Origin of the sequence: Streptomyces sp. SS7 (genome assembly GCF_037993025.1) — a bacterium.
Lineage (GTDB): Bacteria > Actinomycetota > Actinomycetes > Streptomycetales > Streptomycetaceae > Streptomyces.
Window position 1 is genome coordinate 5802845 of the sequence record NZ_CP141223.1, and the last position, 115343, is coordinate 5918187.

Genomic DNA, 115343 nt, shown 5'->3' on the forward strand with positions numbered 1-115343 from the left:
CACCGGAGCGCGCGGCCGAGCGACTGCGAGAGGTAGCGAGTTCATGAAGTACCTGGTGACCGGAGGGGCCGGCTACGTCGGCGGTGTCGTCGCCCAGCACCTGCTGGAGGCGGGGCACGAGGTAGTGGTCCTGGACAACCTCTCCACCGGCTTCCGCGAGGGCGTCCCCGCCGGCGCCGCCTTCGTCGAGGGCGACATCCGCGACGCCGCCAAGTGGCTCGACGCCTCCTTCGACGCGGTGCTGCACTTCGCCGCGTCCTCGCAGGTCGGCGAGTCCGTCGTGAAGCCCGAGAAGTACTGGGACAACAACGTCGGCGGCACCATGGCCCTGCTCGCCGCCATGCGCGACGCGGGCGTGCGCAAGCTCGTCTTCTCCTCCACCGCCGCCACCTACGGCGAACCCGAGCAGGTCCCGATCGTCGAGACCGCGCCGACGAAGCCCACCAACCCCTACGGGGCCACCAAGCTCGCCGTCGACCACATGATCACCGGCGAGGCGGCGGCGCACGGCCTGGGCGCGGTCTCCCTGCGCTACTTCAACGTCGCGGGCGCCTACGGGGCGCACGGCGAGCGCCACGACCCCGAGTCGCACCTCATCCCGCTCGTCCTCCAGGTCGCCCAGGGCCGCCGCGAGGCCATCTCCGTCTACGGCGACGACTACCCGACCCCCGACGGCACCTGCGTGCGCGACTACATCCACGTCGCCGACCTCGCCGAGGCCCACCTCCTCGCCGTCGCCGCCGCCGCCCCGGGCGAGCACCTCATCTGCAACCTGGGCAACGGCAACGGCTTCTCGGTCCGCGAGGTCATCGAGACCGTCCGCGAGGTCACCGGCCACCCGATCCCCGAGATCGTGGCCCCCCGCCGGGGCGGCGACCCGGCCGTCCTGGTCGCCTCCGCGGCCACCGCCCGCGAACGGCTGGGCTGGAACCCCTCCCGCGCGGACCTCGCCGGAATCGTCGCGGACGCGTGGGAGTTCGCCCAGCACATCGCAAGGGAGCAGTAGTGGGGGCAGCAGTGGCGGCACAGGAAGTGCGCGAGGCGTTCGCCGGGCTGTACGGCGCCGAGCCCGACGGGGTGTGGGCCGCGCCCGGCCGCGTCAACCTCATCGGTGAGCACACCGACTACAACGACGGCTTCGTGATGCCCTTCGCGCTGCCGCACCAGGCGCTCGCCGCGGTCTCCCGGCGCGCGGACGGAGTGCTGCGCCTGCACTCCTCCGACATCGAGGGCGGTGTCGCCGAACTCCGCCTCGACGACCTCGTCCCGGAGTCCGACGCGAGCTGGACGGCGTACCCCGCCGGGGTCGTCTGGGCGCTGCGCGAGGCCGGCCACCCGGTCACCGGCGCCGACATCCACCTCACCTCGACGGTCCCGACCGGCGCGGGCCTGTCCTCGTCGGCGGCGATCGAGGTCGTCGTGGCCCTCGCCCTGAACGACCTCTACGAGCTGGGCCTGCAGCGCTGGCAGCTCGCCCGCCTGTGCCAGCGCGCGGAGAACGTCTACGTGGGCGCCCCCACCGGGATCATGGACCAGACGGCCTCGGCCTGCTGCGAGGAGGGCCACGCCCTCTTCCTCGACACCCGCGACCTGTCCCAGAAGCAGATCCCGCTCGACCTCGCGGCCGAGGGGATGCGGCTGCTCGTCGTGGACACCCAGGTCAAGCACTCCCACAGCACCGGCGAGTACGGCAAGCGCCGCGAGGGCTGCGAGAAGGGCGCCGCCCTGCTCGGCGTCGACGCCCTGCGGGACGTCCCGTTCGCCGACCTGGACGCGGCCCTCGCCCGTCTCGGCGACGAGGAGGAGGTGCGCCGCCTGGTCCGGCACGTCGTCACCGAGGACGCGCGCGTCGAACGCACGGTCGCCCTGCTGGAGGCCGGCGACACCCGCGCCGTCGGCCCGGTCCTCACCGAGGGCCACGCCTCCCTGCGCGACGACTTCCGGGTCTCCTGCCCCGAGCTGGACCTGGTCGTCGACACCGCCGTCGCCCACGGCGCCCTCGGCGCCCGGATGACCGGCGGCGGCTTCGGCGGCTCCGCGATCGTCCTCGCCGACACCGCCGAGGTCGACACCCTCACCAAGGCGATCGAGGAGGCCTTCGCCGCGGCCGGCCACACGGCTCCCCGCGTCTTCGAGGCGGTCCCCTCGGCGGGGGCGCGGCGCCTGATCTGACCAGCCGTCAGGAAGAGATCGGGGTGGGGCGGGACTTCTCCGCCTCACCCAGCCGTTTCGTCAGCGTGTACTCCGTGACGCCCGGCGGATAGTCCTCGATCACGCACACCACGTCGTAGCCCAGGCGCCGGTAGAAGTCCGGGGCCTGGAAGTCCCAGGTCTCCAGACGGGCGTGACGGCAGCCCCGCTCCTCGACGGCGACCCGTTCCGCCTCGCCGAGGAGCCGGCTGCCCAGGCCGGAGCCGCGGTGGCGTTCGTCCACCCAGAGCAGGGCCACGTGCAGCCAGGCCGTCCACGTGTGACCGACCAGCCCGCCCGCCAGTCCACCGTCCGCGTCTGCGGCCCACACGTGCAGCGGGGTCTCCCGCTCGGCGGGGGTGCCGCGCAGCGCCCGCAGGACCGGCGAGGCCGTCGTGTTGGTGTCGCGGAGCCGCGAGCGAAGAAGATCGCGCCTGGTGCTGTCGACTTCTGTCTCAAGACGAAACATGCGGCACACCATAAACGCCCTGGCCAACCAGTTCTGCGTTTTTCCTTCCGCTGCCCGCCCACAGCCCTACCCTGATGAACAGCACCGGTGGGGGCCGGTGCCGATCAGGGGGCGAGACAGTCGGGTACGGCGCCCGGAGTCGGGGTAGCAGTCTCTGCACGGCGGCGGCCGCGCGGTGACCCCATCCCCTCCGGGCGTCGTACCCGCGCCGGTCGTCGTTCTCCGTCTCTGAGGACTTTGGGGTATCCCCTGCTCCGGACAGGAGCCTGGGGAAGGGGGTTTCGTGGTTCGCATCCGAGTCCTGGTCGTCGACGACCATCGCATCTTCGCCGAGTCGCTCGCCGCGGCGCTCGCCGCGGAGCCCGACGTCGACGTCTCCGCGGCCGGCAGCGGCCCCGCGGCGCTGCGCAGCCTGGAGCGCGCGGCCGCCGAGGGACGCCGCTACGACGTGCTGCTCGTCGACGCCGATCTCGGCGCCGGAGCGGGAGCGGGAGGTGGTCCGGGCGGTGCGCTGCCCGGCATACGGCCCGCCGTGCCCGTGCACGAGGTGGGCGAGGACGGGCTCGTCGACGGGATCTCCCTCGTCTCGGGGGTGCGCTCCGGCCAGCCCCATGTCCGGGTCGTCGTCCTCGCCGAGAAGGACGACCCGCGCCGCGCCGCCCTCGCCCTCCAGGCCGGGGCCTCGGGATGGGTGGCCAAGGACTGCTCGCTGTCCCGGCTGCTCACCGTCATCCGCGGGGTGCTGCGCGAGGAGACCCATCTGCCGCCCGCCCTGCTCACCGGCGTCCTGCGCGAACTCACCGCCGCCCGCAAGCACCGCACCGAGAGCGAGCGGCTCGTGGAGTCCCTCACCCCGAGGGAACGCGAAGTGCTCCGGTGCATGGTGGCGGGCCTGGGGCGCAAGGCCGTCGCCGAGCGCCTCTTCCTGTCCCCGCACACCGTCCGCACCCATATGCAGAACGTCCTCGGCAAACTGGGCGTCCACTCCACCCTCGCCGCCGTCGCCCTGGCCCGCAGGGCGGGCGTCGGGCCGGTGGACCTGGGGCCTGCCGCGCAGATCAGGGCGGAGGAGACCCACAGCGCCTGACCGGCCGACGTCCAGCGGGGCGGGCCGCGCCTCCGCGCCCTTGATCCGCCCGGCAGGACCTCAGCCGGGGATGTTGTCGAACGGGGCGGTCAGCTGGCGCAGCAGGGAGGCCAGTTCGCCGCGCTGCGCGTGCGAGAGCTCGGCCAGGATCGCCCGTTCCTGGTCGAGCAGCCCGGCCAGCGCCTGGTCGGCGCGGTCCTTGCCGTCGTCGGTGAGGCGGACGAGCACACCGCGCCGGTCGCTCGGGTCCGGCAGCCGCTCCACCAGGCCCTTCTTCGCGAGCCGGTCGATCCGGTTCGTCATCGTGCCCGAGGTCACCAGCGTCTGGGTCAGCAGTTGCCCGGGGGAGAGCTGGTACGGCGCCCCCGCGCGCCGCAACGCGGTCAGCACGTCGAACTCCCAGGGCTCCAGCTGATGCTCGGAGAACGCCAGCCGGCGCGCCCGGTCCAGATGCCGGGCCAGTCTGCTCACCCGGCTGAGTACTTCCAGCGGCTCCACGTCGAGGTCGGGGCGCTCCCGGCGCCACGCTGCGACCAGCCGATCGACCTCGTCCTCCATGGCGATCAGTGTAGTGGTTGTGTCGACATGAAGTCTCTTGAGATCAAGTCTCTTGACATCGAGATAAATCCGGAGGGAAGGTTACGGCTATGACGACCGACCCGGGTACGACGACCAACCCCTCCTGGAACCCCGCCCAGTACCTCCGCCACGCCGGCCACCGCGCCCGCCCCTTCCACGACCTCCTCGCCCGCGTCCCCGACCTCCCCGGCGACCCGCCCCGCATCGCCGACCTGGGCTGCGGCCCCGGAAACGTCACCGCCGTCCTCGCCGACCGCTGGCCCGCCGCCCGCATCACCGGCTACGACAACTCCCCGCAGATGCTCGCCGACGCCGCCGCGCACGCCGGCCCGCGCCTCGACTTCGCCCACGCCGACCTCACCACCTGGACCCCCGGCGAGACCTACGACCTGCTGATCTCCAACGCCGCCCTGCACTGGGTCCCCGGCCACCTCGACGCCCTCCCCGCCTGGCTCGACGGCCTCGCCCCCGGCGGCACCCTCGCCTTCCAGGTCCCCCACAACACCGACGCCCCCCTGCACGCCCTCATGCGCGCGCTCGCCGGCACCCCCCGCTGGAAGGACCGCCTCACCCACGTCCTGCGCCCCGCGGACTCCGTCCACGCCCCCGGCGTCTACCTCGACCGCCTCGCCCGCCTCGGCTGTGCCACCGACGTCTGGACGACGACGTACCACCACGTCCTCACGGGCGAGGACCCCGTCCTCGACTGGGTCAAGGGCACCGGGCTGCGCCCCGCCCTCGACGCCCTCGCCGACGACCCCGAGGCCCGGGACGCCTTCGTCACCGAGTACCGCGACCTGCTCCGCGAGGCCTACCCGCCCGCCCCGTACGGCACCGTCCTGCCCTTTCGCCGCCTGTTCGCCGTCGCCACCAAGAGGGCGTGACACAGCCGGCCGGGCGGGTTGCCCGCACCGGTGTTTGAGAAGCGGCGCGCCCGGCCACTCGGGAGATGCCGACGCAACCGCGGGCCGACGAACCGAGGAGTGAACCACCATGGCAGGCGACCAGAAGGCCAAGGGGAAGAAGGAACAGCTCAAGGGCAAGGCCAAGGAGGCCGCCGGCCGGGTGACGCGCGACGTACCGCTGGAGGCCGAGGGCCGCGCCGAACAGGCCAAGGGCGACGCCCGTCAGGCCAAGGAGAAGACGAAGGACATCTTCAAGCACTGACCGGCACGGACAGGCAGGCAGGCACCGAGCACGGACGGGCGAGCACGCGCAGGCGAGCAGAGGCAGGCAAGCGCATTCAGGACGGACAGGGCTACGCCTTGCGGCGGCCTATGAGGTGCGGCTTCGCCTCCAGCCCGTCCAGCCCGTGCCAGGCCAGGTTGACCAGATGGGCCGCGACCTCGGCCTTCTTCGGCCGGCGCACGTCCAGCCACCACTGGCCGGTCAGCGCCACCATGCCCACCAGCGCCTGCGCGTACAGCGGCGCCAGCTTGGGATCGAAACCGCGGCTCTTGAACTCACGCCCCAGGATGTCCTCCACCTGGGTGGCGATGTCCGAGATCAGCGAGGCGAAGGACCCCGTCGACTGCGGGATCGGGGAGTCCCGGACCAGGATCCGGAATCCGTCCGTGTACTCCTCGATGTAGTCCAGGAGCGCGAACGCCGCCTGCTCGCACAGCTCACGGGGATGACCGGCGGTGAGCGAACTCGTCACCATGTCCAGCAGCCGCCGCATCTCCCGGTCCACGACGACCGCGTACAGCCCCTCCTTGCCGCCGAAGTGCTCGTACACCACCGGCTTGGAGACCCCGGCCTTCGCCGCGATCTCCTCCACCGACGTGGCCTCGAAGCCCTTCGCCGCGAACAGGGTGCGACCGATCTCCAGCAACTGCTGGCGCCGCTCGGCCCCCGTCATCCGGGTGCGCCGGGCGCGCCGCGGCTTCGCTTCGCCGCCTGGACTGGGGGTACTGCTGGAGTCGGTCGCCACGGCGTCAATCATGCCGCCTTCGCGGCCGCCTTCCGGCGCCGGGAGCCGTCCGCGTCCGTGTTGCGACGCGAATCGATACGCGAGCGTGACGGCCAGCGCACGTCGTACGCCCACCCGAACGCCTCGAACCACCGGATCAGCCGCGCCGAGGAGTCGAGCTGCCCCCGCATCACACCGTGCCGCGCCGATGTCGGATCCGCGTGGTGCAGGTTGTGCCAGGACTCACCGCAGGACAGCACGGCCAGCCACCACACGTTGCCCGAGCGGTCCCGCGACTTGAAGGGACGCCTGCCCACCGCGTGGCAGATCGAGTTGATCGACCAGGTGACGTGGTGCAGCAGCGCCACCCGCACCAGCGACCCCCAGAAGAACGCCGTGAACGCGCCCCACCAGGACATCGTCACCAGCCCGCCCACCAGCGGCGGGATCGCCAGGGACACCACCGTCCAGAGGATGAACTGCCGTGAGATCGCCCGGATCGCCCCGTCCTTGATCAGATCCGGCGCGTACTTGTCCTGCGGGGTCTGCTCCTCGTCGAACATCCAGCCGATGTGCGCCCACCACAGGCCCTTCATCAGCGCCGGGACGGTCTCCCCGAACCGCCACGGCGAATGAGGGTCGCCCTCCGCGTCCGAGAACTTGTGGTGCTTGCGGTGATCCGCCACCCAGCGCACCAGCGGCCCCTCCACGGCCATCGACCCCATGACCGCCAGCGCGATCCGCAGCGGCCGCTTCGCCTTGAAGGAACCGTGCGTGAAGTACCGGTGGAAACCGATCGTGATGCCGTGGCACCCCAGGTAGTACATGAAGACCAGCAGGCCCAGGTCCAGCCAGCTGACCCCCCACCCCCAGGCCAGCGGCACCGCCGCGAGCAGCGCCAGGAACGGAACGATGATGAAGAGGAGAAGGGTGATCTGCTCCAGCGAACGCTTCTGCTCGCCACCGAGCGTCGCGGAGGGAAGTGGAGCGCCGTCGTTCGCCTTCGGGGCGTCGTCGATCACATCGGAGCGCGTGGTCATGGGGCGTCCCCTGGGGGGTTCGAGGATGGTGTGGCAGGTCGCCGGGTCACGGCCGCCTCACGCAGGATGCCGTGTACAGCTTCCTACGGTTCCGTAACCTACGGCATCGTAAGTATGGCAGCGCGCTGCCCGGCGGCAAGAGCCCGACCGTCTGCGCGTCCCGTCCGCCACCTATCCTTGGAGACGGTCGGACAGCGCGGTCCGCTCTGTTTTCTTCCCGGATGTCCGGCCCGTATGCGGCACCCGCCGCCAGGACGGTCCCGGGCCCCGCCCAGACGAGCCTCAGACGAGCTTCACCACTGCAAGGAGCCGCACCTGTGAGCAGTGCCGACGACCAGACCGAGTCCCCGGCGACCACCAGTACCGAACTGAGGGCCGACATCCGCCGACTGGGTGACCTCCTCGGAGAGACCCTCGTCCGGCAGGAGGGCCCCGAGCTGCTCGACCTGGTCGAGAAGGTCCGCCGTCTCACCCGTGAGGACGGAGAGGCCGCGGCCGAGCTGCTGCGCGGCACCGAACTGGAGACCGCGGCCAAGCTCGTCCGCGCCTTCTCCACCTACTTCCACCTCGCGAACGTCACCGAGCAGGTCCACCGCGGCCGCGAGCTGCGCGCCCGGCGCGCCGCCGAGGGCGGTCTCCTCGCCCGCACCGCCGACCGCCTCAAGGACGCCGACCCCGAGCACGTCCGGGAGAGCGTCCGCAACCTGAACGTGCGCCCGGTGTTCACCGCCCACCCCACCGAGGCCGCGCGCCGGTCGGTACTGAACAAGCTCCGGCGCATCGCCGCGCTCCTGGACACCCCCGTCATCGAGGCCGACCGCCGGCGCCACGACACGCGCCTGGCCGAGAACATCGACCTCGTCTGGCAGACCGACGAACTGCGCGTCGTACGCCCCGAGCCCGCCGACGAGGCCCGCAACGCGATCTACTACCTCGACGAGCTGCACGCGAACGCCGTCGGCGACGTCCTGGAGGACCTCACCTCCGAGCTGGAGCGGGTCGGCGTCCACCTCCCCGAGGACACCCGCCCCCTCACCTTCGGCACCTGGATCGGCGGCGACCGCGACGGCAACCCCAACGTCACCCCCCAGGTCACCTGGGACGTCCTGATCCTCCAGCACGAACACGGCATCAACGACGCCCTGGAGATGATCGACGAACTGCGCGGCTTCCTGTCGAACTCCATCCGCTACACCGGCGCGACGGACGAACTGCTGGACTCCCTGAAGGCCGACCTCGAACGCCTGCCCGAGATCAGCCCCCGCTACAAGCGCCTCAACGCCGAGGAGCCCTACCGCCTCAAGGCCACCTGCGTCCGGCAGAAGCTGGAGAACACCAAGCAGCGCCTCGCCAAGGGCACCCCGCACGAGCCCGGCCGCGACTACCTCGGCACCGGCGAACTCCTGGCGGACCTCACCCTCGTCCAGAACTCCCTGCGCGAGCACCGCGGCGGCCTCTTCGCCGACGGCCGCATGAACCGCACCATCCGCACCCTGGCCGCCTTCGGCCTCCAGCTCGCCACCATGGACGTCCGCGAACACGCCGACGCCCACCACCACGCCCTCGGCCAGCTCTTCGACCGCCTCGGCGAGGAGTCCTGGCGGTACGTGGACATGCCCCGCGAATACCGTACGAAGCTGCTGGCCAAGGAGCTGCGCTCGCGCAGGCCGCTCGCCCCCACCCCGGCACCCGTCGACGCGGCCGGCGAGAAGACCCTCGGCGTCTTCCTCACCGTCAAGCGGGCCCTGGAGGTCTTCGGACCCGAGGTCATCGAGTCGTACATCATCTCCATGTGCCAGGGCGCCGACGACGTCTTCGCCGCCGCCGTCCTCGCCCGCGAGGCCGGCCTCGTCGACCTGCACGCCGGCTGGGCCAGGATCGGCATCGTGCCCCTCCTGGAGACCACCGACGAACTCAAGGCCGCCGACACCATCCTGGAGGAGATGCTCTCCGACCCCTCCTACCGGCGCCTCGTCGCCCTGCGCGGAGACGTCCAGGAGGTCATGCTCGGCTACTCCGACTCCTCCAAGTTCGGCGGCATCACCACCTCCCAGTGGGAGATCCACCGCGCCCAGCGCCGGCTGCGCGACGTCGCCCACCGCTACGGCGTACGCCTGCGCCTCTTCCACGGCCGCGGCGGCACCGTCGGCCGCGGCGGCGGCCCCTCGCACGACGCGATCCTCGCCCAGCCCTGGGGCACCCTCGAAGGCGAGATCAAGGTCACCGAGCAGGGCGAGGTCATCTCCGACAAGTACCTCATCCCCTCCCTGGCCAGGGAGAACCTGGAACTGACGGTCGCCGCCACCCTCCAGGCCTCCGCCCTGCACACCGCGCCCCGCCAGTCCGACGAAGCCCTCGCCCGCTGGGACGCCGCCATGGACGTCGTCTCCGACGCGGCGCACGCGGCGTACCGCGAGCTGGTCGAGGACCCCGACCTGCCGACGTACTTCCTCGCCTCCACGCCGGTCGACCAGCTCGCCGACCTGCACCTCGGCTCCCGGCCCTCCCGCCGCCCCGGCTCGGGCGTCTCGCTCGACGGACTGCGCGCCATCCCGTGGGTCTTCGGCTGGACCCAGTCCCGCCAGATCGTCCCCGGCTGGTACGGCGTCGGCTCCGGCCTGAAGGCCCTGCGCGAGGCGGGCCTCGACACCGTGCTCGACGAGATGCACGAGCAGTGGCACTTCTTCCGCAACTTCATCTCCAACGTCGAGATGACCCTCGCCAAGACCGACCTGCGGATCGCCCAGCACTACGTCGACACCCTCGTCCCCGACGACCTCAAGCACGTCTTCGACCGCATCCGTGCCGAGCACGAGCTCACCGTCGCCGAGGTCCTCAGGATCACCGGCGAGCGCGAACTGCTGGACGCCACCCCCGTCCTCAAGCAGACCTTCAGCATCCGCGACGCCTACCTCGACCCGATCTCCTACCTCCAGGTGACCCTGCTCAAGCGGCAGCGCGACGCCGCTGCCGCGGGCACCGAACCCGACCCGCTGCTCTCCCGCGCCCTGCTCCTCACCGTCAACGGCGTGGCGGCGGGCCTGCGCAACACCGGCTGAGCCCTTACGCAAGGACATCGCCGGGACCACGGAAGGGTGCCCCCGAGCCTCGGAGAAGTACGAGGCTCGGGGGCACCCGGCTTTTTTTCCGTACGTCAGGCTCGGCGCCGCCGGGCCACGAGGTAACCGCCGGCACCCACCAGCGCCGCAGCGAGGGCCGCCAGGACACCGACGGGCGCCCCGTTGCCGGTCTCGGCGAGACCACCGGTGCCGCCCTGCGGGGTGGACGCCGAGGACGGGGTCGCACCCGAGGAGGACGAGGGCTCGACGGACCCGGAGGGCGAAGCCGAGGGGGAGGTGGAGGTGGAGGACGAGGTGGAGGGCGAGGGGGAAGTGGACTGGGACGGCGAACCGGACGGCGACGCCGACGAGCTCCCGGACGGCGAACCCGACGGGGACGGACCGCCACCGCCCTCCTCCGCGCAGTCCACCTTGAACACCTTGTGCTTCGCCGCCCCCTTCTCGCCCTCGAAGTTCCAGAACAGCTTGTACTGGCCGTCGGGCAGCGACAGATCCTGGGTCCGGCCGTGACCGTCCGAGTCCAGCGTGATCGAGCCGGACTTGACGGTCTCGCCCTTCTCGGCGTCGTTGTCCGCCCAGGCCTCGATGTGCCAGGCGACCTGCTGGAGCCCGTCGAAATCGAAGGCGTCGAGATAGAACGCGCAGACCTTGGGCTCGTCGCGCCGGTCGGACTCCGCGGTCGTCGACCGGTGGGTCTTCACATCGCCGTTGTCGCCTTTGGCCGCGTGGGCGGCGGGAGCCAGCAGCAGGGCCGCCGAGGACGCGACGGCGACGACTCCGGCCCGGGTGAGGGTACGCATGGGGCAGTCCATCTTCGAGTGACGAAAGGGAAGATGTGGAGGGGGCGACTCAGCTTCCAACCGCTCTTGACCGCCGGTCAATCACGAACAGGCAACAGAGGCGCGCCACACAGCAAAGAAGCGCACCGAAAGCCATCAGATCATCACAAAAGCGGCGGTCAGCAACGCCACCCCCGACCCCGCCAGCGCCCACCCCCACCGCACCCGCCCCAACCCGCCCGCCACCACCACCGACGCCAGCAACAGCGCACCCCCCATCGGCACCCACGCGTACAACACCCCCGCAGGACCCGACCGCACCACCTCGGCACCGCCCGGCTTGACCACCACCGGATAGGTCCGCCCCGCGCGCACCGCCACCGACTTCTCGATCACCACCCGCGACCGCGCCGTCGACCCCTCCGACAACGGCGAGTACGGCCCCGAACAGGTCCGCGCACCACACCGCGTCACCGCGACCGTGCCGTGCTCCCGCCCCTTCGTCAGCATCACCTGCTGCGCCGTACCCCACGAACCCCACACCCCGGCGAACAGGATCAGCGCCGCGACCGCCCCCATCGCCACGAGCCGCCCGAGACGCAGGGCGGCCACGGACGCCCGACGCGCCGGAGGGGCACCCCTCTTGCGGCCTTGACGGCCCGGACGGCCCTTCCGGCGATGAGACGGGACAGCAGCGGCAGACATGGCCGGGATCATTGGCCAACCCTCAGCGGTCAGTCAACCTCCGGGGGCGACAGCTCACGAGTTGTACGTACTCTGCGCCCGCTCCAGCCCCTCGATCACCAGACACTCCACCGCGTCCGCCGCCCGGTCCACGAACCAGTCCAGCTCCTTGCGCTCCGACGAGGAGAAGTCCTTCAGCACGAAATCCGCCACCTGCATCCGCCCCGGCGGACGCCCGATCCCGCACCGCACCCGGTGGTACTCCGCACCCATCGCCTTCGTCATCGACTTCAGACCGTTGTGCCCGTTGTCCCCGCCGCCCAGCTTCACCCGCAGCGTGCCGTAGTCGATGTCCAGCTCGTCGTGCACCGCCACGATGTTCGCCACCGGCACCTTGTAGAAGTCCCGCAGCGCGTTCACCGGACCGCCGGACAGATTCATGAACGACATCGGCTTCGCCAGGATCACCCGCCGGTTCTCCGGCCCCGGCGGCCCGATCCGCCCCTCCACCACCTGGGCCTGCGCCTTGCCCGCCCGCTTGAACCTCCCCCCCGATCCGCTCGGCCAGCAGATCGGCCACCATGAAACCGACGTTGTGGCGATTGCCGGCGTACTCAGGACCGGGATTGCCGAGGCCCACGATCAGCCACGGCGCGTTGGCGGGGGTCGTCACGTCCATGTCTCCTTACGCAGCAGCCGCTGCTCCCCCCGGGACAGGGGAAACAGCGGCTGGAGCTGATGTACCGCTACGAAAGCCGGGAAAGCCGGGAGAGCCGCGAAGCGGGGGAAAGCCACGAAACGACCTGACCCCACGCAGCCTCGAAGCTACGCGGCTCAGGCCTCGGCGGCCTCTTCGCCCTCGGCGCCCTCGCCCTGGGCCTCCTCGGCCTGCGCGGCCAGCACCTGCAGGACGACCGTGTCGCCGTCCACGGCCAGCGTGGTGCCCTTCGGCAGCGTGATGTCCTGGGCGAGGACGGAGGCACCGGCCTCCAGGCCCTCGACGGACACCGTGACGCCCTCGGGGATGTGGGTGGCCTCGGTCTCGACCGGAAGCGCGTTCAGGACGTGCTCCAGCAGGTTGCCGCCGGCGGCCAGCTCACCCTCGGTCTGCACCGGGATCTCGACCGTGACCTTCTCGCCCCGCTTGACCAGCTGCAGGTCGACGTGCTCCAGGAAGCCCTTGATCGCGTCACGCTGCACGGCCTTCGGGATGGCCAGCTCGTTGGTCTTGCCGTCGATGTCCAGGGCGATCAGGACGTTCGGCGTACGCAGCGCGAGCAGCAGGTCGTGGCCCGGGAGGGTCAGGTGCAGCGGGTCCGAACCGTGGCCGTACAGGACACCGGGAACCTTGGCGTCACGACGGATACGACGGGCGGCACCCTTGCCGAACTCGGTGCGGGTCTGGGCGGAGATCTTGACCTCGGACATGATCACTCCTCGTAGGAACTCGGATCGGACGTGGTCACCCGGCCACGAACGGCCTGCTACGAAGAGCGCGTCGATAACGGAGCGTCGCATCCAAGGATGCGGCCTCCCTCGCCGAGCAACTGCAGAAGTCTACTCGGCGGAGGAGGCCGCAGAAAAATCGATCATCCTGAAGGAAGAACCCGAAGGACGACGGGGGGCGAACGGCCCTACTGCTCGTCGAACAGGCTCGTCACGGACCCGTCCTCGAACACCTCACGCACCGCACTCGCGATGGTGTGCGCGATCGACAGCACCGTGATCTTGTCCAGCTCCAGCTCACCCGGCGTCGGCAGCGTGTTGGTGAACACGAACTCGCTGACCTTCGAGTTCTTCAGACGGTCGGCCGCCGGACCCGACAGCACACCGTGCGTCGCCGTCACGATGACATCCTCCGCACCGTGCGCGAACAGCGCGTCCGCCGCGGCACAGATCGTGCCACCCGTGTCGATCATGTCGTCGACCAGGACACAGACCCGGCCCTTGACCTCGCCCACGACCTCGTGGACCGTCACCTGGTTCGCCACGTCCTTGTCACGCCGCTTGTGCACGATCGCCAGCGGCGCACCCAGCCGGTCGCACCAACGGTCCGCCACCCGCACCCGGCCCGCGTCCGGCGACACCACGGTCAGCTTCGCACTGTCCACCTTGCTGCCCACGTAGTCCGCCAGCAGCGGCAGCGCGAACAGGTGGTCCACCGGACCGTCGAAGAAGCCCTGGATCTGGTCCGTGTGCAGATCCACCGTCAGGATCCGGTCCGCACCCGCCGTCTTCATCAGGTCCGCGATCAGCCGCGCCGAGATCGGCTCACGGCCACGGTGCTTCTTGTCCTGCCGCGCATAGCCGTAGAACGGCACGATCACCGTGATCGAACGCGCCGAAGCACGCTTCAGCGCATCGATCATGATCAACTGTTCCATGATCCACTTGTTGATCGGAGCCGTGTGGCTCTGGATCAGGAAGCAGTCCGCACCACGCGCCGACTCCTGGTAGCGGACGTAGATCTCACCATTGGCGAAGTCGAAGGCCTTCGTCGGGACGACCCCGACACCCAGCTCGTGGGCGACCTCCTCGGCAAGCTCGGGGTGGGCGCGGCCGGAGAAGAACATCAACTTCTTCTCGCCGGTCGTCTTGATCCCGGTCACAGCACTGTCTCCTCAGAGGTTTCTCAGGGGGGTGCGGGTTCGCACTTATCACGGTACGCCGTGTTTGACGCACCCGTTTCCGGTCAGCCTTCGCCCTCGCCCTGCCGCGCAGCCGCCTCGGCCGCCTGCGCGGCGGCACTCCCCGGACGCTTGCGAGCCACCCAACCCTCGATATTCCGCTGCTGACCACGGGCCACGGCCAGCGAACCGGGCGGCACGTCCTTCGTGATCACGGACCCGGCGGCGGTGTACGCACCGTCCCCGACCGTGACAGGAGCCACAAACATGTTGTCCGACCCCGTACGACAGTGCGAGCCGATGGTGGTGTGATGCTTGTCCTGTCCGTCGTAGTTCACGAACACACTCGCGGCACCGATGTTGCTGAACTCACCGATCGTCGCGTCACCGACATAGGACAGATGCGGGATCTTCGTCCCCTCACCGATCGACGCGTTCTTCGTCTCCACGTACGTCCCGATCTTGCCCTTCGCCCCCAGCCGCGAACCCGGCCGCAGATAGGCGTACGGCCCCACGCTCGCCTGCGCGCCGATGTGCGACGAGTAGGCGACCGTGTTGTCGACACGGGCCCCCGCACCCACCACCGTGTCCGTCAGCCGGCTGTTCGGACCGACCTCCGCGCCCTCACCGAGATGCGTCGCACCGTGCAACTGCGTCCCCGGGTGCACGACGGCGTCCTGCTCGAAGGTGACCGTGACGTCGACCCAGGTGGTGGCGGGATCGACGACCGTCACACCGGACAGCATGGCGGCCGTGAGGAGCCGGTCGTTGAGAATCCGACGGGCCTCGCTCAGCTGCACCCGGTTGTTGATCCCCGCGATCTCCCGGTGATCGGCGGCCACCGAGGCCCCGACCCGGTGCCCGGCTTCCCGCAGGATCCCCAGGACGTCGGTGAGGTACTCCTCACCCTGGCTGTTATCGGTACGGACCTTCTTGAGAGCGTCCGCGAGCAGCGCCCCGTCGAACGCGAACACCCCGGAGTTGATCTCCCGGATCGCCCGCTGGGCCGCGGAGGCGTCCTTGTGCTCCACGATGGCCGTGACGGCACCCGTCGCCTCGTCCCGCACGATCCGCCCGTACCCGGTGGCGTCCGGCACCTCGGCGGTCAGCACGGTGACCGCGTTGCCGTCGCCGTGATGGGTCGCGGCCAGCGCGGACAGGGTGGCACCGGTCAGGAGAGGGGTGTCGCCGCAGACGACGACCACCGTCCCGTCCACCCGGCTGCCCAGCTCCTCCAGCGCGATCCGCACGGCGTGACCGGTGCCGTTCTGCTGCTCCTGCACGGCGGTGCGCACGGCGGCGTCGACCTCGGCGAGGTGCGCGGTGACCTTCTCGCGCGCGTGCCCGACGACGACGACCAGGTTCTCGGGGTCCAACTCACGGGCGGCGGCCAGCACATGCCCGACGAGACTGCGGCCGCAGAGCTCGTGGAGGACCTTGGGTGTGGCCGACTTCATACGGGTGCCCTCACCCGCTGCGAGAACGACGACGGCTGCCGGGCGAATGGCGCTCACGAATGTGCCCTTCGGCTGTGGAGTGAGGTGGGGACACCCGAAGGATACCGGGGCGTTTCCTGGCGGACATGAGAGCGGGCCCTGACAGTGCTGTCAGGGCCCACCTTCACTGGGGCTCCCGGGGAAGGATTCGAACCTCCATAAGCGACACCAAAAGACGCTGTCCTGCCCTTAGACGACCCGGGATCGCCCTTATGTCCGGTTCGATAGATCGCCCGGATGGACAGCCTCTACTATGCCGTACCAAGCGCCTTCGATGCGACGGTACAGATCGGCGCCTTGCCGCACCTTGACGCCCAGACATCCTCGGTACGACTGACCCGTGTTCTTGCGCACGGTCGTTGGGTTGTGCTTCTTGAGGATCGTCTTGCCAAGGTCTGACCTGTCGAGGCCAAGGAGGTCGGCCCAGTAGCGCTCGGCTGCCAGGACGTCTGCGGATTCATGGATCATGACGCGGCAGTGCAGCCGATCGCGTCCCACGGCGAGCAGGTCCAGCCATGCCAGGAAGACCCTGATCACGTCAGGGTCGCTGTTGACGAACTCCACAGCCTCCCGGCGAACGTGAGGCTTGTCCTTGGTGCCCTCGGCCCGGTAGAGCGCCACACCGGTCAGGAACAGTTCCCGCGCCGTCAGCGTGCCCACGGCTGCCGCTGCTGCCTGCTTCGTGGTCTCACGTTCTTGTTGCCGGGTGGCTTGAAGTCGTGCGAGTCCCGCGTTCATTCGCTCCCGCTGCTCCTCCGGTGTGCACCTCGGCTCGGGATGCGGCAGATCCCGGACCCAGAGGGACACCGAGCTCTTCGAGCACCCCAGCTCCGCCTGGATCTGGTTGTACGTCCAGCCTTGCTGTCGTAGCTCCCGTGCCCTCTGTCGAAGCTCGTCCTTCGCTCGTGGCCGCTTCGTCCACTCCGGAGGAGGCTCACCCTCGACGAGGCGTTGCAGTGTCTCTTTGTTGTGGACCTGAAGTTCGTCGCGGATCTGCCGAAGGCTGTAGCCCGCCCGCCGCAGGGCGACCGCCCGCTCGCGCAGGGTCTCGAAGTCCGCGTACCTGCCAGGTGAATGTGCCATGCGCATACCGTCCAGCCGGAATGGATGGTTCCGGAGTCGAACGAGTGCGGTTCACCTGTTCGAGCGAAGGTGTCGGGTCGGGGTCGTAGAAAGTCGACAGAAACGAATGGGGCCTCGCCCGTAGGCTGGAGGCATGACCTCGACGGGGGAAGAGACCGCGGCGGAACGGAGGGGGCCACTGTGGTGGCCCAGGTGGCGTAGCGCCGCGTTCGACTGGAGCCTGGCCGCGGTGTCCGCCGTGGAGTGCGCGGCGGAGGGCGTGGCGTTCGCGCGGGACGCCGGGATCCCGGAGGCGGTGGGGATCGTCTTCGGGTGGCTCGCCGGGTCGGTGCTGGTGGTGCGGCGGCAGTGGCCGATCGCCGTGGTGCTGGTGGCCATCGCGATCACGCCGGCCCAGATGGGCTTCCTGATGGGTCTGGTCGGGCTGTACACGCTCGCCGCGTCCGAGCTGCCCCGCCGGATCATCGCCTCGCTCGCCGGGATGCAGCTGCTGGGGACGTTGATCGTGACGTTCGTCCGGGTGCGGCAGAGCATGGACGCGGGGCGGCTGACCATCGGGGACTGGTTCATCCCGTTCGCGGCGCTGGTGATGTCGCTGGGGCTGACCGCGCCGCCCGTCCTGCTGGGGTTGTACGTCGGTCAGCGGCGCCGGCTGATGGAGAGCCTGCGGGAGCGGGCGGACAGTCTGGAGCGGGAGTTGCAGCTGCTCGCGGAGCGGGCGGAGGAGCGGGCGGAGTGGGCGCGGGGGGAGGAGCGGACGCGGATCGCGCGGGAGATGCACGACGTGGTCGCGCACCGGGTGAGCCTGATGGTGGTGCATGCGGCGGCGCTGCAGGCCGTGGCGCGCAAGGATCCGGAGAAGGCCGTGCGGAACGCCGCGTTGGTGGGGGACATGGGGCGGCAGGCGTTGACGGAGTTGCGGGAGATGCTGGGGGTGTTGCGCAGCGGTGGGGAGCGGGAGCGGGCGGCGGCGTCGGTGCCGTTGGTGGCGGTGGGGGTGGCGGCAGCGGCGGCGGCTTCGCGGGCGGTGGTGGAGCAGCACGGTGAGGGGCCGTGTCTGGAGGAGTTGGAGGAGTTGATCGGGCAGTCGGCGGCTGCGGGGATGGTGGTGGAGCTGTCGGTGGAGGGGGAGGTGCGGTCGTATGCGGGGGAGATCGAGCAGACGGCGTACCGGGTGGTGCAGGAGGCGTTGACGAACGTGCACAAGCATGCGGCGGGGGCGAAGACGCAGGTGCGGTTGGCGCATCGGGTGGCGGAGATCGCGATGCAGGTGGAGAACGGGCCGCCGCCGGAGGTGGGTGCGGCGGGTTCGGCGGGGTTGCCGTCGGGGGGGAACGGTCTGGTGGGGATGAAGGAGCGGGTGGTGGCGCTGGGTGGGGTGTTCGTGTCGGGGCCGACGGAGGCGGGTGGTTTCCGGGTGTCGGCGGTGATTCCGTCCGTGTGAGGGGGGCGGTCAGCCGGCGGTGAGGCGTACGGGTTCGATGCCGGAGACGAGGGCGGCGAGGGCCTGGTCGATGTCGGGGCCGAGGTACCAGTCGCCGGTGTGGTCGAGGGCGTAGACGCGGCCTTCGGCGTCGATGGCGAGGAGGGAGTGGGTGTCGGTCTCGGTGCCGAGGGGGCTGACGTCGGTGTCGAGGGCGCGGCCGAGGTCGGCGAGGGTGCGGGCCATGTGGAGGCCGTGGAGGGGGTCGAGGTGCAGGGGGGTGGGGGCGATCTGGCGGCCGGGTCCGGCGGGGGTGAGGGTGAGGCCGCCGAATTCGGCCCAGGCTTCGACGGCGGCGGGGAAGACGGCGTGGCGGTGGCCGGCGGGGCTGGTGTGGTCGCGGAGGGTGTCGGCCCAGATCTCGGCCTGTTTGATGTCCCAGCGTCCGGGTTGCCAGCCGGCGGCGCGCAGGGTGGCGTCCACGGGGACGGGGAAGCGGGTGGTGGAGGTGCGCGGGTCCGGGTGCATCGGCCTTCGTTCGTCGTTCGCGGTGCGTCTTGCGCGGTGCGTCGTTCGTGGTGCGTCGTTCGTGGTGCGTCGTTCGTGGTGTTTCGTGCTCGGTGGTGCTGTGGGCGTCAGCCGCCGGCTTCCGGGTCGACGATGCGGACGCCGAAGTGGGCGCTGAGGGCGGTGCAGGCGCGGCAGGGTGCGGCGAAGCTGCCGTGGAGCGGGTCGCCGTCCTCGCGGATGCGGCGGGCGGTGAGTTTGGCTTGTTTCAGTGCCTTGCGGGCTTCGCCGTTGGTCATGGGTTTGCGGGCGGCGCGTCTGCTGCGGGCGGCGTCGGCGGCCGCGATGTGGCGGGAGATCAGGAGTGCTTCGGCGCAGCGTCCGGTGAAGCGGTCGCGCTGGGCGCTGCCGAGGGTGTCGAGGAAGTCCTGGACGAGGTGGTGCAGGGCCGGGGGCTGGTCGCCGCGGGCCGCGGTGCCGGTGAGGGTGGCGCCGCGCACGGAGAGGGCTGCGGCGATGGTGGGGAGTATGCCGTCGCGGCGGTGACGGAGTGTGGGGGTGTGGGGGGTCTCGGTGCTGGACCAGCCGATGCGGGGGTCGCCTGATGCGGGCGTTTGCGGCCCGTTGTGCTGCCCCGTTTGCGTTGCGTTCATGATCGTCATCCCCTCCCGAGCATGCCCTCGGACGTCACAGGGTGCCAAATGGCGTGGCTGGTGGGGAAGCTGGGCGCTGCGACACGCCCGCGTTCGGGCGGTCCGTGAGGGTGGGGTGACGGCTGGTCACGGGTGCGGGGGGCGTCGAACGGAGCGCCGGTGACCTGTGTCGTCGTACCGCATAGGCTGTCGGCACCGTGATGCGCGCGGTGGGCGCGTGTTGGAGAACCGTTGGAGACAGTCGATACGGGGCGTGGTGGGCCGGGTCCGGAAGCGGGACCGGTCGCTGCGGGCCGTACCAGAGTGCCGCAGGGGGCAACCGCCATGACGACGAGTCGGCTCGGGCAGCAAGCCGCGCCGCCCAACGCGGCCTATGCCGGGCAGGTCGTGCACTTTCCGGATCCGGTGCGTGCGGCGCGGCACCCGAGAGGGGTGCGGATCGACGAGCGCGGCTATCCGGATTTCTCGCCGTACGCGCGCGCGGCGGCGGAGATCGCGGATCCCCCGGAGGGTTTCGGGGTGGACGAGTTGCGGTTGACGGACTACGTGTCGGCGAACGCGGTGCTGGCGGCGTCGGGGCACGCGTTGTGGGACACGGTGCCGAACGTGGCGACGCCGCACGGCTGGACGTGGCACCACGTGGTGGGTTCGCGGCGGCTGGAGCTGGTTCCGGTCGAGGTGAAGGCGTTGCTGAGGCATCACGGTGGCCTGGCGACGGCGGCGGTGGACCAGGGGAAGCGGGGGACGCGGCCGTTGCAGGAGACGCGTCCGGCGCATGTGGGGCTGCCGAAGTCGGGTGTGGCGGTGACGGAGGCGCAGGTGCAGGGGGTCGAGGAGGACCTGGGGTACCGGCTGCCGGGGGCGTACCGGTCGTTCCTGAAGGCGGCGGGCGGGTGCGCGCCGGTGGGCGCGGCGCTCGACGCCGAGCTGGGGCTGCTGGTGGACCAGCCGTTCTTCACGGTGCGGGACGAGGCGGCGGTCAATGACCTGGTGTACGTCAACAAGTGTCTGCGGGACCATCTGACGAAGGACTACCTGGGTGTCGGGTTCGTGCAGGGCGGGCTGCTCGCGGTGAAGGTGAAGGGCGAGCGGGTCGGTTCGGTGTGGTTCTGCGCGTACGACGACGTCCGGGACGTGGATCCCGCGTTGCCGCCCGCGGAGCGTACGCAGCGGCTGCTGCTGCCGTGCGGTGCGGACTTCGACGTGTTCCTGTCGCGGCTGGCCGGTAATCCGCCGGAGCTGGAGACGGTGGCGAATCTGATGGTGGACGGCGGGTTCGCGCGTGCGGTGCCCGTGGCGTCCGTCGGTGCGGGGGAGTGAGCTGAGCGATGGTGACGTTCGCGCAGGCGCAGGAGCGCGCCGAGGAGTGGATCAACGGGGACGTTCCGGCGTACCAGCACCGTGAGGTGCGGGTACGGGAGTTCGGGCTCGGGTTCGTGGTGTGGGCGGAGGACCGCGCGGAGGGACCCCGGTCGGACGGGGGCGCGCAGCGGCTGGTGATCGCCCGGGACAGCGGGGAGGCCACGCTGTGGCCGGCGCTGCCGGTGGGTGAGGTGATCCGCCGTTACGAGGAGGAGTACGGCCGTCCGGAAGAGCCCCGGGACGCGGCGCCGGCGCCCGCGGCGCGGGTGGATCTGAACCAGACGTCGTTCCTGTTGTCGCCGCCGGAGTGGTTGCAGGACGCGGCGGACAAGCTGGGCATCGGGGAGACGACGCGGGAGTCCGACGGCGGGGGCTCGGGGGCCGGGGTCGGTGCTGGTGCCGGTTCCGGTTCCGGTGCGGGTTCTGGTGCTGCTTCCGGTGCTGGTCTGTCGGCCGGTGCTGCGGGTGCCGGCGGTGCGACGGGTGGGGGCGTGGCGCCGGATCCGTCGCTGCCGCGGACGCAGGCGGGTGTGCCGGGGAGCGGGCTGCCGCGGACGCAGGCCGGTGTGCCGGGGAGCGGGCTGCCGCAGACGCAGCCCGGGGTGCCGACGGGGCCCGCGGCCGGTGTGCCGGGGGGTCCTGTCGCGCCGCCGCCCGCCGGGGCGACGCCCTGGACGGGGACGGACACCAACGGCGACGCCGGCGACGACCGTTCCGTACCGCTGCCCGCGACGGTCTTCGCGCCGCCGCTGAGCGGCTCCGACGAGCCCGCGCCGCCGCCCGCCGGGCTGCCGGACGCCGAGACGGCCCTGATGAAGGGCGGCAGCCGGCTGCCGCCGACGGCGGTCGCCCCGGCGATGGACGCCCCGGGCGCGGCGGCTGCCGCGGGCGCACCGGGTGCCGCGGGCACGCGGGGCGGCACGCCGACCCCGCCTCCGCCGCCCGGGCCGGGTGGGTCGTCGTACGGGTATCCGCAGGGGCCGGGCGCGCCCGTGCCGCCGACTCCCCCTCAGGGACCCGCCGGGGCGTCGTACGGGTATCCACCAGCACCTGGCGGTGCTGGTGCCGAGGGCGGGGGCGCGCCGGGGCGGCCGCTCGCGCCGAATGCCGGTGAGATCGCCGACGCCGCGACCAGCAAGGCGGCTCCTCCTCCGCGCCGTGCGCGCGGTGGGGCCACGCCGCCGCCTCCGCCGGGTGCGCCGGGGGCTCCGGGCGGCCGGCCGGGCGCTGCGCCGCCTCCGCCGCCGCCCGGTGCGGGTGCGCCCGGGGCCGGCGCGGCGGGGGGCTATGTGCCCACGCAGCTGGTGTCGGCCCTGGGGCCGGAGGGGCCGGCCGGTCCCGGTGCGCCGAACGCGCCCGCCGGGCCGAACGCCCCGGGCGGGCCGAACACGCCGGGTGGTGCTCCTCCCGGCGGTGTGCACCATGCCGCGACCATGCTGGCCGACCCGGGGCGGATGGGTCCGGGTGGACCCGGTGGCCCTGGTGTACCCGGTGTACCCGGTGGCCCTGGTGGGGTCGGGGGCGCGCCGCAGCCTCCGGGCGCCCCTGGGATGCCGCAGCCTCCGGCAGGTGCGCCCGGCGCACCGCACGCGCCCGGCGTACCCCAGGGTCCGGGTGCTCCCGGTGCTCCCGGTGCTCCGCATCAGGCGCAGACCGTGCTGGCCGGGCCTCCGGTCGGCGCCCCCGGTGCGCCCCCGCCGCCCGCTCCTGGCGCTCCTGGCGCCCCTGGGATGCCCCCGGGTGTCCCTCGGGGCATGCCGGCAGGTGTGCCCGGAGCGGGGCAGCCGCCGGGGTACGGGTATCCCCAGCAGCCGCCCGGGCAGCCGACGGTCGGCCCGGGGTACCAGGCCGTGCTGCGCTACCGCGCGCAGGACGGTTCGGAGCAGCAGGTGATCCGGCGTTCGGCGCCGGGCACCCCGCACCCGGAGTGGCAGATCTTCCACGAGCTGCGGGCCATGAACGTGCCCCCGGACCAGGTGCTGGAGCTGCACACCGAGCTGGAGTCGTGCGAGCTGCCGGGCGCGTACTGCGCGCGGATGATCCGGGAGCAGTGGCCGCAGGCGCGGCTGGCGAGCATCGCGCCGTACGGCACGGACCACGCGAGCCGGCAGCAGGGCATGCAGCAGTTGCTGGCGCACCAGGGGGAGTTGCACCAGGTGGCCGACGGTCCCGCGCGGCCCGCGCCGGTGCGGGCGCCGTTGCCGCCGGTGCAGCCGGTCCCGCCGATCCCGCCGGAGGCGATCGCGCAGGAGCTGGGTGCGGCGTTCGGGCCGGGGCTCTTCCGGTTCGAGCAGGCGGCGGTGTCCCGGCAGGGCGTGCCGCCGGTCGTGGCGCACACGCTGGTGGTGGCGGGCCTGCCGATGGACATGGGGCCGTTCTTCTGGGCGCAGGCCCAGCCGGGGCGGCCGGTGCCGACGCTGGCGGAGCTGGCGGCCGAGCGGGGGGTGCGGTCGGCGCCGGACGCGGGGTCGTACCTCGTCATGGGCAGTGACTTCGGCAAGGCCGTCTGTGTGCAGTACGGGACGGCGAACATCGTCGCGGTGCCGGTGGAGGCGGGGCCGGGCGGCGGGTCGGTGCCGCCGCAGTTCGTGAACACCGGGCTGCCGGAGTTCCAGCGGTGTCTCGCTCTGCTGGGCCGGATGTGGCGGCTGCGGTTCGGGCTGAACCAGGAGCAGGCGGGGCGCTGGACGGTGGACTTCCAGGCGCAGTTGGCCTCGCTGGACCCGGCGGCGCTGGGTTCGCCGGAGAGCTGGTGGTCGGTGCTGCTGGAGCAGATGTGGGACGGACTGCTGTGAGGCGGGCGTCCCGCTGACACCGGGTGTGTCGAGGGCCGGGCCGGTCATATGACCGGCCCGGCCCTTTTTCTGCGGGGAAGGCCCGCACCATGCGTCCGGAGTGTCGCGTTATGAACACTTAAGTCCGATACATCAAGATATGCGGGAAATCATCATTTCGCGTCCGTCTGGTGGAAGGGGCTACAGCATGAGCAGCGCACGGGTGTCATCGCCGGGGTTCGTGACCGTTCTCGGGCGCGGCTACCGGCCCAAAGAAGTCGACACGTTCACCGCCGCGCTCTCCGCCGAACGCGACGCGGCCTGGGAGCGGGTCACCCGGCTCACGATGCTTGCCAAGGACATGGTGGTCGAGGCCAAGCGGCTGCGGGAGGCCTGCACCGAGATCAAACCGCAGACGTACGACTCCCTCGGGGAGCAGGCCCGGCGCCTGTGGGAGCTCGCCCAGGAAGAGGCTGCGGGGATGGTCGAGCGTGCCCGGCGGGAGGCGGCGGAGGAGGTCGCGCAGGCCGAGGAGCACGCCGAGACGCTGGGCCGCACGGCGCAGGAGCAGGCGGAGGCGATCCGTACCGAGGCCAAGGAGCACGCCCACAAGCGGCTGCTCGCCGCGCGCGCCGAGGCGCAGGGCATCCGCGTCACCGCTCGGCGCAAGGTGAAGGAGTTCCGCGGCGCGGAGCTCGACGCGCTGCGTGACGTACGGCAGCGCACCGCGGGCCTGCTGGTGGAGCCGAAGCACGAGCACGCCGAGAAGTGGGCCGAGGCGGACCGTGAGCTGGCCGAGCGGATCGCCGCCCTGGAGGCGAACAATGAGCGGGCGGTGGCCCGTGCCGAGGAGGCCCTGGCCGCGGCGCAGCGGGAGTTCACCGAGGCCCAGGAGTCGATCGGCCGGCGGCAGGAGGAGGCACGCGCGCGTGCCACGCAGATCCTCGCCGAGGCCCGGCTGAAGGAGGACCGCATCGCGCAGGAGACCGAACGGGTGGTGCGCAAGCACCAGGAACTCTCGGAGGAGGTGCGGGCGCACATGGAGCAGGTCCAGGAGAGCCTCAGGGCGCTCACGGGCCGCCCCGCGGAGTGATCATGCACGCACGGCACGGCACGGCACGGTCCGGCACGGCACGGCACGGCACGGCACGGTCCGGCACGGTCCGGCACGGTCCGGCACGGCACGGCACGCGCGCGCACGCGCGTGCCGTGTCTTCCGTCTGTGCGTGTCGTCCTCCGGGTGACCGTCAGTCGCCCTTGCGTACCGCCGCTCCGGCCAGGATCCAGCCCTCCACCGCCTCGTAGCGGCGGCGCTGCTCCTCGGCGCCCCGCCGGCCGGAGGCCAGCGTGCCCAGCCAGCCGAAGGCGAAGCCGAGGGGGACGGTGACGATGCCGGTGGTGGTGAAGGGGAACCAGTTGAAGTCGGCCTCGGGGAACGCGGCGGCGGGCGAGCCGGAGACCAGGTTCGTGCCCGGCATGAGGACCAGGACGGCGAGGGTGCCGCCGATGAGGGTGCACAGCAGGCCGGTGCGGGTGTAGCGGCGCCAGAAGAGGCTGTAGACGAGGGCGGGGGCGAGCGCGGAGGCGCCCAGGCAGAAGGAGAGCGTGACCAGGGGTTGCAGGCTGCGGTGCTGCACCTGGGTGGCGAGCAGGATGGTCGGTGCGCCGACGGCCAGCGCGGACAGCCGGGCGATCAGCATCTCGCGCTGTGGCGTCGTGCCTCGCGCGCGTGCCGCGAAGACGTCGTGGGCGAGGGAGTTGGCGCAGGCGAGGATCATGCCGGCGACGGAGGCCAGGACGGTGAGGAAGATCGCCGTGGTGACCGCCGTGAACAGCAGGGTCTCGGCGGTGGACACGTCCGTGCCGAAGGCGGCCCGTGAGCCCAGCAGATAGGCGGTGTTGCCCCGCGGGTCCGCCGCGGCGATCGCCGCACGTCCGACCAGGGCCGTGGCGCCGAACCCGACGACCGTCATCACCAGGACGAACACCGCCACGCCGGACACCGCCCAGGACAGGGAGCGGCGCACCTGGCGGGCGCTGGAGGCGGTGTACATGCGCATGGTGATGTGCGGCAGGCAGGCACCGCCCAGGACCACCGACAGCTGGGCCGTGATCATGTCGACCCGGGGGTACGGACCGTCGGCGAACTCCAGGCCGGAGCGCAGGAAGGCGTCGCCGACCCCGCTGCCCCGCGCGGCCGCGTCGAACAGCGTGCCGGGGTTCCAGTCGAAGCGCGCGAGGACGACCAGGGCGACGGCGACCCCGGAGCCGAGCAGGGTCACGATCTTCAGGATCTGGATGAGCGCGGTGCCCTTCATGCCGCCGATCGCCGCGTAGCTGATCATCAGCGCGCCCATGACGACGACACAGCCGGTCTTCACGGAGTCTCCGGAGAAGCCCAGGATGAACGCGAGGAGCTGTCCGGTGCCGGCGAGCTGCACCAGCATCATCGGCAGCAGCGCGGCGAGGGTGACGGCGCAGGCGGTGATCCGTACGGCGCGCCCGGGCATCCTCCTGGCCAGCGCGTCGCCCATGGTGAACCGGCCGGCGTTGCGCAGGGGTTCGGCCAGCAGGAACATCAGCAGCATCAGCGACAGGGCCGTGCTGAGGGCGAGGACGACACCGTCGTAGCCGCACAGGGCGATGACTCCGCCGGTGCCGAGGACGGTGGCGGCGGAGATGTAGTCGCCGGCGATGGCGAGGCCGTTGCGCAGCGGGGACAGGGAGCGGTAGCCGGTGTAGAACTCGTCCAGGTCGTCGCGGTCGGGGCCGGTCATCACGCACAGCAGCAGGGTGACGGTGGCGACCGCGGTGAAGGCGGCCAGCGACATGGTCTGCGCGTCGCCGCTGAACTCCGTGACGGAGGCCGCGAGGGGGGTGTGTGCCGTGCTCACCGGGTGGCCCCCCGCCGTGCGTCGATCTCGTACTGCTTGCGGATGCGGTCGGCGAGCGGGTCGACCCGGCGCCGGGCGGTGCGCTCGTAGACGCCGATCGCCAGCCAGGTGACGGGGAGCTGGATCAGTCCGAGGAGGAGGCCGGCGGGCAGTCCGGTGGTGACGGTGGCCGTCATCAGGGACGGCGCGAAGCCGGACAGGACGAGGAACACGACGAAGTAGCCGAGCGCGGTGAGCGTGGCCACGCGGCGCTGGCGGCGGTAGGCCCCGCGCAGCGTCCGCAGGTCGCTGTGGTGCCCGAGTGGGGTGGGGTGGTCCGGTCGGTGGCGCGGGGGTGCGGCGGATGGCGGGGGTGGCGGCTGCCAGGGGTATGTCGGGCGGGGGCGGGACGGGTCGTAGGACATCCCGTGCTCCTTGCGCGGCTCGGGTCCGTGGCGGCGGACCGCAGGGAGGTGGGGTGGGGGGTGGCGAGCCACGCACGTTACTCGGGAGTACGTTCCATGCGAAGTCTTTTCACCAAACTGGTCGGTCGGTATGCGCTTACTGTGCGATCCGGCCGCTGACCTGGGGTGTTACCCGCGTTAACCGCGCTGTTCCGCCCGGCCCTCCGGCTGCTCGTCCGCCGTCGGAGGCTCGGCCCGCTCCTGCTCCCCCAGCACCGGGAACCGGCGCGGCGCCACACACAGCAGCACCAGGAAGGCCAGCGCGGCCGCGCACGACGCGCCCAGATACACGGCGTGCACGGCGCTCGCGACAGCGCGCCGGACGGACTCGGGCGCCGTACCGGCGTCGAGCGCGCGGGTGACCGAGTCCAGGTCGCCCGCCCCGCCCAGCCGGGCCGCCAGCACCCCGTTGGCCACCGCGCCGAACACCGAGGCGCCGATCGTCTGCCCGGTCTGCCGGCAGAACAGCACCGACGCGGTCGTCGTCCCGCGCTCCGACCAGCCCACCGTCGACTGCACCCCCACGATCAGCGGCAGCTGGAAGAGGCCGAGCGCCGCCCCGAGCACCAGCATCAGCAGGGCCGGCTGCCAGGCCGCGCCGGGATACGGCAGGAAGGGGAACGCCAGCAGGACCAGCGCGGCGGCGCCGATGCCGAGCAGCGCGGTGTCACGGAAGCCGATCCGCCGGTACAGGTGCTGGCTCAGCGCGGCCGACACCGGCCAGCTGAGCGTCCACACCGAGAGCACGAAGCCGGCCGCCACGGGGCCGAGTCCCAGCACCGACTGCGCGTACGTCGGCAGGAACACCGTGGGCGCCACCATCAGCAGGCCCAGCGCGCCCAGCGCCAGATTGACCGCAGCGATCGTCCGGCGCCTCCACACCCATCCCGGGATGATCGGCTCCGCCGCCCGGCGCTCGACCACCACCACGAGTCCCGCCAGCGCCAGCCCCACCCCGAACAGCCCCAGCGAGGGCACCGACCACCACGGCCAGGCCACCCCGCCCTGCACCAGCGCGGTCAGCAACACCCCGCCACAGGCGAACACGCCCAGCGCCCCGCCCCAGTCCACACGCGCGCGTGGCGACGATTCCCGCACGGGTTTCCGCCCCTCACGCGCGCGTGGCGACGATCCCCGCCCGGGCCCACGGGCCGCCCGCGGCTCCCGCTGCGGCTCGTGCAGGTGACGGGCGATCAGCCACAACGCCACCGCCCCGATGGGCAGGTTGACCAGGAAGATCCAGCGCCAGTCCGCGTACGCCGCGAGCACCCCGCCCAGCCCGGGGCCGGCCACCGCCGACACCGCCCACACCGTGGACAGCTTCGCCTGGATCTTCGGCCGCTCCTCGAGCGGATACAGATCGGCGGCAAGCGTCTGCACCGTGCCCTGGAGCGCGCCGCCCCCCAGACCCTGCACCACGCGGAACGCGATCAGCGCCGCCATGTTCCAGGCGAGCGCGCACAGCAGCGACCCCAGCAGGAACAGCGCGGCGCCCACCACCAGCACCGGCTTGCGGCCGAAGGTGTCGGAGAGCTTGCCGTAGACGGGCAGGGTGACCGTCACCGCGAGCAGATAGCCCGAGAACAGCCAGGAGAACACCGAGAACCCGCCCAGGTCGCCCACGATCTGCGGGACGGCCGTGGAGACCACGGTGGAGTCCAGGGCGGCCAGCGCCATGGAGAGCATCAGCGCGGCCACCACCGCGCCCCGCCGCTCTTGGCCCGTGCGCCGCGCCGCGCCCCCGCGTGTCGCGGGTCTCGTGTCCTCCACCGATGCCCTCCCCCTGCCGCCGTCTCCCGTGCCCCCTGCATCCATCTGCCGGACGACAGCTTCCCACCTGCCCCGCGAGCCCGGACAGCCTTGACCCTCCCGCGACGGAAGGGAGCAGGGTGGCACCGCCGGGACGGACAGGGGCGGGGCGAAGGGTGGAGACGACCCCGAGAACCGCTCCACCCGGTGGTGGAGAGCCCCTAGGGGGACCTCCGTACTACGTCTCGGGGAGGGTTCGTACCGACGGAGGACGAGACCGGCCCGGGTGCCTTCTTAACCTGGCTTTACGCCGTCGGGGGTGGCCAGCCCCAGCGGCAGAGGGTGGGGTTAACCCCCCGGTAAGACGGGTCCCGGCACCAGCGCGCCGGACCCCCTCCCGCCGCCAGACTCTTCGACGTAGCACCTCCCGCACTTCCCGCAAGACGCGCACGTCCCGCAAGACGCGCACGTCCCGCAAGACGCGCACGTCCCGCACTTCGCGCAAGACGCGCACGTCGCGCACTTCTCGCACTCACTTCAGACATAGGAGATCTACCGTGACTTCGGCTGTGACCATCCCCAGGCACGGGGGCACTGGAGGGCGTACGGCCGTCGCCGCGCGGGCGCGGCAGGTCGTCAAGGCGTACGGGTCCGGAGAGACCCGGGTCGTCGCCCTCGACCACGTCGACGTGGACATCGCCCGCGGCCAGTTCACCGCGATCATGGGCCCCTCGGGGTCCGGCAAGTCCACGCTGATGCACTGCCTCGCCGGTCTCGACACCGTGACGGGCGGTCAGATCTACCTGGACGACACGGAGATCACCGGCCTGAAGGACAAGAAGCTCACCCAGCTGCGCCGGGACCGGATCGGCTTCATCTTCCAGGCGTTCAACCTGCTGCCCACGCTGAACGCGATCGAGAACATCACGCTCCCCATGGACATCGCGGGCCGCAAGCCCGACAAGGAGTGGCTCGCGCGCGTGGTCGACACCGTCGGACTCTCCGACCGGCTCAAGCACCGGCCCACCCAGCTCTCCGGCGGCCAGCAGCAGCGTGTCGCCGTGGCGCGCGCCCTGGCGGCCCGCCCCGAGATCATCTTCGGTGACGAGCCCACCGGAAACCTCGACTCGCGCGCCGGCGCCGAGGTCCTGGGCTTCCTGCGCCGCTCCGTCGACGAGCTGGGCCAGACGATCGTGATGGTCACCCACGACCCGGTCGCGGCCTCGTACGCGGACCGCGTGCTGTACCTCGCCGACGGCCGGATCGTCGACGAGATGCTCAAGCCGACCGCGGACGCCGTCCTGGACCGCATGAAGGACTTCGACGCGCGGGGGCGTACGTCATGACCGTGCTGAAGACCTCGATGCGCAACTTCTTCGCGCACAAGGGGCGCATGGCCCTGTCGGCCGTCGCGGTCCTGCTCTCCGTCGCCTTCGTCTGCGGCACCCTGGTGTTCAGCGACACCATGAACACCACCTTCGACAAGCTGTTCGCCGCGACCTCCTCCGACGTCACGGTCAGCGCCAAGGACGCCTCGGACACCGGCCAGACCACCTCCGACAACGGCAAGCCGCCGGTCATGCCGGCCTCCGTGCTCGGCAAGGTGCGCGAGGCCCGGGGCGTGAAGACGGCGGAGGGGACCGTCTTCTCGACCTCGGTGACCGTCGTGGACGCCGACAAGGACAATCTCTCCCCGTCCAGCGGCGCCCCGACCATCGTCGGCAGCTGGAACGGCAACGACGCCCGCACCATGAAGATCACCTCCGGTACGGCGCCGAAGGGCTCCGACCAGGTCATGGTCGACCGGGACACCGCCGACAAGCACCACCTGAAGCTCGGCGACGAGATCGGCGTCATCAGCGCGGTCGGCACGCACACCGCGCGGATCTCCGGCATCGCCGCCTTCCAGGTCACCAACCCCGGCGCCGCGATCTTCTACCTGGACACCAGGACCGCCCAGCAGACGCTGGTCGGCGAGCCGGACGTGTACACCAACGTCAACGTCACCGCCGCGGCCGGCGTCAGCGACGACCAGCTGAAGAAGAACGTCACGGCGGAACTCGGCACGGCCGGCTACAAGGTGCAGACCGCCAAGGAGACGGCCGACGCCAACCGCGCGGACGTCGGCGACTTCCTGAACGTCATGAAGTACGCGATGCTCGGCTTCGCCGGGATCGCCTTCCTCGTCGGCATCTTCCTGATCATCAACACCTTCTCCATGCTGGTCGCCCAGCGCACCCGCGAGATCGGCCTGATGCGGGCCGTCGGCTCCAGCCGCAGGCAGGTCAACCGCTCCGTCCTCGCCGAGGCCCTGCTGCTCGGTGCCGTCGGCTCGGTCCTCGGCGTCGGCGCGGGCATCGGGCTCGCGGTCGGCCTGATGAAGCTCATGGGCATGACGGGCATGAACCTCTCCACCGACGACCTCACGGTGGCCTGGACGACCCCGGTGGTCGGCCTCGCCCTCGGCGTGATCGTCACCGTCCTCGCGGCCTGGCTGCCCGCCCGCCGCGCGGGCAAGGTCTCCCCGATGGCCGCCCTGCGCGACGCGGGCGCCCCCGCCGACGCCAAGGCCGGTGCCGTACGGGCCGTCCTGGGCCTGCTGCTGACCGGCGCCGGCGGCTACGGCCTCTACCTGGCCTCCGCCGCCGACAAGGCCAAGGAGGGCTCCCTCTGGCTCGGCCTGGGCGTGGTGCTGTCCCTGATCGGCTTCGTCGTCATCGGCCCGCTGCTCGCCGGCGCCGTGGTCCGCGTCCTCGGCGCGGTCCTGCTGAGAGCCTTCGGCCCCGTCGGCCGCATGGCCGAACGCAACGCCCTGCGCAACCCGCGCCGCACCGGAGCCACCGGCGCCGCCCTGATGATCGGCCTCGCCCTCGTCGCCTGCCTGTCGGTCGTCGGCTCCTCCATGGTCGCCTCCGCGACCGACCAGCTCGACAAGACCGTCGGCACCGACTTCATCATCCAGAGCGACAACGGGCAGCTCATCACCCCGCAGGCCGTCCGCGCCGTCAAGGACACCCCGGGCCTGGAGAGGGTCACCGAGTACAAGTGGACCAAGGCCGACTTCACCACGCCCGACGGCAGGACGCTCGACGGCACGGCGATCACCGCGGCCGACCCGAGCTACGCCACGGACCTGCGCACCGAGACGGTCGCCGGCCGGCTCGCCGACGCCTACGCGCCGGACTCGATGTCCGTCCACGAGACGTTCGCCAAGGACCACGGCATCCACCTCGGGTCCAAGATCGCGGTGGCGTTCGACAACGGCTCCACGGCCCGCCTCACCGTCCGCGCGATCACCAGCAGTGACGTCGTCATCGACCAGGGCGCGATGTACACCTCCATCGCCACGCTGAAGAAGTACGTCCCGGCCGACAAGCTCCCCCTCGACCAGCTGGTCTTCGCCTCGGCGAAGGACGGACAGCAGGACGCCGCGTACACGTCCCTCAAGTCGGCCCTGCACGGCTACCCGCAGTACAGCGTCCGCGACCAGACCGACTACAAGCAGGCCCTGAAGGACCAGATCGGCCAGCTCCTCAACCTGATCTACGGCCTCCTGGCGCTCGCGATCGTCGTCGCGGTCCTGGGCGTGGTGAACACCCTGGCCCTGTCGGTGGTGGAACGCACCCGCGAGATCGGCCTGATGCGCGCCATCGGCCTCTCCCGCCGCCAGCTGCGCCGCATGATCCGCATGGAATCGGTGGTCATCGCCCTGTTCGGCGCCCTCCTCGGGCTCGGTCTGGGCATGGGCTGGGGCGCCACCGCCCAGCAGCTCCTCGCCCTGGAGGGGCTGACCGTCCTCGAGATCCCGTGGCCGACCATCACCGGTGTCTTCATCGGCTCGGCCTTCGTGGGCCTGTTCGCGGCCCTGATCCCGGCCTTCCGCGCCGGCCGCATGAACGTCCTGAACGCGATCGCCACGGACTGAGGGACTAGAAGCGTCCTGAAGATCTTGAAATCGCGCCCGACTTGCACCGGTTCATAGTGATTGACATTTACTGGCAATCCGGGGCGAGTCAGGCGGCCGGAGCAAGATCTTCATCAGACTCCCAGGAGCACAACCGGGCGGCGACCGGGACCGACCAGGCGGCGCTACGGGGGACACGACCCGGCACCGAGAAGTCACGGGGGGCTTCTCGGCGCCGGGTCGTCCGTCCGCGCACCCCGAGAAACCCGGCACGCGCACCCTGGGCACCCCTGGTTGTCCACAGCCCCCGGCGAACCGCGGCGCCCCGTCGTACCCTGGACACCCCCGGCCCGTGACGCGTGTCGGGTCCTTCGCGTTGCCCACCCGCCGACGCCCGCCCACCGACGAAAGCCGCCCCGAATGAGCCTGCACGGTCTGCTCGACGCCGTCGTCAAGGACACCGCCCTCGCCGAAGCGATCCCCGCGGCCGCAGACGGCAACCGCATGCACATCGACCTCGTCGGCCCCCCGGCGGCCCGCCCCTTCGCCATCGCCGCCCTCGCCCGCGAGACCGGCCGCACGGTCCTCGCCGTCACCGCCACCGGCCGCGAGGCCGAGGACCTGGCCGCCGCCCTGCGCTCCCTGCTCCCGCCCGACACGGTCGTGGAGTACCCCTCCTGGGAGACGCTCCCGCACGAGCGCCTCAGCCCCCGCAGCGACACCGTGGGCCGCCGGCTCGCCGTCCTGCGCCGGCTGTCCCACCCGCGCCCGGACGACCCCGAGACGGGCCCCGTCTCCGTCGTGGTGGCACCGGTCCGCTCGGTGCTCCAGCCGCAGGTCAAGGGCCTCGGCGACCTGGAACCGGTGGCCCTGCGCACCGGCGGGCAGGCCGACCTGAACCAGACCGTCGCCGCCCTCGCAGCGGCGGCGTACGCGCGCGTGGAGCTCGTCGAGAAGCGCGGCGAGTTCGCCGTGCGCGGCGGCATCCTGGACGTGTTCCCGCCCACCGAGGAACACCCCCTGCGCATCGAGTTCTGGGGCGACGACATCGAGGAGATCCGCTACTTCAAGGTCGCCGACCAGCGTTCCCTCGAAGTCGCCGAGCACGGCCTGTGGGCCCCGCCCTGCCGTGAACTCCTGCTGACGGACGACGTCCGTGCACGCGCGCGTGCCCTCGCCGAGCAGCACCCGGAACTCGGCGAACTGCTCCACAAGATCGCCGAGGGGATCGCGGTCGAGGGCATGGAGTCCCTCGCGCCCGTCCTCGTCGACGACATGGAGCTGCTGATCGACGTCCTGCCGAAGGGCGCCATGTCCGTCGTGTGCGACCCGGAGCGGGTCCGCACGCGCGCCGCCGACCTGGTGGCGACCTCGCAGGAGTTCCTCCAGGCGTCCTGGGCGGCCACGGCCGGCGGCGGCGAGGCGCCCATCGACGTCGGCGCGGCCTCCCTGCGGTCGATCGCGGACGTCCGCGAGCACGCGCGCGAGCGGGACATGATGTGGTGGTCGGTGTCGCCGTTCGCCGCCGACCTCGAACGGGAGGCGGACACCCTCCAGCTCGGTATGCACGCCCCCGAGACCTACCGCGGCGACACCGCGAAGGCCCTCGCCGACACCAAGGGCTGGCTCGCCGACGGCTGGCGCGTCGTCTTCGTCACCGAGGGCCAGGGCCCGGCGGCCCGCACGGTGGAGGTGCTGGGCGGCGAGGGCGTCGCCGCCCGCCTCGACACCGACCTCGTTTCGCTGAGCCCCTCCGTCGTCCAGGTGGCGTGCGGTTCCGTCGAGTACGGCTTCGTCGACCCGGCGCTGAAGCTGGTCGTCCTCACCGAGACCGACCTCTCGGGCCAGAAGGCGGCCGGCAAGGACGGCGCGCGCATGCCCGCGCGGCGCCGCAAGACGATCGACCCGCTCACCCTGGAGGCGGGCGACTACATCGTCCACGAGCAGCACGGCGTCGGCCGCTACATCGAGATGGTGCAGCGCACCGTGCAGGGCGCCACGCGCGAGTACCTGGTCGTGGAGTACGCCCCCGCCAAGCGCGGCCAGCCCGGCGACCGCCTCTACATCCCCACCGACCAGCTGGAGCAGATCACCAAGTACGTCGGCGGCGAGGCACCCACCCTGCACCGGCTCGGCGGCGCCGACTGGACGAAGACCAAGGCGCGCGCGAAGAAGGCCGTCAAGGAGATCGCGGCCGACCTGATCAAGCTGTATTCCGCGCGGATGGCCGCCCCCGGGCACGCCTTCGGCACGGACACGCCGTGGCAGCGCGAGCTGGAGGACGCGTTCCCCTACGCGGAGACCCCCGACCAGCTCACCACCATCGCCGAGGTCAAGGAGGACATGGAGAAGACGGTCCCCATGGACCGCCTGATCTGCGGTGACGTCGGCTACGGCAAGACGGAGATCGCGGTCCGCGCCGCCTTCAAGGCCGTCCAGGACGGCAAGCAGGTCGCGGTCCTCGTCCCGACGACCCTGCTCGTCCAGCAGCACTTCGGGACGTTCAGCGAGCGGTACGCGCAGTTCCCGGTCAACGTCAGGGCGCTGTCCCGGTTCCAGACGGACACCGAGGCGAAGGCGGTCCTGGAGGGCCTGCGCGAGGGCGCGGTCGACGTCGTCATCGGCACCCACCGCCTGTTCTCCTCGGAGACGAAGTTCAAGGACCTCGGTCTGGTCATCGTCGACGAGGAGCAGCGCTTCGGCGTCGAGCACAAGGAGCAGCTGAAGAAGCTCCGCGCCAACGTCGACGTGCTGACCATGTCCGCGACCCCGATCCCGCGCACCCTGGAGATGGCGGTCACCGGCATCCGGGAGATGTCGACGATCACCACCCCGCCGGAGGAGCGCCACCCGGTGCTCACGTTCGTCGGCCCGTACGAGGAGAAGCAGATCGGCGCCGCCCTCCGCCGGGAACTGCTGCGCGAGGGCCAGGTCTTCTACATCCACAACCGGGTCGAGTCGATCGACCGCGCGGCGGCCCGGCTGCGGGAGATCGTCCCCGAGGCGCGGATCGCCACCGCCCACGGCCAGATGTCCGAATCGGCCCTCGAACAGGTCGTCGTCGACTTCTGGGAGAAGAAGTTCGACGTGCTCGTCTCGACGACGATCGTCGAGTCCGGCATCGACATCTCCAACGCCAACACCCTGATCGTGGAGCGCGGCGACACCTTCGGGCTCTCCCAGCTGCACCAGTTGCGCGGCCGGGTGGGCCGGGGCCGTGAGCGCGGGTACGCGTACTTCCTGTACCCGCCGGAGAAGCCGCTGACGGAGACCGCGCACGAACGGCTCGCCACGATCGCCCAGCACACCGAGATGGGCGCGGGCATGTACGTGGCGATGAAGGACCTGGAGATCCGGGGAGCCGGAAACCTGCTGGGCGGTGAGCAGTCCGGGCACATCGCGGGCGTCGGTTTCGACCTGTACGTCCGGATGGTCGGTGAGGCAGTCGCGGACTACCGGCGTCAGCTGGAGACCGGTGAGATCGAGGAGGAGCCGCCGCTCGAGGTCAAGATCGAGCTGCCGGTCGACGCGCACGTCCCGCACGACTACGCCCCCGGCGAGCGGCTGCGCCTGCAGGCCTACCGTGCGATCGCCTCCGCCAACTCGGAGGACGACGTCAAGGCCGTACGCGAGGAACTCGTCGACCGCTACGGCAAGCTGCCCGAACCGGTGGAGAACCTGCTCCTCGTGGCGGGACTGCGGATGCTGGCACGCGCGTGCGGCGTCGGTGAGATCGTCCTGCAGGGCGCCAACATCCGCTTCGCGCCGGTGGAGTTGCGCGAGTCGCAGGAACTGCGGCTGAAGCGCCTGTACCCCGGCTCCGTCATCAAGCCGGCCGTCCACCAGATCCTGGTCCCCCGCCCGAAGACGGCGAGGGTCGGCGGCAAGCCGCTGGTCGGCCGGGAACTGCTGGGCTGGGTGGGGGAGTTCCTGGCGTCGGTGCTGGGGTCGTAGGCCGCCTGGGACGTGCGGGAAGCCGCCCGCGGGAGGTGAGGCTGCGCGGACGGCTTCTCGTTTCAGGTGGTGTGCGGGTCCGGCCCGCGGGCCGGACGCTCCTCCGTGGTCGCTTCGGCCGTGGTCGCTGCGGCGATCGCGTCAGGACCACAGGAGGGCCTGGGTCACTGCCCCTCGGGCCGGTCGGGCCGTTCGCGGTCCATGCCGAGCGAGCCCTCGATCCTCTGCTGGGCTTCGTCGACCTGACCCTCGTACTTGTTGCCCGTCCTCTCGTTGACCTTCCGTTCGCCGGCGTCGGACATGTCCTTGGCCTTGTCCTGTGCCGCCCGGCTGTGCCTGAACCTGTCGAGGATGCCCATGCAGAGCTCCTTCCGGAGGTGACTCACCCTCGACGATATGCCCGGGATGTGAGGTGTGCCCACTTGGAGTCGCGGTGGTCTGGACCTCCCGGATGCCGCGGAGTACCCGATCGGTACGGTGTGCACCGACGTCCGCCGGGGAAACCGCCCTGTGCGGGGTGGCAGCGGGCAGGCAAGGGGAGGGGCGCGCGGGATGCGTCTGAGGGGTGGGGCGGCGACCGCCGCCATGCTGATGAGCGCGGTGGCCGTCGTTGCGGTGGCCGGCTGTGACGGCCAGGGCGTCGGAGGTGGCCTCGGACCGGGGTCGGCTTCCGGTTCGGGACCGAAGGCGGGCGGAGGGGCGGCCCTCACGGCCGCCGGGTCGCTCACCGTGAAGGGGCGCGCGCCCAAGACCGGCTACGAGCGGGACCGGTTCGGCGCCGCCTGGGCCGACACCGACTCCAACGGCTGTGACACGCGCGACGACATACTCAAGCGGGACCTGAAGGAGGTGCGGTTCACCGGCGGGGACTGCAAGGTGTCGTACGGCGTGCTGGAGTCGGACCCCTACTCCGGCAAGGACGTGACCTACCGGCGCGGTGCGAGCAAGGTCGACATCGACCACATCGTCGCCCTGTCCGACGCCTGGCAGACGGGCGCGAAGTACTGGGACGCCGGCAAGCGGATAGCGCTCGCGAACGACCCGCTCAACCTCCTGGCCGTCGACGCGAGCACCAACCGTTCCAAGGGGGACGGGGACACCGCGACCTGGCTGCCGCCCAACAAGGCCTATCGGTGCACGTACGTCGCGGCGCAGGTGGCCGTGAAGAAGAAGTACGGGCTGTGGGTCACGGCGGCGGAGAAGTCCGCGATGCAGAAGGTCCTCACCTCCTGCCCCGGCCAGAAGCTCCCCACGGGCGGCAACCCCACGAAGGCGCCGGAGCGCTTCCACGCGGGCTGACGTCGAGCCGGGCGATCGGGGATGCGGGGTGAGCCCGACGGGGAGCCCGGTGGCGCACCCGGGAACTGGGCCACCACCTCGACGCATACCTGGCCTGGGCCATTTCGCCACCGGGAACCTGGAGGTCGAGGGCCGGTGCCACGAGGCGATCCTGGCCGCCGCCGGCTCCGACCCCGTACGCCTAGCGCCCGTACGGGTAGCCCTGCTGGTACGGCGGCTGCCCGTACACCGGCACGGGCGGCGCCGTGGGGGTCTTCTTGTCGAACAGCCAGAACACCAGCAGCGCGGTCGCCACCAGCAGGGTCACGAACCAGGCGACGCCGAGGAACGCGTCACCGTCGTCGTTGTTGGAGGTCGCCGCCCATGGCAGTGTCACGCACTCGTACAGCACGAACGAGGCGCAGGCGCCCCAGTCGGAGGGGCGGCCGCGGCGCAGTGCCACATAGAGGAAGGGCACCCACACCAGGAAGCCCAGCGAGAACCACCCCAGCGCGGCCCAGGCCAGCCGCTGGAACCAGCCGGCCTCGAGCCGCTTGTGCGCACCCGTCGTTGTCGTCGCCATACTCATCCCGCCCCCAGGTCATCAGGGGGCAAGGGTAGGTCATCGCGGCTGGTTCCGGCCCTCCGCTCCCTTTACTGTGACATGAGCGAATCTTGTGGCCATGGGGAACGGGTGTTTCCCGATCACAGGGGCGGCGCGGGTTACCGTGCGATCCGTTTCGTACGCACACACAGACGCATCGACGATCGATCTCAGGAAAACGGGTGGGGTGGGGATGGCCGAGCACCGGCAGTCCAAGAAGCGCAGGTACATCACGTGGGGCGTGGCCGCGGCGGCCGTCGTCGCCGGTGCCGGGATCGCCGCCCAGCAGTCGATGGCGGCGACCACCTGGCCCGCGCAGAAGACGTACACGGGCCGTGCCTTCGACACGTGCACCGCGCCCTCCCTGTCCGCGATGAAGGCCTGGAAGACCGACGGCTTCTACGGCGCCGCAGCCGTCTACGTCGGCGGCAAGAACCGCGGCTGCAACCAGCCCAACCTCACCGCCTCCTGGGTCAAGTCGGTCAACTCCGTCGGCTGGAAGCTCATCCCGCTCTACGTCGGGGCACAGCCGCCGTGCCAGACCGGCTCGAGCCCCGAGAAGATCACCGCCGCCACGGCCACCTCGCTGGGTGCCACGGACGCCGCCGACGCCGTCGCCAAGGCCTCCGCGCTCGGCATGAAGACCGGCAGCCCGATCTACCTCGACATGGAGGCGTACGACGTCACGAACACGGCGTGCAACAACGCCGTGCTCGCGTACGTCCGCTCCTTCACCAAGACCCTGAGGGCCAAGACCTACCGCGCCGGCTACTACGGCTTCAGCAGCTCCAGCGCCAAGGCGATCGCCACCGCGACGGACAAGACGGACCTGCCGGGCAACCTGTGGTACGCGCTGTGGGACAAGAAGAACACCACGACCACCGACTGGCCGTGGGGTGCCACGCAGTACACCGACCACAGCCGTGGCCACCAGTACCTGGTCAACAGCAAGGAGACCCACGGCGGCTACACCCTCACCGTGGACCGCGACGCGTGGGACGCCCCGGTCGCCCTCGTGGGCTGACCAGGGGGCGGCGCGTCCCCGACGACGCACGCGCGCGTGGGCCACGCCCCGGTGGCGAGCACCGGCGACGGCCTGCGCGCGGGAGTCGCCCACGCGATCGTGGACGCCGTGGCCGCGGCACGGGGCTGATCCCTCGCACCGACGAGCGGGCCGGTCCGAGCGCGGCGGTGCCCGAAGTCCTGGTGAATCGTTGGTCGAATGGGTTGGCCCCAGGCGCCCCACTGCCTACCATCGATCACCGCAAGACTTTGTGCACCGTCGCACAATCTCCGACCGGGAGGTTCCCTTGCACCGCCGTCGCCGTCGCACCGCGTTCCTGCTGTCCGCCGCGATCATGGCGGCCCCCCTCCTCACCGCCTGCGGCAACGACGCGCATCCCGGCGCCGCGGCCGTCGTCGGCGGTCAGCGGATCACCGTCGCCCAGCTCGAGAACCGGGTGAACGAGGTGCGCGAGGCCCAGCGGGCGGCCGTCCCCGACGAGGCGCAGTACGCCCAGGTCCTCGCCCAGACCAGCACCCTCACCCGGGACACCCTGCACGGCATGGTCCTGGACGAGGTGCTGGACCGGGCTGCCGAGGACGCGGGCATCACCGTCACCCGCCGCGAGGTCCAGCAGGTGCGGGCCGGTCTGGAGGAGCAGGCGGGCGGCGCCCGGGGCCTGGAGACCTCCTGGCTCCAGCAGTACGGCGTCGCGCCCGAGCGCCTCGACGACAACCTCCGCCTCCAGGTGGAGGCCCAGAAGCTCGCCACCCGGCTCGGCACCACCACCGGTGACCCCGCGTTCTGGAGCGCGCTGTCGGTGACGTCGAAGAAGCTCGGCGTCGACGTCAACCCGCGCTACGGGACCTGGGACGTGCGCAAGGTCAGCCGCGTGGACGCGAAGACGCCCTGGGTCCGCGAGGTCACGACGGCGGGCACACAGCCGACCTGACCGCAGGCTGTACGGCAGGCTCTACAGCAGGACGCACGGCAGGGGCGTTCAGCAGGACATATGAAGGTGTGACCGTACGACGGTATGACCGGCCGCCCTGCCTGTGGACAACCGGGCGGAGCGGCCGGCGGCCGTGGGTTACGTTCGGTGTGTGAACGATGTGACCGCACCCACCGGCTCCGCGACGGGCCGAGTCGTCCTGCTGACCACCAGCCACCGGGTCGCCCCCGGCCTGCTGTCCTGGCCCGCCTGGCAGGCCCTGCGTGAGGCCGACCGGGTGCTGTGCGCCGACGGCGCCCACCCCCAGCTGCCGTATCTGCGCGAGGCGGGGATACGGGTGGAGGAGACCTCCCCGACCGCCGAGGACCTGCTCACCGCCTGCGCGGGCGGACGCACGGTGGTGGTCGTCGCGACCGGCGAGGGCGAACCGGCCCTGACGGACGGACTGGCCCGGCTGGCCGGCTCCGGCCGGGTGGCGATGCCCGAGCTGGAACTGCTCCCCGCCTCCTACGACCTCCCCGGCGCCCGCCTCCTCGACCTGATCCAGGTCATGGACCGGATCCGCCGCGAGTGCCCCTGGTCCTCCCGGCAGACCCACCAGGGCCTCGCCAAGTACGGCATCGAGGAGGCGTACGAGCTCGTCGAGGCCATCGAGGACGGCGACCGCGACGAGCTGCGCGAGGAACTGGGCGACGTCCTCCTCCAGGTCGTCTTCCACGCCCGGATCGCCGAGGAGGACGAGGACGCCCCCTTCTCCATCGACGACGTGGCCGCCACCATCGTCACCAAGCTCATCCACCGCCATCCGCACGTCTTCGGCGACGCCACGGCCACCACCCCGGAGGAGGTCAAGGCGCACTGGCTGCGCACGAAGGCGGTCGAGAAGCAGCGGGAGTCCGTCACCGACGGCATCCCCCTCCACCAGCCCGGCCTCGCCCTGGCCGCGAAGCTGTCGTCGAGGGTCCGCTCGGCCGGTCTCGACGTCCCCCTCCCCGCCGCCGAGGGCATCGGCTACCGGCTGCTCGCCCTCGCCGCGGGGGCGGAGGCGGAGGGCGTCGACCCGGAGGAGGCCCTGCGCGCGGCGGCCCGCGTCTACCGCGACGCGATCCGCGAGCGGGAGAAGCAGAAGGAGCGGTGAAGCAGAAGGAGAAGAAGAAGGAGAACGAGAAGGCGCAGCGCGAGCACGCGAGGAACAGGAAGCAGTGACCAGCCGGCCCCACCCCCCGAACGCCGTCCCGCCCGCCCCCGAGCTCTTCACCTGGGAGTTCGCCACCGACCCCTACCCGGCCTACGCCTGGCTGCGCGAGCACGCCCCCGTGCACCGGACCCGGCTGCCCAGCGGAGTGGAGGCCTGGCTGGTCACCCGGTACGCCGACGCGAAACAGGCCCTCGCCGACCAGCGGCTCTCCAAGAACCCCGCGCACCACGACGAGCCCGAGCACGCCAGGGGCCGGACCGGCATCCCGGGCGAGCGCAAGGCCGAGCTGATGACGCATCTGCTGAACATCGACCCGCCGGACCACACCCGGCTGCGACGGCTGGTCAGCAAGGCGTTCACCCCGCGCCGGGTCGCCGAGTTCGCGCCCCGGGTGCAGGAGCTGACCGACGACCTCATCGACCGGTTCGCCGGTGAGGGCGAGGCCGATCTGATGCACGACTTCGCCTTCCCGCTCCCCATCTACGCGATCTGCGACCTCCTCGGCGTGCCCCGCGAGGACCAGGACGACTTCCGGGACTGGGCGGGCATGATGATCCGTCACGGCGGCGGACCCCGGGGCGGTGTCGCACGGTCGGTGAAGAAGATGCGCGGCTATCTCCTGGAACTCATCCACCGCAAGCGCGCGGAGCTCCCCGAGCGGCCGGACCCCGGCGAGGACCTCCTCTCCGGACTGATCCGCGCCTCCGACCACGGCGAGCACCTCACCGAGAACGAGGCCGCCGCGATGGCCTTCATCCTGCTGTTCGCCGGCTTCGAGACGACGGTCAACCTCATCGGCAACGGCACCTACGCCCTCCTCACCCACCCCGGCCAGCGGGAGCGGCTCCAGCGGTCCCTGGCGCAGGGGGAGCGCGCCCTCCTGGAGACCGGCGTCGAGGAACTCCTGCGCTACGACGGCCCGGTCGAACTGGCCACCTGGCGCTTCGCCACCGAACCCCTCACCCTCGGCGGGCAAAACATCGCCCCCGGCGACCCGGTCCTCGTCGTCCTCGCCGCCGCCGACCGCGACCCCGCCCGCTTCACCGACCCCGACACCCTCGACCTGTCCCGCCGCGACAACCAGCACCTCGGGTACGGCCACGGCATCCACTACTGCCTGGGCGCCCCCCTCGCCCGGCTGGAGGGCCAGAGCGCCCTCGGCACCCTCCTCACCCGGCTGCCCGACCTGCGACTCGCGGCGGACCCGGCCGACTTGAGGTGGCGCGGCGGGCTCATCATGCGCGGACTGCGCACCCTGCCCGTGGAGTTCACCGCGGTGCGTGGCCGGCCGGTGGCCCACAGCGAGCTGACCCGAGGTCAGCCGTAGTGTGACCGTCCGATGGAGCAAAGGTGACCGACCCTCAAGTCTGTGATCTTCACGTGATCTGCGCGGCATTAACTTGTGACTACTGATCGTCTGCCGATACGTTCGGTCGTCAGCGCGGCGAACCTCTGTGCGCTCACGTCGTCCGTCGCGCCGGTCACTGCTGTCCAGAGAAAGGCCCTCGCATGCTCTCCGGGAACGGTCGGCACCGTCGCCCCCGTCAGGCTCCGGCCCTCCTCGTCGCGGCCGGAGTGACCGGCTCCGCCATCGCCCTCCCGCTCCTCGCCGCCAGTGGCGCGAGCGCGGCCGACGGCACGGTGTGGGACAAGGTGGCGCAGTGCGAGACCGGCGGGTCCTGGAGCGCCGACAAGGGTGGCGGCGAGTACGGCGGCCTGAGCCTCTCCCAGGAGGACTGGGAGACGTACGGCGGCCTCGACTACGCCACCCGCCCCGATCTGGCCAGCCGCAACCAGCAGATAGCCGTGGCCCAGCAGATCCTCGCCAAGGAGGGCGTCGGCGCCTGGGACACCTGCGGGCTGACGTCCGGGCTCACGCAGGTGAACGGCGCGGCGGACGGCGTGGACACCGGAGTGGCGGGTGACGAGTCCGACTCGCCCGTGTCATCCGGATTGTCCGACCTGTCCAAGGGGGCGTCCGGTTCCACCGACTCCGACGGTTCCGCCGACTCCGGTGCCGACACCTCCACCCCGTCGGCCGATCCGTCCGCTTCGGCCTCGGAATCCCCTTCGTCCGCCTCCTCCTCGGGGGCGAACGACTCGGGCAAGTCCGACACTTCGGGTAAGTCCAAAGAGGGCGCACAGGAATCCGAGGGCCCGTCCACGATCGCACCGGAAGTGGACAACTCGGACAATGCGGTCCAGGATGCCGGTACTTGGAGCCTGGTCGACACCAGCTCCCTCGGCTCCGGCCGGCATCGCGGTGCCACCGCCGACGAGGCCGCCGCGGACGGCACCTCGACCGCCAGTGCCGGCCGGCATGCCGCCTCCACCTACACGGTCCGCGAGGGCGACACCCTCGCCTCCATCGCCGACTCCCTTGGGATCGACGGCGGATGGCGCGCCCTTTACGCCGAGAACAAGGACCGCATCGGCGCCGACCCCAGCGCCATCATGCCCGGTCAGACCCTCGACACAGTGGTGCAATAGGGGCGGAACGCCCTTAAAAGCACCGGGAGTTCACGTCCCGCTTCGCGGCGATTGTCCGGTTTGGTGAAAGTGTGGGATGAGTCTCAGAAGTCGTGATCGTCTTTGAAATTCCCGGGATGGGGTGTCTACGGTCAGGACCGCTCGGCAATCCGGGCCCCGGCCGCCGCAACGCCGAATCCTGCCAGTGGCAGCCCGGGAACAGTCGTCGCGTCAAGCGCCGTAGGCAGGAGCGGGGGACCCAAGGTAAGTGCCGGGCCCGGCGGTTGACCGCCGGAACCGGCTCGGGGTGAAGCCGCGCACCACGAGGTGCGCGGCCGGGCAACTCAACCGGCCCGAACCCGACAGCTCACCTCGCAGGCGTCGGTGAGGGGATGAACCATGCTGTTTTCCGGCAAGGGCAAGCACCGTCGTCCGTCCAAGGCCACCCGGGTCGCCGCTCTCGCGGGCGTCACCGGTGTCGCCATCGCCGCCCCGCTGATGGCGGCCGGCAACGCCTCCGCCGCCACCGCCTCCGAGTGGGACGCGGTCGCCCAGTGCGAGTCGGGCGGCAACTGGTCCATCAACACCGGCAACGGGTACTACGGCGGCCTGCAGTTCTCGGCCTCCACCTGGGCCGCGTACGGCGGCACCGCCTACGCCGCGCGCGCCGACCTGGCCAGCAAGGAGCAGCAGATCACCATCGCCGAGAAGGTCCTCGCGGGCCAGGGCAAGGGTGCCTGGCCGGTCTGCGGCACCGGTCTGTCCAGCACGCCGTACGGCGGCGGTGCCGGCTCCACCGGCTCCGGCAGCACCGGCTCCTCGTCGAGCTCCAGCGGCTCCAGCGGCTCCAGCAGCTCCGCCACCCGCTCCACCGAGCAGCAGACCGCCTCCCGCTCCTCCGAGCGCCCGGCCGCCTCCAGGACGGTCACCACCCCGACCGGCAAGAAGGTCAAGAAGGGTGACGGCGAGTACAAGGTCGTCAAGGGCGACTCCCTCAGCTCGATCGCCGAGAAGCACAAGGTCAAGGGCGGCTGGCAGAAGCTGTTCCAGCTCAACAAGGACATCGTCGAGGACGCGGACCTCATCTACCCGGGCCAGCAGCTGCACCTGAAGTGACACAGCCGCTCCCGTGCGGGGCCACGGGCCGCTCACATGAAGGCCCCGCACTCTGAGGACTCGTGAGGGTCACCCCCCGTCCCCACGGGCTCCCCGCTCCGGTGCGCATTCCCCCGACGCACCGGAGCGGGGTTTTCTTTGCCCAGGTGTTCGCCTCTGCGCCACCCGCTCTTTGTTCCGATGGGGAACAATGTGTACGGTCAGTTTGTCCACGGGGCGGTCGGTCGGCTGCCGCAGGCCCCGGGGCGGTTAGGCTCTAGGCGCAAGGCCCACCACAGGCCGCAAGGCCCCTGTGCCCCGCACAACCAGCGTCACATCCCAAGAAGGAGATGCTCGTGCCGTCCATCGACGTCGTCGTAGCCCGGGAAATCCTGGACTCCCGAGGCAACCCCACGGTCGAGGTCGAGGTCGGCCTCGACGACGGCAGCACGGGTCGTGCCGCCGTCCCGTCCGGCGCCTCCACCGGTGCCTTCGAGGCCATCGAGCTCCGTGACGGCGACCCCAACCGCTACCACGGCAAGGGTGTCGAGAAGGCCGTCCTCGCCGTCATCGAGCAGATCGGCCCGGAGCTCGTCGGCTACGACGCCACCGAGCAGCGCCTGATCGACCAGGCCATGTTCGACCTGGACGCCACCGACAACAAGGGCTCCCTCGGCGCCAACGCCATCCTCGGCGTCTCCCTCGCCGTCGCCCACGCCGCCTCCGAGGCCAGCGACCTCCCGCTCTTCCGCTACCTGGGCGGCCCCAACGCGCACCTGCTGCCGGTGCCGATGATGAACATCCTGAACGGCGGCTCGCACGCCGACTCCAACGTGGACATCCAGGAGTTCATGATCGCCCCGATCGGCGCGGAGTCCTTCTCCGAGGCCCTGCGCTGGGGCACCGAGGTCTACCACACCCTCAAGAAGGTCCTGAAGTCGAAGGGGCTGTCCACCGGCCTCGGCGACGAGGGCGGCTTCGCCCCGAACCTCGGCTCCAACCGTGAGGCCCTCGACCTCATCCTCGAGGCCATCAAGGAAGCCGGTTACCTCCCGGGCGAGCAGATCGCCCTCGCCCTCGACGTCGCCGCCTCCGAGTTCTACAAGGACGGCAAGTACCTCTTCGAGGGCAAGGACCGCTCCGCCGCCGAGATGACGGAGTACTACGAGGAGCTCGTCGCGGCCTACCCGCTCGTCTCCATCGAGGACCCGCTGTTCGAGGACGACTGGGCCGGCTGGAAGGTCATCACCGACCGCATCGGCGACAAGGTGCAGCTGGTCGGCGACGACCTGTTCGTCACCAACCCCGAGCGCCTCGCCCGCGGCATCGAGGAGGGCACCGCCAACGCCCTGCTCGTCAAGGTGAACCAGATCGGCTCGCTCACCGAGACCCTGGACGCCGTCGAGCTGGCCCAGCGCAACGGCTTCAAGTGCATGATGTCCCACCGCTCCGGCGAGACCGAGGACGTCACCATCGCCGACCTGGCCGTCGCCACCAACTGCGGCCAGATCAAGACCGGCGCCCCGGCCCGCTCCGAGCGCGTCGCCAAGTACAACCAGCTGCTGCGCATCGAGGAGATCCTCGACGACGCCGCGGTGTACGCCGGCCGCTCGGCCTTCCCGCGGTTCCGCTCCGCGAACCAGTAGCAGAGCCAGTAGGCAGAGCCGGCAGGCAGAGCCGGCGACAGCCAGTCGTACGTACGTCCCCGTACTCGGTCCCGTACCGTGTGCGGGGACGTACGCGCGTGTGAAAGGGGAGGCGCGAAGCCGATGGCCGCGAAGGACCGGGACCGTTTCTCCACCGCGACGAGACTGCGGGTGCTCGGCGAGCAGACCGCGGCCCGCGTCTACCGCTCCCAGACCAAGCGCCAGGCCCGCCGCTCCCGTCTGACCGGCCGCGCCGCGCTGCTCGCGCTGGTCCTGTGCACCCTGATCGTCGCTCTCGCCTACCCGATGCGGCAGTACGTCTCGCAGCGCGCGGACATCGCCGACCTGGAGCGGGAGAAGGCCGAGGCCACCCGGCGGGTGGAACAACTGCGCGACCTCAAGGCACGCTGGCAGGACGACGCGTACGCCGAGCAGCAGATCCGGGAGCGCCTGCACTATGTGATGCCGGGGGAGACCGGCTTCATCGTGATCGACCCCGACGCGGTCAAGAAGGCCCGCGCCGACCTCGGGGCGGCCGACCGCCCCTGGTACTCCAACGTCTGGGACGGGGTCGACAAGTCCGACGCCTCCGACCAGTGAACCGACAGAGAGACAGTCCTCCAAGCATGGAAACGCCCCCGCCGACCACCCCGCGCACCGAGCCCACCGACGCCGACGTCGAGGCCTTCAAGCAGCAGCTCGGCCGCCCGCCGCGCGGACTGCGCGCGATCGCGCACCGCTGCCCGTGCGGTCAGCCGGACGTCGTCGAGACGGCGCCCCGGCTGCCCGACGGCACCCCCTTCCCGACGCTGTACTACCTGACGTGCCCCAAGGCGAACTCCGCGATCGGCACGCTCGAGGCCAACGGCGTGATGAAGGAGATGACGGAGCGGCTGCAGAGCGACCCGGAGCTCGCGGCCGCCTACCGCGCCGCCCACGAGGACTACGTCCGGCGCCGGGACGAGATCGAGGAGCTGACGGGCTTTCCGAGCGCGGGCGGCATGCCGGACCGGGTGAAGTGCCTGCACGTGCTCGTGGCGCACTCCCTGGCGGCGGGCCCGGGGGTGAACCCGCTCGGCGACGAGGCGCTCGCGATGCTGCCGCAGTGGTGGGCCAAGGGGACGTGCGTGACGCGGGCCGCCGCCGAGGAGTGACCGCCTCCTCGGCCCCGTCTCCGGGGGCCGCCGCCCCCGGGCCCCCGCTTCGGACCTGAACCGGCCTCGTCCCCGAGCGCCGGACGGGCTGATCTCTGCTTGCGTACGTCTGGAAAGGCCACCCCATGACCCGTGTCGCCGCCATCGACTGCGGTACGAACTCCATCCGCCTCCTCGTCGCCGACGCCGACCCGGAGACGGGCGAACTGGTCGACCTCGACCGCCGTATGACGATCGTCCGCCTCGGCCAGGGCGTCGACCGCACCGGCCGGCTGGCGCCCGAGGCGCTGGAGCGGACCTTCGCCGCGTGCCGGGAGTACGCGGCGGTGATCAAGGAGCTGGGCGCGCAGCGGCTGCGGTTCGTCGCCACCTCCGCCTCACGGGACGCCGAGAACCGCGACGAGTTCGTCCGGGGCGTGCTGGACATCCTGGGCGTCGAGCCCGAGGTCATCACGGGCGAGCAGGAGGCCGAGTTCTCCTTCACGGGCGCCACGAAGGAGCTCAAGGGCCGTACGGACCTCACCCGCCCCTATCTGGTGGTGGACATCGGCGGCGGCTCCACGGAGTTCGTGGTCGGCGAGGAGCACGTACGGGCGGCCCGCTCGGTGGACGTCGGCTGTGTGCGGATGACCGAGCGGCACCTGGTGGTGGACGGCGAGGTCACCGACCCGCCGAGCGCGGAGCAGATCGCCGCGATGCGCGCCGACATCGAGGCGGCCCTGGACCTCGCCGAGGAGACGGTCCCGCTGCGCGAGGCGCACACGCTGGTGGGCCTCGCGGGCTCCGTGACGACCGTCTCGGCGATCGCGCAGGAGCTGCCCGCCTACGACTCGGTGGCCATCCACCACTCGCGGGTCTCCCACGCCGGGGTCCGGGAGATCACCGAGTGGCTGCTGCGCTCCACCCACGCCGAGCGCGCGGCGATCGGCGCGATGCACCCGGGCCGGGTGGACGTGATCGCGGCGGGTGCCCTCGTGCTGCTGTCGATCATGGAAAGGATCGGCGCGCGGGAGGTCGTGGTGAGCGAGCACGACATCCTCGACGGGATTGCTTGGAGTTGCGCCTCCGAGGCGCGTTAAGGAGCGATCCTCGACGGGATCGCCTATTACGCGGCCGAGACGCCGTCGTAGGCCACCCCGACGGGATCGCCCGGTCGTCGGCCCGACCGCCTACAGGTTGCGGTAGACGTCCCGCCGGTCGCCCATCTTGACGACGAGGATGACGAGTTCACCATCGTTGATCTGGTAGGCGACCCGGTAGCTTCCGACCCGGAGCCGGTAGAGCCCCGACGGGCCGGTGAGCTTCTTGACGTCAGCGTCCTCGCGGTACGGGTCGTCGCCGAGCGCGGTCAGTGCGGTCAGGATGCGCATGGCGTCGGGCCGGCTGATGGCCCGAAGCTGCCGCTGCGCTGCCGTGGTGAACCGGAAGGCGTACTTCACGCCGCTTCGCCGTCGTGCTCGGTGAACAGATCCGCCAGCAGTTTCGCCATCGTCACGGTGGGACCGCCCTCGGCCAGGACCGCTTCGGCTTCGCGCGCCAGCATCACGTCGGCCGCTTCCTCCAGCGCCTCGAAGTCCGCGATCGGAACCACGGCCGCCACTGGAGCGCCGTTGCGCGTGATCACGGTCGGAACGCCTTCCTCGGCCCGGTTGATGTGGTCGGCGAGGTGCGCGCGGGCTTCCCGTACGGTCACGGTGTTCTCAGTCATGAGATCAGTGTACGCGTTCGCGTGTACACGTGGTCGGGTCGGGGGGTCGCGTTCGTGAGCGATCCTCGACGGCATCGCGTGGTCGGTGGCGGGAGCCCCGGGGGCCCCGTAGAGCGCACTCCGCTGAGCAGCCGCAATGGCGAATGAGCTCCCCGGTGGGGTGCTCGTGGTGGCCCGAAACGGTTCTCCACGACACCCCTCCGGGAAAGTTCGTGAAGTTCTTCACAAGGAATTGGGCCCTGGTGAGGGACCAATGAGGGCCGGTTGACCCTTCCGGGGGGCCAACACCCGTGTGAACGTGTTCAAAAGAGGCGCGCACGGACGTTTTGAGGAGGTCCGCCCAAGGGGTGTTTCCGACCCCTCACCCCACCCCCGGACGCCCGGAGAGGCAGCTCACGCGGCATTGACAACGCCTCGCCCTACCCGCTGGTTCCCCCTCCGCGCCATGATGTGGATCACGCGGGTCGCGGAGGATAGCACACACCCTCCACAAGCTTGTGAAGGGGCGCACGAGCGGCCCCCCTGGGGCGGGTGGATACTCGATGCCATGAGCACCACGGAGCGTCCCAGGATCCTCGTAGTAGGCGGTGGGTACGTAGGCCTGTACGCAGCTCGGCGCATCCTCAAGAAGATGCGCTACGGCGAGGCGACCGTCACGGTCGTCGACCCCCGGTCGTACATGACCTACCAGCCCTTCCTCCCCGAAACCGCCGCCGGCAACATCTCCCCGCGCCATGTCGTCGTCCCGCTGCGACGCGTGCTGCCCAAGGCGGAGGTCCTCACCGGCCGGGTCACCACCATCGACCAGGACCGCAAGGTGGCCACGATCTCGCCGCTGGTCGGCGAGGCGTACGAGCTGCCCTTCGACTACCTGGTGATCGCGCTCGGCGCGGTCTCCCGCACCTTCCCGATCCCCGGCCTCGCCGAGCAGGGCATCGGTATGAAGGGCGTCGAGGAGGCCATCGGCCTGCGCAACCACGTCCTCGAACAGCTCGACAAGGCCGACTCCACCACCGACGAGGAGATCCGCCGCAAGGCGCTCACCTTCGTCTTCATCGGCGGCGGCTTCGCCGGCGCGGAGACCATCGGTGAGGTCGAGGACATGGCCCGCGACGCGGCCAAGTACTACAAGACGGTGTCCCGCGAGGACATGCGGTTCATCCTCGTCGACGCCGCCGACAAGATCCTGCCCGAGGTCGGCCCCAAGCTCGGCCAGTACGGCAAGGAGCACCTCGAGGCCCGCGGCGTGGAGATCTACCTCTCCACCTCCATGGACTCCTGCGTCGACGGCCACGTCGTGCTGAAGAACGGCCTCGAGGTCGACTCCAACACCATCGTGTGGACCGCCGGCGTCAAGCCGAACCCGGTCCTGGCCCGCTACGGCCTCCCGCTCGGCCCCCGCGGTCACGTCGACACCGCCCCGACCCTCCAGGTCCAGGGCACCGACTACATCTGGGCCGCCGGCGACAACGCCCAGGTCCCCGACGTCGCCGCCCGCAAGGCCGGCGTCGAGAACGCCTGGTGCCCGCCGAACGCCCAGCACGCGCTGCGCCAGGCCAGGGTCCTCGGCGACAACGTGGTCTCCGGCATGCGGGGCTTCCCGCAGAAGGACTACGAGCACTCCAACAAGGGTGCGGTGGCGGGTCTCGGCCTCCACAAGGGCGTCGCGATGATCGTCATGGGCAAGATGAAGATCAAGCTCAAGGGCCGTCTCGCCTGGTACATGCACCGTGGCTACCACGGTCTGGCGATGCCGACCTGGAACCGCAAGATCCGCGTCTTCGCCGACTGGACCCTCGGCATGTTCCTCAAGCGCGAGGTCGTCTCCCTCGGCGCGATGGAGAACCCCCGCGAGGAGTTCTACGAGGCCGCCAAGCCCGCCCCGGCCCCGGCCGCCGCCAAGCCGGAGAACGAGAAGGCCAAGGCCTCCTGATCTCCACCCCCTGAACGACCCGAAGGGGCCGCCCGCCATCCGTGGTGCGGGCGGCCCCTTCGGCCGTCCTGCCGTACCGGCGGCGTCTGCACCTCTTTTTGCCCGGACGTAACGGCCGTGCGGGACTGAACTCAGGCACCTTCCGTGTTTACGTGGAATCCGGACAGTCCGGGATCACCGTCACGGAGGTGTGCTCCATGGCCGATGCCGCGCCGCGGCTCCATGCGATCGTCGAACAACTGCTGGGTGCTCCGCTCCCGATGCGCATCCGCGCCTGGGACGGTTCGCAGGCGGGTCCGCCCGGGGCGCCCGCGCTGGTCGTACGCAATCGCCGGGCCCTGCGCCGTATGGTGTTCAAGCCCGGTGAGCTGGGTCTGGCCCGCGCCTGGGTCGCCGGGGACCTGGAGATCGAGGGCGACCTCTTCGTCGCCATGGACGTGCTCTCGGGGCTCGTCTGGGAGCGCGGCGACGACGCCCCCGGCCTCGTCCGGGCCCTGGGCGACCCCGAGTTCCGCGCGGCCGCCCTGGCGCTGCTGAAGATGGCCGGACCCCCGCTGCCGCCCGCCCCGCCCCGCGAGGAGGTGCGCCGGGCCCGGCACCGCCACACCCGCCGCACCGACCGACAGGCCATCAGCCACCACTACGACGTCGGCAACGACTTCTACGAGATCGTCCTCGGCCCGTCCATGGTGTACTCCTGCGCCTACTGGCCGGCCCCCGGCGCCACTCTGGAACAGGCCCAGCACGACAAGCTCGAACTCGTCTGCCGCAAGCTCGCCCTGAAGCCGGATCAGCGTCTGCTCGACGTCGGCTGCGGCTGGGGGGCCATGGCCGTGCACGCGGCCCGCGAGCACGGGGTCCGGGTCGTCGGGATCACCCTCTCCCAGGAGCAGGCGGCCTACGCCCGCAAGCGCGTCGCCGACGCCGGCCTCACCGACCGGATCGAGATCCGGGTGCAGGACTACCGGGACGTCACCGACGGGCCGTACGACGCGATCTCCTCCATCGGCATGGCCGAGCACGTGGGCGCCGACAAGTACCTGGAGTACGCGAGCGCCCTGCACGGCCTGCTCGCTCCCGGCGGTCGGCTCCTCAACCACCAGATCGCCCGCCGGCCCGAGCGCGACGAGGCCGCCTACGAACTCGACGGGTTCATCGACGCCTACGTCTTCCCCGACGGGGAACTGGCCCCGATCGGCACCACCGTCACCCAGCTCGAACGGGCCGGCTTCGAGGTCCGGGACGTGGAGTCCCTGCGCGAGCACTACGCCCTCACCCTGCGCCGCTGGGTGGCCCGCCTGGACGACGACTGGCAGCGCGCCGTACGGCTGAGCGGCGCCGGCCGGGCCCGGGTCTGGCGGCTGTACATGGCCGCCTGCGCCGTCGCCTTCGAACGCAACCGCATCGGCGTCAACCAGGTCCTCGCCGTCCGGCCCCCCGAGTCCGGGGAGTCGGGGATGCCCCTGCGCAGCCGTACCTGGAACTGAGCGCACGGGGACTCGGGCACAGGACATGAAAGGGGGCCCCGCGTCTCGTGACGCGGGGCCCCTCGCCGGTGCCGGCTACTCCGCCTTGATGGCCGCCAGCATGTTCAGCCGGGCCGCCCGCCGGGCCGGCCACAGCGCCGCGAGGACGCCCACCCCGGCGGCCAGCAGCAGGAACACGGCCATCCGGTCCCAGGGCAGGACGAGTTCGTACGTCGCCATCTTCGTGCCGAGCAGCTCACCGGCCGCCCAGCCGAAGAACACGCCCAGGCCGATGCCGAGCACACCGCCGAACAGGGAGATGACCAGGGACTCCAGCCGGACCATCCGCTTGACCGCGCGGCGGTCCAGGCCGATCGCCCGCAGCATGCCGATCTCCTGCGACCGCTCGAAGACCGACATCGCCAGCGTGTTGATGACACCGAGCACGGCGACGATCACCGCCATCGCGAGCAGACCGTAGAGCATGTTCAGCATCAGGGTGAACATCTGCGCGATGGAGTCGGAGAGGTCCTGCTTGCTCTGCACCTTGACGGCCGGGTTGGAGCCGAGGGCCTTCTCCAGCCGGTCCTTGGCCGCGTCGGAGGCGCCGCCGGAGGTCTTCACCATGACCTGCATGTCGTCCGGGGACTCCTGGTGCGGGGTGAGTGTCGCGGTGTCGAGCAGGATCCCGCGGAACAGCTCGTTGGCCCGGTAGACCCCGGAGACGGTCAGCCGCTGCTTCGCGCCGTCCTCGTACGCCACCCGGAACGCCGAACCGGCCTTCCAGCCGAACGACTTCGCGGTCTCCTCGTCGACGACGACCTTCGTGCCGCCCACCTCGAACGTGCCGTCGTCGACCGGCAGGTCGGTCAGCTCGGCGAAGGCGGCGCCGTTCACGCCGGTGACGTTCTCGGTGCTGTCGTCGATCCGGGCCAGCGCGTTGCGCATCGGACTGGTGAGGGTCACGCCCTCGGCCGACGTCAGCTTCTTCTCGACGTCCGGGGAGAGCGGGTTGCCGTTCGCCATCGACACCACGTAGTCGGCGCGGATCGCCGAGGACGCCATCTTGTCGATCGACTTCTGCAGACTGCCCGCCATCACCGTCATCCCCGTGATCAGGGTGAGGCCGATCATCAGCGCCGAGGCGGTGGCGGCCGTACGGCGCGGGTTGCGCACCGAGTTCTGCCGGGCCAGCCGGCCGGAGACCCCGAAGATCCGCAGGACCGGCGCGGCGGCCGCGATCAGCGGACGGGACAGCAGCGGGGTCAGGATGAACACGCCGATGATCAGCAGGACCGCGCCGAGGCCCATCGGGGCCTGGCCGTCCGAGCCGTCCATCGTCGTCGCGTACAGGACGGTCGCCACGCCCGCCGCCGAGAACAGCGCGCCCAGCGTGTTGCGCAGCACCAGCGACCTGGTGGTCGCCTTGGCGTGCAGGCTGCTCATCGCGGCGACCGGCGGGATCTTCGCGGCGCGGCGGCCGGGCAGCCAGGCGGCCAGCACGGTGATGACCACACCGACGGCGAACGAGGCGGCGACCGTGCCGGCCGACACGATCAGCGGTCCGTCGGGGACGGACGCCCCCAGGGAGCCCATGAGGGTGCGCAGTCCGGCGCCGATGCCGATGCCCACCACCAGACCGGTCGCGCCGGCCACCAGGCCCACCACGAGGGCCTCGATCAGCACCGACCGGGTCACCTGGCGGCGCGAGGCGCCGACCGCGCGCAGCAGCGCCAGTTCCTTGGTGCGCTGGGCGACCAGCATGGTGAAGGTGTTGGCGATGATGAACGTGCCGACGAACAGCGCGATCCCGGCGAACACCAGCAGGCCCTGCTTGAGACCGCTCATGGAGGAGGCGATGAACTCGGCCTGCCGGTCGGCGAGCTGCTTGCCGGTCTCGGTGTCGACCCGGTCGCGCGGCAGCGCCGCGTCCAGGGCCTTGCGCAGCTCGGTCTGGGTGGTGCCGGCGGCGGCCTTGACGTCGATCTCGTCGTACGCGCCCGCCTTGCCGAACAGCTTCTGCGCCGTCGGGGTGTCGAACAGGGTGAGACTGCCGCCGGCCGCGACATTGCCGTCGTCGGTCCGGAAGACGCCGGAGACGGTGGGCGTGAGCACCGGTCCGTCGACGGAGAGCCGCAGCCGGTCGCCGACCCGGTAGCCGGTGCGCTCGGCGGTCTTCCAGTCGAGGGCGACCTGGTCGGGGCCCTTCGGCGCGCTGCCCTCCGCGAGGGGGTAGCGGGGGTCGTCGGTGCCCCAGTAGTTGCCGCCCTGGGACTGGAAGCCGTCGCCGACGAGCTTGCCGTCCTGGTCGGCGACGGCGGTGAAGCCGGTGACGACCCCGATGGCGGACGCGGCGCCGGGCACCCGGGCGCTCTTCTCGCGCAGCGCCTCGGTCAGGTCGGGCGTCGCGACGATGCGGTCGCCGACGTCGGGCTGGGGCTGGGCGGTGACCGCCACGTCGACCTGGTCGAAGCCCTTGGCGGAGCTGTTCTGCAGGGCGTTGGAGAGGGTGTTGGTGAAGACGAGGGTTCCGGAGACGAAGGCCACGCCGAGCATTACGGCGAGCACGGTCATCAGGAGCCGGGCCTTGTGCGCGAGGACGTTGCGCAGGGCGGTGCGGAACATCAGCTGGTCCGGCCCTTCGCGTCGAACTGCTTCATGAAGTCGAGGACGGTCTCCGCCGTCGGGCGGTACATCTCGTCCACGATCCGCCCGTCCGCGAGGAACACCACCCGGTCCGCGTACGCCGCCGCCACCGGGTCGTGGGTCACCATCACCACCGTCTGGCCCAGTTCCCGCACGGAGTTGCGCAGGAAGCCCAGGACTTCGGCGCCGGAGCGGGAGTCGAGGTTGCCGGTCGGCTCGTCGCCGAAGATGATCTCGGGCCGGGAGGCCAGGGCGCGGGCGACGGCGACGCGCTGCTGCTGTCCGCCGGAGAGCTGGGAGGGGCGGTGGCCCAGCCGGTCCTTCAGGCCCACCATCGCGATGACCGAGTCGAGCCACTCCTTGTCCGGTTTCCGCCCGGCGATGTCCATCGGGAGGGTGATGTTCTCCAGGGCGGTGAGCGTCGGCAGCAGGTTGAACGCCTGGAAGATGAACCCGATCTTGTCCCGGCGGAGCTTGGTGAGCTGCTTGTCCTTGAGCGAGCCGAGCTCCGTCTCGCCGATGCGCACCGAGCCGGAGGAGAAGGTGTCGAGGCCGGCGACGCAGTGCATCAGGGTGGACTTGCCGGACCCGGAGGGGCCCATGATCGCGGTGAACTCGGCCTGCCGGAAGTCGACGGAGACCCGGTCCAGGGCGACCACCTGGGTCTCGCCCTGCCCGTAGATCTTCGACAGGTCCGTGGCACGTGCGGCCACGGCGGTGGACCGTTCGGCGAGGGGGCTGGTGGTCACGGCAACGCGCTCCTGTCGGGACGAGGGGTGTGGGGTCCTCGCGGACCTTGAACCATCGTCGCGGTACCCGGCGGCCCTGTAGTCAGTCGCTGTTCCGGTTCTGAAGGCAGACTCCGGTCGGACCGAGGACCGCCGTGTCATACCTGGGGATGACACCCGTCCCGGGGTGCGGGATGCCGCGCCAGGAGGAGACGGTTCGTCAAGAACCGGTGGAGCAACCTCGTTCGGGCGGTGAAATTCCGTCATTCCGCATGCGCAAGCGGTCGCCGCGCGCCAGGCTACTGGCAAGTGCGGATGGCGAGTTCCACGTGCTGATGCTCCCTCAGACGTCAATAAAATAAGACAACATCGGTCCACTCTTCCGCTGTTCGGGGGACGGATCCCGATAGGGTCGGAAGCTCAACGCGGAGCCCAAGGCCTGCCCAGATGGTGGAATGCAGACACGGCGAGCTTAAACCTCGCTGCCCCTTCGCGGGCGTGCCGGTTCAAGTCCGGCTCTGGGCACTTCCTCGGTCACTTGGGGTGACCTGCGCATACGGTCAGTGAAGGAAGGCGCGTGTCGACGCCCCGCCCCGTTGACACCGGGTGCGCCCACACGCAGACTCACCCCATAAGAGTGAAGAAAATTTCACTGGACGAACAGTCTGAAGGGAAGCCCGATGCGCACCACCGTCGGCATCATCGGCGCCGGCCCGGCCGGCCTCCTCCTCGCCCGCCTGCTGCACAACGCCGGCATCGACTCCGTCGTCCTGGAGAGCCGCGACCGGGCCTATGTCGAGCACCGCCAGCGCGCCGGGATCCTGGAGCAGGGCACAGTGGACGTCCTGCGCGCGGCCGGCGCCGGAGAGCGCATGGACCGTGAGGGCCTGCGCCACGACGGCATCGAGCTGCGCTACGACAGAAAGCGCCACCGCGTCGACTTCCCCGCCCTCACCGGCGGCCGGTCCGTGACGGTCTACGCCCAGACCGAGGTCTGCAAGGACCTCATCGCCCTCCAGCTCAAGGAGGGCGGCCCGCTGCTCTTCGAGGCCGAGGCGCTGGCCGTGGAGGGCGCCGACAGCGACAGCCCGCGCGTGCGGTTCCGGCACGGAGGGGTCGAGGACGTCCTGGAGTGCGCGTACGTCGTCGGCTGCGACGGCTTCTGGGGGGTCGCCCGGGGCGCGATCCCGGCCGAGCTGACCCGTGTCTTCGAACGGACGTACCCCTTCGGCTGGCTGGGCATCCTCGCCGACGTGCCGCCCTCGCACGACGAACTGGTCTACGCACGCCACGACCGCGGCTTCGCCCTCCTCTCCATGCGCTCCCCGTCCGTCTCCCGCCTCTACCTCCAGGTGCCCGAGGGCACCGACGCCGACAGCTGGGGCGACGAGGAGATCTGGGACGAGCTGGAGCGCCGCTTCGAGACCGGGGACGGCTGGCGGCTGGAGCGCGGCCCGATCACCCAGAAGTCCGTCACCCCCATGCGGTCCTACGTCCACGAGCCGATGCGGTACGGCCGGCTCTTCCTCGCCGGGGACGCCGCCCACATCGTCCCGCCGACCGGCGCCAAGGGGCTGAATCTGGCCGTCGGTGACGTCGTCACGTTCGCGCGGGCCCTGGCGCACCGCGAGGAGACCGGATCGGACGAGCTGCTCGACGCCTACTCGGCGACCTGCCTGGACCGGGTCTGGCAGGCCGAACGGTTCTCGTACGACATGACGACCCTGCTGCACCGCGCACCCGACGCCACCCCCTTCGAGGACCGGCTCCAGATCGCCCGGCTGGAGCGGATCGCCTCCTCGCGCGCCGCCGAGACCGACCTGGCGGAGGGGTACACCGGGTTCCCGTTCGGGTGAACGCGCGGCGTCCTGGCGGCGTATCCGGGGCCGGTTGATCTCCGGCCGGTTCCGGGCATGTCCCAGCTTGGTCATGAAGGGGAGCCCGCCGTGGCGGGAATCCGCCCACCGCGTAGCGTGTTGCGCAGCAAGACGAGGGAAAGATCCTCCCCAAGCACTAGGGTCAATCCTTTGCCTACCCATTACTCTTGACGCCAAGGCCGCGCACGGCGGCCATGGAGGAGTGAAATGAGGAGCAGAAACCCGGTCTTCTCGCGACGGGGGTTCAGCCGCGACAACGGCTACGCGGGCTTCAACGCGACGCCGCAGGCCGGGGGACCCGCTGTCGGTACGCAGGCCGACCCGTACGCGCAGGGCAACCCGTACGCCCAGCAGGCGGGCAACCCCTACGCGCAGAACCCTTACGCCCAGCAGGTGGGCGCCCCGCCGCAGGCCCCGGTCACCCCGGGCGCCATGACCATGGACGACGTCGTCGCGCGCACCGCGACCACGCTCGGCACCGTGGTCCTCACGGCGGTGCTGTCCTGGCTGCTGCTGCCCGTGGACGAGGCCAACCTCGGCAAGTCCTACGGCATCGCCGTCGTCGCCGGCCTGGCCGCGATGGTGCTGGCGCTCATCCAGTCCTTCAAGCGCCGCCCGGCCCCCGCGCTGATCCTGTCGTACGCCGCCCTCGAGGGCGTCTTCCTCGGCGTGATCTCGTCCGCTGTGTCGACGTACATCGCGGACGGCGTGGTCGCCCAGGCGGTCCTCGGCACCATGGCGGTCTTCGCCGGTGTGCTGGTGGCCTACAAGGCCGGCTGGATCCGCGTCAACCGCCGCTTCTACGGCTTCGTGATGGCCGCGGCGCTCGGCTTCGTCCTGCTGATGGCCGTGAACCTGCTGTTCACCGTCTTCGGCGGCGGCGACGGCCTCGGCTTCCGCAGCGGTGGCCTCGGCATCGTCTTCGGCATCATCGGCATCATCCTGGGTGCCTGCTTCCTCGCCCTGGACTTCAAGCAGGTCGAGGACGGCATCGCCTACGGCGCGCCGCGCGAGGAGGCCTGGCTCGCCGCCTTCGGCCTCACGATGACGCTGGTCTGGATCTACATGGAGTTCCTGCGACTCCTCGCGATCCTCAACCAGAGCGACTGAGCACGACCGCGGCCGTAGCGGCCGCACGGCGTGAGAGGGCCCCGGGGTTCCCCCGGGGCCCTCTCCCATGTCCGGTGTGCGCGCTAGGCGAATTTGCGCGCGGCCCTCCTCAGCTCGTACTCGTGGATGATCGCCTTGGCGTGGCCGTACGCGAGGTTGTGCTCGTGGCGCAGCCAGCTGACCTTCTCCTCGAAGCGGAGAGCGGGGCCTTCGTCGACGGTGCGCAGCCAGTCGGAGACTTCACGGCCGGTGCAGTGGGGGATACGGGCGAGCATGTTGCGGTGGGTCTCCTCGGAGAGGACATGGGACATCGGCGCCTCCGGTTGCAAAGGGGATGTAAGCCGGTCCTTCAGGTCACGGTGCCTGAGCGTTCGCCCGTTGGCAACAGTCCGGGTACGACGCGTACGCTCACGGCGTGGTGGATACGACGTCTCTGACCCGTGCGGTGGATCACTTCGCCGATCGTTTGCGTGCCGCTCCGCAGAGCCGCCTGCAGAGAGGGGCGGCGGCCGAGGCGCTGGGCCTGGCCCGCGAGTTGGCCCGGTGGGCGCAGCGGATCGAGGAGCCCGGCACGGAGCCCCGGGAGATGCCGGACGCGGGGATGTTCGCCGCCGCCGACCAGATCACCGTGGCCGTGCACGACCTGGCGGTCGTGCTGTCCGAGGACGCCCAGGTTGACGAGGCCGTGCGGTTGGTCGCGCAGGCGCAGAAGCGGGCGGGGGTCTGAGGCGCGCCGCGGTCACCTGCGCCGCGTCGCGGGTGCGGTCCGCAGCCCCTACAGGCTGGCGATGACCCGGTCCGCCAGGATGTAGACGTTCTCCTCGCCGCACGCGAACGTCAGGGTGTACGCGCCCGAGATGCCCGAGCCGCCGAGGAGGTACGGGGTCTCGCCCGCGGTGAGGGCGGTGGCGAGGCGGTCGGCCGTCTCGCGGTGGCCCGGCGTCATGCACAGGGTGGTGCCGTCGGCGAAGACGTAGACGTCGAGGGTGCCGAGCGGGCCCGGGCGCACGTCCGTCAGTTCGGTGCGGGACTCCGCCAGTTCCTCCAGCGCGGCGACCGTGCGCTCGTGGTCGTTCACGACCGGTGACTGGACCGGGACGAAGTCGGGGTGGGAGGGGTGACGGCGGCGGGCCGCGGCCAGTTCGGGGGAGTCCCCGGTGAACTCGTCGGCGTCCGCGGGCGGCTCGGTCACCGGCTCCAGCGGCTCCAGGCCCACGAAGTCGGACTGCCGGGGCAGGAACAGCTCGCTGTCCGGCAGGCCCAGCAGGGAGGGGGCGTCGGAGGCGTCACGGGCCTCCTGGGCGGCCCAGAAGGCGCGCGCCTCGGCCAGCTCCCGCTCCCGCTCCTCCGCGAGCGCCTCGGCCACGGCCGCGCGTATCTCGGCGGTGTCCGAGGTGCTGCGGGCGGCCGGTACGAAGCCCCGCCGCTCGGCCGCGAGGTTCGCGGCCAGCTGGATGTGCAGGGCGGCGACCTGCCGGCGCAACTGCAAGAGGGTGCGCAGGACGGCGACGCCCACGGCGCCCGTGGCGGCCGTGGTGACCAGCAAGGCGATCGGCATGGCGCTCACTGACGTACTCCCGGTTCAAAGTCGACCCCCGACTTCCTACATCAGCTTGAAGGGCGGACTATCCCGCTGTCAGTGCGTAACGTCACGAAACGGACAGGAAATTGGGTCGGTGGCGTGGCTGTGATCCGTGCTGAGCTGCGTAAATCCCTGACAGAGGGAGATAGGTCACATCCTGGGGGAGATTGGATCACAAAACGGCCCGGAGTCCAGGGGCTTCCCGGACTCCGGGCCATGACGTGACGGCAGGTGCCCAAGCGGTCACGCAGCGCCGTCCGCAGGGGTCAGCTCAGGCGCTCGATGACCATCGCCATGCCCTGGCCGCCGCCGACGCACATCGTCTCCAGGCCGAACTGCTTGTCGTGGAACTGGAGGGAGTTGATGAGGGTGCCGGTGATCCGGGCGCCCGTCATGCCGAAGGGGTGGCCGACGGCGATGGCGCCGCCGTTGACGTTCAGCTTGTCGAGGTCGATGCCCAGGTCGCGGTAGGAGGGGATCACCTGCGCGGCGAACGCCTCGTTGATCTCGACCAGGTCGATGTCGTCGATCGTCAGACCGGCGCGGCTCAGGGCCTGGTTCGACGCCTCCACGGGGCCGAGGCCCATGATCTCGGGGGAGAGGCCGGAGACGCCCGTGGAGACGATCCGGGCGAGCGGGGTCAGGCCCAGCTCGCGGGCCTTGGTGTCGGACATGATGACGACCGCGGCGGCCCCGTCGTTGAGGGGGCAGCAGTTGCCGGCCGTGACCAGGCCGTCGGGGCGGAAGACCGGCTTCAGGCCGGACACGGCCTCCAGGGTGACGCCGGCCCGCGGGCCGTCGTCCTTGCTGACCACCGTGCCGTCGGGGAGGGTCACCGGGGTGATCTCGCGCTCCCAGAAGCCGTTCTTGATGGCCTCTTCGGCGAGGTTCTGGGAGCGGACGCCGAACTCGTCCATGTCCTGGCGGGTGACGCCCTTGGCGCGGGCCAGGTTCTCCGCCGTCTGCCCCATCGCGATGTAGGGGTCGGGGAGCAGGCCGTCCTCGCGCGGGTCGTGCCAGGTGGAGCCCTCGGACGCGGCCGTGGCGGCGGTGCGGGCCTCGGCCTCGGCGAAGAGGGGGTTCTTGGTGTCCGGGAGGCCGTCGGAGCTGCCCTTGGCGTACCGGGAGACCATCTCGACGCCGGCCGAGATGAAGACATCGCCCTCGCCGGCCTTGATGGCGTGCAGAGCCATGCGGGAGGTCTGCAGGGACGAGGAGCAGTAACGGGTGACGGTGCAGCCCGGCAGGTGGTCCATGCCCATCTGCACGGCGACGATCCGGCCCAGGTTGTAGCCCTGCTCGCCGCCGGGGAGGCCGCAGCCGAGCATCAGGTCGTCGATGTCCCGCGGGTCCAGCTCGGGGACCTTCGCCAGGGCGGCCTGGATGATCGTGGCGGTGAGGTCGTCCGGGCGCAGGTCCTTCAGGGAGCCCTTGACGGCGCGGCCGATCGGGGAACGGGCGGTCGAGACGATGACGGCTTCGGGCATCACGGCTCCAGTGGCGGAAGGGGTTCGTTCGGGCACGGCTGCTTGGGAAGTTACCTGTCCGTAGTCTCGGGGTCATCCGTGTCACGGTGTGACCCTGGCCGCACTTTCTAAGCGCTTGCTTGGTTCGGTGCGGGCCGGCTCGGCTCCGCCTCCTCGACCCTCCTCCTGCGCCGCCGCTTCAGCAGGGCCCAGGGACCGCGCGGGCCCGTCGGCATGGCGGCCGTGACCTCGGTGCCCGCCTCCGACGCCGCCTCGGCCGCGGCGCGGGCCACCGGCAGGAAGCCCTCGCGGCGGGAGACGTCCGGGCGCTCCTCCTCGGCCGGCCAGAGGCCGAGCGCGGCACAGAGCGTGGGCAGGACGGCCATCGCGGCGGTCGCGTACCCCTCCGCCGAGGGGTGGTAGTGGTCGGGGCCGAACAGTTCGCGCGGCCTCTCCTCGAACTCGGGACCCAGCAGATCCCCCAGCGACACCGTGCGCCCGCCCTGTTCGATCACCCCGATCGTCTGGGCGGCCGCCAGCTGACGGGAGGCCCTGCGGGCCAGCCAGCGCAGCGGCTGCGGCACCGGCTCGATCGTGCCGAGGTCGGGACAGGTGCCGACCACCACCTCCGCACCGGCCGTGCGCAGCCGCCGTACCGCCGCCGACAGGTGCCGCACCGAACGGGTCGGCGGCATGCGCTGGGTGACGTCGTTCGCGCCGATCATGATCACGCAGATGTCGGGCACCTGATCCGAGGTGCCGAGGATCAGCGCGACCTGCCGGTCCAGGTCGTCGGACTGGGCGCCGGGCAGGGCGACGTTGCGCAGCTCCACCGGGCGTTCCGCGACCGCCGCGAGACCGGAGGCCAGCAGCGCGCCCGGGGTCTGGCCGGAGCGGTGGACACCCTGCCCGGCCGCCGTGGAGTCGCCCAGCAGGACCAGGCGCAGGGGCTCCGCGGCCGGGGTGCCGGGGGCGTCGTACGTCCGGCCGTAGCGGCCGTCCGCGTGCGGGGCCCGGTGGTGCTCGCCGCCCCCGTTCACATGGCGCCGGGCCAACTGCGCCTCCGCCAGCAGCAGTCCGACGACCGCCGCTCCGGCCAGGCCGATGCCGCCGCCGCCGTAGGCCGCGCCGGCCGCGATGCGCCGGGCCACTCTCGCCCTCGACATGCTCGTCATGCCTCGCCGCCACCTCCTCGTGTCCGTACACCCACTCCTTGCCCCGTACGGACCGTCGGCCAATCTCGACGGGGAGTGAACCTCACGGACGGGCCGTAGGCTGGCGTAACCACTACGACCACTGTTTTTGCAAGCAACCGGAGACAACGGTGCGATTCCACGACTCGATGATCAGCCTCGTCGGCAACACCCCGCTGGTGAAGCTCAACAGCGTGACCCAGGGCATCCAGGCCACCGTTCTGGCCAAGGTGGAGTACTTCAACCCGGGCGGTTCCGTGAAGGACCGCATCGCCCTGCGCATGATCGAGGCCGCCGAGAAGAGCGGGGAGCTCGAGCCGGGCGGCACGATCGTCGAGCCGACCAGCGGCAACACGGGGGTCGGGCTGGCCATCGTGGCGCAGCAGAAGGGGTACAAGTGCATCTTCGTGTGCCCCGACAAGGTGAGCACCGACAAGATCAACGTGCTGCGGGCGTACGGCGCGGAGGTCGTCGTCTGCCCGACCGCCGTGGACCCCGAGCACCCGGACTCCTACTACAACGTCTCCGACCGGCTGGTGCGCGAGACGCCCGGCGCCTGGAAGCCCGACCAGTACTCCAACCCCAACAACCCGCTCTCCCACTACCACTCCACCGGCCCGGAGCTGTGGGAGCAGACGGAGGGGAAGATCACGCACTTCGTGGCGGGCGTGGGCACCGGCGGCACCATCTCCGGCACCGGGCGCTACCTGAAGGACGCCAGCGACGGCCGTGTCCAGGTCGTCGGCGCCGACCCCGAGGGGTCCGTCTACTCCGGCGGCTCCGGGCGGCCGTACCTGGTCGAGGGCGTCGGTGAGGACTTCTGGCCCACCGCCTACGACCGGACCGTCGCCGACGAGATCGTCGCGGTCTCCGACAAGGACTCCTTCCAGATGACCCGCCGGCTGGCCAAGGAGGAGGGCCTGCTCGTCGGCGGCTCCTGCGGCATGGCGGTCGTCGCCGCGCTGCGGGTCGCCGAGCGGCTCGGCCCCGACGACGTCGTGGTCGTGCTGCTGCCGGACAGCGGCCGCGGCTACCTCTCGAAGATCTTCAACGACGAGTGGATGGCCGACTACGGCTTCCTGGAGGACGAGGGCCCGTCCGCGCGGGTCGGCGACGTCCTCGACGACAAGGAGCACGGCGCGATCCCCTCCCTCGTCCACATGCACCCGGACGAGACGGTCGGCCAGGCCATCGAGGTGCTGCGCGAGTACGGCGTCTCGCAGATGCCGATCGTGAAGCCGGGCGCCGGTCACCCGGACGTCATGGCCGCGGAGGTCGTCGGCTCGGTCGTCGAACGCGAGCTGCTCGACGCCCTGTTCACCCAGCGCGCCTCCCTGTCCGACCCGCTGGAGAAGCACATGTCGGCCCCGCTGCCGCAGGTCGGCTCCGGCGAACCGGTCGGCGACCTGATGTCCGTGCTCGGCTCGGCGGACGCCGCGATCGTGCTCGTCGAGGGCAAGCCCAAGGGCGTGGTGAGCCGTCAGGACCTGCTGGCCTTCCTGGCCAAGGGCGGCAAGTGAGGGCGAACGTCCGGTGAACCGCCGGTGCCGACGGCGAAGTTCCGTTTGCCTACCGAAGTGATGGACTTCGCGGAAGTGGTACGAGCGCGTCACGTCCACGCAGCACACGCTTAACACGGGTCCGGCACATTAGGGGGTGTCGGCAGGGCGGGAGCGGCTCCCCGCCCAGGCCGGCAACCGAACGGCGTCACGGACCTCCGGAGCGGCTCCCGGACCTTCCACAGGCGCCATGGACGCGGGGCCCGGCCTGACCCGGCCCGCGTCCCTCGCGGGGACCGCCGTCGTCCCGCCCCCCGGCAACGGGGGTGCGGCGGTCCCCGCGCACACCTTTTTGCCGACGGCCCGGTACGGGGGCTTCACCGGCGACCCGCTACGGGGCTTTCCCGGCGTCCCGCTGCCGGGTGGGAACATCGCCGTATGGCCCTGCCCCCACCCGATGACCTGACCTCGCTCGTCCTGCGCACCGACTTCTCCGACGACGCCGCCTGGTACGCGCTGCGCGCCGCGTACGACGCCGCGGACGGCGGCCCGTACGCCACCTGGGTCAGCGACCCGCGCTACGACGGGGCGGGCATCCCCGCGCTCCTGGAGGAGGACGGCGCGGCGGACGAGGAGGAACAGCTCGCCTACGTGTTCCTCGCCGACGCCAAGGCGCTCACCGACGGCCCGGAGCGCTTCCTGCTCGCCGTCGACCTCTACGACGAGCCGGGGCACACGGTCCGGGTGCCGCCGGCGTGGTTCCCCGAGCTGTCCGCGAACCTCTCGATCGCCAACCTGGACTTCGCGGACTTCGCCGACTGCGCCGACGCCACGGGCACGTTCCGCGGCTGGGACGGCTGAGTCCGCCAAAGCGCCGTCAGCCCTCCCAGTCGCCGTTCTCCGCGGGGCGGCGGCGGGAGCCGAAGAGGCCGGGGTTGCTGCGGGCCGCCTGGACCGCGTTGACGCCGACGATGCCCACCCAGGAGACGATCAGCCCGGGCAGATGCGCGGTGCCCGCGCCGATCGCGGACAGCGGGACCGCCAGCACCAGCGAGACGATGCCGAAGCCGAACCGCTCGCCCCAGGAGTCCGTGGCCTTCGGGGAGCGGGAGTCGCGGGCCGTCGCCGTCTGCGCCTCCGCGAACCCCCGGCGCACCCGGCGCTCCACCGCCGCGTCGATACGCTGGTCGACCTTCTCCAGGAACGACTCCACCAGCGCGGACTCGTACTCCTCGCCCAGCTCCCTGCGGGTCTGCAGAGTGGCGTCGAGTTCCTTCTTCAGGTCGCTGTCGCGCGCGTCCATGGTGGTCTCCCGTCCCGTCATGGACCTCCACGGTAGGGAGTGCGGGCGGCCCGCGCACGGGGGACAACCCCCCTCTTCCGGGTCGGGTCAACCGGGGGGACCCGACCCGGGACCTCGTCTACTGCGCCAGCCCGTGCTGCTTCGCGTACGCGTTCGCCACGTCCTGCGGGTCCTTCTTGTCGTTGTCGACCTGGCTGTTGAGCTGGGTGAGCTGCTCGGTGGTGAGCACGTTGCCGAGCCGGGCGAGGGCCTTGCGGACCGTGTCGTCGGCCTTGCACAGGTTCGCCACGTCCACATCGCCCTTCTTCAGGCCGACCACGCCCACCCGCCGCCGGCGCGGCGCCGAGGACCAGCTTGCCGTTCTGCCCGGCCAGGTCGGCCAGCGAGGTCAGCCCGTACTTCCGGGCGGTCGCCCGGGTGACGACGAAGCAGTCGGAGTCGGCCGCCTGCCCGTACGACAGCACCTGGAGGCCGGCGGGCAGCGCCAGCGTGAGCGCGTTCTGCAGGGTGCCGGGCTCGGCGGAGTCGTCCTCGGGGGCGAGGCAGTTGAGCAGGGCGCCCTGGTACTCGGGCAGCAGATCGATGTCGCCCGCCCTGAGCGCGGGGATCACGATCTCCCGGGTGCTGAGGTTGGGGCGGACCTTGATGGTTCCGGACGTCGGTTCCACCCTGCGGTTGACCATGCGCAGGGTGGTTCGAACTGGATCATGAGATGTCCCTTGCCCGGCTGTATGACGTCATGCAGAGTTCTTGATGGCTGAATAGCTCGTCAACGCTCTGGCGTTGATCCGACGTAACGGATGACCGGTGGGCAAGATCGAGTGTCCGCATTGGGAAGGGTTTGGGGTCAATGTCGTCTCAGATCGTGGATGACCCGAGTGTCGCGCACAGTGGCCTCGTCGTCCTCGACGGCGTCGCCCTCGGCGTCCCGGACGTCGTCCGCCTCGCCGACGGCACCGCCCGGCCGGTGCCGGGCACCGACGCGATGCGCCGCATGACCGAGGTGTGGGACGCCGCCCGGCGGATCGCCGCCACCGGACGCGTCTACGGCCGCTCCACCGGAGTCGGCGCCAACCGCAACGAGGACGTGCCCACCGAGGAGGCCGCCGAGCACGGACTGCGGCTGCTGCGCAGTCACGCCGGCGCCATCGGCGAGGAACTCCCCGCCCGGCAGGTCCGCGCGATGCTCGCCGTCCGCGCCAACCAGCTCCTCGCCGGCGGCGCCGGCCTGCGCCCCGGCGTGGTCACCGCCCTGTGCGAGGCCCTGACCGAAGGCGCGCACCCGGTCGTCAACGAGTTCGGCTCGGTCGGCACCGGTGACCTGGCGGCCCTGGCCCAGGTCGGGCTGGCGCTGGCCGGGGAGCATCCCTGGCGCGGGGCCGGCGCCCCCGGACCCCAGCAGCTCGACAACAACGACGCCCTCGCCCTCATCAGCAGCAACGCCCTCACCCTCGGCCAGTCCGCCCTCGCCCTCGACGAGCTGCGCGGGCTGCTGGAGGCCACCCAGGTCGTCGCGGCGCTCTCGCTGCTCGCCGTCGACGGCTCGCACGAGGCGTACGCCGCACCCGTGCACGCCGCCCGCCCCCACCGCGGCTCCCGCGAGGTCGCCCGCCGGATGCGCGAGCTGATCGGCGCCGAGGACCGGCCCACCCCTCCCCTCGGGCGCATCCAGGACCCGTACGGCTTCCGCTGCCTGCCCCAGATCCACGGCCCCGCCCACGACGCCGCCGACGCCCTGGAGGAAGTGCTCGGCATCGAGATCAACGCCGCCGCCGAGAACCCCCTCATCTCCCCCGAGGACCAGACCGCCTACCACCACGGGGGCTTCTACCAGGCCCAGCTCGCCCTCGCCCTGGACCACTTCCGGCTCTCGCTGGTGCAGGTGGCCCGGCTGTCCACCGCCCGGCTCTCCACCCTCAACGAGCCCGCCTACACCCGGCTGCGGCCCTTCCTGGCCGACGAAAGGCCCGCCTCCTCCGGAGTGATGATCCTGGAGTACGCCGCCGGCGCCGCCCTCGGCGACCTGCGGGCCTTCTCCGCGCCCGCCTCGCTCGGCCACGCTGTACTCTCCCGAGGCGTCGAGGAACAGGCCAGTTTCGCCTCGCTCGCCGCCCGGCAGACACTGCGGGCGTGCGCCGCGTACCGTCTCGTGGTCGGCTGCGAACTCGTCGCCGCCGTACGGGCGCTGCGCCAGCGCGAGCTGCGGCCCGCGCCGGGACTCCCGGCCGGGGCGGCGCTGGAGCTCGCCGAGGCGGTGCTCGACGCCGAACAGGCCGACCGGCCGCTCACGGACGACGTGAGCGCCGCGGCCCGGCTGCTGGACCGGTTCACGGACATCTGGAGGGGGAGCGGGGCATGAACGGGGAGACCGACATGGACGGCACGGGAGTGGCGGACACGCCCGCCGGACGGCTGCAGCGGCTCTTCGAGGGGCACCGGCTGACACCCACCCAGCGGCGCATCGCCCACAGCATGGTGCGGCGCGCCGCCGACGTGCCGTTCCTGTCCAGCGTCGAGCTGGCCGAGCTGGCCGGGGTCAGCCAGCCCTCCGTGACCCGGTTCGCCGTCGCCCTCGGCTTCGACGGCTACCCCGCGCTGCGCCGGCACCTGCGCGAGGTCGCGCCCGCCGACCAGCCCGCCGGCTCCGCCTCGTACAACGAGTACCAGCAGGCCGTCGAGGCCGAGATCGAGAACCTGCGGCATCTCGCCGAACTCCTCGCCGACCCGCGCCCGGTGCACCGTGCCGGACGGCTGCTGGCCGCCTCCCGGCCCCTTCCGGTGCTGGGCCTGCGGGCCGCCGCCTCCCAGGCCTACGGCTTCGCGTACTTCGCCGCCAAGGTCCACCCCGACGTACGGCTGCTCAACGAGGGCGGCACGATGATCCAGGACCGGATCGACGCCGCCGTGCGCGCCGGTGCGAGCGCGCTGCTGTGCTTCGCCCTGCCCCGGCATCCGCGCGAGGTCCTCGACGCGCTGGCCTGCGCGAAGGAGGCGGGACTGACCGTCGTCACGGTCGCCGACTCCGCGTTCGCCCCGGTCGCCAAGGTCTCCGACCTGCTGCTGCCGGCCGCCGTCGGCACCGGCCTCGCCTTCGACACGGCGTGCGCGCCGATGCTGCTGGGCCGGGTCCTGCTGGAGGCGATGTGCGACGACCTGCCCGACGCGCAGGCCCGCCTGGAGGAGTTCGACACCCGGGCGGCGGCCCGCGGGCTCTTCGTCGAATAGCCCGGTGTCCGGGGCCGCTCTCAGACTCGTCTCACGTTCGCTCTCTAGCCTGGACGGCCAACGACAACTGTGCCGGAGCGAAGAGGAGACGGACGTGGTGCGCGGAGGTCAAGGGCTGGCCCGGGTGGCCGTCGTCGTACGGGCCGGGGCCGCCCCGCTGTGGTGGTGCGGGGTGTTCACGGCGGGGGTCGGCGTCCTGCCGCCCGGGATCACCGGCCGCCGGATCGGGGTCATGGCGGGGGCCGCGCTGTTCCTCGTGGCGGCGGCCGTGGTGGCGCTGTACGGCCGCAAGCGGTACACCGCGCTCGCGGGCGGTGCCGCCCGGGCCGGCAAGCACGATGTGCTCCAGGACCGGGCGGTCACCGTCCGCACGTGGCGGCGCGGCCACCGCTGGTGGCTGCTGCTCGCCTTCGCGGTCGCGCTGGCCGGCTCCTTCGTCGTGCCCGCCGCCGTCGGCATGCTGCTCGCCGGCTGCGGCACCGGGCTGCGGCTGAAGGCCGCCTGGCTCGGGCGGCGCGAGCGGGCCGGGGACGCGCTGCTGTGGGTGCGCGTCGACTGGCTCGGCCGGTACGGAGGCCGTCCGGCCGGGAAGGCGGTCAAGGCGTACCGCAGCACCGGCATCGGGGCGGGCGACGCGGCCCCGGGCGGCACCCGCCGCGGCACTCCCTCCTACGCCTGACGGGATTCCCTCCGCCTGACGGGGCTGTCCTAGACCTCCAGGTCCTCCTCGATCTTCCTGAGCTGGTGGCGGGCCATCGCGAGGTTGGCCCGCTTGGCGTCCAGCACCAGGTACAGGAACAGCCCGTTGCCGCCGCGCCCGCTGATCAGACGGATCAGGTGGTACTGGTCGGACAGCGTGATCAGGATGTCCTCGATCTGGGCCTTCAGCCCGAGGTGCTCCATGGTGCGCATCTTGGCGCGCACCACGTCGGTGTTGCCGGCCGCGGCCACGTTGAGGTCGAAGGTCTTGGAGCCGCCCAGCGTGCCCAGCGCCATCCCGCTGGTGTAGTCGACGAGGGCGGCGGCCGACGCCCCCTCGATGGTGGCGAGCGCCTCTTTCAGTGCGGTTTCGGTGTTGGCCATGACGTGTTCCTCGGTTCCTCTCGACTTTCCGTGGTGGTGCGCGCGTCCGTGGTGGTGTCGCGCGCCGATCTGGTCCATGGGGGGGCGGCGGAGGGCCGGGCCGGCATCCGCGCGGGGGGCTGGGCCGGCGGCTTCGCGGGCGCGGCCTTCGGCTCGCGCATCCGCGCCTCGCGCGCCCTCGCCTCGTACGCGTCGACCACCTCGCCGATCCGGGCCCCCGCCCGGCGGCCCTCCAGGTGCAGCCGGCCGACGTTGACACGGTCCTGCGCGAGCACCGTCAGCACGGCGTGACCGCCGGCCGCGTACGTCGCGACATAGCCGTACCGACCGCGCACGAGCAGCTCGCGCAGATCGCCCTGCCCGGTGCTGTCCGTGAGCCGGACGGCGACGCCCAGGGCCGCGGCGGTCAGCGCGGCCACCCCCTCCGGCTCCACGCCGGGCGTGTCGTGGGCGAGGACGAGTCCGTCCACCCCGGCCGCCAGCGCACCGGTCAGCTGCGGCAACCGGGCCCGCAACCGGCGGAGCTCGTCGAGGATCTCGGGCCCGGCGGCCATCAGTTCGCTCCTCCCGTCGCGCGGTCGCTGCCGCTCAAAGGGCCTCCAGCGCATCTCTGAGCCTCTTCAGCAAGGTGATGTCGGGGTCGTTGACACGGGGCAGCGAGGCCGCGTGCGGGGGCTGGACGGCGGGCGGCATTCCGGGCGCGGCGGGGGCGGCGGGCGCACCGGGCGCACCGGGTGTTCCCGGCGCTCCCCGGCCGCCGGACGGACGGGCGCTGCCGGTTCCGGCGGGGCCGCCCGCCGGTGGCACGCCCGCCGTCCCAGCCGCGCCCGGAATGCCGCCCGCCCCGTCCGTCCCTGTCGTTCCTGCCGGGACGTACGGCGGGGGCGGCGGTGGCGGCGGGGGGAACAGCCCCGTCAGCAGCCCCGCCGCGGCCAGCCGACGGACGTCCACCAGGGTGTGGAACGCCTGCCGGCCCAGCTCACGGGCGATGTCCGACGCCGTGCGCACCCCGTCCACCAGCGCCAGCACGGCGCGCTGGCGCGCGGTCGGCGCCGGGGCGGCGAAGGCCTCGGCCCGCACCAGCGGCGCCCCGTCGGCCACCGGGTCCGGCCACAGCCGGTCCAGCAGCGCACGGCGGCGCAGCGTCTCGCGCTGCAGCGAACCCACCGGCACCGATCGCAGCCCGCCCAGGGGATGGAGCGCGCCGTAGCGGAAGCGGCCCGGGGCGCTGCTGGGCGCGAGCACGAAGTACGCCGCGTCGTACAGCGCCGCCAGCTGGCACAGCTCCAGGGCGCCGCGCGGGATCCGGTCGGCGTCCAGGAGCAGCCGCAGCGCGCCCTGCTCCGGGCCGGCCCGGTCCAGCGCCTGCTGCCAGGAGGCGCCGTCGAGGGTGCCGTGGGTCAGGAGGAGCACGTCGAGGCCCGGAGCGAAGGGGCTCTCGGCGTGCACCACACGGCCCTCGGCGAGGTAGAGCGAGCCGCGCTCGCGCTCCAGGACGCCGGTGGCCCGGTCCGCGGCGAGCCGGGTCAGCATCGGCGACAGCCCGCCTCCCGCCTCCCGGGCCGCCGATCTCTCCCGCACCGGAAGCCGGGGCGGCGGGGTCGTGCCCTTCGGTGTCGTCCCCACGAGCGTCATCCCAGCACCAGCCGTCCGGCCATCTCGCCCAGCCGGATCCGGGCCAGCGCGAGATTGCCGTCCGACCGGCTCAGCCACACGTGCAGGAAGACACTGCTGTCGAAGGACGTCGGCACGAACCGCAGCAGGTGGTAACTGTCCCGGTTGCTGATGATCAGATCCTCCACCGGGGGCTCGGCCGCCTCCTGCGCGACGCCCTCGCCGGCGGCGTCGTACCCCTCGGGGGTGAACGCGCGCTGCTCGGCCGTCAGCCGGGCGACCTCGGCGGCCTCGGCCGCGGCCGCCTCGTGGTCGCCGCCCGGGAACTCCCCGACGGCGCCCAGCGCCAGCCCGCTGGTCCAGTCGACCAGCGCTGCTCCCCGGGCCCCGGGCAGCCGCATGGCCTCCAATAGGCACTCGTCGATTCCGGGCACCGTTCGGCTCCCCTCCCGCCCGCGGTTCGGATGAGTGAGGGAGACGCTACGCAACGTATGCGTCACGGGTGAGGGATCTGGCATTTTCCAGCGGAACATGCGACCGACTGACTAACGTGGGTCGGCTGGCCCCGTTTGGGGGCGCGACGCCCCATGCGTCCCTATCAACACCGTGAGCACGGTTTACGTCAACGGCGCGCCCGCCCGTCAGGGGTGGTGAACTCGGTGCCGTGCGCCCCCCTCATGCCCCCAGCGCCCCTCCGCCCCTTTCCCGCGCGGCTTCGCCCCGGTGTATTGACTAGTTCTATTCAGGAGTCCAGGATGTGAATAGAGAGAGCAACAGTCCGTCGGGACGAACCGTCCGCAAGGAGGCAGACCATGTCAGGACCCCGCCCCGTACGAGCACAGCGCGGTACGGAACTGAGCGCCCTGGGATGGCAGCAGGAAGCCGCTCTGCGGATGCTGCAGAACAACCTCGATCCCGAGGTCGCCGAACACCCCGACAAGCTCGTCGTCTACGGCGGCACCGGCAAGGCCGCCCGCGACTGGCGCTCCTTCGACGCCATGGTGCGCACCCTGAAGGGGCTGAAGCAGGACGAGACGATGCTCGTCCAGTCCGGCCGCCCCGTCGGCGTCATGCAGACCCACGAGTGGGCCCCGCGCGTCCTCATCGCCAACTCCAACCTCGTCGGCGACTGGGCCAACTGGGAGGAGTTCCGCCGCCTGGAGGCCCTCGGCCTGACCATGTACGGCCAGATGACCGCCGGTTCCTGGATCTACATCGGCACCCAGGGCATCCTCCAGGGCACCTACGAGACCTTCGCCGCCGTCGCCGCGAAGAAGTTCGGCGGCAGCCTCGCCGGGACCATCACCCTCACCGCCGGCCTCGGCGGCATGGGCGGTGCCCAGCCCCTCGCCGTGACCATGAACGACGGTGTCGCCCTGTGCATCGACTGCGACCCGCGCGCCATCGAGCGCCGCATCGAGCACCGCTACCTCGATGTGCGGGCCGACTCCCTGGACCACGCCCTCCAGCTGGCCGTCGAGGCCCGTGACGCCCGCCGCCCGCTGTCCATCGGCGTCCTCGGCAACGCCGCCGAGCTGGTCCCCCAGCTCCTCGCGATGGGCGCCCCCATCGACATCGTCACCGACCAGACCTCCGCCCACGACCCGCTGGCCTACCTGCCGGTCGGGGTGGCCTTCGAGGACATGGCCGACGCGGCCGCCAAGGACCCGGCCGGCTTCACCACGCGGGCCCGGGAGTCCATGGCCCGCCATGTCGAGGCCATGGTCGGCTTCCTGGACGCCGGCGCCGAGGTCTTCGACTACGGCAACTCCATCCGCGGCGAGGCCCAGCTCGCCGGCTACGACCGGGCCTTCGCCTTCCCCGGCTTCGTCCCCGCCTACATCCGCCCCCTGTTCTGCGAGGGCAAGGGCCCCTTCCGCTGGGCGGCCCTGTCCGGCGACCCGGCCGACATCGCCAAGACCGACAAGGCGATCCTCGACCTCTTCCCGGAGAACGAGTCCCTGGCCCGCTGGATCAAGCTGGCCGGCGAGCGCGTCCACTTCCAGGGCCTGCCCGCCCGGATCTGCTGGCTCGGCTACGGCGAGCGCGACAAGGCCGGCGAGCGCTTCAACGACATGGTGGCCTCCGGCGAGCTGGCCGCCCCGCTGGCCATCGGCCGCGACCACCTCGACTGCGGCTCCGTCGCCTCCCCGTACCGCGAGACCGAGGCCATGCTCGACGGCTCCGACGCGATCGCCGACTGGCCGCTGCTCAACGCCATGGTGAACGTGGCCTCCGGTGCCTCCTGGGTCTCCCTGCACCACGGCGGCGGCGTCGGCATGGGCCGCTCGATCCACGCCGGCCAGGTCACCGTCGCCGACGGCACCAGGCTGGGCGGCGAGAAGATCCGCCGCGTCCTGACCAACGACCCCGGCATGGGCGTCATCCGGCACGTCGACGCCGGCTACGACATCGCGGAGACCGTCGCCGACGAGCGGGGCGTGCGGGTGCCGATGCGCGAAGGTGACGACGCGTGACGTTCCACAGCATGTGGGCGGAGTTGCTGCCGGTCGGCCGTGACTCCGCCTCCCGCGGCTACCGCCGGTTCGCCTGGACCGCCGCCGACGCCGAGTGCCGGACCTGGTTCGAGGAACAGGCCGCCGCGCGCGGTCTGGCCTACGAGCTGGACCGCAACGGCAACCAGTGGGCGTGGCTCGGCGACCCGGCCGCCGGGGACGCCGTCGTCACCGGCTCGCACCTCGACTCCGTGCCCGACGGCGGCGCCTTCGACGGACCGCTCGGAGTGGTCTCCTCCTTCGCCGCGCTCGACGAACTGCGCGCCCGCGGCGCCGAGTTCACCAGGCCGCTGGCCGTCGTCAACTTCGGCGACGAGGAGGGCGCCCGCTTCGGTCTCGCCTGCGTCGGCTCCCGGCTCACCGCAGGAGCGCTCACCACCGAGCAGGCGCACCGCCTCACCGACGCCGACGGGATCACCCTCCCGCAGGCCATGGAGGCCGCAGGCCACGACCCCGACGCCATCGGCCCCGACCCCGAACGGCTGGCACGCATCGGCGCGTTCGTCGAACTCCACGTCGAACAGGGCCGCGCGCTGGACCTGTCCGGCGACCGGGTCGGCATCGCCAGCGCCATCTGGCCGCACGGCCGCTGGCGGTTCGACTTCCGCGGCGAGGCCAACCACGCCGGCACCACCCGCCTCGCCGACCGCCGCGACCCGATGCTGTCGTACGCCGAGACGGTCCTCGCCGCCCGCCGCGAGGCCGCGCTCGCCGGTGCGGTCGCCACCTTCGGCAAGATCTCCGTCGAGCCGAACGGTGTCAACGCCGTCCCCTCCCTGGTGCGCGGCTGGCTCGACTCCCGGGCCGAGGACCAGGCCACCCTGGACACCGTCGTCGGCGGCATCGAGAAGGCCGCCCGCGCCTACGCCGAGGAGCACGGCATCGACCTCGACGTCGTCCGTGAGTCCTTCACCCCGGTCGTCGAGTTCGACCACGCCCTGCGCGACGAACTCGCGCGCATCCTGGGCCGGGACACCGACCTCAAGGTGCCCGTCCTCGGTACCGGCGCCGGACACGACGCCGGGATCCTCTCCGGACGCATTCCGACCGCCATGCTGTTCGTGCGCAACCCCACGGGCGTCTCGCACTCCCCGGCCGAGTTCGCCGCCGAGGACGACTGCGTGGCCGGGGTGCACGCCCTCGCCGACGTACTGGAAGGACTGGCCTGCAGGTGACCTCCACGCAGCGGACACGGACCTACTGGCTGGAACACGCCTGGCTCGACCCGCGGGTGGAGCCGGGCGTCTCCCTCGACGTCACGGACGGCCGGATCACCGCCGTCCGCACCGGCGTCGACTCCCCGCCCCCGGGCGCCGAGATCCTGCGCGGCCTCACCCTGCCCGGCCTGGCGAACGCCCACTCGCACGCCTTCCACCGCGCCCTGCGCGGCACCGTCCAGGTCGGTTCCGGCACCTTCTGGACCTGGCGCGAGATCATGTACTCCGTCGCCGACCGGCTGACCCCCGACACCTACCACGCCCTGGCGCGCGCGGTGTACGCCGAGATGGCGCTCGCCGGGATCACGGCCGTCGGCGAGTTCCACTACCTGCACCACGCCCCCGGCGGCACCCCGTACGCCGACCCCAACGCGATGGGCGAGGCCCTGATCGAGGCCGCCGCCGACGCCGGCATCCGCATCACCCTCCTCGACACCGCCTACCTGTCCTCCGGCTTCGGACAGCCCCCCAACGCCCACCAGCTCCGCTTCTCCGACGGCAGCGCGGACGCCTGGGCCGAACGCTGTTCACTTCTCAAGGAACGGGATCACGCACGGATCGGGGCCGCGATCCACTCGGTGCGGGCCGTGCCCGCCGAGCAGCTGGCGACCGTGGCGGGCTGGGCCGGGGAGCGCGGCGCGCCGCTGCACGTCCACCTCTCCGAGCAGACCGCCGAGAACGAGGCCTGCCACGAGGTCCACGGCTGCACCCCGACCCAGCTCCTCGCCTTGCACGGGGTCCTCGGCCCGCGCACCACCGGCGTCCACAACACCCACCTCACCGCCGAGGACATCTCCCTGCTCGGCGGCAGCGGCACCGGCACCTGCATGTGCCCCACGACCGAGCGGGACCTCGCGGACGGCATCGGTCCGGCCGTCGCCCTCCAGAACGAGGGCTCACCGCTCTCCCTCGGCTCCGACAGCCACGCCGTGATCGACCTCCTGGAGGAGGCGCGCGCGATGGAGCTGAACGAACGCCTGCGCACCCGCACCCGCGGTCACTGGACGGCGGCCGCCCTGCTGCGCGCCGCCTCCGTCGACGGCCACGCGGCCCTCGGCCGTCCGGACGCGGGCACCCTGGAGACCGGCGCCCCCGCCGACTTCACGACGATCGCCCTCGACTCCGTCAGGACAGCCGGCCCGCCGCCCCGGCTCGGCGCCGAGACCGCCGTATTCGCGGCGACCGCGGCGGACGTACGGCATACGGTCGTCGCGGGCCGGCACGTCGTACGCGACGGGGCGCACACGCTCGTACCGGACGTGCCGCAGGCGCTGGCCCGGGCGGTAGAAGCCCTGCGCGACTGAGCCCCACCCCCGCACCCGCATCCGCCCGCGCCCCTGCGAGCCACGAGGACACGACGATGAGCAGCAGCACCGTCATCACCAACATCGCCACGCTGGTCACCAACGACCCCTCCCTCGGACGGGGGTCCCCCCGCTCGAGCAAATTCGAGAGTGGGGGAGGCTCTCCCCTCGGTCTGGTCCGGGACGCGGCCGTCGTCGTCGAGGGCGACCGCGTCGTGTGGACCGGTGACTCCAGCAAAGCACCCGCCACTGACAACCGGGTCGACGCCGACGGCCGGGCGGCCCTCCCCGGCTTCGTCGACTCCCACTCCCACCTCGTCTTCGCGGGCGACCGCACCGAGGAGTTCAACGCCCGGATGTCCGGCCGCGGCTACACCGCGGGCGGCATCCGCACGACGGTCGCGGCGACCCGGGCGGCCAGTGACGAGCAGCTCGAGGCGAACCTCACCCGCTACCTCTCCGAGGCCCTCCACCAGGGCACGACCACCTTCGAGACCAAGTCCGGGTACGGCCTGACCGTCGCCGACGAGGCCCGCGCCCTGCGCATCGCCGCCCGCCACACCGACGAGGTGACCTACCTCGGCGCCCACATTGTCTCCCCGGACCACGCCGACGACCCGGCCGCCTACGTCTCGCTGGTCACCGGCGCGATGCTGGACGCCTGCGCCCCGCACGCCCGCTGGATCGACGTCTTCTGCGAGAAGGGCGCCTTCGACGGCGACCAGGCCCGCGCGATCCTCACCGCCGGCAAGGCGAAGGGCCTGCACCCCCGCATCCACGCCAACCAGCTGTCCTACGGCCCCGGCGTCCAGCTCGCCGTCGAACTCGACGCCGCGAGCGCCGACCACTGCACCCACCTCACGGACGCGGACGTGGACGCGCTCGCGAACAGCCGTACCGTCGCCACGCTCCTGCCCGGCGCCGAGTTCTCGACCCGCGCCGCGTGGCCGGACGCCCGCCGGCTCCTGGACGCGGGCGTCACGGTGGCCCTGTCGACGGACTGCAACCCCGGCTCCTCCTTCACCTCCTCGGTCCCCTTCTGCATCGCCCTCGCCGTCCGGGACATGCACATGACCCCGGACGAGGCGGTTCTGGTCGGCCACGGCCGGCGGCGCGGCGGCCCTCCGCCGCACGGACGTCGGCCGCCTCACCCCCGGCGCCTACGCCGACCTGACCCTCCTCGACGCCCCGAGCCACGTCCACCTGGCCTACCGGCCGGGGGTCCCCCTCGTCTCGGGGGTGTGGAAGAGGGGCGTACGGGTGGTCTGAGCGGGGCCCGTCCCCCTCAGAACGGACGAGCGTACGGCCGCCCGTTCACCCGGTCGAGTCTTCTGTGCGCCCGTTCCGTCCCGGTTCCCGGTCGGTGTGGGCCGTCAGGGTGACCCCGCCCGCCACCGCTGATCCCCGCTCCCGTCCAGCGGCTCCAGTGACACCCCGCCGTCCGCGTCCGCCGTCAGCCCCGTCAGGATCGCGATCCGCGGGCGGATCGTCCCGTCGGCGTCCACGGTGAAGCGGAGGTTGTCGCCGTTGTCGCCCTCCACCGAGGCGCACTGCCAGACGCCGACCCCCTTGTCCACCGAGCCCCGGCTGTCCAGGCAGAAGTCGGAGTCGGCGGCCGACTGGAGCACCTCGCGGTCCGTGTCCACCCGCCAGCGCTGGCTCGGCGACGCCGTGCACGGCACCGTCACCACGTCCGTGCCGTTGTCGAAGTCCCCCGCCACCTCCAGACAGCGGCCCGTCGCGACGTTCACGACCTGGGCGTACGTCCCACCCGGCGCGCGGGTCGGCGAAGGGGACGGGGTCGGAGCCGGGTGCGGGGGTGCGGTGGGGCGGGAGGGGGACGGAGTCGGGCCGGCCGCCGGGGACCCGGTGGCCGGGGCGGGTGTGGGGGCGGGCGCCGACACCGTGGTCGTCACCGTCACCCGAGGGGCCGTCGACGGGGCCGCGACGGCCGCGCCCGTCGGGGCTCCCCCGTCGTCCGAGGGGATCAGGGTCAGCCCCAGGGGGACCAGGGCCAGCGCAGCCGCCCCCGAGACCAGGGCCAGACGGCGCCGCGGGAGCCGGCGTACCGGTGCCGTCACCTCGGGCGCCGGTTCCCGCTCCTCCCGCACGTACGCCGTCCCCGCCCACGGCAGCAGGCCCTCCGCGAGCGCCGTGCGCGGCGCGTCCCGCAGCGCGCGCTGTTCCTCATACGCCGTCGCGCAGTGCGGGCAGTGCGCCCGGTGGGCCTCCAGGTCAGGGCTGCGGCGGGCGCCCTCCGGCCGTACGGACTCCTCGATCAGCCGCCGGAAGTCCCCGCAGCGGGGGTCGGCGGAGGCGGCCAGGCGCAGCCGGAGCGCCGCTCCCGCCAGTGCGTGCAGGGCGGGGGCGATCCCGTACGTCACGTCCTCGGGGGTCAGGCCGAGAAGCACGGCGATGCGGGCAGGCGCCTCCCGCTCCACCACGCCGTACCAGAGCAGGCCCTGGGCGCGGGACGGGAGGGAGTGGAAGGCCGGAGCGAGGGGAGGGAGCGGGGTGCGGGGGCCGGGGGCCGTGCGGAGGACCAGCAGCAGGCCCGCGTCCAGGCCGCTCGCCCGGTCGTCCCCCGCCCAGCCCGAAGCCACCCGCCCCACCTGGAACAGCAACCGGTGCCGCCAGGCGCCGCCCGGTTCGCTGCCGCGCGCGGTCTCGCGGGCGGTGAGGGTGAACGCCTCCGCCGCGAGCCGGCGCGCGGCCGGTTCGCTGGTCGTGCACAGGCGGGCGTAGGCGAGGACGGCGGGTTCGTGGCGGGCGCGCAGCGCGCGCAGCGCCGGGTGGGCCCGGGCGGGCGCGCCGCGCAGCAGATCCGTCAGGCGGGCGTCGGAATCCCCGCAGGCATCGGCATCGGCATCGGTAGCGCCGGAGGCGGTGGGATCCTCTCCGCTCTCTCCAACCGCACGGACCACGACATCCGCCTCCTCGCCGTTGCTGACGTACTGGTCAGTCTGGGGTGGGGGTGACCCTAGTGGCGAGAGGGGGGTCGGGGGGAGGGTTTCCGGGGGTAAGGCCCCCGGCCCCGGGGGCTGAACGCGCAGGGCCCAACCCCGGGGCCGACGGGTCCTACTCCTCGACCGTCAGTCCCTTGCGCAGCCGCACCAGCGTCCGTGACAGCAGGCGGGACACGTGCATCTGCGAGATGCCCAGTTCCTCGCCGATCTCCGACTGGGTCATGCCCGCGACGAAGCGGAGGGAGAGGATCTGGCGTTCGCGCGGCGGGAGTTCGGCGATCAGGGGTTTCAACGACTCGACGTACTCGATGCCTTCGAGTCCGTGGTCCTCGTAGCCGATGCGGTCGGCGAGGGCGCCCTCGGCGTCGTCCTCGTCCGGCTGGGCGTCCAGGGAGGACGCCGTGTAGGCGTTGGAGGCCGCCATGCCCTCCACGACCTCCTCGTTGGTGATGCCGAGACGTTCCGCCAGTTCCGCCACGGTGGGGGAGCGGTCCAGCTTCTGGGCGAGTTCGTCACCCGCTCTGGCCAGGTCGAGCCGCAGCTCCTGGAGCCGGCGCGGAACGCGCACGGACCAGGACGTGTCGCGGAAGAACCGTTTGATCTCGCCGACGATGGTCGGCATCGCGAAGGTGGGGAACTCGACGCCGCGGGAGAGTTCGAACCGGTCGATCGCCTTGATCAGGCCGACCGTGCCGACCTGGACGATGTCCTCCATCGGTTCGCTGCGCGAGCGGAAGCGGGAGGCGGCGAACTTCACGAGCGCGAGGTTCAGTTCGACGAGGGTGTTGCGGACGTACGCGTGTTCGTGCGTGCCTTCCTCGAGCGATTCCAGCCGCTCGAACAGCGTCTTGGACAGGGCCCGTGCGTCGACGGCCCCGATCTGCGCGATCTCCTCCTGCGGAGGGATCAGCTCGTCGTACGGAGCGGGCACGTCGGGGTGACGGGGCCCGGGAAGCTCCGCGATGGGATTCAGCTGGTCCTGTACCGGTGGGGGTGTCGACGTCGCGGCCGGGGTGGGCGATGCGTCGAGCCGGGGTGACATGATGTCCTCCATCGTTCTCGGCATAAGGCTGCCGAAGCCAGTGAGCGCACTACGGTGTGCGGCGCCTCCAAAGCCGGCCGTGTCGGTTGCGTGTTCCTTACTAGCCCTACCGGCTGCACGGAGCCATCCGCAAGTGCGAATTGGTGGCTTATGTCCGTTTGTGTGCGATTGTTCGGGTGTTGGAGCACGTGACGAAGGCGTAGTGTTCGAGGGCAGCCGGCGGCGACTTCGGCAGGCTGTCCGCAGGTGACCACCCAGCAGTGAGCGACCCCGGGAGAGAGACGCATGGACCGCGGGACGGTCGGCAGCGCACAGTCGGGCCGGCTTCTGGTCGAGGTGCGGGAGGAGGGCTCCAGCGCCGTCGTGACCCCGGTGGGTGAGCTGGACCACCACACCGCCGATCTGTTGCGTGACCCACTCGAGGACTGTCTCGCCAGGGGGTTCAGCAGGCTGGTCGTGGACTGCTCGCGGCTGGAGTTCTGCGACTCCACCGGGCTGAACGTCCTGCTCGGCGCCCGGCTGAAGGCGGAGGCGGCCGGGGGAGGGGTCCATCTGGCGGGAATGCAGCCCGTGGTGGCCCGGGTCTTCGAGATCACCGGGGCGGACGCGGTGTTCACCGTGCACGACAGCCTCGCGGCCGCACTCGCCGACGAGGACGGCTGAGCCGGGCGGGCCGGGCGCGCCGGGCGGAACCGGTCACCCCGGCCGTGTCCGGTCGCAACCGCCCGAAACAGGGGGTGTTCCGTCGGTTCCGCCGGGCAGGAGACAACCTGGACCTGAACATGTCGAGGGCACGTTCGACGGAAACGCCGGTGTGCCACGTACTGAACTCCGTACGGCACTCTGTGCTGAAGTGAACGTTGAATTGTGAACCGGTGAATCGGTGAGGTGAAGCGCTGATGAGCACCACCCGGCCCTACTCGCCGGGCGACCGCGGTCCGGAGCAGGAGCCGGAGGCCGGCGGCGCAACCGGAGCCCCGGCGGGTCGCCAGGTCCGCGGGCTGAGCTTCGACGGCGTCAGCGGGGTCGTCCCGGCGGCCCGCGACTTCGCCCGGCAGGCGCTGTACGCGTGGGGCTGGCTGCCCGCGGCCACCGCCGACCAGCGGGCCGCCGCCGAGGATGTGCTGCTCGTCGTCTCCGAGCTGGTCACCAACGCCTGCCTGCACGCCGAAGGGCCGGAGCGGATGCTCCTGGGCTGCGACAAGAAGGTGATCCGCGTCGAGGTCTCCGACCGCGGCACCGGCCAGCCGGCACCCCGCACCCCCCACCGCGCGGGCCGCCCCGGCGGCCACGGCATGTTCATCGTCCAGCGCCTCTGCCTGGACTGGGGAGTCGTCCGCACGCCGGGCCTGACGGGCAAGACGGTCTGGGCGGAACTGGGCGCACCGGCCTGACGGGCGCGCGCCGGCCTGGCGAAGCGTTCCGCCCCGCCGGGCCGCCCCGACCCGACGGCGCCGCCCTGGCTTGACGAGGGCGAGGCCTGACCTGGCGGGGACGCTGCGGCTTCGCGAGGGTGGCCCTGCTCGGGGCGGGGCCAGCCAGGGTTCCGGTACGACGCTCCGGGTGCGCCCCCACCCCGTACGGTCCCTCGGCACGACCTTCCTGCCCGGGCCCCGGCAGGGACTCCCTGCGCGGTCTTCCGGCGCGGTTTTCCGGTGCGGTTTTCCGGTGCGGTCTTCCGGTGCGGTCTTCCGGTGCGGTCTTCCGGCGCGGTCTTCCGGCGCGGCCTCCCGGCGCGGTCTTCCTGCGCGGTCTTCCTGCGCGGCCTCCCGGTGCGGTCTTCCTGTCCTGGCCCCGGCACGGACCGCAGGCCCCCGAACAGGCCACCGCCCGGGCCCCGGGTGCGGATCTGCAGGCTCCCCGCCGGGCCGCCGCAAGGGCCCCGGCAAGGTCCCGCAGCCCCCGGCACGACTCCCAGTTCACCCTCCCGGTACCCCCGCACGGGCCCCGGGCCAACCTCCCGGCACGGCCCCCACGCCACCCCCCGGCACGGCCACCCACCTCACCTTCTCGTCGTGCAGCCGCTTCGGCGGAAGCGGCTGAGGCGTGCAGTTCGGCGGCGCGGGTGCGGTGGCTGGCCCCGCCCCCACCCCAAACCACCCCCGCGCCGAACCCTCACCCAGCCCCCACCCCACCTCACCCCACCTCACCCCACCCACCCCCGGATCCCCCCAACTCCGGCCCTCCCCTTCTCTTCCCTCCTCAACCTGCCCGGCGTACCTTGACGGCTCGATCTGATGGCTCGTCAGGAATGGCCGGGAAGGGCCGGCAGGCGACCGGCAGGAATGAGGGGACCGTGTCGAACCGGAAGCGAAGTGCCGCGCTCATGTCCGCCGCGGCCCTGGCCGGGGCGGCGGTCTGGGTGTCCGCCCCCGTGGCCACGGCCGAGGTCGTCGACGTCAACTACTCGTGCAAGACCCCCATCGGTGACAAGAGCGCGGTCTCGCCGATCGACATCAAGGGCGTCAAGAGCGGCGGCGGCTACAAGATCACCATGTCCTGGCAGAAGGGCGTCTCCTCCAGCCCGGTGGAGCTCGGCGCGGGCTCGATGGTCCCCAGCGCCACCATCAGACTCGGCGGTGCGGACAGCGGCACGATGAGCGTCACCGGCCCCGCCAACCAGGCCGCGATCCCCGAGAACACCCCCATCAAGATCAACGACCTGAGCGGCACCTACACCCCGAAGAAGACCGGCAAGGTCACCTTCACGGCCGCCGTCCTCACCATCAAAGCCCTCGGTACGACCACCACCTGCACGCCCACCAACAGCCCCGGCCCCTCCCTCACCCTCGACGTGACCGCGTCGGGCGGCGGCGGAAGCACCGGCGGCAGCACCGGGGGCACCGGCGGCAGCACCGGGGGCAGCGGCGGCAGCAGCGGCGGCGAGCTTCCGCAGACCGGGCCCGAGGACTCCGCGATCGCCCTCGGCACCCTCGGCGGAACCGTCCTGCTCGCCGGCGCCGCGGGCGTCCTGTGGCTGACCCGGCGGCAACAGCAGCCCCGCTGACCCCCGCCGACCCCCCGCCGACCCCGCCACGCCCCCCTCCGCACCGGAGCCGCCGATGTCGTACGCCTGCGCCGCCCGTGCCGCGCGCACCCTGCTGCTGACCCTGCCCCTGCTCGTGGCCGCCGCTCCCGCCGCCACCGCCGGCGGCTGGTCGGCCGCGCCCTCGGGCGGCGGGCGGCCCTCCTTCTATGCGGAGGGGGTGCCCGGCGCGGTGCTCCAGGACACGGTCGCCGTCACCAACCCGGGCGCCCGGCCGCTCACCGTACGGCTGCGCGCCGCCGGCCCCGACGGGCTCCCGGTCACCTTCGCCCGGGCGGTCGTACGGGTGCCCGCCCGCACCCGCGCCGAGGTCCCGTTCACGGTGACGCTGCCCCCGGACACGCCCCCGGGCAACCGCGCCGGTGCGATCGTCGTACAGGAGTCCACGGGGCGGCGGGTCACCGTCCCGCTGCTGGTGCGGGTCGGCGGTCCGAGGCTGCCCGCGCTGACCGTCGAGCACGTGGCCGTGCGCGGCGACCGCATCACGTACGAGCTGGTCAACCGGGGCACGACGGAACTCGTACCCCGGCTCGCGGTGCGCGCGGACGGCGTCCTCGGGACCGTACTGGACCGTGCCCCGCGCACCCTGCCCGTCCGGCTGCCGCCGGGCCGCCGGCTGCGGCTCGACGAGCCGTGGCCCGGCCGGCCGGCGCTGGACGCGGTGACCGTGCGCCTGACGGTCACCGCCCCCGGCGCCGCCCGCGCCACCGGCCGCACACGGGCGCGGTTCGTGCCGTGGGGCGCGGTGGGGGCCGGGGCGGGCGCGCTGTCCGTCGGGGCCGGGGCCCTGACGGTCGTACGACGACGTAGGCGCGAGGCCGGGGCCGGAGCGAGGGGAGCGGGTACGTGAACGGCAGACCGCGGACCGCCGCACCGGTGCTTCTCCTCCTCCTGCTGTCCCTGCTCCTGTTCCCGGCGTCGCCGCTCGCGCCGGCCGGCAGCGCGGCGGCGGCCGGGAAACCCGCCGTCACCCTCTCCGGCGCCGAGGCCGGGACCGGTGCCTCGGTCACCGTCAGCGGCAGCGGCTGGCGGCCGCGCACCCTGCTGATGCTGCTGATCTGCGGCCGGGCCAGCCCGGCCCGGGGCCTGACCGGGGGCACCAACTCCTGCGCCAACGCCGACGGCAGGGCCGTCACCACCGACGCCCAGGGGCGGTTCACCCGTGCGCTCCCGGTGTCCGAGCCGCCCGATCCCTGCCCCTGCGTGGTGCACGTGGCCACCGCGACCGGGGCGAGGGCGCAGGTCGACGTGGTCTTCCGGGTGGCCGGGCACCCCGTCGAACCGCTGCCCGCTGCCTCCTCGGCCGGTGGCCGGCTCGCCGTGCTCACCGACACCCGGCTGGACGGCTCGGGCGGTCTGCTCACCTGGTTCGGCGCGCCGCCCGCCCGCACCCTCGTCCTCACCGTCGGCAACCTCGGCACCACGACCGTGAAGGACCCGGTGTTCCAGGTCGGCACGGCGCACGGGGTGTTCGCCCCGCAGTGGGACGAGCGGCAGTGGCGCGGCACGATCCCGCCCGGCGGGAAGGCGCGGGTGAAGCTCCCCGTCGAACTGTCCGCCGGCGCCCACGGCGACTACACCGTCTCCCTGAAGTACGGCGGCAGGGTCCTCGCGGAGCAGCCCTGGGACGTGGGTCGCCCCTGGGGTGTGACGCTGTTCTGGATCCTGCTCTGCCTGGTGGTCCCCGCCGCGGTGTTCCGGATCGGGATGGCGGTGGTGGACCGGGTACGGCCGCGGAACCGGCGGGCCCGCCCGACCCGCCGGGGCCGCCGGACACGTAAGGGGCCCGGACCGGACGGGCCCGGCGGCCGGGAGCCCTCAGCGGTCCCCGCCAGTACCTCCGCGATCCTGCCGTGGTTCACCCCGGGCACCGCCCCGGTCACGGCGGACCGGCTCTCCGCACCGCACGACGACCGTCCGACGAGTCCTCGACTCCCGGCAGGAAGGGAACCAAGTGAGTGAGAGAGCCGTACCACCCCCGCGCGGGGCCGGGCGGAGGAGCGCGGCCGCGGCGGGCGCTGCCGTCCTGCTCGCCGGGGCCGCCGCGCTGCTCGGCGCGACCGCCGGGCAGGCCCAGGCCGCCGAGGTCTCGTACGCCACCCACTGCGTGCCGCCCTCGGGTGTGGGCCTGCCCGAGATCGACGGCACCAGCAAGGTCGACATCAGCGCGCCGGCCACGGCGAAGGTCGGCGACACCGTCGACATCGTCTGGAAGTTCACCCAGGCCGCGTCGAAGAACCCGGACATCATCGACCTGCCCGCGAACTCGGTCCAGCCGTCCGGCACGTTGAAGGCGGCCGGCGCGCAGAGCGCGGACATCGCCCTGACGGGCCCGCGTGAGAACCCGGCGATCCCCAAGGGGGGCGCCATGGTGCTGTCCGACATGAAGGGCACGCTGAAGCTGACGGCGGCGGGCCGGGTGACGCTGACGCCGAACGCGTACGTCGTCAACGCGCTGGGCACGAACACCACCTGCACGCCGTCCGAGACCGTCCAGCCGGCCGCGACGATCACCGTGACGGCGGGGGAGGGCGGTTCGAGCGCGTCGCCCGATCCGTCGGGAAGCGGGAGCGCGAGCGCGAGCCAGTCCTCGTCACCGTCGCCCAGCGTGTCGGCCAGTGCGTCGGCCAGTGCGTCCGCGAGCGCGTCGCCCAGCGCGAGCGACGACGGCCGAACCGACTTCACCGGCAAGGTCGTGGACATCCCCTACACCTGTGACTCCCCGCTCGGGGTGAAGAAGGCGACCTCGCCGATCCAGATCAACGCCAAAAAGGACGGCGGGAGTTACGACCTCACCGTGCAGTTCAAGAAGTCGGTGATGGACAGCCCGATCGACATCCCGGCCGGCAAGGTGAAGCCGACCATGCAGGTGGTGCTGGGCGGCTCGGACACCGGCTCGGTGACGGTGGAGGGGCCGCTGAACGCCGCGACGATCCCGCAGGGCAACCCCATCGAGATCCCGGACCTCACCGGCACCTACAAGCCCGGCGCGACCGGCGAGTCCACGCTCTCCCCGGGCGTCCTCACCATCGAGGCCATGGGCACGACCACCACCTGCACCCCCGACAGCACCGCCGTCTCCCTCACCCTGGACACCGAGGAACAGGCGAGCGGGGCCTCCGGCGGTTCGTCCTCGTCGAGTACGTCGACCAGCGGCGGCCTCGCGGAGACGGGCGCCGGCGACCACGCCTCCCTCAAGGCCCTGGGCCTGGTGGCCGGCACGGTGGTCCTGCTGGGCGCGGCGGTGTTCACCTTCATGCCGGGCCGCGGACGTCTGCGGTGACCACACAGAGGGCCACCCTGTTCGACGACGAACAGGGTGGCCCTCTTCAGCGACATCCTTGTGGCCGCAACACCCGGGGGCGGGACAGGACGCAAGCGCAGCACCACACCCAGTGGCGCCCGCTGTGCAAGCCCGGGACTTCAGTCCCGGGTCGTTGACATGCGGAAGACGCTCAGTGGACGTCCCCCATCAGCTCCCGGACCCTCTTGCGGTACATCCACACGGCTCCACCGGCGATCACCGCGAGCACCGCCTGCAGCGCGACGATCCCCGTCTTGTTCAGGTCGACCCCGGCGATGGCCAGCAGACCGGTGGTCGCGTCACCCGCGGTGACCGCGAGGAACCAGACACCCATCATCTGCGAGGCGTACTTCGCGGGCGCCATCTTGGTGGTGACCGACAGACCCACCGGGGACAGCGTCAGCTCACCCACGGTCTGCACGAAGTAGATGCCGACCAGCCACATCGCGGCCGCCTTGTGACCGCCGTCGGCGATCGCCAGCGGGGCGAGGAACAGGAAGAAGGACGCGCCGATCAGCACCAGACCCATCGCGAACTTCACCGCGGTGCTCGGCTCCTTGCCGCGCCGCGCCAGCGCCAGCCAGGCCCAGGCGAAGACCGGCGCCAGCGCCATGATCATGACCGGGTTGACCGACTGGTACCAGGAGACCGGGAACGCCCAGCCGAAGATCGTGTTGTCGGCGGAGGAGTCCGCGAACAGGGACACGGTGGAACCGCCCTGGTCGTAGATCATCCAGAACACGGCGGCGGCCACGAAGAACCAGATGTACGCGGACATCTTCGACTGCTCGGCGCGGTCGAGGTCCTTGTCCCGCTTGATGCGGCCGATGACGACCACGGGGATGATCAGACCGGCGAGGGTGATCGGGACCAGCAGCCAGTTCAGCGTGTAGTGGCCGGAGACGACCACGACGGTGTAGAAGACGGCGGCCACGGCGGCCCACAGACCGGCCTTGCGCAGCGTGGCGGACTTCTCGGCGGCGGTCATCGGGGTGGGCACGACGTCCGAACGCGAGCTCAGGTGACGGCTGCCGAGCAGGAACTGGGCGAGGCCGAGGGCCATGCCGAGCGCGGCGAGGGCGAAGCCCAGGTGCCAGTTGACGTTCTCGCCCACGGTGCCGATGACCAGCGGGGCCGCGAAGGCGCCGAGGTTGATGCCGATGTAGAAGACGGTGAAGCCGCCGTCACGGCGCGGGTCGTCCGGGCCGTCGTAGAGGTGGCCGACCATCGTGGAGATGTTGGCCTTCAGCAGACCGGAACCCACGGCGACCAGGCCGAGGCCGGCGTAGAAGGTGCCGGAGTTCGGCAGGGCCAGGGTGAGGTGGCCGAGCATGATGACCGCACCGGCCACGGCGACCGTCCTGCGGGGGCCGAGGACACGGTCCGCGAACCAGCCGCCGGGCAGGGCGAGCAGGTAGACGAGCGACAGGTACACCGAGTAGATCGCGGTCGCGGTGGCCGCGCTCAGGTGCAGGCCGCCCGGGGCCACCAGGTACAGCGGGAGCAGGGCCTTCATGCCGTAGTAGGAGAAACGCTCCCACATCTCGGTCATGAAGAGGGTGGCCAGTCCGCGGGGGTGGCCGAAGAAGGTCTTCCCGGAGCCGGGGGTGGCCGGACGGACCGAGTCCTTCGTCAGGCTGGACGCCATGGTCGTTCCTTGCTGGTCGGGACGCGCTGCTTCAGCGGGCATGCCTGAGCGGTCACGCGCCCGGTGGGGGCGGCCGGCACCGGCGGGTCGGTCCGTCCGCCCCACGCCCTCGGGGAGCCGCTCCGGGTCACGGAGCGGTGGACGGCGACCACCGGGATCCACGCCTCTACGCGCGTTGCGCGAGCAGAGGCCCGGCCAGGGGTCATTCCTTTCGAGGCCGGCGGGGACGCGGCCCGCACCGGCCCGCACACAAAAGAGACCTTCAGCGTCAAGTGCGCCAAAGGTCCCCGCGGTGCTGCAGGCGTTGTTTCACCATACGTCAGGAGAGTGTCGGAAATGAATAGGTTTGAGATGCGGATCACAGGTGATCAAGGAACCGTGGTGGCCTTTCGAAGGTCTGTACTCTCCCGCCGCCCCTCGACCATAGGTACATACCAAGATCGCCGAGCGGGCGGCGGGCCGATTGTCCGGCATGTCCCTGGGTAAGAAACAGCCGCGCCGATCACACTTCGACCCGTGCCCCCCGCGGACTACCATCACCTCATGACCCGTGTACTGCTCGCCGAGGACGACGCGTCCATCTCGGAGCCGCTGGCCCGCGCACTGCGCCGGGAAGGGTACGAGGTCGAGGTGCGTGAGGACGGACCGACCGCGCTCGACGCCGGGATGCAGGGCGGCGTCGACCTGGTCGTGCTAGACCTCGGCCTGCCCGGCATGGACGGCCTAGAGGTCGCCCGCCGGCTGCGCTCCGAGGGCCACGCCGTGCCGATCCTCATCCTGACCGCGCGCGCCGACGAGGTGGACACGGTCGTCGGCCTCGACGCGGGCGCGGACGACTACGTCACCAAGCCCTTCCGCCTCGCCGAACTCCTCGCCCGCGTACGGGCCCTGCTGCGGCGCGGCGCCGCCGAGCCCGCGCAGCCGCCCGCCACCCACGGGGTGCGCATCGACGTCGAGTCGCACCGCGCCTGGATGGGCGACGAGGAACTCCAGCTCACGGCCAAGGAGTTCGACCTGCTGCGGGTGCTCGTGCGGGACGCCGGCCGGGTCGTCACCCGCGACCAGCTGATGCGCGAGGTCTGGGACACCACCTGGTGGTCCTCCACCAAGACCCTCGACATGCACATCTCCTGGCTGCGCAAGAAGCTCGGCGACGACGCGGCGAACCCCCGCTACATCGCCACCGTGCGCGGCGTGGGCTTCCGCTTCGAGAAGAGCTGAGCCCCGACCGGCCCGGTCCCCCGCTGTGTGAACTCCCCTTGGACATGAGGACATGCGCCGCCGACTGATCCAGTCCACTCTCGCCGTCGTGCTCGTGGTGATCGCCGTCTTCGGCGTCTCCCTCGTCATCGTCGAGAGCCGCACGATCAGCAACAGCGCCCAGGAGCGGGTGGACTCCGAGGCGGTGCGGCTGGTCGGCATCGTGGACACCCGGCTGCTGGGCCGCGAGGACGTCACCGCGGAGATCCTGCGCGACCAGGTCACCCAGGACCGCTACGCCGTGATCCGCATCCCGGGACAGAAGCCGATCGCGGTCGGCACCAAGCCCGGCGGTGACGTCATCCACGCGGAGGAGCGGGGGGAGGGCGGCGAGACCGTCCGGGTCGAGGAACCCCGCTCCACGATCACCCGCGAGGTCGGCCGCACCCTGCTGATCATCGGCCTGGTCGCGCTGCTCGCGGTCGTCGCGGCGGTCCTGCTGGCCATCCGTCAGGCGAACAAACTGGCCTCCCCCCTCACCGACCTCGCCGAGACCGCCGAACGCCTCGGCTCGGGCGACCCGCGCCCCCGCCACAAGCGCTACGGCGTCCCCGAACTCGACCGGGTGGCGGACGTCCTGGACTCCTCCGCGGAACGCATCGCGCGGATGCTCACCGCCGAGCGCCGCCTGGCCGCCGACGCCTCCCACCAGTTGCGCACCCCCCTCACCGCGCTGTCGATGCGCCTGGAGGAGATCACCCTCACCGACGACCCCGACACGGTGAAGGAGGAGGCCACGATCGCCCTGACCCAGGTCGAACGCCTGACGGACGTCGTGCAGCGCCTGCTCACCAACGCGCGCGACCCCCGCACCGGCTCCGCCGTCTCCTTCGACCTCGACGAGGTCATCCAGCAGCAGCTCGCCGAGTGGCGCCCCGCCTACCGCAGCGCCGGCCGCGCCATCGTCAGCTCCGGCAAGCGCCACCTGCGGGCGGTGGGGACCCCGGGCGCGGTCGCCCAGGTCCTCGCCGCCCTGATCGAGAACTCCCTGATGCACGGCGGCGGCACGGTCGCCCTGCGCACCCGGGTCACCGGCAACCAGGCGGTCATCGAGGTCACCGACGAGGGACCCGGCGTCCCCGCCGACCTCGGCGCCCGCATCTTCGAGCGCACGATCAGCGGCCGCAACTCCACCGGCATCGGCCTCGCGGTGGCCCGGGACCTCGCCGAGGCCGACGGCGGCCGTCTGGAGATGCTCCAGGCCCAGCCCGCGGTCTTCGGCCTCTTCCTCTCCCGCACGGCACCGCGCAAACGGACGTCGCAGGACGAGGAACCGATGGTCAGGTAGGACGGGAGGGAGGACCCGACCCGAGGACCCGACCCGTCACCGGTGACCGGCGCCTCCGCGTCAGCCGACGCGCTGGCGGGCCTTCGCCTTGCGGGCCTGCTCCCCGATCAGGGACTCCTCCGCGAGGAACGACTCGGCGCTGGCCACGGCCTCTTTGGCGGGCAGGGCACGGAACACCCACGTCCGGTACGACCAGAAGCGGAACAGCGTGGCGACACCGATGCCGAGGAACTTGAAGACGTTGCTCTGCAGCGGGCTGTCCCAGCCGAAGCCGTAGGTCGCCGCGAACAGCAGACCGTTCTCGATCACCAGACCGACCGCGCTGAACAGCAGGAACAGCGTCAGTTCCTTCGTACGCCCGCTCTTGTCGCGGTCACGGTAGGTGAAGTACCGGAACCCGATGTAGTTGAAGACGATCGACACAATGGTCGCGATGACACTCGCGCGGACCACCGGCAAATCCGTGAGATGGCGGACGAGGTTGAACACGCCGAGGTTGACCAGCAGCCCCGCACCGCCCACAGCCCCGAATTTGACCAGCTCGCGGCCTACGCGCCGTAGCCGTCCTTGCCCCGAGGAACCATGCGCCATGGTCGTACAGGCCCCCGTCCGGGTCTCGGTTGTGTCAACCCAGCCATGCTAACCACCACTCTTGTCGGTTTCCTGTGCTCCGCCTCACGGGTCGGGAACGGGTCGGGAAGAACGGGGCAAACAGCGGGTATGAGCCGGGCAAGAGACCGGTGGGAGCCCCGGACGCCCGTCCCGGCGGGCGCGGGCTCCGGCCCAGGTGACGCGGCCGATACCCTGGGGGCGTGACGTTCCCGGTAGTCGGCATGGTCGGCGGAGGCCAGCTCGCTCGTATGACACACGAGGCGGGCATTCCGCTGGGCATCAGGTTCAAGCTCCTCAGTGACACCCCCCAGGATTCCGCGGCGCAGGTCGTGAGCGATGTCGTCATCGGCGACTACCGCGATCTCGACACGCTGCGGGACTTCGCGCGCGGGTGCGATGTGATCACCTTCGATCACGAACATGTCCCCACCGAGCACCTCAGGGCACTGGAGGCGGACGGCATCCCCGTCCGCCCCGGCCCCGACGCGCTGGTACACGCCCAGGACAAGGGCGTGATGCGCGCGAAGCTCGACGCGATCGGCGTGCCCTGCCCACGGCACCGCATCGTGACCGACCCGCAGGACGTGGTCCGGTTCGCGGCCGAGGGCGACGGCTTCCCCGTCGTCCTCAAGACGGTCCGCGGCGGCTACGACGGCAAGGGCGTGTGGGTGGTGGAGACCGCCGAGGAGGCGGCCGACCCCTTCCGCGCCGGCGTCCCCGTCCTCGCCGAGGAGAAGGTCGACTACGTCCGCGAACTCGCGGCCAACGTCGTACGCTCCCCGCACGGCCAGGCCGTCGCCTACCCGGTCGTGGAGTCCCAGCAGGTGGGCGGCGTCTGCGACACGGTCATCGCGCCCGCCCCCGACCTGGACCGCGCCCTCGCCCTCCGGGCCGAGGAGATGGCCCTGCGCATCGCCAAGGAACTCGGCGTCGTCGGCCACCTCGCCGTCGAGCTGTTCCAGACCCGCGACGGCCGCGTCCTCGTCAACGAACTCGCGATGCGCCCGCACAACTCCGGCCACTGGACCCAGGACGGCGCGATCACCTCCCAGTTCGCCAACCACGTCCGCGCCGTCCTCGACCTCCCCCTCGGCGACCCGCGCCCCCGCGCGCCCTGGACGGTCATGGTCAACGTCCTCGGCGGCGACTTCCCCGACATGTACTCCGCGTACCTGCACTGCATGGCCCGCGACCCCCAGCTCAAGATCCACATGTACGGCAAGGACGTGAAGCCGGGCCGCAAGGTCGGCCACGTCAACACCTACGGCGACGACCTCGACGACGTGCTCGAGCGCGCCCGTCACGCAGCCGGCTACCTGAGAGGCACGATCACCGAATGAGCCCCGTTGTTGGCATCGTGATGGGTTCGGACAGCGACTGGCCCGTGATGGAGGCCGCCGCCCAGGCCCTGGACGAGTTCGAGATCGACTACGAGGTCGACGTCGTCTCCGCGCACCGCATGCCCCGCGAGATGATCGCGTACGGCGAGCAGGCCGCCGACCGCGGACTGAAGGTGATCGTCGCCGGGGCCGGCGGCGCCGCCCACCTGCCCGGCATGCTCGCCTCCGTGACCCCGCTCCCGGTCATCGGCGTGCCCGTCCCGCTGAAGTACCTGGACGGCATGGACAGCCTCATGTCCATCGTGCAGATGCCGGCCGGCGTCCCCGTCGCCACGGTCTCCGTCGGCGGCGCCCGCAACGCCGGACTGCTCGCCGCCCGCATCCTCGCCACCCACGACGAGGACCTCCTCACCCGGATGCGCGACTTCCAGCAGGAGCTCAACGACCAGGCCACCGAGAAGGGCAAGCGGCTGCGCGCCAAGGTCGAGGGCGCCGGCGGCTTCGGCTTCGGGAAGTGACCGCCTTGAGCGCACGCGAGGCAGCCTGGGAACTCCTCGCCGAGTTCCCGGTCGTCGACGGCCACAACGACCTGCCCTGGGCCCTGCGCGAGCAGGTCCGCTACGACCTCGACGCCCGCGACCTCGCCGTCTCCCAGAGCGCCCACCTGCACACCGACCTGCCGCGGCTGCGTGCGGGCGGGGTCGGCGCGCAGTTCTGGTCGGTGTACGTCCGCGCGGACCTGCCCGACCCGGTCCCGGCGACCCTGGAGCAGATCGACTGCGTACGGCAGCTGATCGACCGGCACCCGGCCGACCTGCGCGCCGCGCTCACCGCCGCCGACATGGAGGCGGCGCGCGCGGAGGGCCGTATCGCCTCCCTGATGGGCGCCGAGGGCGGCCACTCCATCGCCAACTCGCTGGGCACCCTGCGCGGCCTGTACGCGCTCGGCGTGCGCTATCTGACCCTCACCCACAACGACAACGTGGACTGGGCGGACTCCGCGACCGACGAGCCGAGGGCGGGCGGCCTCACCGCGTTCGGCCGCGAGGTGGTGCGCGAGATGAACCGGCTCGGCATGCTCGTCGACCTCTCGCACGTGGCCGCCACCACCATGCGCGACGCGCTCGACGCCAGCTCCGCACCGGTGGTGTTCTCGCACTCCTCGGCGCGCGCGGTCTGCGACCACCCCCGCAACATCCCCGACGACGTCCTCGAACGCCTCCCCGCCAACGGCGGCGTCGCGATGGTCACCTTCGTCCCGAAGTTCGTGCTCCAGGCGGCCGTCGAATGGACCGCGGCGGCGAGCGAGAACCTGCGCGCCCACGGCTTCCACGACCTGGCCACCACCCCCGAGGCGATGAAGGTCCACGAGGCCTTCCAGGAGTCCCACCCCCGCCCGGTCCCCACGGCCGCGACCGTGGCCGACCACCTCGACCACATGCGCGCGGTGGCCGGCATCGACCATCTGGGCATCGGCGGCGACTACGACGGCACGGCCTTCACCCCCGACGGCCTGGACGACGTCTCCGGCTACCCCAACCTGATCGCGGAGCTCCTCGACCGCGGCTGGTCGAAGGCCGACCTCGCCAAGCTGACCTGGCGGAACGCCGTGCGGGTGCTGGGCGCCGCCGAGGACGTCTCCCGCGATCTGCGCACCCGGCAGTCCCCGTCCAACGCGACGATCGAGTCCCTCGACGGCTGAGCCGCGCCCCGGTGGGCGGGCCGTACCCCCGAACGCCCCGCCCACCGGGAAGCCGCCCCGCCCCCGTCCGACGGTGGCCGTACCGCCGAGCGACGCACGGAGACCGTCATGGCCGGCCTCCAGGACGAACTGCACGACCCGCCCGAGGTCCGAGAACCACCGGCTCCCCCCGCGGACCCCTACACCCCCGCCCCCGGCCCGAAGCGCCCACCGCGACCTGCCCGGGGCCCCCGCTCCCACCCGGACCCGCGACCGCTCCCCCCGCGCCCCCGCCCCCGCGGCGAGCCCGGCGACGACGACCCCCTGGAACGGGCCTCAGGGGTGCTCGATCCGGCAGAGGCAGAAGGGATGGCCCGCCGGATCGGCGTACACCTGGAAGTCCTTCTCCTCCCGGTCCTCCAGGTCCAGCGGACGCGCGCCCAGCGCCAGCGCCCGCTCGTGCGCCGCGTCGACGTCCGCCCAGGTCGCGCCCGCGTCGAGGTCGAGGTGGAACTGCTGGGGGTTGCGGTCCGGGCGCGGCCACTCGGGCGGGGTGTACCCCTCGACCTCCTGGAACGCGAGCCGCGGACCGCCGGGGACCTCGAGGACGTACCAGTCCTCCTCGCCCTCCTCGGCCCAGGGCGTGCCGCCCAGCAGGCCCGCGTAGAACTCGGCGAGGGCGCGCGGGTCGGGACAGTCCAGCACGACGGAACGGAAACGCACGACGGATGCCATGGAGGGACACGTTCCCGCACCGCCGCCCCGCATACCTCACAGGAGACCGACAGGCGGCCGGGCAGGGAGTTCACGCCGCGGACGCCACGCGCGTACGGCACAATGCACTCAGACGCCGGTTCGGCCGACTGAGCCTCGGCCGAACCGGCGTCACCCTGCGCTCAGCCCGGACCGCTCACGCCGTGGGGCGGCCCATCGCCCGGTAGGTCCAGCCCGCCGCGCGCCACGCCGCCGCGTCGAGCGCGTTGCGCCCGTCGAGGACCAGCCGGGTCGTCGCCACCTCACCCAGCGCCGCCGGGTCCAGCTCCCGGAACTCACGCCACTCCGTCAGGTGCAGGACGACGTCCGCGCCCCGCACGGCCTCCAGGGCCGAGTCGGCGTACCCCAGCGTCGGGAAGACCCTGCGGGCGTTCTCCATGCCCTTGGGGTCGTAGACGGTCACCTGGGCGCCCTGGAGATGGATCTGCCCGGCCACGTTGAGCGCGGGGGAGTCCCGCACGTCGTCCGAGTCGGGCTTGAAGGTGGCGCCGAGCACCGCGACCCGCCGGCCCAGGAACGGGCCGCCGCCGAGGGCCTCCCGGGTCAGTTCCACCATCTGCCCGCGCTGGCGCATGTTGATGGAGTCGATCTCCCGCAGGAAGGTCAGCGCCTGGTCGGCGCCCAGCTCGCCGGCGCGGGCCATGAAGGCGCGGATGTCCTTGGGCAGACAGCCGCCGCCGAAGCCGATCCCGGCCCGCAGGAACTTCTTGCCGATGCGCTCGTCGTGCCCGATGGCCTCGGCCAGCTTGGCGACGTCGCCGCCGGCGGCCTCGCACACCTCCGCCATCGCGTTGATGAAGGAGATCTTCGTGGCGAGGAACGAGTTCGCGGCGGTCTTCACCAGCTCGGCCGTCGGGAAGTCGGTGACGACGAACGGCGAGCCCTCCGCCACCGGGGTGGCGTACACCGTCCGCAGCAGCTTCTCGGCCCGCTCGCTGCGCACGCCGACGACGATCCGGTCGGGGTGCAGGGTGTCCTGGACGGCGAGGCCCTCGCGCAGGAACTCCGGGTTCCAGGCCAGCTCGGCGTCCGCGCCGGCCGGCGCCAGCTCGGCGATGGTGCGGGCGAGGCGCTCGGCGGAGCCCACCGGCACCGTCGACTTGCCGACGACCAGGGCGGGCCGGGTCAGGTGCGGGGCGAGGGAGCCGACCGCGGACTCGACGTACGACATGTCGCAGGCGTACTCGCCGTGCTTCTGCGGGGTGTTCACACAGACGAAGTGCACATCGCCGAAGGCGCCGACCTCGGCCCAGTCCATGGTGAAGCGCAGCCGGCCGGTCGAGCCCTCGATACCGGCGACGTGCCGGCGCAGCAGCTCCTCGAGCCCCGGCTCGTACATCGGGGTCTCGCCGCGCTCCAGCTTCTCGATCTTCTCCTTGACCACGTCCAGCGCGAGCACTTCGAAGCCCAGCTCGGCCATGGCGGCGGCATGGGTGGCCCCGAGATAGCCGGTGCCGATCACGGTGATCTTGAGGCTCATGGATGCTCCAGGAAGGTAAGCCGGGGGTGCGCGCCCGAGCATATCCGGGCGGGTCGGAGCCCCTCATCGGGCGCTTTCCCACCCAGGCTTCCCCCTGTTGTCCAGCTCACGTGCCAGACGCGCGGCGGGGCCACTAAAATTTGAGTTACTTAACGGTAATTAGCGTCGGTAACGCTAGCGTCTTTGGAGCGTGAGCAACCTTGGCCGGATCGGCTGACTTCGACCTGTACCGCCCGTCCGAGGAGCACGACATGCTCCGGGACACCGTCCGCGCGCTGGCCGAGGCGAAGATCGCGCCGTACGCCGCGGCGGTGGACGAGGAGGCCCGGTTCCCGCAGGAGGCGCTCGACGCGCTGGTCGCGAGCGACCTGCACGCGGTGCACGTACCCGAGTCGTACGGCGGCGCGGGCGCCGACGCCCTGGCGACCGTGATCGTCATCGAGGAGGTGGCTCGCGCGTGCGTGTCCTCCTCCCTCATCCCGGCGGTGAACAAGCTGGGCTCGCTTCCCGTCGTCCTCTCCGGTTCCGAGGACCTGAAGAAGAAGTACCTGACGCCGCTCGCCAAGGGCGACGCGATGTTCTCGTACTGCCTCTCCGAGCCGGACGCGGGCTCGGACGCGGCCGGCATGAAGACCAAGGCGGTCCGCGACGGCGACCACTGGATCCTCAACGGCGTGAAGCGCTGGATCACCAACGCGGGCGTCAGCGAGTACTACACCGTGATGGCGGTCACCGACCCCACCAAGCGCTCCAAGGGCATCTCGGCCTTCGTGGTCGAGAAGTCGGACCCGGGTGTCTCCTTCGGCGCCCCGGAGAAGAAGCTCGGCATCAAGGGTTCGCCGACCCGCGAGGTCTACTTCGACAACGTCCGCATCCCGGCGGACCGCATGATCGGCGAGGAGGGCACCGGCTTCGCGACGGCGATGGCGACCCTCGACCACACCCGCATCACCATCGCCGCCCAGGCCCTCGGTGTCGCCCAGGGCGCCTTCGACTACGCCAAGGGCTATGTCCAGGAGCGCAAGCAGTTCGGCAAGCCGATCGCCGACTTCCAGGGCATCCAGTTCATGCTCGCCGACATGGCCATGAAGATCGAGGCCGCCCGCCAGCTGACCTACGCGGCCGCCGCCAAGTCCGAGCGAGGCGACCGCGACCTCACCTTCCAGGGCGCCGCCGCCAAGTGCTTCGCCTCGGACGTCGCCATGGAGGTCACCACGGACGCGGTCCAGCTCCTCGGCGGCTACGGCTACACCCGCGACTACCCGGTGGAGCGCATGATGCGCGACGCCAAGATCACGCAGATTTATGAGGGAACGAACCAGGTCCAGCGGATCGTGATGGCCCGCAACCTGCCGTAGCAGGGTTGGTGCAGGTCAGGAGCCGTCGCGAAGGCCCGGAGGGGCACTCCCCGCCGCGAACGGCCACTGACCTGCACCGACGACACGGCACCCAGCGCTGGACAACGGGGCGTGAGGGAAGGGACGGCCCCCAGTCCGGGGGCAGAAGAGCCCACGAACCGTGGTCCAGCCACTCGCCGAACCGAATGGGGCGGGCGCCACCGGTGTGATCCAGGGACAGCGGGACGATCCGGTCACAGGTAGCCCGTCCGTCCCACCAGACCGTGCCGGCCAGTGATCCGGTCAAGGCCAGCAGGGTGGAGAAGCCGCAGCCGTGCTCCTGGATGGCGACCGCTCCGGCCGTCTTCAGGTCCTCGCACCTGTCGGCCTCGTCGTCCCAGGCGCGCCGGGCCACCCGGTACGCGACGTCGTCCTCGAACGCCTCGGCCCGTGGTTCGCGCGCCATCAGCGCGTCGTCGGCCTCCGCGTAGGAGCCGGGATGCGGAAAGGGGGCAGCCAGCAGCTCGCGCCGCCCCTCATCGTTCCCGGCCCACCACCAACCGCGCCCGGTCCGCTCGAGCCGAAGGAGCGCCCCGCCCGCGCTCACCTCGCGCAGATACGTTCGGTACTCCGCGGGGAAGGACACTCCGAGTTCCCGTTCGGCCTCGGCGAGCTCGGCGTCGGTGAGGGGCGGCTCCGTCATGGGGCGAGCCTAAGCCGTGCCGTGGGGACGGCTGTCCGGCCCGGGGCGAGGTCCTGCCCCGCCCCGGCCCGGGGCGAATTCCCGCCCCGCCCCGGCCGCCCCGCGGGCCAGCCGCGCGCTCACGGGGAGACCGCGGCCACCCGGCCGCCGGTCCTCAGTCCTCGTACCCCTCCGCCAGGCGGCGCTCGCGCAGTTCTCGGATGGCGCGGCGGCGGGCCAGGCGGTGGGTGCGGCGGATCTGGGCCTCCTGGAGGCGGCGGCGGTCGCGGTCGGTCTCCGGGAGGACCGGCGGGACCACCCGCGGCTTGCCGTCGGCGTCCACCGCGGCGAACACCAGATAGGCCGAGCCGACCTGGGTGGGCGGCGCCGACTCGTTCCAGCGCTCGGCCAGCACCCGTACGCCGACCTCCATCGAGGTCCGGCCGGTCCAGTTCACCTGCGCCTTGACATGGACCAGGTCGCCCACCCGCACCGGCTCCAGGAACGCCATCTCGTCCATGGACGCGGTCACGGCGGGCCCGCCGGAGTGCCGGCCGGCCACGGCGCCCGCCGCGTCGTCGACGAGCTTCATGATCACACCGCCGTGCACCGTTCCCAGGAGGTTGGTGTCGTTGTGGGTCATGATGTGGCTGAGGGTGGTGCGCGACGCGGACGTGGGCTTGCCCGGGATGTCCGGGAGGTCCGAGTCCACTGCGGTGACCTGGTCTGTCATGGCCTCCACCTTATGCCGCAGGGGACAAGCCGGGACTTTGTGTCAGCTTGGCAACAGCGGAGCGCTGATTTTCCGACACCCCTTGTAAGGGACACAGCCGCGGCCTGCACACTGTTCGGCATGAACGAGTGGCCCGAGGGATGGTCCGGCAACGACCGAGGCTCCCGCTACGGAAACGGCAGCGCGAACGCGCAGCCCGAGAGCGCGCGTGTCATGCGGCAGGTCCGGCGCGGCCCCGCGGCCCCGCCGCAGAGCGCCGGCGTGCCCCAGCAGCCGTCGTACGTCAGCGGGCAGGGACACGGCGACTACACCAACGCCCAGCAGTCCGGGTACGACAGCGGCTACAGCTCGGGCCAGGTCTACGGCGCACCGGGCGGCCCCGGCCGGCCCGGCGGACCCGGCGACGGGTACCCGCAGGGCGCCCGCCCCGCGCCCGACTGGCGCCGCCGGATCAAGTGGACCGCGATCACGCTCGCGGCCGTCCTCGTCGTGACCTCCGTCTCCACCTACTTCTGGGCGGACTCCAAGCTGCGCCGCGAGGTCGACCTCTCCAAGGTCATCGACCGCCCCGAGCAGGGCGACGGCACCAACTACCTCATCGTCGGCTCCGACAGCCGCGAGGGCCTGACCGCCGCGGACAAGAAGGAGCTGCACACCGGCTCCGCCGAGGGCAAGCGCACCGACTCGATGATGATCCTGCACGTCGGGTCCAGCGGCGACACCCTGATCTCGCTGCCCCGCGACTCGGACGTGGAGATCCCGACGTACGTCGGCTCGCAGTCCGGCAAGACCTTCAAGGGCACCGGCCGGCACACCAAGCTCAACGCGGCCTACGCCGAGGACGGCCCGACCCTGCTCGTGCGGACGATCGAGTACAACACCGGCCTGCACATCGACCACTACGTCGAGATCGGCTTCGCCGGCTTCGCGAACATCGTGGACGCGGTCGGCGGCGTCGACATCACCATCGACAAGGCCTTCAAGGACAAGTACTCGGGCGCCGACTTCAAGGCCGGCAAGCAGACGCTGAACGGCGAGGAGGCGCTCGCCTTCGTCCGTACCCGGCACGCCTTCGCCGCCTCCGACCTCCAGCGCACCAAGAACCAGCAGAAGTTCCTCGCCGCGCTGGCCCACCAGGTGGCCACCCCGTCGACGATCCTCAACCCCTTCAAGTTCTACCCGGTGATGGGCGCCGGCCTGGACTCCCTGATCGTCGACAAGGACATGGGGCTGTACGACCTCGGGTCCATGTTCTTCGCCATGAAGGGCGTCAACGGCGGCGACGGCGTCTCCATGAACATGCCGATCTCCGGCTCCACCGGCGGCAACCTGGTCTGGGACAAGACCAAGGTCAAGCAGCTGGTGAACGAACTGAACAACGACGAGAAGGTCACGGTGACCAGTGACTGACCAGGGTGGGGACAGAGCGGTCCCCGGCCGTCCTTACGACGCCGTCCTGTGCGACGTCGACAACGTGATACGCCACTTCGACTCCACCCACCTGGAGGCGCTGGAGCGCGCCGCCGGGCTCGCGGAGGGCACCACCAAGAAGGTGGCGTTCTCCCCGGAGGTCGACGGGCCGCTGCTGCTCGGGCAGATCACCGAGCAGGAGTGGGTCGCCGCCGTCGCCGAGGGCCTGAGCGCCCTGGTGGAGGACGAGGAGACCGCCTGGTCGCTCGGCACCGCGCTGCTGGAGTCGCCCTTCCACGCCGACGACGAGGTGGTCGCCCTGCTGCGCCGGGCCCGCACCCGGGTGCCGCTGGTCCTGGTCAGCAACGCCACGAACGGCCTGGAGGCCGACCTCGCCGCGATGGGCCTGACCGACCTCGCCGACGACGTCGTCAGCAGCGCCCGGGTCGGCCTCGTCAAGCCCGATCCGCGGATCCTGGAACTCGGGGCGGCACGGGCCGGCGTACGGCCCGAGCGGTGTCTGTTCGTGGACGACACCGCGGAGAACGTGGAGGCGGCCGCCGCGCTCGGCATGCGGGCCGTCCACTACCGGCGGCCGGCCGACCTGGAGCGGGAGCTGGCACCCCTGTTCGACTGAGCGCACCGCGACGGCCGGGGGCACCCCGAGGGGCGCCCCCGGCCGCGTTCAGGCGCGGGTCACATGCGGGCGCCCGCCATCGTCCGACAGGACTCGGCGCAGCGGCGACACGCCTGCGCGCAGCGCATCATCTGCGGATCGTCCGGCATGGACATACACGCCTCGGCGCACATGTCACAGGCCCTGGCGCACATCGCGCACATCTCGGCCGACATGGGCGAGCGCCGCATCATCATGTCGGCGCACAGGCGGGTCATCTCGGAGCAGTCCATCAGCGCGCGCATGATCTGCATCTGGGCCTGGCCGCCCATCTGCAGGCAGGAGCTCATGGTCTCCTCGCAGACGGTGTGGCAGGCCATGCACGCCTGGACGCAGTCCTGCATCTCCTTGCTCATCGCCGTCATGGACGACTGCTGCTGGGTCATGGCTCCTCCTGGAGGGGTGAGGGGCCCGGGGCAGGCCCCGTGCACTACCGTCCTACGCCCCCTCGGCCCCACCTGCCATCCGGGCTACGCCCCCGGGGGCACTCTCAGGCGCACTCCACCTCGTTCCCCCGCACCACCTCGGGCTCCGGGGCCGCCGGTTCCGGCCCCCGGACCCGGCGCACCTCCCGGAAGTCCGTGCCCGTCACGACCTTCAGGGTGGGGCCGAGGCCGGGGACGGCCCGCAGCGTGCTGCCGGGCAGGGCGGCGGCCACGGAACGGGCCGAGCGGTCCCAGCGGGGGTCGTGGAGCACGACCGTGCGCCGTACGTCCCGGGTGGCGGAGTCGACGGGGCGGTGCGTGGTGCGGAAGCCGGCCGCCGCGAGGGCGTCGTCCACCCGCCGGCCCAGACCCTCGGTGGACGTGCCGTTCTCCACCTGGACGAGGACCTGTTGCGGTGCCACCTCCACCCGCGGCGCCCCGGAGCTCGGGCTCGGCTTCGGGCGCGGCGGGGCCGAGTCCAGCGGCTTGTCCTCGCGCAGCGCCCGGAAGACCCGCTCGGATCCCACCGGGTCCCATTTCAGCGTCGAGCCGATGCCCGGCACCACGTACCCGAGCCGGCCGATCGGCACGGTGGTGAACTCGGAGGAGGCGGGCGAGAAGGTGCGCATCGCCCGGCCGAGGTCGAGGAGTTCGTCCGTGCCGAAGCCGCGGTCCGCCCGGACCGACCCCAGCACCGCCCGGGTCACGTCGCGGAACTTCAGCGGGTTCAGCAGGATGCCCGAGGACGTCGCCCGGTCCAGCAGCGAGGCCAGGAACCGCTGCTGACGCTTCATCCGGCCGAGGTCCGAGGAGCCGTCCGCGTGCCGGGCCCGGACGTACTGGAGCGCCGCCCCGCCCTTCAGCGTGTGCTCGCCCGGGGCGAGATCGAGACCGGTGTACGTGTCCCGCAGCGGCCGCGCGGTGCAGATCCTCACCCCGCCCAGCACGTCCACGGTCTTCATGAAGCTGGTGAAGTCGACCTCCAGATAGTGGTCGATCTTCACACGGGTCATGTTCTCCACGGTGCGCACGGTGAGCTGCGGACCGCCCTCGGCGTACGCCGCGTTCAGCTTGATCGGGTGCCCCCGGTGCTCCCGCCCGCCGATCTGTGCGGTGTGCGGGGGCGTCTCGGCGTACGAGTCGCGCGGCAGGCTCACCACGCTGGCGCGCTCCCGGTCCTCCGAGATGTGCACGATCATGATCGTGTCGGTGCAGTGGCAGGGCGCCCCGCCGAGCCGGAACCGCCGCCGCTCGGTCTCCGTCACCTTGTCGCGGCCGTCGGTGCCGACCAGCAGCACATTCATCCCGTGCCCGGCCCGCGGCCGGTTCTTCATGTCCTTGAAGGGGTCGACCCGGGCGATGTCCGCGTCGAGGCCGGCGACCAGGGAGTGCCCGATCCCGGCGGAGGCCAGGACGACGACCGAGAGCGTGGTCGCCGCCCGCATGGCCCAGCGCGGACGCCCGCGCCGTAGGGGGCGGACCGGGGGGCGCGGTGGACGGCGCCGGGTCCGGGGCGGTGTGGTGGGCATACGGGACACCTCCGGGCGACGGCGAAGGAGCGGCCGTGAGTACGGTAGGCCCGTACGATCTGCCGCCCGGTGCAGGGCACCCGGCGGCGCGCACCGGTGTCCCCCGTTCGCGGTAACGTGAGCGTCCTATGAACGCCAAGCCCGACGTGCAGCTCCCCGCCGTGTCCGTCATCATGCCCGTCCTCGACGAGGAGCGGCATCTGCGCGGAGCCGTCCAAGCGATCCTCGCGCAGGAGTACGCCGGCGAGATGGAGGTCGTGATCGCCCTCGGTCCGTCCAAGGACCGTACGGACGAGATCGCCGCCGAGCTCGTGGCAGAAGACCCGCGCGTGCACACCGTCCCCAACCCCACGGGCCGTACGCCCGCCGCCCTCAACGCGGCGATCAAGGCCTCCCGCCATCCGATCGTGGTCCGCGTCGACGGGCACGGCATGCTCTCCCCGAACTACATCGCCACCGCCGTACGGCTGCTGCAGGAGACCGGCGCGCAGAACGTCGGCGGCATCATGCACGCCGAGGGCGAGAACGACTGGGAGCACGCCGTCGCCGCCGCCATGACCTCGAAGATCGGCGTCGGCAACGCCGCCTTCCACACCGGCGGGCAGGCCGCGCCCGCCGAGACGGTGTACCTGGGGGTGTTCCGCCGCGAGGCTCTGGAGCAACAGGGCGGCTACAACGAGGAGTTCATCCGCGCCCAGGACTGGGAGCTGAACTTCCGCATCCGCGAGGCCGGCGGGCTGATCTGGTTCTCGCCGGAGCTGAAGGTGTCGTACCGCCCGCGGCCCTCGGTGAAGGCGCTCGCCAAGCAGTACAAGGACTACGGCCGCTGGCGGCACGTCGTCGCCCGCTACCACGAGGGCTCCATCAACCTGCGCTACCTCGCCCCGCCCGCCGCGGTGTGCGCGATAGCCGCCGGCCTGGTCGTGGGCGCCGTGCTGACCCCGCTCGGGTTCCTGGTCCCCGGCGGCTATCTCGCGGCGATCGTCGCCGGGTCGGTGCCGGCCGGCAGGGGGCTGCCGCTCAAGGCGCGGCTCCAGATCCCCGTCGCCCTGGCCACCATGCACATGTCGTGGGGGTTCGGCTTCCTGACCAGCCCCAAGTCGCTGGCCAGGAAGGTCATCGCCTCGCGCCGCCCGGCGGTGCTCAGCGGCTCGTCGAGCTGAGGCACCGCCGCCGCGGGCGGCCGACGCGGACCCGGACTACCAGGAGTAGTTCGGGTCCACGTGCATGCACTGCGACTCGTCCGCGCCGTTCATCGCCTGCGCCGACTCGGGCGTCTTGTCGTCGTCCTTCTTCGCGGGCGCCGTGTACTTGTTCCCCGACCGCCAGTCCCCGCCGACGTAGAGCGTGACCCCGGAGACGTCGGTGGACTTCTTCACCTGGCCTGCCGGGACGCCGAGGACCTTCGCCACCCGCAGGGCGTCGGCCTGGAGGTCGGCGCTCGGGTAGCGGATCACCGTGGTCTCCTCGGAGGTGGCCGCGGAGGAGTCCGCGACGGCCCCGTCGAAGCCCTTGGCCCGCAGCAGGTCGGTCACCGTGCTCGCGCGGCCCACGACCGGCGCCAGCGTGCCCGTACGGGTGCTGTTGTGGACCTGCACCGCGATCGCGTCGTCCGCCGCGGCCGTGTCGGTGACCGTCGGCGAGGGGCTGGCCGTGGCCTTCTTCTCGTCCTTGCCGTCGAGCGCGATGTCCTCGCGCACCAGCCGGAACAGCTTGGCGGCGTCCTCGGTGGGCACCACACGGCCGGTCTGGACGGTGTCGTACGCGTTCGGCATCGTCGTCATCGTGATGCGTTCGGTGGGCACCTTCTGCAACTCGGTGGCCAGGTCGTACATCTTGGTGATGGTGTCCAGGCCGTCGTCGACGGTGATCGCCTTCGTGGCGGCCTCGGCGAGCTTGCGCAGCTTGTTGGGGTTGGTCAGCTTGGCGTTGGCGCGCAGCTCACGGACCATCGAGTTCATGTACATGTGCTGCGCCTTGGCGCGGGCGAGGTCGGTGTCGTCCTCGAAGCCGTAGCGGGTGCGCAGCCACTGGAGGGCCTGCTTGCCCTTGATGGAGTGGGTGCCCTTCTCCAGTTTCAGACCGGAGCCCTTGCCGGTGCTCGTGTGCGAGTGGACGTTGGCGTCCACGCACACCGGGACGCCGCCGATCGCGTCCGCCATCGACACCACACCCGAGAAGTCGATCATCATGAAGTGGTCGATGTGGATGTCGGTGAGCTTCTCCCAGGTGGCCACGGTGCAGCCCGGCCCGCCGCGGCCCAGCGACTCGTTGGTCATCGACCGGGTGCTCGCCGCGTACGTCTTCCCGGTGTCCGGGTCCGTGCACTTGGGGATGGTGACGAGCGTGTCGCGCGGCATGCTCACCACCGACATGTTGCTGCGGTCCGCCGAGACGTGCAGCAGCATCTGGACGTCCGCGAGCGGGGGACCCCCGTAGGTGTCCTTCGCGCCGCCCAGCTTCTGGTTCTCCGCGGTGTCCCGTGCGTCGGAGCCGATCAGCAGGATGTTCAGCGCGGTCTGGCCGGCCGCGTTCGCCTGCGTCTTCGCCGCCCGGTCCTTGGCGTCGCCGAGGTTGAGGTCGTCGCTCTTGATGTTGGCGTTCAGGTGCTCGTAGTAGAGGTAGCCGGCACCCGCGCCGCCGAGTATGACCAGGGTCAGGACCGTCGCCGACCAGCGCAGCACGCGCCGTCTGCGGCGTCCTTTGCCACTGCTGCCGTTACTGCTGCCGTTACTGCCGCTGCTGCTGCTGCTGCTGCTGCCGCCGCCGTCGCCGTCGCCGTCGCCCGATGCGCCGCCCCCGTCGTCGGGCGCGTCCTTGTCCACCGAGGTCAGGGACATCGTGTCCTCGACCGCGGGACCCTCACCCCGCATCCCGCTCTTGGTCGCCAATTCCCCAGCCCTTCACGCCGTGCACCTGACACGGGCCCGTCCCGCGTCAAGTCAGACGCACGACGGGCCCGTAGGGTTACCTACTTCTGGTGACCTACTTCGCGCACTGGACCTTGTCCGCCGTGGACTTCTGGACCGAGTCCGGCACCTTGGTGGCCGCCGTGAGCGAAACGCCCGCGCCCTTGAAGTCCTTGCCCAGCGTCAGCGTCATCGTCGGCAGCCCCTGGGCGTTGGTGACGCTCTTCCCCGGCTTCAGCGCGGTGCCCGGCAGCCCCATGATGGCGGCCAGCCGGCGGGCCTGATCGGCCTGGTCGGGGGCGTACTCGAGCGTCGTGTTGCTCAGTTCCTGCGGCGCGTTGCCCGCGTTCTCGGACTTCGTCACGCCCTCATCATTCTGCAGCCAGTTAAGAGTCTCCTGTGCGCTGCCGGCCGGGGCGCCGCCGTTCATGACCTGCACCCGGACCGCGGAGGCGGCGGACTTGGTGCCCTTGAGCCGGGCGGCGGCCTCGGCGGCGGCCGCGCTCTTGGACTCCTTGGCCTTCTGCTTCACCTCGGTGAAGGAGACGTCTCCCTTGATCATCTGGAAGATGGTGGGAGCCGTGGAGGTGTTGAGGACGACCGTCGCCTTGACCTTCTCCGCCGGGTTGTCGAGCACCGGCACGGTGGTGAAGGTCAGGTTCTTCACATTGAGCTTGCCGAGCTCCAGGCCCAGGTCCTTGAGCTTGGTGATGCTGTCGAGCTGGGAGTCGACGGTCAGCGCCTCCGTGCCCGCCTCCGCCAGCTTGATCATCTTGGTGGGGCTGGTGAGGGTGTCGTTCGACTTCAGCTTGCGCATCAGCGAGCCGAGGAACTGCTGCTGGATCTCGATCCGGCTCAGGTCGCCGCCGAAGCCCACCGAGTGCCGGGTCCGCACGAAGGCCAGCGCCTGCTCGCCCTCGATGGTGTGCGTGCCCTTGGACAGCTTCAGATGCGAGTCCGGGTCGTCGATGTCCTTCGCCAGACACACGTCGACACCGCCGACCGCCGAGGTCAGCGTCTTGACGGCGTTGAAGTCGGCGACCATGAAGTTGTCCGCCTGGATCCCGGTCAGCTCGGTGACCGTGCGCACGGTGCAGCTCGGCGTGCGCTCCTCCTGGCCGAGGCTCGTGTTGAAGCGGACGCCGTCCTGGCCGGGGATGACCTTCTTGGTGCCGTCCGCCAGCGTGGTGGGGCAGTCCGGGATGTCCACGATCAGATCGCGGGGGATGCTGAGCGCGGTCGCGTTCGTCCGGTCCTTGGAGACGTGCAGCAGGATCGTGGTGTCCGCGTGGCCGACGCTGTCGGTGTCGCCGTAGCCCTTGTTGCCGGAGCCGGTGCGCTTGTCGGTGCCGATCAGCAGGATGTTGATCGCCTTGTCCTTGCTGAAGCCACCGGTGCTCGCCCCGTCGTCGGAGACGGCGGTGATGTTGTCGTTGAGGTGCTCGAGATAGAGGTAGGCCGCGCCGGCCGTGCCCACCAGCACGAAGGCCATGACGCCGCCGGTCCACAACAGGACCTTCTTCGCCTTCGACTTCTTCTTCACCGGCCGGCGCCCGCGCCGGTTCGCCGGCTCCTCCGGCACCCCACGTTTGCGGCGCGGCGCGGGGACCCGTTCCGGGGCCTCCTCCTCCGGCGCCCGGCGCTCCGGAGCCGCCGTACGGCCCCGCGCCCCGCCGGACGCGCCGGCCGGGGCCGCCGCGCGGGAGGCCGCCCTACGAGGTCCGGGGACCGCCGACTGCGGTGCGGAAGCGCTCAGTCGCAGTTCGTATTCGCCGGTGTCCGGATTGAGTACCCACTGGTCTGCGGGATCGATGTTGTCCGCCCGCCCACGGCCTTGCGCGTCCACGGTCTGTCGAATCCTCCGTCGGGGCCACGCGGCGCCTTTCCCCCTCCAGGCGCTCGGGTCGTCTCGGTCACTCAGTCACAAGTCGGTCACATCAGTGCACGACCTCAGGACAGACCAGGCGGCCGGGTGCACCGGATCGCTCACACTATCCGCCCGGTTCGACATGGGGCGACGGCCGTGACACATTCCACGTCCCTACAACCGGGCAATCCGTCCCAATTCCCTGGCCATCTCGTCCTCCGGGGGCTCGACTTGGCAAGCGCTTTACCCGCAACCGCCCTTGGCGGCGGTGCTGCCGCGGAACGTCGGGGCCGGTGGGGACGGGGAAGGACCCCTCATGGTGGACGAACCGTGCGGGCCCGACTCCGCCGTCCCCGAATTCATGGGGAGTTTCTCGGAAACGGCGACGGGCCCGTCGGTGCGCAGTTGTTCGAAGAGTTTCTCCGCCGCCGGCTCGACCAGTTGGTCGCGGTTGGCGTCGTGGACGTACGACTCCCGCGGAACGGTCAGGAATTGCACGTGTTCGGCGGGAATGTCGCCCACGCCGCGCACCAGTTCATAGAGTCCGCGCAGACTCGCCAGATCCGGGTCGGTGGTGAGCGCGGAGGTGGCCGCGTCCAGCAGCGGGTACAGCTTCACCGGATTCAGCAGGACGCCGTTGCCGCGCACCTTGTCGACGAGCGCCGCGAGGAACCGCTGCTGCCGGTCCATCCGCTCGGTGTCGCTGCCGTCCCCGAGGGACTTGCGGGCCCGGACGTACCCCAGTGCCCGCTCCCCGTCGAGCGTCACCTCCCCGGCGGGCAGCCGCAGCCCGGCGTCCTTGTCGACGATCGGTTCGGCGACACAGACCCGCACGCCGCCCACCGCGTCGACCATGTCCTTGAACCCGCTGAAGTCGACGACGACGTGATGGTCGATCCGCACCCCGGTCAGCTTCTCCACGGTCCGCACCGTGCAGGCCGACCCTCCGGTCTCGAAGGCGTGGTTGAACATGGCGAACACCGGCCGGGTCCGCGACCCGTCCGCCCGCCGGCAGGCCGGCACGTCCACCATCAGATCCCTCGGCAGGGACACCGCGGTCGCCCGGTGCCGGCCGCCCGACAGGTGCAGCAGGATCGTGGTGTCCGACCGCTCGGTCCCGGAGTCCGTCCCGTACCGCCCGTTGCCGTCCCCGGCCCGCGAGTCCGACCCGATGACCAGCACGTTCTGCGCGTCCTTGACCAGGGCGGCGGGCCGCTCCCTCGCATACCGGGCGAGCTCGGCCGCGGCCGCCTCGTCGGGCGTGATGTTCCCGTCGAGCTGTGTGTAGAGCACCCACCCGACCCCGCCGCTGCCCACCACCAGCAGGGCGAGCGCCCCGACCCCGTACGCCACCCACCGCCGCCGCCTCATCCGTTCCACCCCCTCCGGCGTCCGATCGGTGCGTACGCGAGCGCAGTGCCGCTCCTACGACGATGACGCGAGGGGGGCGCGGGTGCGGGCGGGGGTGGGCCGAACGGGTGAGGCGGCGCACCGCGGGAACGGCTGAGTGGGTGCACCGCCGGAACGGGTGAGGGGGTGCACCGCCGGTGGGGGCGCGCGGTTCCCGCACGCCGGTCCGCTGCCTCTTCTCAGCCCGTCCGGCGTGTGAGGACGAGGCCGTCCAGGCCGATCGGGGGCCCAGGGGCGGAGCCGGGGTCCAGGGGGCGGAGACCCTCGGTGCGGCAGGCGCATCCCACCCCGCCTACCGGGCGACCGCCGTCACCCGCTCGCTCTCGATCCGCTGAGCCACCGTCTCCTCCCCGGCCTGCTCCAGGTTCCGGCACAGCACCACCGACCCCCCGCTGGCCAGCGGCGCGTACAGCCCCGCCGCGAGCCCCTCCCAGGTGTCGTACGGCAGCCCCGACAGCAGCCGCGACCCCGGCCCTGTCAGCCCCAGCCCCGCCGCCCCGTCCCGGGCCCGCTCCACGATCTCCGCCCCGCTGTACTCCGCCCCGGCCACGATCAGCGCCGGCGCCTCGGGATCGACGGGCGCGTACGCGGCGAACCGGTCGCCGTACGTCGGCACTTCCACGGCGTAGTCGGCGTACCCCTGCGGCGGCCCCGGCACGAACCGCCGCCCGAGCGGCGCGAGCGAGAGCGCGTACCGCTCCCCGCCGCAGGCGAGCCCCGCCTCGAACCGCCCCGGCCCGGCCACGACGACGTCCGCCCGCGCCGGATCCCCGTCCACGTCCGCGACCACGCCCACCGACGCGCACGCCAGCAGCCACACCGCCGTCTGCCAGTGCGCGGGCAGCAGCAGCGCGACCCGGTCGCCCGGCTCGGCGGACATCCCGTCCTGGAGCAGGTTGGAGGTCTTGGCCACCCAGTTGGCGAAGGTGGCCACGGACAATTCGACCCGCTCGCCCGTGGCGTCGTCGTAGAAGGTCACGAGGGGACGCGCGGGATCCGCGGCGAGCGCGGAACGCAGCAGGTCGGCAGGGGTGCGATCGGTGACGTTCACCCGCGCAAGCGTACGCGCCGCGCCGGTGCCGCACCCGCCGCCGTGCCACCGGTTCGGCCGAACGCCCGGCGCCCGGGCGCCACCGGTTCGGCGGAACGCTCCCGACGGCCCGTCATATCCCCGATGGACAGATATGTATGACTCTGCCCAGGATCGTTCGCATGCGTGGATTGCTAGCTACTTCGATCGGTGTCACCTGTGCGGCCGCCCTCGCCCTGCCCCTGACGTCGCCCGCCACGGCGGCGGCGGTGCGACCGGCGCCGACCGCGGAGGCCGGCACCGGGGCCGCCAGAGCGGCTGCCCTCCCCGGCAGCACCCAGTCGCTGCCCCTCACCCCCCTCACCCGCGACCGCGCCCTCGGCTCCGCCGACCGGGGCACACGGCGCACGGACGTCCACCGCTTCTCCCTCCTGGGCGTCGTCTGGGACGACCCGGACGCCGCACTTCACGGCCGCGTCCAGGTCCGCACCCGGCCGGCCGGCGGCGACGCCTGGTCCGGCTGGCAGGACGTGGAGACCCACAACGCCGACCACGGCGCCGACCCGGGCACCGCCGAACGCACCTCGGGCCATGTCCGGGGCGCCACCGCCCCCCTGTGGGTCGGCGACTCCGACGGCGTCGAGATCCGCGTCCACCCCGACTCCTCCCTCCCCGCCGGCCTGCGCCTCGAGTTGGTCGACCCAGGGGGCGCCGCCCCCGAGCACGTGCCCGTGGCGCCGCGCAGCCGAGCCCTGCCGGTCCCGTCGACCCCGAAGCTGTCCCCGGCCGAGCGGTCGGCCTCCGCCGCCAACGCGCCCCTCGCCCGGCTGGGCGCCACGAAGATCAGCGCCCTCGACCGCGAACGGACGAGACGCGAACTCGGCACGAAGAAGGCGGGGAAGCACCGCGCGGCCCCCTACATCGGCCCCCGGCCGAGCATCGTCACCCGCCGCGGCTGGGGCGCCGACGAGAGCATGCGGGAGACCGGCTTCCGCTACACCACCACGGTGAAGGCCGCCTTCGTCCACCACACGGCCACCGGCAACAACTACACCTGCGCACAGGCCCCGTCCGTGATCCGCGGCATCTACCGCTACCACGTCAAGAGCATGGGCTGGCGGGACATCGGCTACAACTTCCTCATCGACAAGTGCGGAACCATCTACGAGGGCCGCGCCGGCGGTGTCGCCAAGGCCGTCATGGGCGCCCACACCCTCGGCTTCAACACCAACAGCATGGGCGTCGCCGTCCTCGGCACCTTCACCTCCGCCAAGCCGAACTCGGCCACCGTCACGGCCATCGCGCGTCTGACGGCATGGAAACTCGGTCTCTTCGGGGCGAATCCGAAAGGCACGACCTACCTGAAGTCCGGGGGTGGGAATCTGTACGCCAAGGGAAAGAACGTACGACTGAACGTGATCTCCGGTCACCGTGACGGGTTCGCCACGGAATGCCCGGGCAAGCAGCTCTACGGCAAGCTCGGCACGGCCCGCTCGACCGCGGCGACCTACCAGGGCCGCTGAGGGCGGACCACGTCCGGATCGCGCCGGGGGCCAGGGGAGGCCCCCGGTACCGACCGCACCCGCCCGCACCGCACCGCACCCGAACCGCACCCGAACGGCGGGAGAACACATCCAGGTGGGGGCATATTTCATCAGCCGTCGGGGGGACAGTCTCCTCGGGACTGGGACGGAACACCGCACGGCCTGGAAAGCGCCACACAACGGTCTGCATACACTGGCCGGTCGAATGACAGTTCGGCCGGTCCCGGCAGGAAGCAGAGACGAAGGTGACAGAAGCGATCCTCCTGGTCGGCGGCAAGGGCACCCGGCTGCGCCCGCTCACGGTGCACACGCCCAAGCCCATGGTCAGGGCGGCGGGGGTGCCTTTCCTCACGCACCAGTTGGCGCGGGCGAAGGCGGCGGGGGTGGACCACATCGTCCTCGCGACGAGCTATCTCGCGGAGGTCTTCGAGCCGTACTTCGGCGACGGCTCGTCCCTGGGCCTGCACATCGAGTACGTGACGGAGGACGAGCCCCTCGGCACGGGCGGCGCGATCCGCAACGTGGCGTCCCGTCTGCACTCGGCCCCCGACGACCCGGTGCTGGTCTTCAACGGCGACATCCTCACGGGCCTGGACATCAGAAGACTGGTGACCACCCATCAGGAGACGGCGGCGGATGTGTCGCTGCACCTGACGAAGGTGACGGACCCCAGGGCCTACGGGCTGGTCCCCACGGACGGCACGGGCCGGGTCCTCGCCTTCCTGGAGAAGCCCGAGACCCCCGAGGAGATCGTCACCGACCAGATCAACGCGGGCGCGTACGTCTTCCGCCGTTCGGTCATCGACACGATCCCGCAGGGCCGCCCCGTCTCGGTGGAACGCGAGACGTTCCCCGGCCTGCTGGCCGCCGGGGCCCACCTCCAGGGCATGGTGGACTCCACCTACTGGCTGGACCTCGGCACCCCCGCGGCCTTCGTACGAGGCTCCGCCGACCTCGTCCTCGGACGCGCCCCGTCCCCCGCGGTCCCCGGCCGCTGCGGCGACCGGCTGATCCTCCCCACCGCCCGGGTCGCCGCGGACGCCAAGCTCACCGGCGGCACGGTGGTCGGCGAGGGCGCCTTCGTGGCGGAGGGCGCGCGGGTCTTCGGCTCCACGATCCTCCCCGGCGCCGTCATCGAACCGGGCGCCGTCATCACCGACTCCCTCATCGGCACCCGGGCGCGGGTCGGCGAACGCTCCGTCCTCACCGGCACGGTCATCGGCGACGGCGCGGTCGTCGGCCCCGACAACGAACTCCGTGAGGGCGCCCGCGTCTGGTGCGACGCCCGTATCCCGGCAGGAGCGGTCCGCTTCTCCTCCGACCAGTAACCGCCTCACCCGCCGGGGGGCTCACCTCTCGACGCCGGCCGCGGCAGGTCAGCCCGTCCGGCGCTCGAGGACCAGGCCCGTCCGGCGCTCGAGGACGACGCGCGTTCGGGGCCGATCGGAGGTCCAGGGGGGGCGTGGCCCCCTGGCATCGGGGCCGAAGGGGCGAAAGCCCCTTCACAGCGCCCCGATGTCCCCCCGCCGCATCCGCGGCGCCCTCCGCTCCGGCACCCGCCCGCTCAGCAGGATCAACCGGGCGGCCCGATGCCGCTGCCCCGCATACGGCTCCAGCAGCTCCAGCATCGCCGCGTCGTCCGCGTCCCGGTCCCCGGCCAGCGCCCACCCCACGATCCCCGGCAGATGCAGGTCCCCCACCGTCACCGCGTCCGCCGCGCCATGACTGCGCTGCACGGTCTCCGCCGAGGTCCACGGCCCGATCCCCGCCACCACCTCCAGCCGGGCCCGCG

Annotated in this window: 100 protein-coding genes, 2 tRNA genes, 3 pseudogenes and 1 riboswitch (2 of these 106 running past the window's edge); of the genes and pseudogenes, 57 read left to right on the top strand and 48 right to left on the bottom strand. The window is 71.8% G+C overall.

The annotated features are described in order from the left end of the window. The 3 genes in view from galT to galK are tightly spaced (each overlapping or abutting the next) and all read left to right on the top strand, a layout consistent with a single transcriptional unit that may run on beyond the window. Positions 1-47: the 3' end of a galactose-1-phosphate uridylyltransferase gene (gene galT / locus U5640_RS26930; protein WP_340378310.1), read on the top strand. The gene continues 1015 nt to the left of window position 1, outside the view; 47 of the gene's 1062 nt are visible here — the last part of the coding sequence; its start codon lies off the left edge, out of view; it ends in the stop codon at positions 45-47. Next, on the top strand, positions 44-1006 hold the full coding sequence (galE, locus tag U5640_RS26935) for a UDP-glucose 4-epimerase GalE (protein ID WP_340378311.1): 963 nt from the start codon (positions 44-46) through the stop codon (positions 1004-1006). Before galT ends, galE begins: the two co-directional genes overlap by 4 nt. Beyond that, positions 1006-2172, top strand: a complete 1167-nt coding sequence (galK, locus tag U5640_RS26940; protein ID WP_340378312.1) for a galactokinase — start codon at positions 1006-1008, stop codon at positions 2170-2172. The genes galE and galK overlap by 1 nt, the downstream gene beginning before the upstream one ends. A 7-nt stretch (positions 2173-2179) precedes the next feature. Here galK and U5640_RS26945 read toward each other — a convergent pair whose 3' ends face one another. Continuing rightward, positions 2180-2671 (bottom strand): GNAT family N-acetyltransferase, encoded by a 492-nt coding sequence (locus U5640_RS26945; protein ID WP_340385363.1) that lies wholly within the window; start codon positions 2669-2671, stop codon positions 2180-2182. A gap of 271 nt (positions 2672-2942) precedes the next feature. Here U5640_RS26945 and U5640_RS26950 point away from each other — a divergent pair, with 271 nt between their 5' ends. Continuing rightward, positions 2943-3746: a response regulator transcription factor gene (locus U5640_RS26950; protein ID WP_340378313.1), complete on the top strand. Its 804-nt coding sequence runs from the start codon at positions 2943-2945 to the stop codon at positions 3744-3746. 60 nt (positions 3747-3806) lie between these two features. Here the strand turns inward: U5640_RS26950 and U5640_RS26955 are convergent, their stop codons facing one another. Further along, positions 3807-4304, bottom strand: coding sequence for a MarR family transcriptional regulator (locus U5640_RS26955; RefSeq protein WP_067251132.1), 498 nt, complete (start codon positions 4302-4304; stop codon positions 3807-3809). An 89-nt stretch (positions 4305-4393) separates the two neighbouring features. Between U5640_RS26955 and U5640_RS26960 the strand changes: the two genes are divergently transcribed. Next, positions 4394-5209, top strand: a complete 816-nt coding sequence (locus U5640_RS26960) for a trans-aconitate 2-methyltransferase (protein ID WP_340378314.1) — start codon at positions 4394-4396, stop codon at positions 5207-5209. Between the two features lie 109 nt (positions 5210-5318). Then, positions 5319-5492 carry a CsbD family protein gene (locus U5640_RS26965; protein ID WP_340378315.1) on the top strand — a complete coding sequence of 58 codons (174 nt, stop codon included), beginning with the start codon at positions 5319-5321 and terminating at the stop codon, positions 5490-5492. 91 nt (positions 5493-5583) lie between these two features. Here U5640_RS26965 and U5640_RS26970 read toward each other — a convergent pair whose 3' ends face one another. Further along, complete coding sequence (locus tag U5640_RS26970) at positions 5584-6270, bottom strand: TetR/AcrR family transcriptional regulator (RefSeq protein WP_067251129.1); 687 nt, start codon at positions 6268-6270, stop codon at positions 5584-5586. After that, the gene (locus tag U5640_RS26975) at positions 6267-7277 is read right to left on the bottom strand and encodes an acyl-CoA desaturase (RefSeq protein ID WP_340378316.1); all 1011 of its coding nucleotides are present in this window, start codon (positions 7275-7277) and stop codon (positions 6267-6269) included. Before U5640_RS26975 ends, U5640_RS26970 begins: the two co-directional genes overlap by 4 nt. Positions 7278-7594: 317 nt before the next feature. Between U5640_RS26975 and ppc the strand changes: the two genes are divergently transcribed. Then, on the top strand, positions 7595-10336 hold the full coding sequence (gene ppc, locus U5640_RS26980; protein WP_340378317.1) for a phosphoenolpyruvate carboxylase: 2742 nt from the start codon (positions 7595-7597) through the stop codon (positions 10334-10336). A 95-nt stretch (positions 10337-10431) separates the two neighbouring features. Here ppc and U5640_RS26985 read toward each other — a convergent pair whose 3' ends face one another. From U5640_RS26985 to U5640_RS27020, 8 genes and pseudogenes are all read right to left on the bottom strand, one after another. Further along, entirely contained in the window at positions 10432-11157 is a 726-nt protein-coding gene (locus U5640_RS26985) for an LPXTG cell wall anchor domain-containing protein (protein ID WP_340378318.1), read from the bottom strand. A 135-nt stretch (positions 11158-11292) separates the two neighbouring features. Further along, positions 11293-11853, bottom strand: coding sequence for a hypothetical protein (locus U5640_RS26990; RefSeq protein WP_340378319.1), 561 nt, complete (start codon positions 11851-11853; stop codon positions 11293-11295). A gap of 42 nt (positions 11854-11895) precedes the next feature. Next, positions 11896-12499 (bottom strand): annotated as a pseudogene (gene pth, locus U5640_RS26995) (aminoacyl-tRNA hydrolase). A gap of 155 nt (positions 12500-12654) precedes the next feature. Beyond that, entirely contained in the window at positions 12655-13248 is a 594-nt protein-coding gene (locus tag U5640_RS27000; RefSeq protein WP_340378320.1) for a 50S ribosomal protein L25/general stress protein Ctc, read from the bottom strand. Positions 13249-13454: 206 nt separating this feature from the next. Next, complete coding sequence (locus U5640_RS27005; RefSeq protein ID WP_067251117.1) at positions 13455-14429, bottom strand: ribose-phosphate diphosphokinase; 975 nt, start codon at positions 14427-14429, stop codon at positions 13455-13457. A gap of 83 nt (positions 14430-14512) precedes the next feature. Next, complete coding sequence (gene glmU / locus U5640_RS27010; protein WP_340378321.1) at positions 14513-15961, bottom strand: bifunctional UDP-N-acetylglucosamine diphosphorylase/glucosamine-1-phosphate N-acetyltransferase GlmU; 1449 nt, start codon at positions 15959-15961, stop codon at positions 14513-14515. 115 nt (positions 15962-16076) lie between these two features. Beyond that, positions 16077-16147, bottom strand: a tRNA-Gln gene (locus tag U5640_RS27015). 6 nt (positions 16148-16153) lie between these two features. Beyond that, the gene (locus U5640_RS27020) at positions 16154-17026 is read right to left on the bottom strand and encodes a helix-turn-helix domain-containing protein (RefSeq protein WP_340378322.1); all 873 of its coding nucleotides are present in this window, start codon (positions 17024-17026) and stop codon (positions 16154-16156) included. Positions 17027-17159: 133 nt separating this feature from the next. Here U5640_RS27020 and U5640_RS27025 point away from each other — a divergent pair, with 133 nt between their 5' ends. Continuing rightward, positions 17160-18470 (top strand): histidine kinase, encoded by a 1311-nt coding sequence (locus U5640_RS27025; RefSeq protein ID WP_340378323.1) that lies wholly within the window; start codon positions 17160-17162, stop codon positions 18468-18470. 9 nt (positions 18471-18479) lie between these two features. On the opposite strand, the gene U5640_RS27030 is transcribed toward U5640_RS27025, so the two are convergent. Together U5640_RS27030 and U5640_RS27035 are read right to left on the bottom strand one after the other, a co-directional pair. Further along, complete coding sequence (locus U5640_RS27030) at positions 18480-18977, bottom strand: SUKH-3 domain-containing protein (RefSeq protein ID WP_340378324.1); 498 nt, start codon at positions 18975-18977, stop codon at positions 18480-18482. A 107-nt stretch (positions 18978-19084) separates the two neighbouring features. After that, positions 19085-19618: a YwqJ-related putative deaminase gene (locus U5640_RS27035; RefSeq protein ID WP_340378325.1), complete on the bottom strand. Its 534-nt coding sequence runs from the start codon at positions 19616-19618 to the stop codon at positions 19085-19087. Between the two features lie 315 nt (positions 19619-19933). On the opposite strand from U5640_RS27035, the gene U5640_RS27040 reads away from it, so the two are divergent. The 3 genes from U5640_RS27040 (at position 19934) to U5640_RS27050 (ending at position 24838) form a co-directional block, all read left to right on the top strand. Further along, a complete protein-coding gene (locus U5640_RS27040) occupies positions 19934-20929 on the top strand; it encodes an SMI1/KNR4 family protein (protein ID WP_340378326.1) in 996 nt (331 codons plus the stop codon). Between the two features lie 8 nt (positions 20930-20937). Beyond that, complete coding sequence (locus tag U5640_RS27045) at positions 20938-23766, top strand: SUKH-4 family immunity protein (protein ID WP_340378327.1); 2829 nt, start codon at positions 20938-20940, stop codon at positions 23764-23766. Between the two features lie 187 nt (positions 23767-23953). Then, complete coding sequence (locus U5640_RS27050; protein WP_340378328.1) at positions 23954-24838, top strand: cellulose-binding protein; 885 nt, start codon at positions 23954-23956, stop codon at positions 24836-24838. Positions 24839-24992: 154 nt separating this feature from the next. Here the strand turns inward: U5640_RS27050 and U5640_RS27055 are convergent, their stop codons facing one another. The 3 genes from U5640_RS27055 to U5640_RS27065 all read right to left on the bottom strand — a co-directional run bounded on the left by U5640_RS27055 (position 24993) and on the right by U5640_RS27065 (position 28852). Continuing rightward, positions 24993-26576 (bottom strand): cation acetate symporter, encoded by a 1584-nt coding sequence (locus U5640_RS27055; RefSeq protein ID WP_340385365.1) that lies wholly within the window; start codon positions 26574-26576, stop codon positions 24993-24995. 59 nt (positions 26577-26635) lie between these two features. Beyond that, the gene (locus U5640_RS27060; RefSeq protein WP_340378329.1) at positions 26636-27043 is read right to left on the bottom strand and encodes a DUF485 domain-containing protein; all 408 of its coding nucleotides are present in this window, start codon (positions 27041-27043) and stop codon (positions 26636-26638) included. Between the two features lie 177 nt (positions 27044-27220). Beyond that, positions 27221-28852 (bottom strand): MFS transporter, encoded by a 1632-nt coding sequence (locus U5640_RS27065; protein ID WP_340378330.1) that lies wholly within the window; start codon positions 28850-28852, stop codon positions 27221-27223. A 536-nt stretch (positions 28853-29388) separates the two neighbouring features. Between U5640_RS27065 and U5640_RS27070 the strand changes: the two genes are divergently transcribed. From U5640_RS27070 to mfd, 3 genes are all read left to right on the top strand, one after another. Further along, positions 29389-30177: an ABC transporter ATP-binding protein gene (locus U5640_RS27070; protein ID WP_340378331.1), complete on the top strand. Its 789-nt coding sequence runs from the start codon at positions 29389-29391 to the stop codon at positions 30175-30177. Beyond that, the gene (locus U5640_RS27075) at positions 30174-32756 is read left to right on the top strand and encodes an FtsX-like permease family protein (RefSeq protein WP_340378332.1); all 2583 of its coding nucleotides are present in this window, start codon (positions 30174-30176) and stop codon (positions 32754-32756) included. The genes U5640_RS27070 and U5640_RS27075 overlap by 4 nt, the downstream gene beginning before the upstream one ends. Before the next feature lie 399 nt (positions 32757-33155). Next, positions 33156-36689, top strand: a complete 3534-nt coding sequence (gene mfd / locus U5640_RS27080) for a transcription-repair coupling factor (protein WP_340378333.1) — start codon at positions 33156-33158, stop codon at positions 36687-36689. Positions 36690-36853: 164 nt separating this feature from the next. Here the strand turns inward: mfd and U5640_RS27085 are convergent, their stop codons facing one another. Beyond that, entirely contained in the window at positions 36854-37048 is a 195-nt protein-coding gene (locus tag U5640_RS27085) for an antitoxin (protein WP_340378334.1), read from the bottom strand. Positions 37049-37241: 193 nt separating this feature from the next. On the opposite strand from U5640_RS27085, the gene U5640_RS27090 reads away from it, so the two are divergent. Continuing rightward, positions 37242-37988 carry an HNH endonuclease family protein gene (locus tag U5640_RS27090; RefSeq protein ID WP_340378335.1) on the top strand — a complete coding sequence of 249 codons (747 nt, stop codon included), beginning with the start codon at positions 37242-37244 and terminating at the stop codon, positions 37986-37988. A 181-nt stretch (positions 37989-38169) separates the two neighbouring features. Here U5640_RS27090 and U5640_RS27095 read toward each other — a convergent pair whose 3' ends face one another. Next, positions 38170-38550, bottom strand: coding sequence for a hypothetical protein (locus U5640_RS27095; RefSeq protein ID WP_340378336.1), 381 nt, complete (start codon positions 38548-38550; stop codon positions 38170-38172). Between the two features lie 214 nt (positions 38551-38764). On the opposite strand from U5640_RS27095, the gene U5640_RS27100 reads away from it, so the two are divergent. The 10 genes from U5640_RS27100 to U5640_RS27145 all read left to right on the top strand — a co-directional run bounded on the left by U5640_RS27100 (position 38765) and on the right by U5640_RS27145 (position 49167). Then, positions 38765-39595 carry a glycoside hydrolase domain-containing protein gene (locus U5640_RS27100; protein ID WP_340378337.1) on the top strand — a complete coding sequence of 277 codons (831 nt, stop codon included), beginning with the start codon at positions 38765-38767 and terminating at the stop codon, positions 39593-39595. A gap of 286 nt (positions 39596-39881) precedes the next feature. After that, positions 39882-40526, top strand: coding sequence for a SurA N-terminal domain-containing protein (locus tag U5640_RS27105; protein ID WP_340378338.1), 645 nt, complete (start codon positions 39882-39884; stop codon positions 40524-40526). A 151-nt stretch (positions 40527-40677) separates the two neighbouring features. Then, positions 40678-41664 (top strand): nucleoside triphosphate pyrophosphohydrolase, encoded by a 987-nt coding sequence (locus U5640_RS27110; protein ID WP_340378339.1) that lies wholly within the window; start codon positions 40678-40680, stop codon positions 41662-41664. A gap of 64 nt (positions 41665-41728) precedes the next feature. After that, the gene (locus tag U5640_RS27115) at positions 41729-43051 is read left to right on the top strand and encodes a cytochrome P450 (protein ID WP_340378340.1); all 1323 of its coding nucleotides are present in this window, start codon (positions 41729-41731) and stop codon (positions 43049-43051) included. A gap of 182 nt (positions 43052-43233) precedes the next feature. Continuing rightward, a complete protein-coding gene (locus U5640_RS27120; protein WP_340378341.1) occupies positions 43234-44214 on the top strand; it encodes a transglycosylase family protein in 981 nt (326 codons plus the stop codon). A 205-nt stretch (positions 44215-44419) separates the two neighbouring features. After that, positions 44420-44589, top strand: a riboswitch (cyclic di-AMP (ydaO/yuaA leader). A gap of 3 nt (positions 44590-44592) precedes the next feature. Then, positions 44593-45309, top strand: a complete 717-nt coding sequence (locus U5640_RS27125) for a transglycosylase family protein (protein WP_340378342.1) — start codon at positions 44593-44595, stop codon at positions 45307-45309. Positions 45310-45644: 335 nt separating this feature from the next. Continuing rightward, on the top strand, positions 45645-46934 hold the full coding sequence (eno, locus tag U5640_RS27130; RefSeq protein WP_067251076.1) for a phosphopyruvate hydratase: 1290 nt from the start codon (positions 45645-45647) through the stop codon (positions 46932-46934). 123 nt (positions 46935-47057) lie between these two features. Next, positions 47058-47534 (top strand): septum formation initiator family protein, encoded by a 477-nt coding sequence (locus U5640_RS27135; protein ID WP_340378343.1) that lies wholly within the window; start codon positions 47058-47060, stop codon positions 47532-47534. A gap of 26 nt (positions 47535-47560) precedes the next feature. Then, a complete protein-coding gene (locus tag U5640_RS27140; protein ID WP_340378344.1) occupies positions 47561-48088 on the top strand; it encodes a DUF501 domain-containing protein in 528 nt (175 codons plus the stop codon). A 125-nt stretch (positions 48089-48213) separates the two neighbouring features. After that, positions 48214-49167: a Ppx/GppA phosphatase family protein gene (locus U5640_RS27145; protein WP_340378345.1), complete on the top strand. Its 954-nt coding sequence runs from the start codon at positions 48214-48216 to the stop codon at positions 49165-49167. Positions 49168-49257: 90 nt separating this feature from the next. On the opposite strand, the gene U5640_RS27150 is transcribed toward U5640_RS27145, so the two are convergent. Together U5640_RS27150 and U5640_RS27155 are read right to left on the bottom strand one after the other, a co-directional pair. Continuing rightward, positions 49258-49527 carry a type II toxin-antitoxin system RelE/ParE family toxin gene (locus U5640_RS27150; RefSeq protein WP_340378346.1) on the bottom strand — a complete coding sequence of 90 codons (270 nt, stop codon included), beginning with the start codon at positions 49525-49527 and terminating at the stop codon, positions 49258-49260. Then, positions 49524-49796, bottom strand: a complete 273-nt coding sequence (locus tag U5640_RS27155; protein WP_340378347.1) for a type II toxin-antitoxin system Phd/YefM family antitoxin — start codon at positions 49794-49796, stop codon at positions 49524-49526. The genes U5640_RS27150 and U5640_RS27155 overlap by 4 nt, the downstream gene beginning before the upstream one ends. Positions 49797-50343: 547 nt before the next feature. Between U5640_RS27155 and U5640_RS27160 the strand changes: the two genes are divergently transcribed. After that, positions 50344-51729 (top strand): NAD(P)/FAD-dependent oxidoreductase, encoded by a 1386-nt coding sequence (locus tag U5640_RS27160; RefSeq protein WP_340378348.1) that lies wholly within the window; start codon positions 50344-50346, stop codon positions 51727-51729. Positions 51730-51926: 197 nt separating this feature from the next. Beyond that, complete coding sequence (locus U5640_RS27165; protein WP_340378349.1) at positions 51927-53216, top strand: class I SAM-dependent methyltransferase; 1290 nt, start codon at positions 51927-51929, stop codon at positions 53214-53216. Between the two features lie 75 nt (positions 53217-53291). Here the strand turns inward: U5640_RS27165 and U5640_RS27170 are convergent, their stop codons facing one another. Together U5640_RS27170 and U5640_RS27175 are read right to left on the bottom strand one after the other, a co-directional pair. Continuing rightward, positions 53292-55820 (bottom strand): ABC transporter permease, encoded by a 2529-nt coding sequence (locus tag U5640_RS27170; RefSeq protein WP_340378350.1) that lies wholly within the window; start codon positions 55818-55820, stop codon positions 53292-53294. Continuing rightward, on the bottom strand, positions 55820-56590 hold the full coding sequence (locus U5640_RS27175) for an ABC transporter ATP-binding protein (protein WP_340378351.1): 771 nt from the start codon (positions 56588-56590) through the stop codon (positions 55820-55822). Before U5640_RS27175 ends, U5640_RS27170 begins: the two co-directional genes overlap by 1 nt. A 420-nt stretch (positions 56591-57010) precedes the next feature. On the opposite strand from U5640_RS27175, the gene U5640_RS27180 reads away from it, so the two are divergent. The 3 genes from U5640_RS27180 (at position 57011) to U5640_RS27190 (ending at position 59556) form a co-directional block, all read left to right on the top strand. Further along, positions 57011-57094, top strand: a tRNA-Leu gene (locus tag U5640_RS27180). A 155-nt stretch (positions 57095-57249) separates the two neighbouring features. Continuing rightward, a complete protein-coding gene (locus tag U5640_RS27185; RefSeq protein WP_340378352.1) occupies positions 57250-58425 on the top strand; it encodes a 4-hydroxybenzoate 3-monooxygenase in 1176 nt (391 codons plus the stop codon). 228 nt (positions 58426-58653) lie between these two features. Next, positions 58654-59556 carry a Bax inhibitor-1/YccA family protein gene (locus U5640_RS27190; protein ID WP_340378353.1) on the top strand — a complete coding sequence of 301 codons (903 nt, stop codon included), beginning with the start codon at positions 58654-58656 and terminating at the stop codon, positions 59554-59556. Positions 59557-59639: 83 nt separating this feature from the next. Here the strand turns inward: U5640_RS27190 and U5640_RS27195 are convergent, their stop codons facing one another. Beyond that, positions 59640-59867, bottom strand: a complete 228-nt coding sequence (locus U5640_RS27195; RefSeq protein ID WP_067251062.1) for a DUF4287 domain-containing protein — start codon at positions 59865-59867, stop codon at positions 59640-59642. 104 nt (positions 59868-59971) lie between these two features. Between U5640_RS27195 and U5640_RS27200 the strand changes: the two genes are divergently transcribed. After that, on the top strand, positions 59972-60283 hold the full coding sequence (locus U5640_RS27200) for a hypothetical protein (RefSeq protein ID WP_340378354.1): 312 nt from the start codon (positions 59972-59974) through the stop codon (positions 60281-60283). A gap of 48 nt (positions 60284-60331) precedes the next feature. On the opposite strand, the gene U5640_RS27205 is transcribed toward U5640_RS27200, so the two are convergent. The 3 genes from U5640_RS27205 to U5640_RS27215 all read right to left on the bottom strand — a co-directional run bounded on the left by U5640_RS27205 (position 60332) and on the right by U5640_RS27215 (position 63779). Then, positions 60332-61123 carry a hypothetical protein gene (locus tag U5640_RS27205; RefSeq protein WP_340378355.1) on the bottom strand — a complete coding sequence of 264 codons (792 nt, stop codon included), beginning with the start codon at positions 61121-61123 and terminating at the stop codon, positions 60332-60334. Positions 61124-61404: 281 nt separating this feature from the next. Then, entirely contained in the window at positions 61405-62625 is a 1221-nt protein-coding gene (locus tag U5640_RS27210) for an acetyl-CoA C-acetyltransferase (RefSeq protein WP_340378356.1), read from the bottom strand. Between the two features lie 107 nt (positions 62626-62732). Then, positions 62733-63779, bottom strand: a complete 1047-nt coding sequence (locus U5640_RS27215) for an SGNH/GDSL hydrolase family protein (protein WP_340378357.1) — start codon at positions 63777-63779, stop codon at positions 62733-62735. A 149-nt stretch (positions 63780-63928) separates the two neighbouring features. Between U5640_RS27215 and U5640_RS27220 the strand changes: the two genes are divergently transcribed. Both U5640_RS27220 and U5640_RS27225 read left to right on the top strand, forming a co-directional pair. Further along, positions 63929-65317: a cystathionine beta-synthase gene (locus tag U5640_RS27220; protein WP_340378358.1), complete on the top strand. Its 1389-nt coding sequence runs from the start codon at positions 63929-63931 to the stop codon at positions 65315-65317. A 417-nt stretch (positions 65318-65734) separates the two neighbouring features. Next, on the top strand, positions 65735-66157 hold the full coding sequence (locus tag U5640_RS27225) for a hypothetical protein (protein WP_340378359.1): 423 nt from the start codon (positions 65735-65737) through the stop codon (positions 66155-66157). Positions 66158-66173: 16 nt separating this feature from the next. Here the strand turns inward: U5640_RS27225 and U5640_RS27230 are convergent, their stop codons facing one another. Together U5640_RS27230 and U5640_RS27235 are read right to left on the bottom strand one after the other, a co-directional pair. Beyond that, complete coding sequence (locus tag U5640_RS27230) at positions 66174-66599, bottom strand: hypothetical protein (RefSeq protein ID WP_340385367.1); 426 nt, start codon at positions 66597-66599, stop codon at positions 66174-66176. A 118-nt stretch (positions 66600-66717) separates the two neighbouring features. Further along, a pseudogene (locus U5640_RS27235) lies at positions 66718-67246 on the bottom strand (glycine betaine ABC transporter substrate-binding protein); the annotation flags it as partial. A 203-nt stretch (positions 67247-67449) separates the two neighbouring features. Between U5640_RS27235 and U5640_RS27240 the strand changes: the two are divergent. The 3 genes from U5640_RS27240 (at position 67450) to U5640_RS27250 (ending at position 70503) form a co-directional block, all read left to right on the top strand. After that, positions 67450-68958, top strand: a complete 1509-nt coding sequence (locus tag U5640_RS27240; RefSeq protein WP_340378360.1) for an aromatic amino acid ammonia-lyase — start codon at positions 67450-67452, stop codon at positions 68956-68958. After that, positions 68955-69824, top strand: a complete 870-nt coding sequence (locus tag U5640_RS27245) for a MurR/RpiR family transcriptional regulator (protein WP_340378361.1) — start codon at positions 68955-68957, stop codon at positions 69822-69824. The genes U5640_RS27240 and U5640_RS27245 overlap by 4 nt, the downstream gene beginning before the upstream one ends. Before the next feature lie 94 nt (positions 69825-69918). Next, on the top strand, positions 69919-70503 hold the full coding sequence (locus U5640_RS27250; protein ID WP_340378362.1) for a hypothetical protein: 585 nt from the start codon (positions 69919-69921) through the stop codon (positions 70501-70503). Positions 70504-70532: 29 nt separating this feature from the next. Here the strand turns inward: U5640_RS27250 and U5640_RS27255 are convergent, their stop codons facing one another. From U5640_RS27255 to U5640_RS27270, 4 genes are read right to left on the bottom strand one after another with little or no spacing between them, the layout of a single operon-like run. Then, the gene (locus U5640_RS27255) at positions 70533-70907 is read right to left on the bottom strand and encodes a hypothetical protein (protein ID WP_059203185.1); all 375 of its coding nucleotides are present in this window, start codon (positions 70905-70907) and stop codon (positions 70533-70535) included. Beyond that, the gene (locus U5640_RS27260; RefSeq protein WP_340378363.1) at positions 70883-71461 is read right to left on the bottom strand and encodes a roadblock/LC7 domain-containing protein; all 579 of its coding nucleotides are present in this window, start codon (positions 71459-71461) and stop codon (positions 70883-70885) included. Before U5640_RS27260 ends, U5640_RS27255 begins: the two co-directional genes overlap by 25 nt. A 34-nt stretch (positions 71462-71495) precedes the next feature. Further along, complete coding sequence (locus U5640_RS27265) at positions 71496-72542, bottom strand: transcriptional regulator (RefSeq protein ID WP_340378364.1); 1047 nt, start codon at positions 72540-72542, stop codon at positions 71496-71498. Further along, entirely contained in the window at positions 72539-72955 is a 417-nt protein-coding gene (locus tag U5640_RS27270) for a hypothetical protein (RefSeq protein ID WP_340378365.1), read from the bottom strand. The genes U5640_RS27265 and U5640_RS27270 overlap by 4 nt, the downstream gene beginning before the upstream one ends. A 378-nt stretch (positions 72956-73333) precedes the next feature. Here U5640_RS27270 and hutU point away from each other — a divergent pair, with 378 nt between their 5' ends. The 4 genes and pseudogenes from hutU to hutI all read left to right on the top strand — a co-directional run bounded on the left by hutU (position 73334) and on the right by hutI (position 78827). Further along, the gene (gene hutU / locus U5640_RS27275) at positions 73334-74998 is read left to right on the top strand and encodes a urocanate hydratase (RefSeq protein WP_340378366.1); all 1665 of its coding nucleotides are present in this window, start codon (positions 73334-73336) and stop codon (positions 74996-74998) included. Further along, a complete protein-coding gene (locus U5640_RS27280) occupies positions 74995-76212 on the top strand; it encodes an allantoate amidohydrolase (protein WP_340378367.1) in 1218 nt (405 codons plus the stop codon). The genes hutU and U5640_RS27280 overlap by 4 nt, the downstream gene beginning before the upstream one ends. Continuing rightward, positions 76209-77558: a formimidoylglutamate deiminase gene (locus tag U5640_RS27285; protein ID WP_340378368.1), complete on the top strand. Its 1350-nt coding sequence runs from the start codon at positions 76209-76211 to the stop codon at positions 77556-77558. The genes U5640_RS27280 and U5640_RS27285 overlap by 4 nt, the downstream gene beginning before the upstream one ends. Before the next feature lie 56 nt (positions 77559-77614). Continuing rightward, positions 77615-78827 (top strand): annotated as a pseudogene (gene hutI / locus U5640_RS27290) (imidazolonepropionase). A gap of 104 nt (positions 78828-78931) precedes the next feature. On the opposite strand, the gene U5640_RS27295 reads toward hutI, so the two are convergent. Further along, positions 78932-80482, bottom strand: a complete 1551-nt coding sequence (locus U5640_RS27295; RefSeq protein WP_340378369.1) for an RICIN domain-containing protein — start codon at positions 80480-80482, stop codon at positions 78932-78934. 154 nt (positions 80483-80636) lie between these two features. After that, complete coding sequence (locus U5640_RS27300; RefSeq protein WP_340378370.1) at positions 80637-81566, bottom strand: SigB/SigF/SigG family RNA polymerase sigma factor; 930 nt, start codon at positions 81564-81566, stop codon at positions 80637-80639. Positions 81567-81851: 285 nt separating this feature from the next. Here U5640_RS27300 and U5640_RS27305 point away from each other — a divergent pair, with 285 nt between their 5' ends. The 6 genes from U5640_RS27305 (at position 81852) to U5640_RS27330 (ending at position 87895) form a co-directional block, all read left to right on the top strand. Beyond that, a complete protein-coding gene (locus U5640_RS27305; protein ID WP_340378371.1) occupies positions 81852-82229 on the top strand; it encodes an STAS domain-containing protein in 378 nt (125 codons plus the stop codon). 236 nt (positions 82230-82465) lie between these two features. Next, positions 82466-82960, top strand: a complete 495-nt coding sequence (locus U5640_RS27310) for an ATP-binding protein (protein ID WP_340378372.1) — start codon at positions 82466-82468, stop codon at positions 82958-82960. Positions 82961-83862: 902 nt separating this feature from the next. Beyond that, positions 83863-84573 carry an LPXTG cell wall anchor domain-containing protein gene (locus U5640_RS27315; RefSeq protein ID WP_340378373.1) on the top strand — a complete coding sequence of 237 codons (711 nt, stop codon included), beginning with the start codon at positions 83863-83865 and terminating at the stop codon, positions 84571-84573. 55 nt (positions 84574-84628) lie between these two features. Next, positions 84629-85462: a hypothetical protein gene (locus tag U5640_RS27320; protein ID WP_340378374.1), complete on the top strand. Its 834-nt coding sequence runs from the start codon at positions 84629-84631 to the stop codon at positions 85460-85462. Beyond that, positions 85459-86574, top strand: coding sequence for a hypothetical protein (locus tag U5640_RS27325; protein WP_340378375.1), 1116 nt, complete (start codon positions 85459-85461; stop codon positions 86572-86574). The genes U5640_RS27320 and U5640_RS27325 overlap by 4 nt, the downstream gene beginning before the upstream one ends. 64 nt (positions 86575-86638) lie before the next feature. After that, positions 86639-87895: a hypothetical protein gene (locus tag U5640_RS27330; protein WP_340385369.1), complete on the top strand. Its 1257-nt coding sequence runs from the start codon at positions 86639-86641 to the stop codon at positions 87893-87895. A gap of 172 nt (positions 87896-88067) precedes the next feature. Here the strand turns inward: U5640_RS27330 and U5640_RS27335 are convergent, their stop codons facing one another. Then, positions 88068-89564, bottom strand: coding sequence for an oligopeptide:H+ symporter (locus U5640_RS27335; protein ID WP_340378376.1), 1497 nt, complete (start codon positions 89562-89564; stop codon positions 88068-88070). A gap of 543 nt (positions 89565-90107) precedes the next feature. Between U5640_RS27335 and U5640_RS27340 the strand changes: the two genes are divergently transcribed. Further along, positions 90108-90785: a response regulator transcription factor gene (locus tag U5640_RS27340; protein WP_067251025.1), complete on the top strand. Its 678-nt coding sequence runs from the start codon at positions 90108-90110 to the stop codon at positions 90783-90785. Between the two features lie 52 nt (positions 90786-90837). Further along, positions 90838-92112: an ATP-binding protein gene (locus U5640_RS27345; protein ID WP_340378377.1), complete on the top strand. Its 1275-nt coding sequence runs from the start codon at positions 90838-90840 to the stop codon at positions 92110-92112. Between the two features lie 60 nt (positions 92113-92172). On the opposite strand, the gene U5640_RS27350 is transcribed toward U5640_RS27345, so the two are convergent. Beyond that, the gene (locus tag U5640_RS27350) at positions 92173-92703 is read right to left on the bottom strand and encodes a GtrA family protein (RefSeq protein WP_340378378.1); all 531 of its coding nucleotides are present in this window, start codon (positions 92701-92703) and stop codon (positions 92173-92175) included. A 221-nt stretch (positions 92704-92924) separates the two neighbouring features. On the opposite strand from U5640_RS27350, the gene U5640_RS27355 reads away from it, so the two are divergent. The 3 genes from U5640_RS27355 to U5640_RS27365 are packed head-to-tail and all read left to right on the top strand — an operon-like array spanning position 92925 to position 95766. Further along, on the top strand, positions 92925-94064 hold the full coding sequence (locus tag U5640_RS27355; protein ID WP_340378379.1) for a 5-(carboxyamino)imidazole ribonucleotide synthase: 1140 nt from the start codon (positions 92925-92927) through the stop codon (positions 94062-94064). Continuing rightward, positions 94061-94582: a 5-(carboxyamino)imidazole ribonucleotide mutase gene (purE, locus tag U5640_RS27360; protein ID WP_340378380.1), complete on the top strand. Its 522-nt coding sequence runs from the start codon at positions 94061-94063 to the stop codon at positions 94580-94582. Before U5640_RS27355 ends, purE begins: the two co-directional genes overlap by 4 nt. Before the next feature lie 5 nt (positions 94583-94587). Continuing rightward, a complete protein-coding gene (locus U5640_RS27365) occupies positions 94588-95766 on the top strand; it encodes a dipeptidase (RefSeq protein WP_340378381.1) in 1179 nt (392 codons plus the stop codon). A 315-nt stretch (positions 95767-96081) separates the two neighbouring features. Here the strand turns inward: U5640_RS27365 and U5640_RS27370 are convergent, their stop codons facing one another. Both U5640_RS27370 and U5640_RS27375 read right to left on the bottom strand, forming a co-directional pair. Then, entirely contained in the window at positions 96082-96480 is a 399-nt protein-coding gene (locus U5640_RS27370) for a VOC family protein (RefSeq protein ID WP_340378382.1), read from the bottom strand. Between the two features lie 175 nt (positions 96481-96655). Further along, on the bottom strand, positions 96656-97999 hold the full coding sequence (locus U5640_RS27375) for a UDP-glucose/GDP-mannose dehydrogenase family protein (RefSeq protein WP_340378383.1): 1344 nt from the start codon (positions 97997-97999) through the stop codon (positions 96656-96658). A gap of 200 nt (positions 98000-98199) precedes the next feature. Here U5640_RS27375 and U5640_RS27380 point away from each other — a divergent pair, with 200 nt between their 5' ends. Then, positions 98200-99357, top strand: a complete 1158-nt coding sequence (locus U5640_RS27380; protein ID WP_067251008.1) for an acyl-CoA dehydrogenase — start codon at positions 98200-98202, stop codon at positions 99355-99357. Here U5640_RS27380 and U5640_RS27385 read toward each other — a convergent pair. Beyond that, complete coding sequence (locus U5640_RS27385) at positions 99293-100039, bottom strand: SMI1/KNR4 family protein (protein WP_340378384.1); 747 nt, start codon at positions 100037-100039, stop codon at positions 99293-99295. The genes U5640_RS27380 and U5640_RS27385 overlap by 65 nt on opposite strands. 154 nt (positions 100040-100193) lie before the next feature. Beyond that, positions 100194-100751 carry an acyl-CoA thioesterase gene (locus tag U5640_RS27390; protein WP_055634405.1) on the bottom strand — a complete coding sequence of 186 codons (558 nt, stop codon included), beginning with the start codon at positions 100749-100751 and terminating at the stop codon, positions 100194-100196. Between the two features lie 120 nt (positions 100752-100871). Between U5640_RS27390 and U5640_RS27395 the strand changes: the two genes are divergently transcribed. Continuing rightward, on the top strand, positions 100872-102161 hold the full coding sequence (locus tag U5640_RS27395; protein WP_340378385.1) for an LCP family protein: 1290 nt from the start codon (positions 100872-100874) through the stop codon (positions 102159-102161). Then, positions 102154-102798, top strand: a complete 645-nt coding sequence (locus tag U5640_RS27400) for an HAD family phosphatase (protein WP_340378386.1) — start codon at positions 102154-102156, stop codon at positions 102796-102798. Before U5640_RS27395 ends, U5640_RS27400 begins: the two co-directional genes overlap by 8 nt. Before the next feature lie 59 nt (positions 102799-102857). On the opposite strand, the gene U5640_RS27405 is transcribed toward U5640_RS27400, so the two are convergent. Further along, positions 102858-103223 carry a four-helix bundle copper-binding protein gene (locus U5640_RS27405; RefSeq protein WP_340378387.1) on the bottom strand — a complete coding sequence of 122 codons (366 nt, stop codon included), beginning with the start codon at positions 103221-103223 and terminating at the stop codon, positions 102858-102860. Between the two features lie 104 nt (positions 103224-103327). After that, the gene (locus U5640_RS27410) at positions 103328-104791 is read right to left on the bottom strand and encodes an LCP family protein (protein WP_340378388.1); all 1464 of its coding nucleotides are present in this window, start codon (positions 104789-104791) and stop codon (positions 103328-103330) included. 128 nt (positions 104792-104919) lie between these two features. Between U5640_RS27410 and U5640_RS27415 the strand changes: the two genes are divergently transcribed. Continuing rightward, complete coding sequence (locus U5640_RS27415) at positions 104920-105954, top strand: glycosyltransferase family 2 protein (protein WP_340378389.1); 1035 nt, start codon at positions 104920-104922, stop codon at positions 105952-105954. A gap of 36 nt (positions 105955-105990) precedes the next feature. Here the strand turns inward: U5640_RS27415 and U5640_RS27420 are convergent, their stop codons facing one another. The 4 genes from U5640_RS27420 to U5640_RS27435 form a co-directional block, all read right to left on the bottom strand. Continuing rightward, a complete protein-coding gene (locus U5640_RS27420) occupies positions 105991-107664 on the bottom strand; it encodes an LCP family protein (protein WP_340385371.1) in 1674 nt (557 codons plus the stop codon). 112 nt (positions 107665-107776) lie between these two features. Then, on the bottom strand, positions 107777-109546 hold the full coding sequence (locus U5640_RS27425) for an LCP family protein (protein ID WP_340378390.1): 1770 nt from the start codon (positions 109544-109546) through the stop codon (positions 107777-107779). 264 nt (positions 109547-109810) lie between these two features. Continuing rightward, the gene (locus U5640_RS27430) at positions 109811-110938 is read right to left on the bottom strand and encodes an LCP family protein (protein WP_340378391.1); all 1128 of its coding nucleotides are present in this window, start codon (positions 110936-110938) and stop codon (positions 109811-109813) included. A gap of 331 nt (positions 110939-111269) precedes the next feature. Then, positions 111270-112028 carry a TIGR03089 family protein gene (locus U5640_RS27435; RefSeq protein ID WP_340378392.1) on the bottom strand — a complete coding sequence of 253 codons (759 nt, stop codon included), beginning with the start codon at positions 112026-112028 and terminating at the stop codon, positions 111270-111272. A gap of 161 nt (positions 112029-112189) precedes the next feature. Between U5640_RS27435 and U5640_RS27440 the strand changes: the two genes are divergently transcribed. Continuing rightward, positions 112190-113530: a peptidoglycan recognition protein gene (locus U5640_RS27440; RefSeq protein WP_340378393.1), complete on the top strand. Its 1341-nt coding sequence runs from the start codon at positions 112190-112192 to the stop codon at positions 113528-113530. A gap of 266 nt (positions 113531-113796) precedes the next feature. After that, positions 113797-114879, top strand: coding sequence for an NDP-sugar synthase (locus tag U5640_RS27445; RefSeq protein WP_340378394.1), 1083 nt, complete (start codon positions 113797-113799; stop codon positions 114877-114879). Between the two features lie 174 nt (positions 114880-115053). On the opposite strand, the gene U5640_RS27450 is transcribed toward U5640_RS27445, so the two are convergent. Then, positions 115054-115343 carry the 3' portion of a DNA-3-methyladenine glycosylase 2 family protein gene (locus U5640_RS27450; RefSeq protein ID WP_340378395.1) on the bottom strand. It continues 724 nt past the right edge of the window, so only the last 290 of its 1014 coding nucleotides appear in the window; its start codon lies off the right edge, out of view — the gene reads right to left on this strand; the stop codon is at positions 115054-115056.

Coding starts and splice junctions, on each gene's coding strand:
- U5640_RS27030 (WP_340378324.1), bottom strand. CDS start 18,977: ATGCACCCGGACCCGCGCACCTCCACCACCCGCTTCCCCGTCCCCGTG.
- U5640_RS26975 (WP_340378316.1), bottom strand. CDS start 7,277: ATGACCACGCGCTCCGATGTGATCGACGACGCCCCGAAGGCGAACGAC.
- U5640_RS26945 (WP_340385363.1), bottom strand. CDS start 2,671: ATGGTGTGCCGCATGTTTCGTCTTGAGACAGAAGTCGACAGCACCAGG.
- U5640_RS26990 (WP_340378319.1), bottom strand. CDS start 11,853: ATGATCCCGGCCATGTCTGCCGCTGCTGTCCCGTCTCATCGCCGGAAG.
- U5640_RS27160 (WP_340378348.1), top strand. CDS start 50,344: ATGAGCACCACGGAGCGTCCCAGGATCCTCGTAGTAGGCGGTGGGTAC.
- U5640_RS27260 (WP_340378363.1), bottom strand. CDS start 71,461: ATGGCCGCCGGGCCCGAGATCCTCGACGAGCTCCGCCGGTTGCGGGCC.
- U5640_RS27310 (WP_340378372.1), top strand. CDS start 82,466: ATGAGCACCACCCGGCCCTACTCGCCGGGCGACCGCGGTCCGGAGCAG.
- U5640_RS27170 (WP_340378350.1), bottom strand. CDS start 55,820: ATGTTCCGCACCGCCCTGCGCAACGTCCTCGCGCACAAGGCCCGGCTC.
- U5640_RS27120 (WP_340378341.1), top strand. CDS start 43,234: ATGCTCTCCGGGAACGGTCGGCACCGTCGCCCCCGTCAGGCTCCGGCC.
- U5640_RS27100 (WP_340378337.1), top strand. CDS start 38,765: ATGGCCGAGCACCGGCAGTCCAAGAAGCGCAGGTACATCACGTGGGGC.
- U5640_RS27020 (WP_340378322.1), bottom strand. CDS start 17,026: ATGGCACATTCACCTGGCAGGTACGCGGACTTCGAGACCCTGCGCGAG.
- U5640_RS27395 (WP_340378385.1), top strand. CDS start 100,872: ATGAACGAGTGGCCCGAGGGATGGTCCGGCAACGACCGAGGCTCCCGC.
- U5640_RS27035 (WP_340378325.1), bottom strand. CDS start 19,618: ATGACGATCATGAACGCAACGCAAACGGGGCAGCACAACGGGCCGCAA.
- purE (WP_340378380.1), top strand. CDS start 94,061: ATGAGCCCCGTTGTTGGCATCGTGATGGGTTCGGACAGCGACTGGCCC.
- U5640_RS27370 (WP_340378382.1), bottom strand. CDS start 96,480: ATGGCATCCGTCGTGCGTTTCCGTTCCGTCGTGCTGGACTGTCCCGAC.
- U5640_RS27090 (WP_340378335.1), top strand. CDS start 37,242: ATGCGTCTGAGGGGTGGGGCGGCGACCGCCGCCATGCTGATGAGCGCG.
- U5640_RS27430 (WP_340378391.1), bottom strand. CDS start 110,938: ATGAGGCGGCGGCGGTGGGTGGCGTACGGGGTCGGGGCGCTCGCCCTG.
- U5640_RS27390 (WP_055634405.1), bottom strand. CDS start 100,751: ATGACAGACCAGGTCACCGCAGTGGACTCGGACCTCCCGGACATCCCG.
- U5640_RS27060 (WP_340378329.1), bottom strand. CDS start 27,043: ATGTCCTACGACCCGTCCCGCCCCCGCCCGACATACCCCTGGCAGCCG.
- U5640_RS27215 (WP_340378357.1), bottom strand. CDS start 63,779: ATGACGAGCATGTCGAGGGCGAGAGTGGCCCGGCGCATCGCGGCCGGC.
- mfd (WP_340378333.1), top strand. CDS start 33,156: ATGAGCCTGCACGGTCTGCTCGACGCCGTCGTCAAGGACACCGCCCTC.
- U5640_RS27320 (WP_340378374.1), top strand. CDS start 84,629: ATGTCGTACGCCTGCGCCGCCCGTGCCGCGCGCACCCTGCTGCTGACC.
- U5640_RS27225 (WP_340378359.1), top strand. CDS start 65,735: ATGGCCCTGCCCCCACCCGATGACCTGACCTCGCTCGTCCTGCGCACC.
- U5640_RS27345 (WP_340378377.1), top strand. CDS start 90,838: ATGCGCCGCCGACTGATCCAGTCCACTCTCGCCGTCGTGCTCGTGGTG.
- U5640_RS27410 (WP_340378388.1), bottom strand. CDS start 104,791: ATGCCCACCACACCGCCCCGGACCCGGCGCCGTCCACCGCGCCCCCCG.
- U5640_RS27385 (WP_340378384.1), bottom strand. CDS start 100,039: ATGACGGAGCCGCCCCTCACCGACGCCGAGCTCGCCGAGGCCGAACGG.
- galE (WP_340378311.1), top strand. CDS start 44: ATGAAGTACCTGGTGACCGGAGGGGCCGGCTACGTCGGCGGTGTCGTC.
- U5640_RS26965 (WP_340378315.1), top strand. CDS start 5,319: ATGGCAGGCGACCAGAAGGCCAAGGGGAAGAAGGAACAGCTCAAGGGC.
- U5640_RS27415 (WP_340378389.1), top strand. CDS start 104,920: ATGAACGCCAAGCCCGACGTGCAGCTCCCCGCCGTGTCCGTCATCATG.
- U5640_RS27095 (WP_340378336.1), bottom strand. CDS start 38,550: ATGGCGACGACAACGACGGGTGCGCACAAGCGGCTCGAGGCCGGCTGG.
- U5640_RS27350 (WP_340378378.1), bottom strand. CDS start 92,703: ATGGCGCATGGTTCCTCGGGGCAAGGACGGCTACGGCGCGTAGGCCGC.
- U5640_RS27125 (WP_340378342.1), top strand. CDS start 44,593: ATGCTGTTTTCCGGCAAGGGCAAGCACCGTCGTCCGTCCAAGGCCACC.
- U5640_RS27335 (WP_340378376.1), bottom strand. CDS start 89,564: ATGGCGTCCAGCCTGACGAAGGACTCGGTCCGTCCGGCCACCCCCGGC.
- U5640_RS26970 (WP_067251129.1), bottom strand. CDS start 6,270: ATGATTGACGCCGTGGCGACCGACTCCAGCAGTACCCCCAGTCCAGGC.
- U5640_RS27040 (WP_340378326.1), top strand. CDS start 19,934: ATGACGACGAGTCGGCTCGGGCAGCAAGCCGCGCCGCCCAACGCGGCC.
- U5640_RS27210 (WP_340378356.1), bottom strand. CDS start 62,625: ATGCCCGAAGCCGTCATCGTCTCGACCGCCCGTTCCCCGATCGGCCGC.
- U5640_RS27300 (WP_340378370.1), bottom strand. CDS start 81,566: ATGTCACCCCGGCTCGACGCATCGCCCACCCCGGCCGCGACGTCGACA.
- U5640_RS27135 (WP_340378343.1), top strand. CDS start 47,058: ATGGCCGCGAAGGACCGGGACCGTTTCTCCACCGCGACGAGACTGCGG.
- U5640_RS26955 (WP_067251132.1), bottom strand. CDS start 4,304: ATGGAGGACGAGGTCGATCGGCTGGTCGCAGCGTGGCGCCGGGAGCGC.
- U5640_RS27165 (WP_340378349.1), top strand. CDS start 51,927: ATGGCCGATGCCGCGCCGCGGCTCCATGCGATCGTCGAACAACTGCTG.
- U5640_RS27140 (WP_340378344.1), top strand. CDS start 47,561: ATGGAAACGCCCCCGCCGACCACCCCGCGCACCGAGCCCACCGACGCC.
- U5640_RS27195 (WP_067251062.1), bottom strand. CDS start 59,867: ATGTCCCATGTCCTCTCCGAGGAGACCCACCGCAACATGCTCGCCCGT.
- U5640_RS27185 (WP_340378352.1), top strand. CDS start 57,250: ATGCGCACCACCGTCGGCATCATCGGCGCCGGCCCGGCCGGCCTCCTC.
- U5640_RS27055 (WP_340385365.1), bottom strand. CDS start 26,576: ATGTCGCTGGCCGCCTTCACCGCGGTCGCCACCGTCACCCTGCTGCTG.
- U5640_RS27000 (WP_340378320.1), bottom strand. CDS start 13,248: ATGTCCGAGGTCAAGATCTCCGCCCAGACCCGCACCGAGTTCGGCAAG.
- U5640_RS27240 (WP_340378360.1), top strand. CDS start 67,450: ATGTCGTCTCAGATCGTGGATGACCCGAGTGTCGCGCACAGTGGCCTC.
- U5640_RS27045 (WP_340378327.1), top strand. CDS start 20,938: ATGGTGACGTTCGCGCAGGCGCAGGAGCGCGCCGAGGAGTGGATCAAC.
- U5640_RS27050 (WP_340378328.1), top strand. CDS start 23,954: ATGAGCAGCGCACGGGTGTCATCGCCGGGGTTCGTGACCGTTCTCGGG.
- U5640_RS27375 (WP_340378383.1), bottom strand. CDS start 97,999: ATGAGCCTCAAGATCACCGTGATCGGCACCGGCTATCTCGGGGCCACC.
- U5640_RS27405 (WP_340378387.1), bottom strand. CDS start 103,223: ATGACCCAGCAGCAGTCGTCCATGACGGCGATGAGCAAGGAGATGCAG.
- hutU (WP_340378366.1), top strand. CDS start 73,334: ATGTCAGGACCCCGCCCCGTACGAGCACAGCGCGGTACGGAACTGAGC.
- U5640_RS26960 (WP_340378314.1), top strand. CDS start 4,394: ATGACGACCGACCCGGGTACGACGACCAACCCCTCCTGGAACCCCGCC.
- U5640_RS26985 (WP_340378318.1), bottom strand. CDS start 11,157: ATGCGTACCCTCACCCGGGCCGGAGTCGTCGCCGTCGCGTCCTCGGCG.
- U5640_RS27305 (WP_340378371.1), top strand. CDS start 81,852: ATGGACCGCGGGACGGTCGGCAGCGCACAGTCGGGCCGGCTTCTGGTC.
- U5640_RS27075 (WP_340378332.1), top strand. CDS start 30,174: ATGACCGTGCTGAAGACCTCGATGCGCAACTTCTTCGCGCACAAGGGG.
- U5640_RS27230 (WP_340385367.1), bottom strand. CDS start 66,599: ATGGACGCGCGCGACAGCGACCTGAAGAAGGAACTCGACGCCACTCTG.
- U5640_RS27420 (WP_340385371.1), bottom strand. CDS start 107,664: ATGCGGGGTGAGGGTCCCGCGGTCGAGGACACGATGTCCCTGACCTCG.
- U5640_RS27265 (WP_340378364.1), bottom strand. CDS start 72,542: ATGACGCTCGTGGGGACGACACCGAAGGGCACGACCCCGCCGCCCCGG.
- U5640_RS27145 (WP_340378345.1), top strand. CDS start 48,214: ATGACCCGTGTCGCCGCCATCGACTGCGGTACGAACTCCATCCGCCTC.
- U5640_RS27085 (WP_340378334.1), bottom strand. CDS start 37,048: ATGGGCATCCTCGACAGGTTCAGGCACAGCCGGGCGGCACAGGACAAG.
- U5640_RS27155 (WP_340378347.1), bottom strand. CDS start 49,796: ATGACTGAGAACACCGTGACCGTACGGGAAGCCCGCGCGCACCTCGCC.
- U5640_RS27440 (WP_340378393.1), top strand. CDS start 112,190: ATGCGTGGATTGCTAGCTACTTCGATCGGTGTCACCTGTGCGGCCGCC.
- U5640_RS27025 (WP_340378323.1), top strand. CDS start 17,160: ATGACCTCGACGGGGGAAGAGACCGCGGCGGAACGGAGGGGGCCACTG.
- U5640_RS27340 (WP_067251025.1), top strand. CDS start 90,108: ATGACCCGTGTACTGCTCGCCGAGGACGACGCGTCCATCTCGGAGCCG.
- U5640_RS27190 (WP_340378353.1), top strand. CDS start 58,654: ATGAGGAGCAGAAACCCGGTCTTCTCGCGACGGGGGTTCAGCCGCGAC.
- U5640_RS27245 (WP_340378361.1), top strand. CDS start 68,955: ATGAACGGGGAGACCGACATGGACGGCACGGGAGTGGCGGACACGCCC.
- U5640_RS27255 (WP_059203185.1), bottom strand. CDS start 70,907: ATGGCCAACACCGAAACCGCACTGAAAGAGGCGCTCGCCACCATCGAG.